This is a genomic window from Acidiphilium sp. MT5, assembly GCF_054767495.1.
Genome location: NZ_BAABMR010000001.1, coordinates 169,665 through 283,209, shown reverse-complemented (window position 1 = coordinate 283,209; position 113,545 = coordinate 169,665). Strand labels below are relative to the sequence as shown.

Below are 113,545 nucleotides of genomic sequence, written 5' to 3'. Positions count from 1 at the left end.
CTGGATTATTGCCGATCACTGATAAAATTTCGCGCATCGACCGGCCCGCCGGATCAAGCTGCCTGGAAATTGGCTGTGGCTACGGATTTGGCCTGGATTTCGCCATTCATGCCCTGGGCTGGCAGGCGCGTGGGATTGATCCCTCGCCGATGGCGCAGCTTGGCGGGCGCAATCTCGGCATCACCATCATTGATGGGTATTTTCCGGAGGCCGATCCAACGACGCGGCATTGGGACGTGATTGCGGCGACCGAAGTGATCGAGCATGTGCAGCGCCCGATTGATTTGCTGCACGCCTTGCGCGCGCGGCTGGCGCCGGATGGAATTTTGCTGCTCACCACGCCGGACGGCGCGGCGATTGACCCTGCGACCCCGCTGGCCGCCTTGGTGCAATTGCTGGCCCCTGGCATTCATATGGTGTTTCAAACCGAGGCGAGTTTGCGGCGCCTGTTGGCGCAAACCGGCTTTGGCGCGGTGCAGATGAGCAGCGATGGCCAAACCCTGACCGCCTATGCCGCGACCAGCGAGGCGCAGTTGGCTTGCCTGCGCGATGACCCGGCGGCGCGGCGGGTGCGGTTTCGCCATTATTTGGCCAACCGGGCGCGGGCAATTGATCCGGGCAGCGATTTGGGCAGCGATTTTGGGCGTGATTTGGGACTTGGTTTCAATGGCCGGGATTTTTTTGAAGCGACCATTGATCAGGATTTTACTCAGGCCGCCGCCGCGCGCGCGCGATTATGGCCGGCGATTGCCACGCAATTCGGGATTGACCTGGAGCAGCTTACGGCAATTCCAGCCTCTTGGCGTGCGCTCAAGCTGAATGCGTTGAAAGACGCGATGCCGCTTAATCTCGGCATGATCCTCTATGCCGAAGCGAGCCGCCTGCGCGCTGACCCGGCGACGCGCCATCATGCGGAGCGAATGTTCCGGCTGGCCCGCGCGGCGGCACAAACGCTGGCCGATGCACTCGCCCGGCTTTCGCTGAATGATGGGCTGGCCGAAGATATTGCCTGGCGCGGCGGCGCGGAAGCGGCGATTGAGGCGGCGCGATCCGGTGATCAGGCGGCCCTTGATGATGTTTTGCACCTCGCGCCGCATGCGGATCGGGCAGGCGTGGTGTGGCGGGTGCTGATCGAGCTGGTCAATCACGACGCCATCGCGCCAGCGCGGGTGTTGCAAGCACGGGAAGGGTTGACTGATCCTGATCGTGACGGGCTGGACGCCGCGACCCGGCATGATGGCTGGATTGTGCTTGGGCAATTGGCCTTGGCGCCGGGGGGCGACCCGGCACAGGCGTTATCAGTGGCCGCGCGGCTGGAGGCGGGGGACCCGGTTGCGGCGGGCCCGGTCGCGGCAACATTGCGGCTCGGCGCGTTTACCCGGCTGGTCAATGCGGCACGGCTGGATGAGGCGGCGGACTTGGTGCCGATGATCGAGGCGTTGCTTGCGCGCGGGCACGACATGATGGCCGATGATGCGCTGGCCGATGATGCGGCGATCAGCCTTGCGGTGCTTGATTTATGCACCGGCAATCCGGCACAGGCGGCACGGCGGCTGGAGGGGCGGGCGATTGCGCCGGAGCGGGTTGATCAAATTCGGCTGGACGCTCTGGTGCGGCTGGTCAATGATGCGCGCTACGCGCAAGCAGCTTCGTTGGTTGATCATTATGATTTGGTGGCAAGCGCCTGCGCCCGGCGCGATGCGCTGGGGGCTGATGCGCGGCTCGCGTTAGGGCGGCTTTATCTGGCGGATCGCGCAGCGCGGCAGAATGATTTCGCCCAACGCCTCGCTTCCCTGGATTTACCCCCGCCAGCGCTGGCCGATTTGTTGCGCGATGGGTTCGTTCGGCTGGTCAATGACGGGGATTATCAAGCGGCGCAGGCGCTGGACCGCGCAACGCCGATTGCAGCGCTCAGCACCGTGCGCGATGATCCGGCGCATGGCGATGCGCGGGCGGCACTTTCCCTCCTCGCGATAGCCACGGGCGATGCGGCGCAGGCGCCGGATTTGATTGCGGGTTTCAGGCTGAGTGCATCGCGTCAGCGCGCCATTTGGCTCGGCACATTCACCACGCTGGTCAATCAGCAGCGCTATGCGGCGGCACGGGCGCTGGCGGTGCAGCATGATGTGGCGTCGCTGGCCGATTTGTCCGATCAAGCGGGGCATGATGCGCGCATTGCGCTCGCGGTTTTGGATTTGGCGGGCGGCGATCCGGCTTTGGTGCCAACACGCTTGGCCGGGCTGACGCTGGACGGCGATCATCGGGCCGGCTTGCTCGGCGGCGCGTTGGTGCGGCTGGTCAATCAAGGGCGGTTCGCCGAGGCGCAGGCACTGGCGCAGGCCGAGCGTCTCGATCCGGCACCGAGCGATCCGCATTTCGCCGATGTCAGGCTGGCTCTGGCGCGGATTGCCCGCGAAATTGGCGATCCGGCCCAGGTGGCTCCACTCTTAGCGCCATTTTTGGCCGCGCTCGACCCGCCGAGCCTGGGTCATGATTTGCTGCTGCTGGGGGCGTTCGTCCGGCTGGTGATGGACGGGCGCTATGCGGAATCTGAGGCGATTGCCGACATCGAGGCGCGGCTTCAACGCGCGCAGTCGCATGATCCGCGCCTTGCCCATGACGCACAGATTGCGCTCGCGCAGCGCGATTTGGCGGTGGGTGATCCGGCTTTGGTGCCGGGGCGGATCGCCGCTTTGACATTGGACCCGGCGATGCGGCGCAGCATGCTGCTGGGGGCGCTCACGCGGCTGGTCAATCAGGCGCGCTATGACGCGGCGGCGGCGCTGCGCCCGATGGTGGCACCGCTCGTTGCGGATGCGGGCAGGCGCGCAGATCGGGCGGGCGCGGATCGGGGCGGCGATGATGCGGCGCTCGCCTTGGCGCAGTTGGATTTGGTGCAGGGCGAGCCAGCAGCTTCACTCGCCTGGATTGCCGAGCGCTCCATTGATCCGGCGGCGCGGCGGATGGTGGTGCTGGGTGCGTTCGTCGCGCTGGTCAACCAGGCCGATTATCCGCGCGCCTTGGCGCTGCGCGAAGCCGAGCCGATTGCCGATTGGGCGATGCAGGATGATCCATCGGCGGCGGATGCGGCGTTGGCGCTGATTGCCCTTGACTTGGCGGCGGGCGATCCGGCGCAGGTGCTGCACTGGCTGGCCGCTTGCCCGCATGTGCCGGACGCGGTGCGGCTGACCGCACCGGGCGAGGCGTTTGTGCGGTTGAATAATCGCGGCGATTTTGCCGCAGCGCGGCGGGTTGCGGCCAAGGCCGATCTGCGCAGGGTGGCGGGGCTGCACCAAGCGGTGCGCGCACTGCCAGCCGATTTGGCGCGCGACGTGGCATTGGGCTTGCTGCGGCTTGATCTGGCCGAGGCGGGCGCGCATGGCAGCGCGCTTGAGGATTTGCCGGACCGCTTGGCGGCGTTGACCGCGCTGGGCTGCGCCCCGCCCGATATCCAGCTTTTGGCGCAACAGGGATTTTGCCGCGCCGTCGCCGCCGGGGCGATGGCGCAGGCCGCACCACTGCACGCTATGCTTGGTTTGCCGGCGGGTGCCTTTGTCAGCGCGGCGGGCGAGGCGATGCAAAGCCTGTATTTCGCGCTCGGCCTGTTCCATTTGGCACAAAACGCGCCGATCCGTGCGGAGGCCGCCTTTGCCGCCGTGCGCCGGGGCATGACCGCAACACTCGCACCCGGCGATGTCGCGCCCAGCTTGTTCTGGGAGGCTTTGCGGGGCGAATTGATCGCGCTGAACCGATCCGAGCGCGGCGCGGAAGCGTCAGCCCTTGGCCAGGCGATGGCGCTCCGCTATGCCGGGGCACCTGCTGATATCAACCCGGAGCATAATACCGTCTGATGAGGCTTTCTCTCCGTCTGATTTATGAAACGCTGCTGACACTGCGCAAACAGGCGGTGTTTGCCTATGCCCAAATTGTGGGCCGGGTGCGCAACCCGCATCAGGTGATAAGGCAAATTCCCGAGCGGATCGAACTCGGCCCGCGCGTCGCGCTGTTCATGCATTTTGATGGCGGCGGCGGCGTGCGCCCGGCGGTGTTGGCTTATGTGCGCGAACTAATCGCGGCCAAGCGCTCGGTGGTGTTTGTCACCAATTCCGGCTTTCTGACCGATCCGGCGATTGCGGCGCTGCGCCATGAGGGCGCGCAGATCATGATCCGGCGCAATATCGGCTATGATTTCGGCGCTTGGCGCGACGCGATTGAAACGCTTGCGCTCCCGCGCGCGGACACCGAGGAAGTGATTATTTGCAATGACAGCGTGTTTGGCCCGGTGCGGCCCCTCGATGTGACGCTGCTGCGGCTCAATTATGACGAGGCGGATGTTTGGGGCCTGACCGAAAGCTGGCAGCGGCGCTATCATTTGCAATCCTATTTCATCGCGTTTGGCCGCACCGCCTTGCACCATCCGGGGTTCCGCAAATTCTGGACGCAGGTGCTGCCCGCACCTGCGAAATCCTTCATCATTCATCGTTACGAGGTGGGGCTGACCCAGGCGATGCTGAAAGCAGGGCTGCGGGTGGCGGCGGTGTGGCCTTATGAAACCCTGACCAAAATGGTGCTGCGCGAACAGCTCCAGCCCTATTTGGACGCGGACGGCACCCAGGGCGCGAAGGTCGACCCGATGGATTTGACCCGCTGGCTGCACGTGCTGCGGCTGCGCAACGCCATCGCCCAGCGCCAGGCGCTGAACCCGACCTCAGATTTATGGCGCCAGCTTCTGCTCGCCGGCTACCCGTTCATCAAGCGCGAATTGCTGCGCGATAACCCAACCCGGGTGGAAGATGTCGGCGATTGGGCGGACGTGCTGCGGCACGACATTGGCGCCGATCCCGAACCGATCCGCGCCGATTTGCGGCAAATGCTGAAAGGCGAGGCCCCGTGATTCTCGCGCCGTGATCACGCTTCGCGGATCACCGCTTAATGGTTGTGGCGCGGCGGATTAAATTCCGGTAAGACGCGCGCATGGATGCGTCAATGCAGCAAGCACGCGGAATGTCGCCATCGCGCTGGGTGCCGTATGTGGTGCTGGCTTTGCTGCTGCCCTTATCGCTGCTGCAACTGCGGATCACCGGGCACTGGCTGGCCGATGTGATCGCGCGGCCTGCGGGCATGACACGGACCCAACTGCGCAATGAGGCCAGCCCGGATTTCCGCACCTTTTGGGTCGCGGGAACCTGGGTTCGGCATGGCGAGGCTGCACGGGATTATGCGCCGTTTGCCCCTGCGGTGAACCAGCGCGAAACCGGCGTGCGGACGGAGCGATGGTATTATCCGCTGCCGACATTACTGCTGATGCCATTGGCCACATTGGGCGGTTTTCGGGGTGGATTCGTGGTCTGGACGCTTGGTTTGCTCGGTGCCGCTGTGCTGGCGCTGCGCTGGGCGAGGATGGCTTGGGTGCCGATTATGCTCGGGTTGGTCTCGCCTGCGGCGCTTTGGTCGCTCAATTTGGGACAGCTCGGTTTTTTCACCGGGGCGCTGTTCCTGGCCAGCTTGCTGACGCTGGATCGCGCGCCCAAGCGCGCCGGGGCGCTGATCGGGGCGCTCATTATCAAGCCACAGACCGCCTTGATCAGCCCGTTTTTGCTCCTGGCGGGACGGCGCTATGCGGCCTTCGCTGCCGCATCCCTGATGGCCACGGCGCTGATGGTGATTGTCACGTTGATTTTTGGCTGGCCGATCTGGCGGGATTTTTTTGCCGCCGGCGCGGCAGCCCAGCGCGCCGTGCTGTTCGCGCCGTTTCCGGCAGGCGGGGAGATTTGGGGCGCATCGATTTTCTGGATGCTGCGCAGTTTTTCGCTCCCGGTGTCCATCAGCCTCGCCGGGCAGGCGTTGGGCGCGGTGGGCGCGATCCTCTGGGGCGCAAAGCTCTGGCGCGATCAGCAGATCGACCCGCTGAACCGCGCCGCCATCACGATTTGCTTGACGCTGCTCATCACCCCCTACGCCTATACTTACGATATGAGCAGCTACACGCTCGCCCTCGCCGCGCTGATTTGGCGCGCGCGGCGGCTGACTATCGCCGATGTTACACTCCTGTTGTGGCCCGCCATCTGCCCCTATATTTCGCTTTTGCTCCACGCCGAGATCACGCCGATGATTTTGGCCTGGGCCGCCATCCATGCGAGCCGGACATGAGAGGGAAAATAAGACAATGCGGCGCCATTGGTTTGTGCCTAATATCTCTCGTGATATTCCAGCGTCGATTACGCCGCCCCCTTGAGTGCATGACGATGCTATCAAAAACTGATACGGAACATTGGCTCCATAGTCATTATCATCGCATGTACGGCTATAATTATGTATTTTGGAGTTTTTTATGGGGCTTATAAGCAAAACTATCCAAAATATATTTGAAACAGACCAAGCCGGTCAAAATATCAGCGCTGCCAATAACCGCGTGAACGACCTCACATTGATCTATATTGGCGTATTTTCAACTCTATTCGTAGGCGTCGTGCTCGGGCATCTTTTGCCGCCAGGTAAGTTTGAATACGGACCCGGTCTTGCTCAGCATCTGCTGACCTGGGACGCTTGCTGGTATCGTGATATCGCGGAACATGGATATTCGTGGAATCCAATGGTTGGAACACGACCAGGACGTTATCAGAATGTTGCGTTTTTCCCGCTATATCCTTTGATTGAACGCTTGTTGATGTTTATAATGCAGAGTCGAAGTTGGATCACGACAATTGCGCCTAGCGCTGCGTTTGGGCTTTGGTCTATCGCTGCGTTTGATCGTCTCGCCCAAAAACTACTTCCTGATTCTCAGGCTTCGTTAAACGCAACCGCTTTATACGCATTCTGGCCAGCAAGTTGTTTCTTCTTCATGGGCTATCCAACTGGCCTTATCAATTTATGTGCAATTTTTGCAATTGATGCCTATATGGATCGAAAATTTATGCGCTCGGGGGTATGGTGCGGAATCGGCTCAGCCGTGGCACCGACGGTCGTATTTGTCGCGTTCGGTTTGTGCCTTGATCGTGGATTCCGTTGGTTATTTTCCTCGCGCAAGTTCAAAGAAGGCCTCGAAATAGTCGGGTTTGGTTTACTTTCAGTGTCTGGCCTGCTGGTCTTCATGATTTATCTGTGGTGGAGGTTCGGTGATCCCATCGTTTTCATGGCAGCGCAGGCCGCATGGGCCGTGCCAAGCTCGGTAATTCCCAAAGAAACCCTATTGACGCATCTTGAACTGATGTTTTTCCCGCCATGGTACGGACTTGGCTTTTTTAAAACAGTTATGCTATATATCAAATTAATCCACAGCCATGCTGAAATTTCGAGCTATGAATTTTCTATTATGAATAATTATTTCCAATATGATATCAACATCATCGCAACATTGATCACTATTTTTTTGTTGTTTAAATATCGGAAATTTAGAATTTTATTCTTAGCAAACTTGATCTTGGTCATTGGCTATATTTGGTTTTTTGGATCAACATATAATTATTTTATAAATGGAGCGAGATTGCTTTATCCTGCTCTGATTATATTCATTGCTGGAGGATTTCTTGGCGCTAAGCATCGATATATAAGCAAAATTCTATTAACAGTTTTGTTTGGATTAACTAGTATAGAAATTGCGTTGGTTTGGCGTGGATATATGGTTATCTGAAATGTTTTTATATAGATTCACCATATTTTATTTATATTTGGTCTAGGCAGGTCAAATTATACAAGACATATGACAATATGACATTTGAATGTTTCAGAGCGTGGGATTGTAATCTGAGCTTGCGATACCAGCGTGACGGGGAGTTCCCTCGTGCCGATGATTAGGCAACGCATTAAGGCGCTCGACCATCTTGCTCCCGCAGCAACATTATTGCTGGTGGTCTTCACCGCCAATACCATAGCCCTTGCTGGCTTCTACCGCGATGATCCCGCGCTATTTGTGAGCAAACTTGCCACTGGCCTTGTGCGCGGCCCGATTCCGGGATTTCCCAACTGGTTTGATCCAAATATCGGCTACACCACCCAAGCATTAGGGCATTTATGCGCTCAGGATTGGCTGCGTGGCGTGCCGCCCTGGTGGGACCCGTATCAGGGGGTTGGCGCACCATTGGCCGCCGAATTGCAGAATGGCGCATTTTTTCTACCTTTTTCCCTCCTGCTGCATTTCAACGCGGGTTGGTTGATGCTTCGGTTGCTGATGCAAGCCATGGCCGGATTATTCACCTATGCGCTGCTGATCCAACTGCGGCTATCGCGCCTCGCCGCCCTGCTCGGTGGGGTGATGTTTGGCTGTTCATCGACCTTTATTCTCCTCGCTGACGCTCCTTCGAATACGCTGCCATTTCTGCCTTTGCTACTGCTCGGCATTGAGTTGGGACTCACTTCGCACCGCCGATTTGCGCCCGGCTGGTCACTGGTGATTATTGCAATCGCCTATTCATTTTATGGCGGGTTTCCGGAAACCGGCTTTCTCGCTGATCTATTCGGCGGTCTCTGGTTCGCCGTGCGTCTCACGGGCTGCGAACGCGAAGCGTGGCCCCCCATGATCGGGCGATTTGCTGTCGCGATTGGAATTGGCATTGCTCTAACGCTACCGGGCTTGGTGCCCTTTGTTCAATATGTTGAACACGGATTTATCGGCATTCATGCACAGGGTGCTGCAACGGCTTCGCTCCCCTCGGTGGGGCTTACCACACAAATTTTGCCCCAAGCGTTTGGGCCGTTTGGCGGCGAGCTTTTGGTGCCGCACAGTGGGGCCTATCCAGCCTTGCTGGCGCTCGATCAATCATGGCTGGCGGCAGGCGGTTGGATCGGGCTATTGCCAATTACGCTGGGGATTGCTGGGCTGTGGAGCGATGATCGCACGCTGCGCCGCTTACGCTGGCTGCTGCTGATCTGGGTGTTGATCGGGGAAGCCCGGATATTCGGCCTGCAACCGGTCGTCGCGTTGATCGCGCTGATACCCGCGATCCGCATGATTGTTGTCGAACGCTATGCGGTGCCGAGCATTGATTTCGCATTTATTCTCCTGGGCGCAATGGCTTTTGATCACTGGCAACGCGTTGGGTTTGCCCGACGGGCCATGGCAGGCATCACTCTGTTGATCGGCTTCGTTGCCGCCATTGCTCTGATTATCGGAGCGTCGGCCTTCATCGCGATGATCAGTTTGACACCAAGTTTAATCAAAAGCGCCGTGGCGTATCTTGTTTTAATTGCTCTGGCCTGCGTGACCTTGCTCTATGGCTTAAGCCAGCGCGCCACCCGCGCCCGACAAGGCTTGGTTGCCGGGATGCTGATGCTGGATGCAATCGGCGGGTTCGGGCTATCGCAAGCGGCGGGAATGGCGCGCGGGCATTTGGACCTATCGGGCGTGGCCTATTTGCGTCGCCATCAGGGTTTGCAACGGGCCTATAGTCTTGGACCGCTCGCGCCGAATTATGGTTCATATTATCGGGTTGCCGAGTTGGATATGACCATGTTGCCGATGCCAAAACATTGGGCCTTGTATATCCGCAAAAAGCTCAATCCGTTTAGGTCACCAATTATGTTTTTTGGTCTCAACAACACGGCAATTCCGGGCATCAAAAGTGCAGCGCAGATGCTGCGGCAAAACCTACCCGCCTATCAGGCACTCGGCGTGCGCTACATTTTAACACCGCCCTATACCGATCCGCTGCACAGCTCGCAAAACCCGGTTTTTATCTCCAAGGCCATGTGGATTTATCGGCTGGATCATGCCGCACCCTATTTTGCCACGACGCCCGACAGCGCGTGCGCGATCAGCATGCCAAAGCGGACCAGTGTGCGCATACAATGCGCAAAGCCGGGCGCACTCATTCGCCGCGAACTTTTTTACCCCGGCTGGCACGCGCGGGTGAATGGGCATGCCGTCACGGTGCGTAAAGCCGCACCCTTATTCCAGCAAATCGACCTGCCAGCGGGGCGGAGCAAAATCCGGTTTTTCTACCGGCCCCCGTTTGAGCGCCGCGCCTGTGCTGCCGCTGGTTTGGGGCTGCTGCTCTGGCTTGCCTTGGTGCTGATGGATGCGAAACGCCGGGTGGTGCGGTGAAAATCTCCTCCAGCGCTGACCGGCAGATTATGTTGCTCAGCGCCATTTTATGGATGCTGGCGCTGCTGCCGATTATGCCGCCCCTCGCTTGGAACCTGTATTGTTTTGCTCATCTGTTCGACCACGCGGTGATGATTCCGCTCGATCATGGTGCCAATGATTTTTACATGTTTTGGGCCGCCGGCCATTTGGGCGCAGGGCGCGATCCCGACTTCGCTTATCAGGCAGCGCGGCTTTATGCGTTTGAAGCCTCCCATATCCACAACCACTTCAACCATAATCCCTGGATTTACCCGCCGCCCAGCCTGGCCTTGGCGCTGCTGATGGGCCGAACCGGCCTTGCCATGGGTGATGCGGTTTGGCTTTTCGCTCTGACCCTGGCGAGCGTGGTGTTGCTGCGGCGCGCAAAATTACCCTGGCTGGTGATTGCGGCGATCTGCCTCAGCCCGGCGGCGTTGTTTGCTGCCTTCATCGGTCAACTCAGCGTCTTGGCCGCCGCTCTGTTCACCTTCACGCTGATGCGCGCTGATGACGCCCCCGGCTGGGCTGGGTTTTCCGCTGCACTCACCATGATCAAGCCGCAAATGGCGCTGCTCGGGCCGGTCGTGTTGCTAGCACGCAAACGCTGGCGGGGCGTGGCCGTTGGCGCGGTAACGGCGCTGGCCTTGCTGGCGCTCACCACGCTGATCCTGGGGCCGGGCGTCTGGGCGGCCTATTTTCGCTATGGCGCGCCGATGAGCCGGAAAATTCTACTCATGCCGTTCCCGACATTTCATCGGCTCGGATCGCATTTCAGCTATTATGAGTTTTACGGCAGCTCGGTGTTTTGGATGTTGCGCAGCCTGCATGCCGATTTGGCGCTCGCCGCGTTCGGGCAGGGCATCGCGGCCTTGGCGGCGATAAGTTATGCTTGGGTTCTGTGGCGCTCGCATAGGGTCAACCCGATCAATCGGGTGGCGATCACGCTGCTCTTGGGTGTGCTGATTTCGCCTTACGGCTTTGCCGAGGATTTGGCCGGCTATTCGATTGCGATTGTGCTCCTGGTTTGGCAACGGCGGCGCTTGGAGATTGCCGATGCGATCCTCCTGGTCTGGCCGAGCTTTCTACCCTATGTCGCGATTGCGCTGCATGCCGAGCTGACGCCGGTTTTCGTGCTCTGGGCAGTGCTGCGGGCGCGGCGGGAATTGGCACCTCGGGCCGAGCATGCTACCCCAGAGCGTAATCACGCCGGAGCCGAACCTGTATCATGATTGATGATTTCCTCGCCGAAGCCCAAGCGCGCGGCTTTATTTTCCAATGCACCGACGCGGAAGGGCTGCGCGCCGCCATGCAGCGCGAGAAAATCGTGGGCTATATCGGCTTTGATTGCACGGCGGATAGTTTACATGTGGGCAGCATGGTGCAAATCATGCTGTTGCGGCTGCTGCAAAAACATGGTCATCGGCCCGTGGCAGTGCTTGGCGGTGGCACCACGCGGATTGGCGATCCGTCATTTCGCGAAGAAGCGCGGCAATTGCTGAGTGATGCGCAAATAGCCGCCAACATGGCGGGGATTCGCGCCAATATTGAGCGGTTTTTGCATTTTGGCGATGGCGCGAGCGATGCGATTCTGGTGAATAATGCCGATTGGCTGGATCGGCTGTCCTATATCGAGCTGCTGCGCGAAGTGGGTGTGCATTTCAGCGTCAATCGGATGTTGTCGTTCGACTCGGTGCGCTCGCGTTTGGAGCGCGAACAAGGGTTGACCTTCCTTGAATTCAACTATTCCATTTTGCAGGCCTATGATTTTCGCGAATTGAACCGCCGCCACGGGGTGACGCTGCAAATGGGCGGTTCGGATCAATGGGGCAATATTGTGCAAGGGATTGATTTGCTGCGCCGAACCGATGCCAAGCAAGGTTTCGGCCTGACCGCGCCACTGATCACCACCGCCTCCGGCGCGAAAATGGGCAAATCGGCCGCCGGCGCGGTTTGGCTGGCCGCCGAGAAATTATCGCCGTTCGATTATTGGCAGTTTTGGCGCAACACCGAAGATGCCGATGTTGGCCGGTTTCTGCGGCTGTTTACCGATTTGCCGTTGGCTGAGATTACCCGGCTTGAGCAATTGGGCGGTGCTGAAATCAACGATGCCAAAAAAATTCTCGCCACCGAAGCAACCGCCCTGTGCCATGGCGCGGCGGCGGCGGCCCTGGCAGCGGAAACCGCGCGGCAGACTTTTGAGGAGGGGCTAACAGCCGGCTCGTTGCCGAGCATCACGATACCGCGCCACGAGCTTGCGGCGGGCATTCCGGCGTTCGCGCTGCTGGTGCGCGCCGGATTGGCGAGCAGCAATGGCGAGGCACGGCGCTTGATCCAGGGCGGCGGCGCTCAGGTCAATAATCGGGTGATCGGCACTGAGACTGATGCGATTTCGCTCGATCATCTGATCGATGGGGTGATCAAACTATCCAAAGGCAAGAAAACGCATATTCTGGTCAAGCCAGAATGAGCCCGTTTGTCACCCCGACGCACGCCACCACGGCGGCGGCCATTGAAGCGCTGCATGATGAGTTGTTTTTGTTTGATGACTGGATGGATCGTTACGAGTTCATCATTGAATTAGGTAAGTCACTGCCGCCCTTCCCCACCGAATGGCAAACCGAGGATCGGTTAGTGCCGGGTTGCCAAAGCCGGGTATGGCTGCAAGCGCATGATGAGGGGGCCACGCTGCTGTTCGCCGGGGCTTCTGACGCGGCCATTGTGAGTGGCTTGGTGGCGATGTTATTGCGCGTCTATTCGGGGCGGACGCGGGCGGAGATCCGCGCGACACCGGCGAATTTTTTGAAAGATTGGGGCTTGATCGGCGCCCTTTCCGGCAACCGGGGCAATGGCGTTGCCGCGATGGCTGAGCGGATACAGCAATTTGCACAAACCCAAGGAGCAGAGCCGTGAAAATCATCTTGATCGCCCACGACAAGCCGGGATCGCTCGAACTGCGCAAATCGGCGCGCCCCCAACATTTGGCTTATCTCGAACTGATCTCGGGCAAAATCGCGTATGGCGGCCCGCTCTTGGACCCGGACGGCCAACCGTGCGGTAGCGTGATCATCTATAACGTCGAAAGCCGCGACGAGGCTGAACAGCTGATCAGCGAAGACCCATACACCAAGGCGGAATTGTTCGGCCATGTCGAAATAAGCGGCTTTCGCACCGTGGTGCGCGATGGTGTGGTGACGGGCTGAATGCATTATTGGCTGGTAAAATCAGAACCAGATGCGTTTTCTTGGGCGCAGCAGGTGGCGAACGGCGTTGAGCCTTGGACTGGGGTGCGCAATCATAGCGCCAAGCTGAACCTCAAGGCGATGCGCGTGGGTGATCGCGCATTTTTTTATCATTCCAATATTGGCCGCGAGATTGTTGGTATCGTGCGCGTCGTGCGCGAAGCCTATCCGGACCCGACCGCCGAGAGCGGTGATTGGGTTGCCGTTGATATGCGCGCCGAATGCGCGGTGCCGAATCCAATAACGCTCGCGCAGATCAAAACTGACCCTGGCTTGCAGGACATGGCGTTGATCCGCCAATCCCGATTGTCAGTTTGCCCGGTAACCGAGGCGCAATGGCGGCATTTATGCGCGCTGGGCGGCGTTACGATCGGTTAGTGCAGCCCCCGATTATCCGAGCGGTGCGCCGGATACCGCTTGCACATCCGCGCGCGACAGGCCCGGCGCACACTCACGCAGCACAAATCCGCTTGGTGTAATGTCGATCACGGCCAAATCGGTATAAACCCGCGTCACCGACCCGCGTGCTGTCAGCGGATAGCTGCATCGTTCGACCAGTTTGGCGACGCCATTTTTCGCGACATGCTCCATCAGCACCCAAACCTGCTTGGCACCCGCACCCAAATCCATCGCCCCGCCGACCGCCGGCGCTTCACCAGCACGCCCGGTGGACCAGTTGGCAAAATCGCCATTGGCCGCCGCCTGGTAGCCGCCCAGCACGGCCAGATCGAGATGACGCCCACGGATCACCGCAAAACTATCCGCCTGACCCATCAAGGACGCACCAGGCCGCAGCGTAATGAGTTGCTTTCCCGCATTGATCATCCACGGGTCTTCCTCGCCCGGTTCTGGCGCCGGCCCCACACCCAGCACGCCGTTTTCCGAATGGAAAATCACCTCGCGATCCAGCGGCACGTAATTCGCCACCAACGTGGGCAAGCCAATGCCCAAATTGACCGCCCAGCCCTCCGGAATATCAGCCGCTAAACGGCGCGCCATGTCTGGCCGCGACCAGCCTTTAATCTCTGTCATGGCGCACTCCCTGCCACAAAAACCCGTTGCACGAAAAGCCCTGGCGTCATCACATGCTCAGGGTCCAGCGCGCCCAAAGGCCGTGCGTGATGCGCCGTCGCAATCGTGCAGCGGGCGGCGGCGGCCATGATCGGATTAAAATTCCGCCCGGTGCCCCGATAGGTCAAATTGCCCCAGCGATCCGCCTCCCACGCCTGCACTAACGCAAAATCAGCCTCCAACGCATATTCCAGCACCGCTTCACGGCCATTGATGATCCGCGTCTCTTTGCCCTCGGCGAGCGCGGTGCCCGCCGCCGTCGGCGTGTAAAAAGCCGGCACGCCAACGCCAGCGGCACGGATCCGTTCGGCCAATGTGCCTTGTGGCACGATTTCCAGCTCAATTTTGCCTGCCGCTAACAATTCATCAAACGCGGTTTTTCCCGTTGCCCGTGGATAAGAGCAAATGACTTTGGCAATCGCCCCTTGCTCGATCAGCTTTGGCAAGCCGCCAAAATCACCGCCCGCGTTATTGGCAATCACCACCAAATCGCGCAAGCCGCGCGCGATCAACCCATCCACCAGAATATCAGGCTGCCCCACGGTGCCAAAGCCGCCAATCATCAAGGTTGCTCCGTTGCCAATCCCGTCCAACGCCGCTGCAACCGATGGCACGAATTTATCGATCATGGGACCGCCCCGATCGGTAGACCAACATAATTTTCAATCAGCGCGGTGCGACCCGTTGGCGTGTTCACATAATAATCCAGCTCAGCGCGTTGGATGCGCCGATCAAACGCCGAATGATCGTCAAACCGATGAAGCAGCGAGGTCATCAGCCAGGAAAATCGTTCAATTTTCCAAATGCGCGCGAGACAGGTCTCGGTATAACCGCGCAGCTTCTCAGGGTCATTGTCCAAGAACTGCGCCATGATTGCGCGGGCCAAAATGACTGCATCAGCGACGGCGGCATTCAACCCCTTGGCGCCGGTGGGCGGCACAATATGGGCAGCATCACCCGCTAGAAATAATCGGCCTGATTGCATCGGCTCGGCAACATAAGAGCGCATCGGCGTGATATTCTTTTGGAAAATCGCCCCCGTATTCAGCGAAAATCCAGGATGCGCTAACCGTATCGATAATTCGTCCCAGATCCGACTATCAGGCCACTCGGCCAAATCGGTATCCAGCGGACATTGTAGATAAAGCCTGCTCACACTGGATGATCGCATTGATAACAGCGCAAACCCCCGATCGTGATTGGCATAGATTAATTCATCCAACGAGGGTGGCGCCTCTGCCAAAATACCGAGCCAGCCAAACGGATATTCCCGATCATACTCGCGCACCAAATTGACCGGCAGGGTTGCGCGACCAATGCCATGAAAGCCATCGCACGCCGCGATAATCGCGCAATCAAGCGCCCGCGATTCGCCCTGATGGGTAAAGCAAACGCGCGGATTGCTCCCGTTGAAATCCTCGATCGCGGTGACCTCCGCTTCAAAGATAATCTCGCCTCCCGCCGCCAAGCGCGCCGCGATCAGGTCACGCACCACCTCATGCTGACTATAGAGCATTACATGCTTGCCCAAACTCGCGAAATTCAAGCGATGTAACGCCCCATCGACCAAGATATTGGTCCCGTCATGACGAAACCCAACCTCATCCATTCGCCCACCCACACCGGTTTCGCGCAGCAATGCCGCAACCTCATGCTCTAAAATGCCGGCCCGGATCCGGTTTTCCACATAAGAGCGGCTATGGCGCTCGATAATCACCGTCTCAATGCCCGCACGTGTTAGCAAATGTGCCAGCATCAACCCGGCTGGCCCCGCCCCGATCACCGCAACCTTGGTTCGCGCGCTCATGGCATCACCAACAGATTTTTTACGCGCACCCCCATCGCACGGTGAGGCGCTGCCCGATTGAACGGTGAAGCAAAGTACCCCAAAGGTTCGATGCCAACATATATCACTGCGGTTAGTACCATTGTTCGTCCCTGATCAGACAATTGCCAAAAACTGAGTATGCGCCGCATCTACCCATCGTAAACTTGTTCGATTTACCATGATCATTGCTATGCATGGCGATCTGACTGAACAATGCTCGGTGCCGTCATGCTGCCAGCGAACCCAGGCCCAATCACCAAGCGATACCCGACAGGGAGCAGTCGCCAGCCGAGCCGTGCCTCTAATGCGCCCCAAATGCCGCGCGGTGCCAATAATGCAAAACCCACCGAGGCCGCACCCAAGCCGATCAAATACCAAACACCTGTGGCCCCGAAGATGGTCTCCAGTGCAAAAAACAAGACGGCGCCAAGAATAGGCCCCTCAAACGTGCCAATGCCGCCAACCAGCACCATAAAAATCATATAAGCGGTCCATTGCACACCGAAATACGTGCCTGGTTGAAACGTGATCGAAGCGGCAAGCCAGAGTGCCCCGGCCATGCCAGCGCCAAAGCCGGCAAACACAAAAACCAACCGCTTGGTCGGCGCGACCGCAACACCGATTGAACGTGCTGCCTCTTCATCATCACGGATTGCTTGCATCGCCGCCCCTTGGCGACTGCGCAGCAGCCAAAACAAAACGCCCAATAATCCCAGAAGCACGGCCAAGCTGAGCCAATAGGTATCAGCACGCCGCGATGCGGGAGCAAAATGATTAAGCGCCAGCAGCGATGTGCCGGTCGACCCCTGGATCAATGGATCAAGACTGACCAATTGCTGGATCAGCGTGGCTAACACCCACATGCCAATCGCAAATTCGCCACCGCGCAACTGTAACATAAACAAAGAGGCCAACCACGCCGCCGCCGCCCCCGCACCACCACCGAGCGGCAGAGCCAGATAAACTGGCACACCGTAATAGGATAATCTGATGGCTGCATAAGCCCCAATCCCAAAAAATGCTTGTTGCCCGACGGAGACCAATCCACCGTATCCCGCCAACGCATTCCAGGAAATCGCCAAAATGATATAGATGAACAGCACAATCAGATGATCGAGATTATTCGCCGACATCAGGAACGGACCACCAGCGAGCCCGACGACCAGACATGCCGCGATCATCAGGATGATCCGGGTTCGCGACGTCCCGCGTTCCACCATGTAATTTCGGATCATGTCGATCATGCCGGTTGCCGCACGCGTTGGCGCAAATAATCGCCAAGCCGGAAGCCGCCCATACGCATCCTGACCAACAGCACCAGCAAAAACACCAAATGCCCGCCAATTTGCGACAAATGAGGATTGATCGTGGCACCGATATTTTGCGCGATACCCAGCACAATGCCACCGATCAACGTGCCCCAGAGCGAGCCGGTTCCCCCAATCACCACCGCTTCGAACGCATAAATCAACTGCGCACCGCCGGCATAAGGCTCAAAGCTCGAACGCATGCCGAGCGCAGCACCCGCAACGCCGACCATGATCATCGCTATCGCACTGGCCACCACGCGCACCCGGCGCGGATCGATCCCGGAGAGAGAGGCAGCCTCAGCATCAATCGCGGTCGCACGGATCATCCGGCCCAATTGGCTGCGGGTCAGCAACAGATGCATCCCACCCAGCAAGGTCAGCGCCGTGGCAAATATCAAGGCATCGAGCTGGCTGATATCAATCGAGCGCCCGATCGCCCAGCTTCCATAGGATAGGCTACCAATATCAGGCGCAAACGATTGCGTATTAGCACCGAATATGGCGAACATGATATTATCGAGCAGCAGCGAAACACCAAAAGTGGCGAGCAAAGGAATCAAAGCGCCGCCGCGTAAACTCCGCTCCAGAATGCCGAGTTGAAACACGATGCCAATCAGGGCCATCATCGGCAGCATCAGAAAAAGTCCCACGAACGGTGACAGGCCAAGCCAATGATCGATCACCAGTAGCAAAAATGCCGCCAGCACCGCGAGGCTGCCATGAGCCAGATTGATCACCCGCATCACACCGAACAAAAACGACAGCCCAGCCGCCATCAGCGCGTAATAGCCGCCCAGCAAAATGCCCTGGAGAATTTGATTGATCCAGATCATGCGGCTTGCCGGCTCAATCCGAAATACGCCGCCGTGACCGCCTCGCGCGTGAGGCTTGCCGATGGTCCTTGCAACAGGATTTGTCCTTCTAACATACAAATCAACCGATGGGCGGTTGCCATCGCGCGGCGCAAATCCTGCTCGACCAAAATAATTGCCATGCCCGCCTCGATCAGGCGTGGTAAAACGGCGTAAACGCCCTCAACTGCAATCGGTGACAGGCCCAACGATAATTCATCAAGCAGCAAGAGCCGAGGATTAGTCATCAACGCTCGGCCGATTGCGGTTGCTTGCTGCTGGCCACCGGAGATTTGGCCCGCCCGCCTTGTCAGGATCGATTTGAGTTGTGGCAAGGCATCGAGCACTGACGCCAAATCCCAATCGCCGGTTCGCTTGGCCGCGCGGGCTATTTGCAAATTCTCCAGCACCGTCATGTCGGTAAAGAGCCGCCGCCCCTCCGGCACCAGCGCAATCCCCTGCGCTGTTCGGCGATGCGCGGGCAGCCCCGAAATGTCTGCCCCGGCGAAGCGGATCTGCCCTTGGCTAGGCCGATGCGACCCTGCCAAGCAGCGGAGCAGCGTAGTTTTTCCCGCGCCATTCGCACCCACTAATGCCAAAACGTCGCCAGAATCCAGCGTAAATGAGATATTCTGACACGCAACGAGCAGACCATGACCCGCCGTAAGACCCGCAACCTCCAGCAAGCTCATACCACGCCACCGCCAAGATACGCGCTGATCACTGCCTGATTTTCTAACACTGCGCTGGGCGGGCCATCGGCGATGATGCGGCCCGCATCCATGCAAATCAACCGATCAACCACCTGCACCAGAATATGCACAATATGCTCAATCCACACGATGGCGATCCCACGTTGACGCAATTGCTGAATAATCAGCACCAGCGCTTCAGCTTCGCCATCGGTCAAACCCCCGCCAATTTCATCAAGGAGCAAAATAGCGGGCTTGGTGGCAAGCGCGCGGGCCAATTCCAGCCGCTTGCGATCAAGCAGTCCGAGCGTCTCGGCGCGGCGATTGGCGTGCTCAATGATGCCGCAGGCCTGCAAGGCCTCCACCCCGCGCTGATAGGCATCCTCACCCTGCGCTTGGCCGCCTTGCTGAGCGGCAACCAAGACATTTTCAAACACGGTCATGCCAATGAACGGTCGGGGCACCTGATGCGAACGGCCAATACCTAAACGGCACCGCGCCGCCGCATCGTGCGCTTTGATATCGGTCTCCCGATAAGAAATCTGCCCGGCGGAGGGTTGCATCGCGCCGGACAGCAGATTCAGCAACGTGGTTTTCCCAGCCCCATTAGGCCCGACAATACCAACCGCTTCAGCTGCGCCTAACCGAAAATCGACGCCATCGATCACGGTGAGCGAGCCGAATTGCTTGGAAAGCGCACGGGCCTCAAGCACCCTAGGCCATCCGATACGGCAATAATTTGGCTTGCACCGGCACTTTGCGATCCTCGGCATTCTCGATGGTGTGGTAATCGAGCTTGTATTTGCTCCCCGGTTTGGCTTTGACCCATTGCGCGCCGATCAAAATGGTGGTCGCCACATGCGGCACGGGCCCCGTGGTAAAATCCACCAACCCAACCGTGGTGGTGGTTTTCAGCTTGCCCATGGCGACGGCTAACGCAACTTTATTGGTTGGGGTGCCACTGGCCTTGAGCGCCGCGATCCCGACATCGATCAATGACATTGAAGCGCCGAGCTGTTGCTGCCATTGATGGCCTGAATGCTTCTCGTAAGCTGCCGCGAGCTGGGCGGAGGTTAAACCCGAAACCGGCGAGCCATACGGAAATACCGGATGCCAATACGCGGCCGCCGCAATCCGATAACCCAGCGGTCCCAGCACTTCAATTTGCGAGGGGAATAGGCCGGTTTTGGCAACTTCGACAATTTTCATCTGCCGCGTCAGGCCCTGCTGCGCCGCCTGGCGCCAGAACCGGGTGAAATCTGGCGGGATTGGAAAGGTCGTTAGAATTTCGCATTTTTCACGCTTGAAATGCGCGATCTGTGCTGAAAAATCAGTCGCCCCATCCTCATAGCCACCCGGATCGATCACATCGAACCCGGCCTTGCGCAGGATCGGATATAAATGCTGCCGCACCGCGTTGCCATCGGCATCGTTCGGCGCCAGCCCTGCAACCTTGCGGTTGGTCTTCACATCGCTGTTCCAGGAAGACAAATAGGTTTGAGCAAACTGCTCGACGCCGAAACAGAAATGATAGCTCCATTTGAACGGGCAAGGTTGGCCGGGCTTCGCACCACGGCCAAAATACCACGATTCCCACGGTTCAATTGTCGAAAGACACGGCATGCCTGCCGCTTCGCACGCATCGGCAACAGGATTGACCACTTCGGGCGTTGACGTGGTCAACATCATGTCGATCTTCTCGCCATTGATCAGATCCTTGGCCAACTGGCTGGCCCGCGTTGGGTCGGACTGGGTATCGCGATCGAGCAACACCACCTCATACGTATCGCCACCAATTGTTAGTCCCTTGGCGAGCGATTGCCGTGCCAGATTGAGCACGAACGGATCGGCCTCGCCGAAACCGGCTAGCGGCCCGGTGCGCGGGCTGATGAAGCCGATTTTGAGTTTTTTCTCGGCACCCGCCCAAGCCCGCCGAGCCGGTAACAGCCCACTGGCCGCGCCCATGCCGACGGCGCCAAGCCCGGTGGTCAGAATATGCCGGCGGCTCGAACCACCAGCGCCTGATTGATCGTTTGATTGTGTCATCAGCGCGTTCCTTCCCTGATTTCTCGATTATCGGCGTATCATGACGAATCTCTGCGTAAAAACCACATATTTTGCGCGACACCCACCATAAACACGTCGCAGCACCGCGTAACCACCTGAATATCACGACCGAACCGCCCCAATCGACGGATATCACGGCATCGGCAAATGTTCGGATCGCGAACATTAGTTTCTTGGACGCACAATTGATAAAACAACGGGTCGGCCTGTCAAGTGTTTTCTTTCGGCGAAAACCGGCTAAACAAACGCGTAATGGATGACACCGACGCGCCTGCCATTGAGCCAGCCGACCAATCCGACCGGCGCGATCAGGTCGAAAGCTTCGCGCGCGGGCTCGCGGTGCTGCGCGCGTTCGGCCCCGGTCGGCGCGCCCTCACCCTCACCGATATCGCCAAAATCACCGGCCAGCAGCGCTCAACATCGCGCCGGTTCCTGCTCACCCTCTGCGCGCACGGCTATGCGGTGCAGGAAGGCCGCTTGTTTTCCCTCACGCCGCGCGTGCTTGAGCTGGGCTATTCTTATTTATCGAGCCTTGGCTTTCCGGCGCTGATCCAGCCGCATCTCGCCGGGCTCACGCGCCTGCTGGGGGAGTCGAGTTCCGCCGCCGTGCTTGATGGCGCGGAAATCGTTTATATCGCCCGCTCTGCTGCGCCGCAGCGTTTAATGTCCGTGACACTCGGCGTCGGCAGCCGTCTGCCCGCCTATGCAACCTCCATGGGTCAAGCCCTGCTGGCGCAATTATCAGACGCCGCAATTAATAGCTATTTGGCAACAATAACAATTGAACGATTCACCGCCCGCACCGTGACCGATCCGGCATCACTGCAGGCAAAGCTGCGCGATATTCGCGAACAGGGCTTCGCAATTGCGGACCAAGAGCTCGAAGTGGGCCTGCGTTCGATTGCCATGGCCGTTGAAGCAAGCGGCACCGCGCCTGCATTTGCAATCAATGTTGCAACAAATGTTGCCCGCGTGACCCGCAGCGATATCGAACAACGCATTCTTCCCGCCCTCCGCACCGCCGCCGCCGCGTGCCATGAAACCGTGCAGATGATGCCATGATGCGCCGGTCACTGTTAGTGAAATCAGATAGAAATCCAAGGCAAATACAACACACGCCTCCATCAATGTCAGAACGCATTGCAGTCATCGGCCTTTATCGCTTTGACCTGCCCGCGTGCGCTGCTAGTGTTATTCGGTGACATCCTCAACCGCCATTTCGCGCAGCTTGCCGCTGCTGCTTGGCTTCCTGATCGCGATCGGGCCGGTGTCGGTTGATTTATATTTGCCCGCCTTCCCGACCATCGCCGCGCAATTTCACAGCCAAGCCACCCCCGGCATCACCCTCGCGGCCTATTTCGCGGGCCTAGCCGGCGGGCAGATCATGCAAGGTCCATTGTCAGACCGGATTGGTCGGCGCACCCCGATCCTGGCGGGGCTGACGCTGTATACAATCGCCTCCGCCGGGTGCGGCCTGTCCTGGAGCGGGGAGTCGTTGACATTTTGGCGATTGCTGGCCGGCTTTGGCGCTTCGGCCTCGGTGGTGATCCCGCGTGCCATGGTGCGCGATATCGCCGATGGTCCGGCGGCGGTGACCTTGTTCTCACGCCTGACGCTGGTGATGGGGGTAGCACCGGTGATTGCCCCGATGATTGGCAGTGCCGTGATTTCGCTGGTGTCTTGGCGGTGGATTTTCGGGCTCGCGACTTTGTATGGGCTGATTGCGATTGCGCTGTCGCTGCGGTTTCTGCCCGACACCTTGCCGCCCGCCCGGCGCAGCGTGATTGGCGTGCGCTCAATCCTGGTGCGCTATGTGGAAATTGGCTCTGAACGCAGTTTTCTCTCGCATGCGCTGGCCGGTAGTTTCGCGATGGCCGCCTTGTTTGCTTATCTCTCCGGCACGCCAGGGGTGTTTATTCAGGGCTTGCATTGGTCGCCCTTTGGCTATGCGGTGATGTTTGCCAGCAACGCGGCCTTGTATATCGCGATGAGCCAGGGCAACCCGCTGCTGGTGCGCCGGTTCGGCGTGCGGCCGGTGCTGTCGTTGGCGATCATGGCCTTGCTGGCCGGCACGCTGTTCTTGAACATTGCGGCTTGGCTCCAAGCAGGGCCGATCATTTTGCTGGCGGCGATTGCCTGCTGCCAGATCAGCCATGGCTGCACATTGCCCGATACGGTGGTGGGCGCGCTGTCGGCCCATCAGTCCCATGCCGGGTCGGCTTCCGCCCTGATGGGCACTATGCAATATGTCGCCGGTGCTGGCGCGGGGGCGGCTGTTGGCGCGATGAGTAACGGCACAGCCCAGCCAATGGCCTTGGTGATGTTGAGTGCGGCGGTTCTGGCCGCCATTTCGCTGATGTTTCGACCTGCAGGATCACAATGATGCGCCCGATTATCGGAATTCCCGCTTGCACCAAAATCATCGCCGAGCTGGCACAGCACGCGACCCCGGCGCGCTACAGCGCCGCGCTGATCGCCTGCGCCGATGCGGTTCCAGTGTTGATCCCGCCGGAGGGTGAGCGGATGATTGCGTTGCTGGATCGGCTGGATGGCATTTTGTTCAATGGCAGCCCCAGCAATGTCGAGCCGTCGCGCTATGGGGTCGCGGAGGATGCCACGCCGGAGGATCATGATCCGGCACGCGATGCGACCACCTTGCCGATGATCCGGGCGGCGCTGGAACGCGGCATGCCGATTTTGGGCATTTGCCGGGGCATGCAGGAGTTGAACGTCGCGCTGGGCGGGACATTATATCAGGAAGTTCACCATGTCGCCGGGCGCCTCGATCATCGGGCCGGCGCGGGGTCACGTGAGATGCGGTACGGCGCTAAGCATCCGGTTGCGCTGACGGGAAATCTGGCTGAAATCAGCGGAGCCGCGACGATTATGGTCAATTCGCTGCATGGCCAGGCGATTGATCGGCTGGCGCCGGGGTTGATTGTCGAGGCGATGGCGCCGGATGGAACCATTGAGGCGGTGCGGGTGGCCGAGGCGGCGGGTTTTGCGCTGGCCGTGCAATGGCACCCGGAATGGCGGGCGGCTGAATTTGCTGACCGGGCGCGGCTCTTCGCGGCGTTTGGCGATGCCTGCCGGGCGTATCGCGGCTCCTGACTTTTGCCCCGCGCGATGCTATATATCGGTAAATCCACTGAGGAGAGACATCATGGACGTGCAGACGATTGACGGCCAATATCAACAATTACAAGGCCAAGCGCAGCAGACTGTGCAGGAATTGAAGGATTTGGCGACCAAGCTGCAAGCCGCCGCGCAGGCGGGGAATCAGGATGCGCGCGAGTGGCTGCTTGACCTGAAATCGATCGCGCTGGCGATCCAGGCTGAGCAGAACCAAGTTTCGAATGTGTTTCAGGCGCTGCATAATTTTGTCGGCAACCAAGCGAGTTCGGTGCCGGCGACGCAGCCTTGGGGCCAGCCGCAGCCGCAACCATATCAGCAGCCCTACCCGCAGCAACAGCCTTATCCGCAGCAGGGCGGCGGGTTGCTGGGCGGGTTGATGAATTCCGGGTTTGGCCGGGCGATTGCCATGGGTGCCGGGTTCGGCATTGGCGACGATATCATCAATAGTATTTTCTGATCGCCGCCGATGAACTGGTTGACCGAGTTTGTGCGCCCGCGCGTGCGCACGCTGCTGGGCCGCAAGGAAGCGCCCGATAATCTCTGGCATCAATGCCCTGCATGCCAGCAGATGATTTTTCATCGGGAGTTGGAAGCGGGCAAGAAGGTTTGCCCGCATTGCGGCCATCACATGCGGGCGACGGCATTGGAGCGGCTCGGCTGGACGTTTGATGATGGGGTGTATGAGCGCATCGAGTTGCCGAAGGCGCCGGCGGATCCGCTCAAATTCCATGACAAAAAGCGCTATCCGGATCGGCTGGCGGATGCGCGCAAGAAGACCGGGCTTGATGATGCGGTGGTGGTGGGCCACGGCGCGGTGGGCGGGCATCGGGCAGTGGTGCTGGCGATGGATTTTCGCTTCATGGGCGGCTCGATGGGTGCTGCGATGGGCGAGGCGTTGCTGGCAGCGGCCCGGCTTGCGGTGTTGCAGCGGGCCGGGCTGATTGTGTTTGCGGCCTCGGGCGGGGCGCGGATGCAAGAGGGGCCGATTAGTTTGATGCAGATGCCGCGCACGACCATTGCGGTGCAAATGGTGCGCGAGGCGGGGCTGCCTTATATCATGGTGCTGACCGACCCGACGACGGGCGGGGTGACGGCCTCGTTCGCGATGCTGGGGGATATTCAAATTGCCGAGCCTGGCGCGTTGATTGGGTTTGCCGGGGCGCGGGTGATTGAAGAGACGATCCGCGAGAAGCTGCCGGAGGGGTTCCAGCGGGCTGAGTATTTGCTGGAGCATGGCATGCTGGACATGGTGGTGGCGCGCGGCGCGATGGGCGAGACGCTGGGGCGGTTGCTCGGGTTGTTGAAGGTCGCCAAGGTTGACGCACTCGCCGCATGAGTCGGATTGAGGCGCGGCTGGCGCGGCTGCATCGGCTTTATCCACGCTTGATCGATTTGAGTTTGGCGCGGCTGGAGCGGTTGCTCGCGGATTTGGGGCATCCGGAGCGGGGCTTGCCGCCGGTGATCCATGTCGCGGGGACCAATGGCAAGGGCAGTGTTTGCGCGTTCATCCGGGCGATGGCGGAGGCGGCGGGGCTGCGCGTGCATGTGTATAGCTCGCCGCATTTGGTGCGGTTCAATGAGCGGATCCGGCTGGCGGGGTCATTGATTGAGGATGCGCGGCTCGATGCGGTGTTTGACGCGGTGGAGCGGGTGAATGGCGATGCGCCGATCACGGTGTTTGAGATGATTACGGCGGCGGCGTTTGTGGCGATGGCGGATGTGCCTGCGGATTTGGTGGTGCTGGAGGTGGGGCTGGGCGGGCGGCTTGATGCGACCAATGTGATTCCGGCGCCGAGAGTGGCGGCGATTACCTCGATTTCGATGGATCATCAGGATTTTTTGGGCGATTCGTTGGAGGGGATTGCGGCGGAGAAAGCGGGGATTATCAAGCCGGGTTGTGTGGCGGTGATGGGGGCGCAGCCGGCGGCGGTGGGCGCGAAAATTGCGGCGCGGGCGGCGGATTGTGGGGTTTTGCTCCGGGCGCGCGGGGTGGATTGGGATGTGGGGGAGAGTGGAGAAAAAATTTGGTATCGGGAGGGTGGCGAGCGGCTTGAATTACCGATGCCGGGGCTGGTGGGGGGGCATCAGTTGGATAATGCGGGGATTGCGATTGCGGCGTTGCGGGCGAGTGGGCTGGCGATGGATGCGGCGGCGGGGCTGCGGACGGTGGAGTGGCCGGGGCGGATGCAGCGTTTGGGCGGGGTTTATGCGGCGATGCTACCGGAAGGCTCGGAATTATGGCTCGATGGGGCGCATAATCCGGGGGGTGCGGAGGCGTTGGCGGCGATTTTGCGGGGGTGGGGCGGTGCGACGCATTTGATTGTGGGGATGAAGCAATCCAAGGATTGTGCTGAGTTTTTGCGGATTGTGATGCCGCATGCGGCGAGTGTGCAGGCGGTGGCGGAGCCGGGGCAGCATTTGGCTCTGCCGGTTGAGGAGATTATTGCGGCATCGGGCGGGGTGGCGGTGGCGGGACCGACAGTGGCGGCGGCGCTGGCGCGGCTGGCGGCGGATGGCGGAAAAAAGCGGGTGGTGATTTGCGGGAGTTTGTATCTGGCCGGGGTGATTTTAGCGGCAGGGTGATTTTTTTTGGGTATTTTGTTGCGATAGTAGAATGAATAGGCCGTGCGGCAAGGCGTTAGCGCCGTTCGGGAAAATTGGCGAAGTACCAGGTGGCGAGGGGTTGCGGGGTGAAGCGCGGGGGTGGCGTGGGCGGTGCTGGGCGGCGCAGGCGCGGCAGGAGGGAGCGGGATTTGGGACGTTTTGGGGTGGGCGGGGTTGGGTTTGGTGGACCGAAAGCGGGTTTGGGGCGGGGTTTTTGGGTGCGGCGGAGGGTGGGCGGGAGCGGGATGCCGAGCATGCGGCAGAGCGGGCGCAGGGGACGACCGAGGCCAGGGTTTTGCGCGAGAAGGTGCGAAATTTCGGGCGAGGTGATTTGGTGCTGAAGCTGCGAAGCGTAGCAGGAGATGAGGTGGGTATCGATCAGGCGGCGGAGCCAATTGGGGCTGCTGGGGAGGGTGTAGGGTGCGGGCGGTTTGGCGGGGTGGGCGGTGCGGGCGCGCGGATGGGTAAGGCGGGCGGGATGCGGGGCGCGGGCGGCGCGGGTGAGGAAATTGTTCGAGAGGCGGCGAATATAGGCAGCGATGAACCGGGGCAGTGGGCGCTCCAGCCCGGCAGCGTTGCCATAGCCGAGCACGGTTTTGATCAGCACATCGATGATGCGGCTGAAAAGCTCCAGTGCGGTGGGTTGGCCCGTGGGTTGGTCCGTGGGTTGGGCGGTGGGTTGGGTGGTGTTCACAGACGCCAAAAAGCACGAAACGGGGCAGGTGCGCAAGCATTTTGTTATTTTAGCTCCTTATTCGTTATTTTGAGTGGTGGCGTCTTGGTTGTCGGAAAATTTTACAGTTCGGGTGCGGCGTTTTGGTAATTAATTGATTTTTATTGATAAATTATTTTGGCACGAATTTTGCTAGATTTTCTTTGTGGTTTTATGCAGAGGAGCGTTTTGATGGGCTATTTGATTGAGCGAGCGGGCTTGCGGGTTGGGGCGGTGATGGCCCGGCTGGGTGCGGCGGTGTTTTTGATGATGGCGGGGCCGGTGGTTGCGCATGCGAATGCGCTGCATGGGTTTTGCTGGGGTTCGCAGACTTGTTCGGATAATGGGAAGAACACGCCGACATCGGTTAATCCGCCGCAATTTGGGTTTGTGACGTCGAACTCGACGTATCAGGGTAATTTGCTGCTGACGATTTTGGTGCCGGATGCTCAGCTTGGGACGGACCCGACGATTAATGAGTATCAGAGTGGTTCCTCAATCGGTAGTTTTTCAACGAGATTGGCGAGCAGCCAGGCTTGGTCGAAAGGTAGTTTGGGGCATTATCTTTTCCCGCAGCTTGGCAATTCGGTGAAGCCAAACAATCCGATTGGCGCGTTCACGGCGACGACCAATGGGTATTTTGTGTATATTGCTGCTTTTTATGGTCTGCAGCTTGAGGCCAAAGGCGGCAACAATCTGGATGGGCCGCTATTTGGGTTGAGTGGGGCACTGCCAACGGGCTCGTATATTCTTGGATTTTTGATCCAGGATGGCGGCATTACCGCGACGGCGAATAGCGGTGCGATTTACGAGACGGGCACGCCGGTTGTGCCGGTGCCGGAGCCGGGTTCGCTTTTGCTTCTGGGCACGGCGGTCGTGGGACTAGGGCTATTGATGCGCCGCCGCCGCTGAACAAGCGGCGGGGCGGAGAGAAAAACCGGCTTGGGCGGGGTGCCTGGGCCGGTTTTTTTGTTGGGGGGATAAGGCACAGTTCGCGGCGCCCACACCGAACTATTTCCGATATTGCCGCCGACCGCGTGTGAAAAAAATATCACAGATTATACAACGTTTTATGCGGACCATAATCGGTCGACGCGCCCCGCCAGCGCAGCCCGTTGCGCAGAACAAAGATGATCCCGCTGATCACCCTCCGATCATCAACCTGCGCAACCCCCATGCGGCAGCGGAAAATACGGCTTGATCCGACGCATTTGGCTCTGCGTCAACCAAAACAAATCGCTCATGGCAGGCACCTCCCGCCATCTTCAGGGTCACAGCCAGAAGCGTCGATGCAAGAATCTTAGTGGGTCCTTACCGTATTTGTTGATACCTTCGCAGCACACCTTCGGCGACCCACATTCGACTCAATTCCAAACAAACTGTTCACTACAAATAAATTACCTGCATGAGAGTCGTGTAATAAAGAGGGATGTTGAAAACGATCAAACGTATTCAATTTCGTTTTTGCAGACCGAATTTCTGAGAATTGATGTGGCGTCATGTCATAATATTGGTAAATGCGAACAATGAATGTATGATTGTGGAATTTGCCTAAAACGAATTCGTGCTTGGTGTCAAAGGCATGCTTGTTGTTGTCCCACGCGTTTAACTGGATCGCCCAATATCGATGATGATGCCAGGACCCGTTTGGACCGTAGAAATTTGGTGAGTAAAAAAAGTCGGTTAGTGGGTTATGCAAAGGCGTAAACGTCACGCGCACCAAGATCAGTCCAACGGGTAGCCCCATTGTATGGTATGATGCGCCATTTGCGTGCCGGATCGCACGCATCAGTTGAGGATATAGTGGTTCAGTATTCGAAAACGGAGACAAAAATTGAGGCCTCGAAAATATCGCCACTCGGTGCTTCGCGCCAATCATTGTAACGCCGCGTTGATCAACACAAGCGCCCGAGAAAGAATATGGGTGCATCGCACTTGTGCCCATTACGAGAAGGCGCTTTTTGCCAACGAAATACCGATGCCAGAACGATTTCAATATCGGTGTTATTGTATCGGGTTGTGCTGCGCTTGCGGTGTTGCTCCCCGCGATAGATAACACTGCGATCATTGCGGCAACGAGCGAATAGAATCTATGCATAAGCCATAAGCGCCGCTTGCGCGCGTCGCCAAACGGACATCGGAAGATGACTGGCATGATGTTACTTGAAGGCAATAATAAAATTCTTACCACCACATTAATCACCAATCCAGTCAAATGAAGCGGGCGCTGCGAGCAAGTCGTCGTCGGATTCAGCGCGGCTAGTCAAATCAAAATAAAGTGATATCAGGCGATCCTGATGGGGTGGTGCCTCGGATTGTGTGGAAATTACCTTGTGCCGCGTCTCCTGTTTGGGGGCAAGACGAGGTCAGGCCACGGGATTAAGATACATTGCGGCGGGTGGCTCTCCGAGGCTTCGCAACCGTCGACTTTGCGCATGGCGTGGTCATCCCAGGGCCGTGTATCATACCAACTGCACTTGCCGTGTTTGGTCATAAAATAAAAGGTCGAATAAAGCCGCTTGGTGCCAACCAATTCGCCGGTGTTCGGATCGGTGCGAGCCGGTAGCCCGCCTCCGCCAGATTCTCCGACGGTCGCTACGGTAGGCTACTTATCCACAGCTCCTGAACCACTAAGTGGGACACGACCCTTGTTATATTACCGTTCCCGGCAAACGCTCATTCAAATTTTGTCACACCGTGACAACTTTACCGATGCCAATGCTGACCGGTGCACCTCTCACCCTGCGCGCCGCAGAGGCGCGGTTATGGACGGGCGGAGAGAAATGGTGGAAGGGGTTGGATTCGAACCAACGTAGGCGTGCGCCAGCGGATTTACAGTCCGCCCCCTTTAGCCACTCGGGCACCCTTCCGTTGCCCGTATTCTGGGATTTGGGGTGCGTTGTCAACGGTGGGTGGGGCGGGGTAGAGACGCGCATGGAACAGACGCGGATGGAACATCGGACAGCAGGACGGCCAGGGGAGCGCTCGGGCGGAAACTCGGGCGGGCGCTCGGGGGGAAACTCGGGTGGAAACTCGGGTGGACACGCGAGCGGAAAATCGGATGGGCGACCGGGTGGGAAGCGGGATGGTGGATCGCGGGATGGCGGGCGGCATGATGGTGGGCGGCGTGGCGGCGGCGGGGGCGGAGCAGAATTATGGATTTATGGGGTGCATCCGGTGGCGGCGGCGTTGGGCAATCCGGCGCGGCGGGTGCGGCGGTTGGTGCTGACGGCGGAGGCTGAGGCGGTGCTGGAGGGGCTGGTGGCGAAGCCTTGGGCGGTGCCGGCGGAGCGGGTTGAGCGGGACCGGCTGGATGGATTGTTGGGCCGGGGGGTGGTGCATCAGGGGATGGCGTTGCAGGCTGATCCGTTGGTGCCGCCGAGTTTGACGGAGGCGTTGAAGCGTCCTGGCCCGGTGTTGGTGCTCGATCAGATTACCGATCCGCGCAATGTGGGGGCGATTTTGCGCTCGGCGCAGGCGTTTGGCGCGGCGGCGGTGATTGCGCAGGAGCGGCATGCGCCGGAGGAGGGTGGTGCGTTGGCGAAGGCGGCGTCTGGCGCGTTGGAGCGGATTCCGTTGTTGCGCACGGTGAATATTGCGCGGGCGCTGATTGTGCTGAAGGCGGCGGATTTATGGGTGATGGGGTTGGATGCGCGGGCTGGGACATTGTTGGATGCCGGGGCGCTGGGCGGGCGGCGGGCGGCTTTGGTGCTCGGCTCGGAGGATGAGGGATTGCGGCGGCTGACGCGCGAGACGTGCGATGAGCTGGTTTCGCTGCGGATGGCGGGGGGGATGGAGAGTTTGAACGTGTCGGCAGCGGCTTCGGTGGCGCTGTATGAGGTGTGCCGGCGGTAAAAAAACGCCGGAGCGCGAGGCTCCGACGTTGGTGAAAAGAAGCCGGAGCGCGAGGCGCTCCGTGGGCGCAAAAAAAAAGCCGGAGCGCGAGGCTCCGGCGGGTTTAAAGGTTCGGCGCGAGACTTACGCGCAGGCGGCGACGGCGCGGCGGGCGATGACGCCGACGAGGTGGGCGCGGTAGGCGGCGCTGGCGTGCATGTCGCTATTCATGTTTTGCTCCGGCGTGGTGATGCCTTCGAGGGAAGCCGGAGAAAATGATTTGTCGAGGGCGGCTTCCATTTCGGTGTGGCGGAAGACGCCTTGATTGCCAGCACCGGTGACGGCGACGCGCGCGCCGTGGGCGGTTTGGGCGACGAACACGCCGACCGTGGCGTAGCGTGACGCGGGGTTGGGGAATTTTTCGTAGGCGGCTTTGTGGGGGATGGGGAAGGCGATTTCGGTGATGATTTCATCTTGGTCGAGGGCGGTTTCGAACATGCCCTTGAAGAATTCATCGGCGGTGAGGCTGCGTTTGTTGGTTTTGATGGTGGCGCCGAGGGCGAGCACGGCGGAGGGGTAGCAGGCCGACGGGTCGTTATTGGCGAGGGAGCCGCCGATGGTGCCGCGATAGCGGACTTGGCGATCGCCGATATGGCCGGCGAGATGGGCCAGGGCTGGGATGGTTTTGGCGACGACGGGCGAGGTTGCGACTTCGCGATGGGTGGTCATGGCTTTGATGGTGAGGGTGTTGCCCTCGTGGCTGATGCCGGTGAGGCCGAGGCCGGACAGATCGACCACGGCGCTGGGCTGGGCGAGGCGCTGTTTGAGCACCGGGATAAAGGTCATGCCGCCGGCGAGGGCTTTGGCGTTGTCATGGGCGAGGGCCTTGGCGGCATCGGCCAGGGCGGTGGGTTTGTGATATTCGAAATCATACATGGGGTTTTTCTCCGTTACTCGGCGGCCATGCGCGGGGTGGCATGGTGGATGATGGACCAGATTTTCTGCGCGGTGGCTGGCATGTCGATATGGGTGACGCCGTAATCGCGCAGGGCATCGACGACGGCGTTGATGACGGCGGGCGGGCTGCCGATGGCGCCGACTTCGCCGACGCCTTTCGCGCCGAGCGGGTTGTGGGTACACATGGTGGATTCGGTGCCGACCACGAAATTGGGCAGGTTATCGGCGCGGGGCATGGTGTAATCCATGAGCGAGCCGGAGAGAAGCTGGCCTTCGGGGTCGTAGATGGCTTGTTCGAGCAGGGCTTGGCCGATGCCTTGGGCGACGCCGCCATGGACTTGGCCGTGGACGATCATGGGGTTGATGACGCGACCGATGTCATCGACGGCGGTGAAGTTGGCCAGATGAACGGTGCCGGTTTCGGGATCGATCTCGACTTCGCAGATATGGCAACCGCCGGGGAAGGTGAAGTTTTTCGGGTCGTAGAAGGCGGTTTCATCGAGGCCGGGTTCGACTTCGTCGATCGGGTAATTATGGGGGACGTAGGCGCTGAAGGCGATTTCGCCGAAGGCTTTGGATTTGTCGGTGCCGGCGACGGTGAATTTGCCGTCTTTGAATTCGATGTCGTCGGCGGAGGCTTCCATCAGGTGGGCGGCGATTTTTTTGCCTTTGGCGATGATTTTATCCATGGCTTTGACCATGGCGGAGCCGCCGACCGAGAGGGAGCGGCTGCCATAGGTGCCCATGCCGAAGGGGATTTTGGCGGTATCGCCATGGACCACTTCGACGCTTTCGAAGGGGACGCCGAGTTGATCGGCGACGAGCTGGGCGAAGGTGGTTTCGTGGCCTTGGCCGTGGCTGTGGGTGCCGGTGAACACGGTGATCGAGCCGGTGGGGTGAACGCGGACATTGGCGACTTCGTAGAGGCCGGCGCGGGCACCGAGGGCGCCAGCGACGGCGGAGGGCGCGATGCCGCAGGCTTCGAGATAGGTTGACATGCCGATGCCGCGCAATTTGCCCCGCGCTTTGGCTTGGGCGCGGCGGGCCTCGAAGCCGGACCAGTCGGCCAGTTCCATGCAGCGGGCGAGGGTGGCTTCGTGGTTGCCGCTATCATACATCAGGGCGACTGGGGTTTGGTAGGGGTAGGCATCGATCGGGATGAAGTTGCGGCGGCGGATGGCGACGCGGTCCATGCCCATGGTGTGGGCGGCGATGTCGACCAGGCGTTCGAGCAGGAAGGTGGTTTCGGGGCGACCGGCGCCGCGATAGGCATCGACCGGGACGGTGTTGGTGAAGATGGCTTTCACCTCGGAGTAGATGACCGGGGTGGTGTAGACGCCCGCGAGCAGGGTGGCGCTGAGATAGGTGGGCACCGAGGGGGCGAAGGTGGAGAGATAGGCGCCCATGTTAGCGTAAGTGTTGACGCGCAGGGCGAGGAATTTGCCGTCTTCGGCGAGGGCGAGTTCGGCGTGGCTGACATGGTCGCGGCCATGGGCGTCGGTGATGAAGGCTTCGCCGCGTTCGCAGGTCCATTTCACCGGACGGTGGATTTTTGAGGCGGCCCAGGTGACGGCGGCTTCTTCGATATAATGGAAGATTTTGGCGCCGAAGCCGCCGCCGACATCCGGGGCGACGACGCGCAGTTTGTGTTCGGGGACGTGGAGCACGAAGGCGCCCATCAGCAGGCGGATGACGTGCGGGTTTTGGCTGGTGGTGTGCAGCGTATATTCGCCGGAGGAGACGTCATACTCGCCGATGGCGGCGCGCGGTTCCATCGGGTTGGGGATCAGGCGGTTATTGGTCAGGTCGATTTTGGCGATTTTATAGGCTTGTTTGAAGGCGGCCTCGACGGCTTCTTTGTCGCCCAGATGCCAATCATAGCAGACATTGCCTTTGGCGTCGTCATGCACCAAGGGCGCGCCTTGGGCGATGGCGGCGCGCAGGGTGGAGACGGCGGGGAGGGTTTCGATGTCGATGACCAGGGCTTCGGCGGCGTCTTTGGCTTGTTGTTTGGTCTCGGCGATCACCATGACGATGGCATCGCCGACATAGCGGACTTTGCCTTGGGCGAGCACCGGATGCGGCGGCTCGACCATCGGGCTGCCGTCTTTGCTGTGGACCTGCCAGCCGCAGGGGACGCCGCCGATATTATCGGCTGCGAGATCAGCGCCGGTGAAGATGGCGATCACGCCGGGCATGGCGGCGGCGGCTTTGGTGTCGATGGATTTGATCACGCCATGGGCGACGTCGGAGCGTTTGAAATAGGCGTGGGTTTGATGGGGGCGGTTGAGATCATCGGTGTAGCGGCCATTGCCGGAGAGGAAGCGATGATCTTCGGTGCGCTTGGGGGAATCGCCGATTCCGCCTTTGATGATGTCGTTCATTGATCATTTCCCAAATTTTCGCGCTGACGGGACCATACCCAGGCGCGTATCATTTTTGTGCAGGAGGCAAGGTTACTCAGCCGCTTGGGGCATTTGCTTTTTGTGCATGATCGGCCACGCGGCGGCGATGGCTTTGACGATGTTATGATAGCCGGTGCAGCGGCAGATATTGCCTTCCAGGCCATCGCGGATTTGTTGTTCGGTGAGGCCTTCGGGGTGCGATTCGACCAGATCGATGGCGCTCATCACCATGCCGGGGGTGCAGAAGCCGCATTGCAGGCCGTGATGTTCGCGGAACATTTCCTGCATTGGGTGCAAGGTGCCATCGGCGGCGGCGAGGCCTTCGATGGTGGTGATGTGAGCGCCTTCGGCCTGGATGGCGAGCATGGTGCAGGATTTCACCGATTTGCCATCGACCGAGACGACGCAGGCGCCGCATTGGCTGGTATCGCAGCCGACATGGGTGCCGGTGAGATGCAGGTGATCGCGCAGCAATTCGACGAGCAAGGTGCGGCTTTCGACATGGGCGTGGGCCGGTTTGCCGTTCACTGTGAGTTTGATATGGGCCATTGGTTCCTCCGTTGACGATCGCGCGATTATGGGCATGCGCGATGACGCGCACGCTATCGGATTGGTCCGGCTTCGGTTAAGCCACGCCCTATGATGAGGAGAGGAATCGGTTTTGGTCAAGACGGTATGCATGATAATTCCGCGGGCGGGACGGGATTTTTGCCGGGGGCGCGCGTGAGCGGCCCGGAACGCCGCGATGTTTGATCCATTTGCGTTGGTGGTTGCGCGCCTGCCGGAGCGGCATCGGCCGGCGGGGGCGGAATTTTTGCGGTTCGGCACGGTGGGGGTGGGTGGATTTTGCGTGGATGTGGCGTGTGTGTATGCGCTGCGCGGGGCGCTCGGGCTGTATGGCGCGGGGATGGTGGCGTATTTTGTGGCGGCGAGTGCCAATTGGGCGCTGAACCGGATTTGGACGTTTCGGGGCCGGGCGGGCGCGGGGACAAAAGGCGCGCATGTTCAATGGTTGCGGTTTTTGGCGGTGAATTTGGTGGGATTTGCGCTCAACCGGGGCGTGTATTCGCTGTTGATCGCGACTGAGCCGTTGGCGCGGGCGGAGCCGGTGATTGCGGTGGCGGCGGGGGCGGGATCGGGGTTTTTGGTGAATTTTTTGCTTTCCAGAGCGATTGTGTTCCGATAAAGCAATATACCTGAGGTTGTATTATCACGCCGCGCCGATGCGGCGAGAGACCACGGGTGGGGCACATTATGGGCGAGCAGGTTGCGCGGTGGCGGGGCGCGGCGTTCGATGGACGGTTGGAGCGGCGAGGAACGCCGGGCGCTGGGTTGGGCGCGCTGGTGCTGCCGCTGATGGATATGATGGCGGCACTGGCGGCCCCTGCCCTCGCCGCTTGGGCGCTGACGCCGGATGCGGCGATGCTGCATGGTTGGTTGCTCCGCGCCGGTTATGGCGTGGCGACCGGGTTGGGGTTGTTGCTGGCCGGGCAATATCGGTTCGCGGAGGCGCGCGCGCCCCTGACGCATGTGCCGGGATTGGTGCGGGCGGTGGCGATGGCGCATGGCGGTGTGTGGCTGGGGTTAAATTTCTGGGGGGTTGGTGCGGCGCGGGCGCTGCTGGCGCCGGGCTGGGGAGCGGTGCATGCGCTGAGCGCGTTTGCGCTGATTTTGACCGCACGGGTGCTGGTATCGTTTTGGTGGCGGCATGATCCGGCGGCAGCGCCGGGGGCGGCGGCGGTGCTGGTGAGTTCGGCCCCCTGCCCGGCTGGCGCGCTGGCGCGGCTGGATGATTTGACCGGGCGACGATTGGCTTACGGCTTGGTGGGCGGCGCGGCCTCCTATGCTGGCCTACGGCTATTGCCCGATATTGCCGCGCTGGAGGGGTTGATCCGGGCCAAGCGGGTTGATGAGGTGGTGTTTTTCGCCGCGCGCGAGGATGCGGCGGGCCAAGCCTATCATGACGCGCTGCTGGCGCGCTTGGCCGAGCAGCCGATTTTGCTGCGCTTTGCTGTGGATACGCTGCACCGGGCGGATGATGCGCTGATGACTGGCGCGGGGCTGCATTTGGTTACCGCGCTGGAGCGGCCTTTGCCGATGCAGGCGGCGGCGATCAAGCGGACGATGGATTTGCTGCTGGGCGGGTTGGCGCTGCTGGTGCTGGCGCCGGTGATGGCGGTGATTGCGCTGCTGCTGTGCGGCTCTGGCCCGGTTTTGTTTCGGCAAAGACGGGTGGGCGCGAACGGGGTGATGTTTGATGTGCTGAAATTTCGCACCATGAGCCACGGGGCGCGGAGCAAAATTGTGCGTCAGGCGCAGGCGGGCGATCAGCGGGTGACGCGGCTGGGGCGCTGGCTGCGGCGCAGCTCGCTTGATGAATTGCCTCAATTATTCAATGTGTTGCGCGGCGATATGGCGCTGGTGGGGCCGCGACCACACGCGCCGGGGACGGCGGTGGGGGATTTTACCTTCGAGCAGGCGACCCGGCTTTATGGGGCGCGGCACCGGATTAAGCCGGGGATGACCGGGCTTGCGCAGGTGCGCGGGTTGCGCGGACCGACGCACACCCGCGCGGATGTCGCGGCGCGGGTGGCGGCGGATTTGGATTATATTGCCCGCTGGTCACCCTGGCTCGATGTGATGATTTTGCTCCGCACGCTGCCCGCAGTGATTGGCGGGCGCAATGCTTGTTGAGCCGCTGTTATGCGGCGGGCAGGCACCGCCATCGCGCGCTTATGACGCGGATATTGTGATTATCAGCCATTTTCGGCCTGATGAGACGGTGGCGGCGATCCGCTCGGCGCAGGCGCAGGCGGGTGGGGATTTTTGGGTGATTGTGCTGGATCAGGGGTCTGACCTAGCGATGCGGGCGCAGATTATGGCGGCGCTGGCGGGGCTGGAGCGCGTGGCGTTTTACACCATCGAGGTGAATTTGGGGGTGCCGGGCGGGCGCAATCTGGCATGCGGGTTGGGGCGCGGGCGGGTGCTGGTGGCGCTGGATAATGATGCGGTGTTTGCCGATCATGACGTGGTCGCCAAGGCGGTGGCGCGGCTGGACGATGCGCCGAAGCTGGGGGTGATTGGGTTTCGGATTTTGGCGCGCGATGGCGTGACGCTGGATGCAACGAGTTGGGGCTATCCGAGCGGGTTGCGGGCGCGGGCGGCGGAGCGGTTTGACGCGACCACTTTTGTTGGGTGCGGGTATGCGATGGCGCGGCGCTGTTTTGCGGCGTTGGGCGGGTTTGACGCGACTTTGTTTTTTACCTGGGAGGAATATGAGTTTGCGCGCCGGGCGATCGAGGCCGGGTGGTTGATTGCCTATCATGGCGATTTATCGGTGCATCATGCGGTGGCGGCGCAGGCGCGGGTGGCGTGGCGGGGCGAACGATGGGGCTATTATGTGCGGAATCGGTTGGTGATTGCGCATGATTGGCATGGGTGGTGGGGGATGCTGCCGTTTTTGCTGCTCTATGGCGGGCGCGGCGTGCGGATGGGTCAGGCGGCGGCGACGCTTCGGGCCGTGCGGGCGGCGTGGCGGATGGCGCGCACGCGACCCGTGCGGCGGGCGGGGTCAGTGAGCCGGCGGTATATTTGGGCGCATGAAACGCGGCTGCGGTTGGTGCGGTTATTCGGGTGATGGGCGCGATCAGCGCCAGGCCGGCCAGGGGGGTACCCAGGGGCGGGTGCCTTCGATGGTGCGGTCGGTCAGGATGGTGGGGTGAGTGCTTGCGTGGCGGATGGCGATGGCACCCTCGCGCCAAGGGGCGAAACGATCGATCACGATGCGGCCCGCGCCTCGGCAAGCGCCGTGCAGGGGCCGGGGCGAAATGATGATTTTGGCATGGAAGCAGCCACGATGAGCGGCGGCGCGGTTGAGGAGAAACAGGATGGCACCGTGATCGGCGAAGCAGCGCCCATCGGGGCAGTGATGGGCGGCGGCGCGAATGTGAAAATTTTCTCCGGGCCAGAGGGGTCGCCATTGTTGCAGTAAAAACCGATCGCGCCGACCGGCGACCAGGATCAGGATGCCGTGGCGGGTGCGCAGGGCGGTGAGATTGGCGTGGGATGAGATCAGGGCGTCGGGCGGGGTGGTGGGGACGGCGAGTAGCAGGCCGAGTGCGATCGGGGCGAGGCCGGTGAAGCGCGCTTTGGTGCGCAGCAGGCCGAGGAGCGATAAGCCAAACGCGATCAGGGCGACGGCGGTGCCGGAAAAGGGCGGCACCAGGATCAAGGCGTGCGGCAGGGTGCCGACGGCGTGGGCGAGTTTCAGGATCAGGCCAATGCCCCAGCCCATCGGGATCAGGGCGATGCGGGCGATGTGCAACGGCATCAGGATCAGCGACAGCAGGCCGAGCGGCAGGATGATGAGGGCGGTGAGCGGCACGGCGACGAGGTTCGCGAGGATGTAGTAAGGCTGGATTTGCTGGAAATGATAGGCGGCGAAGGGCATCGACGCGCCGCCGGCAAGAAACGAGGTGAAAGCGAGGGCGGCGATATGGCGGCCCAAGCGGGCGGAGAGATTTTTGCGCCCGGCATGCAGGCGGCTGCCGACGGCCTCGTAGCCCGCGATCAGGGCGAGCACGGCGGAGAAACTCATTTGAAAGCTGGGGCCGACGACGGCGCTGGGGTTGAGCAGCATCAGCGCCATGGCGGCGATGGCGAGGCCGCGGAGTGAAAGAGCGCGGCGACCGATCAGGATGCCGAGCAGCACCAAGGCGGCCATGGCGAGGCTGCGCAGGATGGGGATGTGAAAGCCGGTGAGGGCGGCATAGGCGCTGCCGCCGAGGAAGGCGGCGATGGAGGCGATGAATTTGGCGGGGATGCGGAGCAACAATGTCTCGGAGAGGCCGGCGAGGAAGCGGGCGAGCGCGTAGAGGGTGGCCATGACGATGCCGATATGCAGGCCGGCGACGGCGAGCAGGTGGGCAAGGCCCGCCGTGACGAAATCCTGGCGTTCGGTTTCGGGGATTGATTGTTCGAAGCCGGTGAGCAGGGTCACGGCGATGGAGCCGGTATTGAGCGGCAGGCGGGCGAGGATGCGCGCGGCGATGGCTTCGCGCAGGGCGCGCAGTTGATCGCGCCAGTCGGATTGGCCTTGATCGGTGATTGTCACCGGCGAGAGCGCAAAGCCGACTGCGCCGAGGCCGGCGAAGAATTGGTTGCGGCCAAAATTCCAGCCGCCGGGATAGGCGGTGCGGCTGGGACCATAGAGGAGGGCGCGCAGGCGGATTTGGGCGCCGTCATGCAGCTTGGTGGCGTCATTGGCGCGGAGTTTGACGCGGATGCTGCGCGCTTGGGGTGGGCCGCCATTCAGGCGCGGCTGGGTGAGCAGGATGCGCCGCCCGGTGGCCAGCAGATCGATCTCGCTGATCCGCCCGGTGAGGGTGACGGCGTGGTGCGGCACGATCATCAGAGGCGGCATCAGCGTGGTTTGGAGTTGGGCGCGGGAAAAACCGAGGGCGCTGGCGAGCAGGAGCGCAAGCGGGATGCGCAGCGGGCGAAAGCGCCAGAGTGCCGCGATGGCGAGGGCGCTGAGGCTGGCGGCGGCGGGGCCGAGCCAGAAAGCGGGTTCGATGCGGAGCGAAAAATAGAGCAGAATTCCGGCACCAGCCGCGACAGGCAAAAACAGGATCAGGCGGCCCCGCTCGGCGCGGGCGAGGCGGGCGAATGACGCGCCAAGGCCGATTGGGCGCGGGGCGGTGAGGCCGGGTTGGGCGAGGCTGGTCCCCATGGGCTTCCCAATTTGTGAGGGTTACTCAACTTATGATTGAATGACCCTAGCGGATGGAACCCTTGAGGGAAAGCGAAATGGTGAGGGGGAGCGAAATGGTGAGGAGCAAAAAGGTGTGAGGAGCGAAAGTTAGGCGAGGCCGACGATGGCGAGCAGGACGGTAAGGCCGGCGATGGCGGCGGCGGCGTGAATGGCGATGACCAAGCCTGGGGGACGGCGGCGAACGCCGATCAGGGCGATGACGCCGCCGAGCAGGAGCGCAAGGCCAAAAATCCATTCGGCGAGGCTGGCGAAGCCGCTGGCGCCGGCACGGGCGAGGATGGCGTTGGGGGGGGCGTTGGCGATCAGGAGCACGAGGCCGGCGGCACCGAGGCTGGCGTGGATCAGCCCGTAGCCGCCACGGGGCAGGGTTTTCAGGATGACGGCGGCGCGGGAATTGGGTGCCAGATAATCGAGGGCCAGATAGACGCCGAGGGCGGAGGCCAGGATGATGAACAGAAGGGCGCTGAGCATGATTGGGATATGGGGTTGGAGGAAAAATACGCAGGCGGGTGATTAGGGTTTGGGTGTCGCATCGAACCGATAGGGGCTGGCGCTGGTGGTGCGGACATCGAGGGCGAGGCGGTGGGCAATGGGCGGGAAGGCGCGCGAGCGGCATTCTTGCCGGTCACAGAGGCGGCAGGACAGGCCGATGCCGACGGCGGCGCGTTGCAGATCGATCCCATCGGCATAGACGATTTCGGCGGCGCGGGTGATGTCACAGCCCATGGCGACGACGCGGGTGGCCGGGGGTTCGCCCCAATGGGCGGAGGCGGCGACGATGGTGCGGGCGAAGCAGAGATAGGTGGCACCATCGGGCAGTTGGGCGACTTGCACGCGCACGGTGCCGGGGGTGGCGAAGGCGGCATGGACCACCCAGCGCGGGCAATTGCCGCCGAAGCGGGCGAAGGGAAAGCCGGCGGCGGAGAAGCGTTTGGAGACATTGCCTGCCGGATCGACGCGGAGAAAAAAGAACGGCACGCCGCGCGCGTGACGACCTTGCAGGGTGGAGAGGCGATGGCAGGCTTGTTCGTAGGACACACCGAAGCGCATGGAGAGATGCTCGACATCGTAGCGGAGATCGGTCGCGGCTTCGAGGAAGGGTTGATAGGGCATCAGCAGGGCGCCGGCGAAGTAATTGAGCAGGCCGATGCGCAGCAATTCGGTGGCATCGCGGCTGGAGGGGGCTTCGGCGCGGATTACCGGCTCGACCAGGTCGCGCGCTTCGAGCAAGGCGAGTTGGAACGCCATTTGAAAGCCCCGGCTTTCGCGCGGCAGGGTTTCGGAGAGCATCAATAGGCGGCGCTGCGGATCATAGACGCGCAGCGCGCCGGGCAGCGGGCCGACCGAGACGACGAGGCCGTGCTTGTTGCGCAGCCGTTCGGCGAGGGCGTGGTTCATGCCGATGGTGGCGGCGGAAAGCTCGGCGCCGACGGTTTCGGCGGCCTGTTCGATTTCGGGGAAATGATTGGCGTGGGCGTGGAAAATGTCGCGCACTTCTTCGTTGGGCAGCAGGATTTTGCGGCCCGAAGGGAGGGTGATGCCGCCGGTTTCCTCGCGGGTGGCTTGAAAGGCGCGGTACAAAGCGAGCACGGCGCGGGCGGCGGAGGGGGCGGATGCGGCGATGAATTGCGACTCGGTATCGGGCACCGGTTCGGCGCCGAGCAGCGGATCGGCGAAGGTTTCGCGCAGGGCTTGTTCGAGCTGGCGTTCATCCGAGCCGGAGAGCGAGGCGAGATCGACCTTCATGGTCTCGGTGAGCTTGATCAGCAGGGTGGCGGTGACGCCGCGCTGGTCATGTTCGATCAGGTTGAGATAGGAGGTCGAGATGCCGAGCCGGGCGGCGAGGGCCTGTTGGGTGAGGCCTTGTTCCTGGCGTAAGCGGCGGATAATGCGGCCAATCATCGGTTTTGACATGGGCGATCCGGGTGGCTTTGGGTGGGGGTATGGGGCGGCGCGATTTCACACATTTTACACATTGTAAAAGTTTACAGTCAATAGCGCGACCGATTTCGATGTTTTATGTCCAGATTTCGCGTGACTTTCGCGCTTGCAGCGTAAATAATTCACTCATGACGACGTGATGACGCGCCGCCTTCGTTCGTAAATATAACCATTCTCAACTTGTCACATCTGGCTGAAGGAAGACCGATGACCCGCTCTACCATTCCGACTTTCGCTCCTGAGGGCATGCCTGGTGGGCTTGCGACCGCGCCTGACCGGTTTGAAGGCATTAAGCGCGATTTTACGCCGGCGGATGTTGACCGGCTGGCTGGGAATTTCCGGGTTCGGCACACGCTCGCGGAGATGGGGGCGAATCGGCTCTGGTCGCTGCTGAAATCCGAGCCTTATGTGAATACGCTGGGTGCGTTGACCGGCAATCAGGCGATGCAGCAGGTCAAGGCTGGGTTGAAGGCGATTTATCTGTCCGGCTGGCAGGTGGCGGCGGATGCGAATAACGCTGGCGAGATGTATCCGGATCAGTCGCTCTATCCGGTGAGTTCGGTGCCGCAGGTGGTGAGCCGGATTAATAATGCGCTGCGCCGCGCCGATCAGATTGCGCGGATGGAGGGCGACACCCAGACTTATTGGATGGCGCCGATCATTGCCGATGCTGAGGCGGGGTTTGGCGGTGCGCTGAATGCGTATGAGCTGATGAAGGCGATGATCCATGCCGGGGCGGCGGGGGTGCATTTTGAGGATCAGCTCGCGTCGGAGAAAAAATGCGGCCATTTGGGCGGCAAAGTGTTGGTGCCGATCAGCCAGCATATTCGCACGCTGAATGCGGCGCGGTTGGCGGCGGATGTTGAGGGTGTGCCGACGGTGCTGCTGTGCCGCACCGACAGCCATGCGGCGCAATTGCTGACGGCGGATGTTGATGAGCGTGACCGTCCGTTCTTGACGGGTGAGCGGACGCCGGAAGGGTTTTATCGGATCAAGCCGGGGATTGGCGTGGAATATGCGATTGCGCGCAGCCTGGCTTATGCGCCTTATGCGGATTTGCTGTGGTGGGAGACGTCCGAGCCGAATTTGGACGAGGCGCGGCAATTTGCCGAGGCGATCCATAAGCAATTTCCGGGCAAGATGCTGGCCTATAATTGCTCGCCGAGCTTCAACTGGAAGAAGAAATTGCCTGCCGAGAAAATTGCCACGTTCCAGCAGGAAATTGCGGCGATGGGCTATAAATTCCAGTTCGTGACGCTGGCCGGGTTCCACTCGCTCAATTATTCGATGTTCCAGCTCGCGAAAGGTTATGCCGAGCGCGGCATGGCGGCTTATTCGGAGCTGCAGCAGGCGGAATTTGCGGCGGAGCCGGATGGCTACACGGCGACGCGCCATCAGCGCGAAGTGGGCACCAGCTATTTCGACGCGGTGGCGGTGGCGGTGTCGCAGGGTCAGGCTTCGACCACGGCGATGGCTGGCAGCACCGAGACCGAGCAGTTCCATGACCATGGGCCGGCGGCGGGCAGCCACGGGCATGACCATGATGATGGTTTGGTGCATCATCATAGCTGGGCGGTGAGTGCGCCGGATCGGTAATTTTTGCGCCGACGCGATTGAACATAGAGCCCCGGACGGTGACGTCCGGGGTTTTTTGTTTGGGTGGATGGAAAGTTTCCTTGACACTCGATTTGGTTCGCGATATGGAAAGTCTCCTTTACATAGGAGAGCGCGATGAAATGTGTTCGGTATCGGATTGAATTTGGACTGCCTCTGCTTGTTTATACGCTATTATGCTATGTTTCGATCACGATTTTGAACGCGGGCAATGTGCATGGTGCGGAGCGATTAGCGATTGCGCTGTTGCCGATGTTGGCACCGCCGTTCATGGCCTGGGCGGTGATTCGGCAATTACGGCGGCTTGATGAATTGCAACGGCGCATCCAGCTCGACGCGTTGGCTTTGGCGTTTATGGTGACGGCGCTGATGACGTTGAGCTATGGGTTTTTGGAAAATGCAGGATTTCCAACGTTGAACATGGTTTGGGTATGGCCGTTGATGGGCAGTGTTTGGATTATTGGTTTGCTGATTGGGCGCTGGCGTTATCGAGGGTGAAAAACCGGCTTAAGGAATTGCGTGCCGAGCGCGGCTGGTCGCAGAATACGTTAGGTGAGCGGCTTGGCGTGTCGCGCCAGACGGTGAATGCGATTGAGGCGGGGCGCTATGATCCGAGCTTGCCGCTGGCGTTTGCGATTGCGCGGCTGTTCGGGCAGTCGATCGAGGCGATATTTGATGATGCGGCGGCAACGCCGTAAGCACTGATTATTGGAGAGGAGCGACCATGTTTGAGCGTTTGCGCGGGTCTGATTTTTTACGATTTTTGCGGCGTCCGTATTTGAATGATGGGACGTGCGCGGCGCTGAATATTCGGCCTTGGATTGGCTGGGTTGGGGTGATTTTGCTCGCGGATATGGTGGTCGCGGCGATTGGGCGGGGGGTGATTCTGGGGTTGGGGCACAAGCCGCCGCCGGATAAGGCGATTATGCATTTGATCTCGCATCCCTCCTGGATGGTGCTGGCGATTTTGCTGCTGGCGCCGATTTTGGAGGAGCTGACATTTCGGGCGTTTTTGAGCAGCAATCGGTTTTGGGTGTTTTTGGGCAGCGGGATGTTTTTGGCGGCGCTGGGCCGGATGACGATGTTGATGGTGAGCCGGCCAGAGACGACGCAGATGGTGTTTTCGCAGTATTTGCTCGGCGTTGCGACGTTGGTGCCGCTGCTGGCCGCGTATGGGGTGGTGTGGTGGCTGGCGGGGCGCTGGATCATGGCGCTGTTTCAGCGTTTTCCGGTGCCGATTTTCTGGCTGAGTTGTTTGGTGTTTGGGGCGGCGCATAGTCTCAACTTCGAAACCGGCGTGCAGCCTTGGTTGCTGCTGCTCACATTGCCGCAGATTTCGGCGGGGATTTTTCTGGGTTATATCCGGGTGCGCCATGGGCTGCGCTGGAGTATCGCGACACATATGGCGATTGATTATACCGTGACGTTCGTGGCGTGGGCGCTGGTGTTGGCCAAGCCGGTGCTGGGCGCCAAGGGGATGGCCGTCGCCGGGATTGGGATGTTTTTGTTGATTGCGGCGGTGCTGGTTTACGGCATGGTGGGGTTGGCGCGGGCGCGGCGGTTGGCGGTTTAGGATTTGCCACTGACGAGGGGGGGGGTTGACCGAATGACATCAAAATTTCGTTTGATATCGAACGAATGAGCGCCTATATCGCGGCCATCAATCATCCTCAAGGAGTGAAAAATGGCGAGAATTCTGGTTCTTTATTACAGCACATGGGGCCATCTGGAGACCATGGCTGAGGCGGTTGCGGCGGGTGCCAAGGAGGCGGGTGCCGAAGTGGTGGTCAAGCGGGTGCCTGAGACCATGCCGGCGGAGACGCTGAGTGCCATTCATGCGAAGACCGATCAGGCGGCGCCGGTGGCGACGCCGAGCGAGTTGGCTGATTATGACGCGATCATTTTCGGCACGCCGACGCGCTTTGGCAATATGTGTGGCCAGATGCGCAATTTCCTGGATCAGACCGGCGGGCTTTGGGCCAAGGGCGCGTTGATCGGCAAGGTGGGTTCGGTGTTCATTTCCACCGGCACCCAGCATGGCGGGCAGGAAACGACGATTACCTCGTTCCACACCACCTTGTTCCATCACGGCATGGTGGTGGTGGGCGTGCCCTATTCCAATCCGGAACTGACCAACATGAATGAGATTACCGGCGGAACGCCCTATGGGGCGAGCACGCTGGCGGGCAGTGATGGGTCGCGCAAGCCCTCGGCCAATGAGCTGGCGATTGCCCGCGCGCAGGGCAAGCATGTGGCGACGATTGCCGCCAAGCTGCATGGCTGATTTTTCGCCCCCCATCTTGGTTTCCGCCAAGATGGGGGGACTTGGTTAAGGCGCTTTCATGCCGAGAGCGTGGCCCATGAAACCCCAATTATCGGCGTCGTGCCGCAGATGTTTGTGGACCGGCATATAGATATGGCTGGTGGCGGTTGCGGTATGGAGCAGGATTGGGTTGGCGCAGCCTTGATCGCGCTGCATTTGGGCGGCGAATTTATAGGCATTGCTGGGCACCACGCGATCATCATCGGTTGAGGTGGTGATGATGGTAGGCGGATAGCAGACGCCTTTTTTCAGATTTTGCAGCGGGGAATAGGCATCGAGCCATTTGAAATCTTTGGCTTTGCTGGCGGTGCCGTATTCGGAGATCCAATATTCCCCGCCGGAGAATTTTTCAAAACGCAGCATGTCGAGCACGCCATGGCCGATATAGACGGCGCCGAACAGATGCGGATGTTCAGTGACGCTGGCGCCGGTGAGCAGGCCGCCATTCGAGTAGCCCATGATGCCGAGATGCGCACGGCTGGTGTAGTGATGATCGATCAGCCAATGGGCGGCGTTGGCGAAATCATCAAACACGTTCTGCTTGTTTTGCAACATGCCAGCCTGATGCCAGGTTTGACCATAGACGCCGCCGCCGCGCAGATTAGGCATGGCATAGACGCCGCCGAGGCGCAGCCAGGTGGCGATGCTGGGGCTGAAATAAGGCGGGATGGTCACGTCAAACCCGCCATAACCATAGAGAATCGTGGGGTTTTGGCCATTGAGCGCTACGCCTTTGCGCGCGACGATGAACATCGGCACTTTGACGCCGCCGGTGGAGGGGTAGAAGACTTGCTGGACCGTGTAGTGATCCGGGTTGAACGGCACGGTGGGGCGGAAAAATGTGGTTTCCTTGCCGGATTCGACATTATAGCGAACGATTTCGCCGGGGCGCAGGAATGAGGTGAAGCCGAAATAAATATGTTTTTTAGTGTTGCGAGCGGAAATGCCGGCGACCGTGCCGGTGGCATCCGGCAGCTTGACCGGGCCGATCAGGCGACCGCCGGTGGTGTAGAGATCGAGCCTCGCTTTATCGACCACCATGCGGTGCACTAGAATTTTGCCGAATGCCATATGCGCGGAATCGAGGAGTGAATTTTTTTGCTCCGGCACCACCACGCGCCAATCGGCAGGGGCGGGATGATAGATATCGACGGCCGCGACGCGCCCGAGCGGGGCGTTCAGATCGGTTTGGATGAAGACCGAATCGCCCTCGGTGCCGATGGGGACGTAGGAGGCGTCATCCTTGGTGAAGAGCGGGCGGATTTTGGCGGTGAGTTTGGGGTGATTGGGATTGCCGAGACTCGCGACATAGAGCTCGTTGCGGGTGGTGTGGAAGGCCAGCGTGATAAACAAATAACGGCCATTCTCCGAGACATCGCCATTGATGACCCATGAAGCGAGGTCCGGCCTGCGATAAATTAAGGTGTCGTGCGCCTGGCTTTGATCGATGCGGTGGTAATAGAGGGCTTGGTTTTGCAGCCGCTCGGCGATGGCTTGGCCTTTCGGCGGTTCGGGATAGCGCGAGTAGAAAAAGCCTTTGCTATCATGGGTCCAGCTGATGTCTGAGAATTTTACCCAGCGCACCGGATGGGGCAGGGTTTTGTCGGTCGCGACATCGAGCACATACAGGGTTTGCCAATCAGAGCCGCCTTTGGACAAGGCATAGGCGACATAATGCCCGTTCGGTGAGGGGGCGTAGGCGGCGAGCGCGGTGCCACCATGGTGCGAAAAGCTGTTCGGGTCGAGCAGGATATGTGGCGTGCCGGTGGGGCCACGCTGCATATAGAGCACAGATTGGTTCTGGATGCCGGAATTGCGGCGATAAAACAGCAAGCTGCCGCGCTGGAGCGGGGAGGTTTGTTTGGGGTAGTTCCAGAGTTTGGTGAGTTTTGCATAGAACGCGGCGCGCAGTTTCAGGCCGGCGAGATAATGGGTGGTGAGTTGATTCTCTGCGGCAACCCAGGGGGCGAGGCGTGGATCGGTGAGATTTTCCATCCATTGATAGGGGGCGGGAACTTTGGTGCCGAAATAATCGTTCACGATCGTGTCGCGTGGGGCAACGGGATAGGTGAGCGGGGCAGGTTGCGCGCCATATCCGACCCCGATGCCGCCGAGTAGGAGCGAAATGCAAGCGACGCGACGCAGCGATGATAATTTTGACATAGCGCAAATTTGCTCCGGAACATGCTGATTGGACGTTGTTTTTCGGAGTTTATCAGGCGTGCAGCGCGGGCGAAAGCCCTGCGCGCGGGTGCCTTTGGTGATTGACATATTCGCTTTTTGTATTACGTGACTTTCAGTAATTTCTGAAAGTTGTGACGATGAAATTGACGCCAATCACCGAAGCGTTTGTGCTGCATTTTGGCGAAATGGGTAGCCGGTGGGGCATTAGCCGCACGGTGGGGCAGATTTATGCACTGCTGTTTGTCTCGGATCGGCCTTTGCCGGCGGATGAAATTGCCGATGTGCTGAATTTTTCGCGCTCGAACGTATCGATGGGGTTGAAAGAGCTGCAATCGTGGAATCTGGTGCGATTGCAGCATTTGCCTGGTGATCGGCGCGAGCATTTTGCGACGCTGGGCGATGTTTGGCAGATTGTTCGCACTCTCGCTGAGGAGCGGCGGCGGCGCGAGATTGACCCGACTTTGTCAGTGTTGCGCGATTTGATCATGGAGACGCCGACCAATGCCGCGGACCGGCATGCGCAAAGCCGGTTGCGCGAGATGCATGAGTTGATCGAATTGCTGCTCCGCTGGTCAGACGATGTGCAAAAGCTGGATACCGCCCAACTGGTACAATTGCTGAAGCTTGGTGGACGTGTGGTGGCGCTGCTGGAATTGAAAAACCGACTGCCGCTGATGGGCAAAGGCAAGGCCCGCGCCGATGCGGAAACCGATGTTGATGAAGTGCTCTAGACCCTTCGACTTATGAACCTGCAACGAGGACATGATGACCAATAGCCCGTTATCGGTGATGCTTTCCCGGCTTGATTTTGCTTGGATCACCAGCTTTCACATTTTATATCCGCCGCTGACCATTGGGCTTGCGGTGATTTTGTTCTTGTTCGAATGGCGCTGGATGCAGACCAATGATGAGCAATGGTATCGGCTGACGCGGTTTTTTGAGAAATTATTCATCATCAATTTCGGCGCGGGCGTTGCCACCGGCATCACCATGGAGATGGCGTTTGGCATTCTCTATGGGCCGTTTTCGCAAGCGGCGGGGCCGTTTTTTGGGCAAATACTCGGCTATGAGACGATTACGGCGTTCATGTATGAGGCCGGGTTTATCGGGCTGATGATTTTCGGCTGGGGCAAGATCAACAAAAAAATGCATCTCTTCGCGACTTTTAACGTCGCGTTATCCTCGTCATTCTCGGCGATGTGGATTTTGGTTGCCAATTCCTGGATGCAGACGCCGACCGGTGTGGTGTTCAAGGACGGGATGTTTCAGGTTAGCGATTGGTATAAGGCGATTTTCAACCCGGATGTGATTTTGGGTTTCCCGCATATGCTGATTGCGTGTTTTGAATTGGCCCTATTTTTCGTGGCGGGCGTTGCGGCTTGGTTTGTGTTGACCAAGCGGCATGTGGCGTTGTTCACCAAGCCGCTAAAATACGCGATTTTAGCGTTGTTGGTGGTAGCCCCGTTGCAGGTTTATGTTGGTGATGGGTTGGGGCAAGTGGTTTCGCATGATCAGCCGGCGGCGCTCGCGGCGATGGAGGGGCATTACCACACCTATAACAAGGATGGCTCGGTCAATACCGGTTGGCATGTGGTGGCGTGGCCGAATGCCAAGGGCGATGGCAATGCATTTGCGATTACCATTCCGCATGTTTTGAGCCTGCTGGAGACCCATAGCTGGAATGGCAAGGTGCAAGGCATGGACAGCATCAAGCCGCAGGACCGGCCACCCGTGGTGGTGCCGTTTTATGCGTTCCGCGTGATGGTCGCGATTGGGATGGCGCTGTTGTTGGTGGCGTTTTGGGGCACATTCCTGATCGTGCGCCGCCGGTTCAACCCAGCCAAGCTGGTTGAACAGAAATGGTTTCTGCGCAGCGTTGTGGGTGCCGCGTTCCTGCCCTACCTCGCAGTGTGGACCGGCTGGTGGACGCGCGAGGTGGCGCGGCAACCCTGGATCGTTTATGGGCTGATGCGCACATCCGCCGGGGTGAGCCGTATGTCGGTTGCTGCCGAGATATTCTGGATGATTGGCTATATGGGCTTTGAGCTGGCGGTGCTGGGCGGGGCTTGGTACTTCATTGCCAAAATGATCCGCAAAGGGCCGGACATGGTCTCGCCCGTGATCGAGGAGGGGCATCAGGCCTTGGGTCATATTGAAGCGCCTTTGCACCAGCCTGGTGCGTCCCCGTCCTATCCACGGCCGGCGTAAGGGGACGGATCATGGATGTTCTCACACAGACGCAGCATATTCTCACTTTCGTGTGGTGGCTGTCGCTCGGGCTTGCGGTTTTGCTTTATGTGATGCTCGATGGTGCTGATTTAGGTGCGGGGGTGTTTTCACTCTTTGTGGGCGATGAAGATGAGCGCGGTGCCATCATGTCGGCGATGGCGGGCACGTGGGATGCCAACGAAACTTGGTTGATTGTGGCGGGCGGCGTTTTGTTCGGCACCTTTCCCTCGGTCTATGGGTCGTTGTTCAGTTATTTGATGATCCCGCTGGCGTTAGCGCTTTGGGGCATCATTACCCGTGCCGTTGCCTTGGAGTTTCGGCATTTGGCCGAGCGGCGGTATCAGCGTTTCAGCGATTGGGCGTTTGGATTATCGAGCCTTGCCACCACGTTTTTTGGCGGTATGGCGGTGGGTGCGACGTTACATGGTTTTCCGCTCACCCATACTGCCGGGACGGTGCCGACCTATGTGGGCGGGGCGCTGCGATTCATCACCCCGTTCAGCCTTTGGACCGGCGTTGCGGCAGTGATTGCGGTGTCGCTGCAAGGGGGCTTGTTCGTGCGCGCCCGCTTTGAGCACGATGAGCCGATTCGCCAATTTGCGGCGCGCTGGACCAATGGGGCGTTTTATCTGGCACTGCTCGCGGTGCTGATTACCGTGACCGTTAGCGCGTTCATCTTTCCGTGGGTGGCTGATAAATGGTTTAGCGGCGCCTTCTGGGTTTGGGGATTAGGGGGCCTTGTGGTGATGGCGGCGATTGTGAAAATGCGCCAAGCCTCGGCACGGGAGCGCGATTTCTCGGCCATTTTATGGCTTAACTTGGCGATTGCGCTGATGGCGGCGGGGATGATGGCGACCATGTATCCTTGGATTGTGCCAGAGACTTGGACGATTTATTCGGGCGCGACGCCGGAGGTGTCGATTATCACCTTTACCTTGGCTATGGCTGGGTTTTTCCCGGTGATGCTGATGTATAATTGGTATCAGATTTGGGTGTTTCGGGCGCGGATTACCAAGCTGGCCGCTTATGGGCACTAACAGGCCGAGCACCGTGGCGCTTTGGCTTGGTGTCTTGCGCCGCCAATGGCCGATGCTGCTATTCATGGTGGGGCCAGCGGCGGGGATTTTGCTGGTCGCACTGGTGTTCGGATTGCCGCGCACGCTTTGGTTGATGGCTGCGATAATGCTGATTTTTGCGGCTTTGCTGACCGTCGTGCTGCTGCGCGCCGATATCCGATCGCTTCGATCGCGCGCGCGCTGATCGATGGCAACGCCGACAGAGCCCCTGCCCCGCTCGGCGAATAAAATATTGGAGCGTTGGCTGCGCTCCTATGTTGAGCGCGCCCGGTGGCCGTTGGGACTGGCCATTGGCGTCAATGCTGGCAACGGATTATTGCTGGTGCTGCAATGTTGGCTCCTCGCCCTGCTCGTCAATAAAGTGGTGATTGAGCATGGCGGGCTTGACGCGGTGCGCGATTGGCTGATTGCGCTCTTTGCGGTGTTTTTGGTCCGCTCGATTTTGGCGGGGCTGGCCGAGCGGATTGGCTTCGAGGCCTCGGCGCGGATTAAATATGATATTCGCCAGCAGCTCTATCAGCATATGACCGCACTGGGACCAGCTTGGTTAGCCGGGCAGCGCACGGGCGAGCTGACCAATAATGTCGTGGATGGCGTTGAGAGTTTAGATAAATATTATACCGGCTATTTGCCTGCCATGGCGCTGGCTGGGTTTCTGCCTTTGGCAATTTTGGTGTTTGTGTTTCCGCATTATTGGGTTGGCGGGCTGATTATGCTGATAACGGCACCATTAATCCCGTTTTTTATGGTGCTCGTTGGCAAAGGGGCAGAGCGGATCAATCAGCGACAATGGCGCGAATTGGCACGGATGAGCGCGCATTTTTTTGATGCGATTGAGGGGTTGACCACGCTGAAATTGTTTGGCGCGAGCCGCGCTGAGGCCGCGATGATTGGGCGTGTGTCCCATCAATATCGGCAAGAGACGATGATGGTGCTGCGGGTTGCGTTTCTATCCTCGCTGGTGCTGGAGTTTTTTGCCACCGTGAGCGTTGCGATGGTCGCTGTTTATATCGGCTTTGATCTTTATTACCGGGAGATGCCGTTTTTATCGGGATTTTTCGTGTTGCTGTTGGCACCCGAATTTTACCGGCCCTTGCGCATGATGGGCACGCATTACCATGCGCGGATGGAGGCGATTGGTGCCGCAGAGCGGATGGTGGCGCTGCTTGACGCGCCAGTTGACGCGAAGAAAGCGAGCCGGCGTGGCTTGGGTCACGCGCGAATGCAGATTGATTTCAGCGGCGTGGGATTTGGATATCAAGCCGGGCTTGATGTGATCGAGGATATTAATTTTACCCTTCACGCGGGCCAGAGCGTTGCGCTGGTTGGGGCGAGTGGCGCTGGCAAAACGACAATTGCGAAGCTATTGCTTGGTTTTTTGACACCGAATGCGGGGCGCATTTGCGTTCAAGATGTTGATTTACGCACTATTGACCTGGCTGATTGGCATGAGCGCGTGGCTTGGTTGCCGCAACGCGCGACCTTGTTTCAGGGCAGTGTGCGCGATAATATTCGGTTAGGGATGCAGGCCGATGACACGGCACTTTTGGCCGCGGCGCGGGCGGCGCATGCTGATGAATTTATCAGCCGGTTGCCGCAGGGGTTTGACACCATCTTGGGCGAGCGAGGGCAAGGTTTGTCTGGGGGAGAAATTCAACGCATTGGCTTGGCGCGGGCATTTTTAAAAAATGCCGAATTGCTGGTGTTGGATGAAGCGAGCGCACATTTGGACCCGCAAACAGCTTCGTTGGTCAATCAATCAGTTGAAAAGCTGATGCGCGATCGGACAGTGTTAATGATTGCGCACCGGCTGGAGGCCGTGCGCCACGCTGATTTGATTTTAGTGCTGGAGCGAGGGCGGATTATCGAGCGGGGCACGCATGAGCAGTTAATGGCGGCGCGTGGGGCTTATGCGGCGAGCCATGCGCTCGATCATGGGGCGGCTTGATGCGGGATTTGACGCGGCTTTATCGGTTATTTCGACCGTCTTTGCCGCGTTTATTGGCGGGCGTGGGATTGGCGAGTTTGGTTATTTTGGCCAATGCTTCGCTGATTGCGCTGGCGGGTTGGTTTATCGCGGCGATGGCGTTATCGGGTTTGGGTGGGCCGTTGCTCAATTATTTCGCGCCGGCCGCCGCGATCCGTGGATTGGCAATTTTGCGTACCGGCGGGCGTTATGGCGAGCGGCTATTGACCCATGATACCACGCTGCGCCTACTCGCGACGCTGCGCGTTTGGTTTTATACGCGGCTTGAACCTTTGGCCCCTGCCCGGCTGGCGCACTATCGGGGTGGTGATTTATTGAGCCGGATTCGTGCGGATATCGATAGCCTCGATAATTTTTATCTTCGGGTATTGGTGCCGGTGTTGGCCGCCTTACTTTCGGCAATGGTGATGATTGCCTTCATTGGCAGTTGGAGCGGCGCGATTGCGTTGATTGATGCGGCGGGCTTGGCCCTGGTGGGCGTGGTGTTACCGTGGTTGGCGCTGATGCGGGCGCGGTCAGTATCGCGCGAGACGGTTTCGCTCCGCGCGGCGTTGCGCGCGGATATGGCTGATACGGTGCGCGGACTTGGAGAATTGCAGATTTATCAGGCAGTGGAGCGACAATCCGAGCGGGTGACGGCGACGAGCCACGCGTTGATTGCAGCGCAGCGGCGGCTGGCCGGGTTTAATGGGTTCTTTGCCGGGCTGACCAGTTTTACGACCCTTGCGACGATGGGAATGGCGTTGGGGCTGGCGGTGCCCCTGGTGGTGGCACGCAAGTTCAGCGGGCCGGATTTACCGATGTTAGCGTTGCTGGTGTTGGGAAGTTTTGAAGCGGTGGTCACGCTGCCGGGGGCGTTTCAGGCGTTAGGGGAAACATTAGCCGCCCTCAGACGGATTTTCGAGATTATCGATGCGCCGCCGAGCGTTTCTGAGCCGCGCAACCCACACCCGGCGCCAGCGCATTTTGATATACGGATCGATGGCTTATCGATGCGCTATGAGCCGGGGCTGGCTTGGGCGCTTGAGGATATTTCGCTGGCGATTGAAGCGGGCGAGCGGGTGGCGATTATTGGACCTTCGGGGGCTGGCAAGACCAGTTTGTTCAATGTTCTGCTGCGATTCTGGGATTTTCAGGAGGGTGTTGTTACGATTGGTGGGGTTTCGCTGCGCGATTTGACCGGCGATGCGGCGCGCGCTCTATTTGCGGTGGTGGCGCAGCAGACCCATTTATTCAATATTTCGCTCCGCGAAAATCTGCTCCTCGCGAGGCCGAATGCGAGCGAGGCGCAGTTATGGGCTGCATTGGAGCAGGCGCAGCTCGCCGCCACGGTGCGGGCTTTGCCGCGTGGGTTGGATAGTTTGGTGGGTGAGGCGGGGGCGAATTTTTCGGGGGGTGAGGCGCGGCGCGTTGCGATTGCCCGGGCTTTTCTCAAGGATGCGCCGATTTTGATTTTCGATGAGCCGACCGAGGGGCTTGATGCGACGTCGGAGCAATCGGTGCTGGCGGCGCTCGATACGCTGATGCAGGGGCGGACGACCTTGTTGATCAGCCATCGGCCATCGAGCCTGCGACATGTTGATCGGGTGATTACGCTCGAACATGGCCGAATTGTGCATGATCGGGTTAGTAGTTAAATTGGTAGCCCAAACCAACGCTTTCGCCATTGGATGTGCCTGAGCCACTGCCGTTACTAACCGAGGTTTTGAGTTTCAGGCCCTTATAGAGATTGATTTCGACCTTGACCTTCGAGCCTTGACCGGACGCGGCTTGCGAGGCGCCGACATAGACACCGGGGGCAACGTAGCGCCCGGCATTGATGGTGGGTGCGCCGGTGCCCGCGCCACCGCCGAGCGAGAGTTCATCGAGGCCAAGCGCATTGCGGATGCCGCCGAGCGGATTGACGCCGCCACCGACGCCGGCGAGCTGGGCAAGGGACGCGGCGAGCGAGGCGGCTTGGAAGGCTGAGAGATGGGTGGTGCCGGTGCCATAGAGCAGGTGCGAGAGCACTTCATCGGACGGCAAATAAGGCACGCTGCTGAGGGTGATTTTGGGGACGGCGGGTGTGCCGGTGAGAGCGAGGGTGGATATTGTGCCATCGCTGGCGCTATGCGAGGCTTCAAGATCAAGCGCGGGCAGCAGGCCTCCATTGAAGCTGATATTACCTTTGGTAAAGGACAAGGATTTTCCACCAAGATTGAAATGGCCGCGCAGTAGATTAAGTCCGCCGGAGGGCAGCGGGGCGGCGGCGGTGCCCCCTAGATGCAGACGACCGCCGAGATCGGCAAAGACCCCATCACCGCGAATAAAGACTTGGTTTTTGGCGATGATGGTGAGATTGAGCGCGATCGGCGGCGGGGGGCTGGGTTTGGGCGGCGTTTCGCCGGGGCGCAAAATTGTTAGTTTGACGACGGAGGGTGGCAGGCCGCTGGGGATGTTGATGTCGGCGCGGTCGATATCCAGCGTGCCGCCGATGAGGGTGCCGGTGGTTGCTGCGCCGGTGATGTTGATTTGGCCGCCAAGGGTTTCGGTCAGTTCGTCGCTGCTGATCGGTTGGGCGTGGTTCAGGTTGATATGTAAATCGATCGGCAACGGTGGGGCGAGGCCGATTGTGCCGGTGCCGGTCATGGTGCCGTTGCCCGCTTTGGCTTGGAGGTTGGTTAAAGCGAGATGATGCGAGGTGGCGCTCAGCGTTGCGGCGATGGACGCCAGATCCAGCCCTGAGCTGATATTTTGAATTGCGCCTTGGGTCAGTGTGATGGTGCCGGATGGGCGCGGTGCGGCGATGGTGCCGCTGAGATGCAAGGCTGGCGTGATAATGCCTGCGAGGTGGGTGCCGCTGGCGGCTGTTAGGGGATTGAGCAGGGCGAGGTCGATGGCGCCGGTGAGGGTGAGGGCGATGGGGCCTTGTGGGTTGAGCGGGATGGTGCCGTCCGCGCGCAGATGCGACTGAGTGCCGACCTGCAGGGTTGCGGCGCCGGTGGCTGAACGGCCCATCAGCCGGGCATTGAGTGCGGCGGTGATTGGCGGCAGCGAGGCGGCAGGGCCGGTGCGCAGATGCAGGCGATTGAGGGTGAGGGCCAGCGTGCCGAGCGGTGCCGCGAGCGTGCCGGTGAGTTGGGCGTTGGCATTGATTTGCCCTTGCGCAGTCAGGTGCGGCGATGCGGCTTGGAGAATGGCGGCTGGGATGTGCCGGAGCACGAGCTGCGCGGATAATTGCGGCTTGAGCGATCCATTGGCGGTGAGGGAGCCGCCTTGGCCAAGGCCGCCGAACCCAAGGGATAGATGATGCACGGTAAGGCCGGGTTGCCATTGCAGGCTCGCTGGCTGCAACAGCCGCACATCGATGCCGCGCGCTGAGGCGGAGAGGGTACGCAGTGTTATTTCATGACGTGATGGCGTTAGGAGGCCGGTGAGGCTGATGCGGGCAGGCTTGCCGGCTAATGGGGTGAATTGACCGTTGAGGGAAACGGTTAATCCGGTGAGCGGGCCATGCGCGGAGAGGGTGATGCCGCCAGCGAGTTGTGGGGCGCGCAGGCCGGTGATGGTTGCTGTTGTCGCCGTCATTGGTTGACGATCGGGGTGAGTGATCTGGCTGGTGATGGTGGCGCTGGCGATGCTGACGGCATTGCCCAAAGCGGCGCGGGTTAGGGTGGCTGTGATGGCGACAGGGTGGCCGGATCGGTGGGCGAAGGAGGCGTGCAGGTGACCGGCGAGGACGATGTTGAGAAGTTTACCGATATCGGCGAGGTGGCCGATGGTGACGGCGAGCGAGCCGGTGGGCCAGTGACCGGGGTTGAGGGCGATTTGTCCGGCACCGGAGAGCGATTTCCAGTCGAGCTTGTGCACAGTGGCGTCGATGGTACCGTTGCTGCTGCGGTTGAATGCGCTGGCGAGCGATAAGGGCGCGCCATCGAGCGTGCCGGAGCCGGTGAGTTGGATTTTTGGGGCGCTTGGCAAATTTGTGGCGGCCAGGGTGATGGTGAATGGGCCTGATGTTAGGGATTTTGCCGCGATGACGCCGTTGATTTGGCCATTGAGGGCAAAATCGGTGAGAGGGCCGGTGAGATCGATCTGTTCGGTGACATGCCCGGAGAGTTGCGGATCGATCAGGGTGATATTGGGTTCATTGATGGTGCCATGCAGGGCGAATCGGGTTGGTTCAACACGGCCTTGCAAGGTGGCGCGCAGGGAAGCGGTGTGCAGGGTGAGTTGGTGGATGGTGAGCCTGTTGTTATCGGATGACAGGGTGCCAGTGAGGTTGAGTTTCGGGCCGATCCAGCTTGCCAGAGCTTGATCGCCACCGGTGATTGAGAGCGTATTGTCAAAGATGGCCGATTGAGCGGCAGCTTTCCGTGCAAGGATCAGGTGCAGACGATCACTGCCGGTCCAGGATTGGCCGACCAGCGCCGCGAGCGGGGCGATATTCGGCAGCGACATCGCGAGGTTGGCGCTGGGGGCAACGGGATTGAGGTTGACTGTGCCTGTGGCGTTAGCGTGCAAAGCGCCAAGGGCGCTGGTGAGCGTGAAGGTGGCGGCTTGGCGCGGGCCAGCGAGTTTGGCGGTGAGGCTGAGGGCGCCTGTATCGAGCTTGGGGCCGGCGAATTGACCAAGCAGCCCGTGCGGGGGTTCGGTGGCGGTTAGACTTGATTGGATGGTTGTGGGGGTGAGGGCGAGTGCTATTTGATACTGGCCCTGATCGCGCGGCGATGTTGCATCGAGGGCGATTACCGCACGGCGTTGCCCCGACAGGCTGGCATGGCCGGTGAGGCGCAGGGTGATCGGGTGGCCGAGCACGGGCTGGGCGATGGTCAGCGATTTGATCGAGAGACGGCGCAGGGTGAGAGCGGAGACCGGGAGGTGGAAGCTTGACTTTGCCGATTGGGCCTTGGGTTTTTGCGAGACCGGCAGACGGTTGAGCGTCGCGCTCTGCGCGGTGAGGGCGGTGATGGATAGGTTCTGCTCGAACAGGGCGACCGGGTGCCACCGGAGCGCTGCTTGATGGATGGTTAAATAGACCCCGTTTTTGTCCGCCACCTGAATGCGGCGGGCCGCGATATAGGCGGGGAAATGGCCGGATAGGCCGGTGATTTGCACGGTCCCGTGGGTGAGGCTGGATATTTTGTGCGCGGCCCAATGGCGGCCCGTCGGGGTGTTGAGGATGATGCCGATTGCCAACAGGGCTGCGCAGGGCAGGATGATCAGCGCGCCGAGTAGCCAAACCAGCCAAAGGCGGAGGCGGCGCATCAGAAGGCCTGCCCCAGCCCGACATAGACGGCGAATGAGGCGCCGCCGGGTGGGCGGTTGACGGGGACGCCAAGATCAAGCCGGATCGGGCCGATGCTGGTGTAATAGAGGAAGCCAAGACCGACGCCGACGCGGGGCGTGCCGGTGAAGGGCGTGCCGTTGGCGGCGACCTGACCCGCATCGACAAAGGGCGCGATGCCGAAACTTTTACCGATACGCTGGCGAAATTCGATTTCGATCGCATCGAGTGCGGTGCCGCCTTGTGGCACGCCATTGGCAAAGAGCGGACCAACGGTTTGATAGGTGAAGCCGCGCACCGTGCCGGTGCCGCCGGCGTAGAAGCGTTGATCCGGCGGGATTTGGAATTGTGAGGCACCAAAAATGCGCCCAAGCACACCACGGAGCGCTAACACACCGCGGCCCGGCGCTTCGAGATTGATGTAGCGATTGCCGATCAACTCGGCATTGAGAAACAAGCCTGAGCCACCGGATAGGGGCAGCGAGGGGGTTAGGCGCAGCGTGATGCGCATTCCCTGAGTGGGGTTGAGCAGTGAGCGTGCGGTGTCGTAGCGGAGTGAGAGCGGCAATTGCACGAGATTATAGCGCCGGTTGACGCCTTCTTGCTCGATTTGTTCGCCGATATAGCCAAGGCCATAGCGAAGATCGATGAATTTTGACCAGGGCCGCTCCAGCCTGACATTGGCGAGGACGCCGGTGCGATTATAGGCGGGGAGGTAGGCGCGCAGCGCCTCAAGGGTGGCGGTGAGATTTTGTCCGGGCTGGAAGGCATCGGGCACGGTATAAGTCGCTTTGGCATCATAGCCGGGTTGCAGCACGATGGTTTTGCCGGTTGAGGAACCAAGGCTGGTGCCGCCGATGGAGAAGGTGAGCCGTTGGGCGCGGCCAAACAGGTTGCGATCGGTCCAGGACGCATCAGCAGAGATGCCTTCATCGGTGGAATATGAACCATCGATTTCAACGCGGTGCGGCTTTTCGGCTTGCAGCAAAAACATGACCGGCACTTGTCCCGACGGGTTGGGCACGCTGGCGGTTTGGGCGGAGACTGAGGAAAATACACGCAATGCGAGCAATTGATCGCGCGCTTTGGCCAGCGCGGTTTCACTGAACGGCTGGCCGCTGCGCAGCTTGATGTGGCGAGCGAGGAAAGCGCGCTGTAAGGCAGGCGCACCGGAAAATTGGATGGCCCCGACAGCGACGCGCGGCCCCTGCGCGACATTATATTGAACGGTCAAGCTATGGCGCGCGATGTTGGCATAGGCGATGGGCGGCTCAACCTTGGCGAAGGCATATCCATGATTACGCAAGGACGATTGGAGCTGGGCGGCGGCGCTGACAATGGGTGCTGCGCGCGCGGTGGCGCCGATTTTAAGGCCGAGGGCGTGCGATTCATCAGGGGCGGTTAGCCCAGGTGTTTGGATGGCACCGATAGTATAGAGCGGACCGAGCGTGATGCTGACAGCGACAAGGGCGGGTGGCTGGGCCGGGGCCTTGCGCAATAATCGCGGCAGGTTGGGATCATTCAATGCCAGACCATCGATCGTGATGGCGATGCGGGCGGAATCATAGGCCTCGCTATGCAGCACTGTTAGGAGCCGCTGCTGATCGGCCTGGGCGCGGCCGATGAGGGCGAAAGGTGAAACGGGTGATTTGGTGCGTAGTGTTTCCAATTGAGCACTTTGGCGCAGCAACGCATCGAGCGCCGGGTTACCGGTTTTGTTGATGGTGACGCGGTAAGGTTGCGGGTTCGCCGCACGGGCTTGATGAGCGCCTAATCCAAGCAGGCACCAAGGGATCGTCACCGCGATGATCAGGACACGCTCTGATAAACGCTTCATTAGGTTGGTATTTGGGTGACGCGGGCGTGGTGCGTCAACCCGGCTGGCGGGGAGGGTTGGTCATGAAAAGTTTATGGAGAGCGTGATTGGTTATCGTCAATCACGCTCTTATCCTTGTTTGCCAATCAATTTCATTGGTTTAGGGTCAATCTGTCGATTCTACCTAAACCAATATTGATCGACGTGAAATTTCGGTCATATGCGCGCGGCCTAGCTGCGCCGATGCAGGACCGGCGGGGCCGCACGGGGGATCGTAAAACCTAAGCTGGTCAGGGCCTTACGGATATGGGGCGGCGGCTCCGCTTCGATTTCGAGCACGCCACCGCGTGGATGCGCGATGCTGAGGCGGCGCGCATGCAAATGCATTTGCTTCTCGAAGCCTTCAGCATAGGCGCGTGCGCCGGCATAGGGGGCATCACCCAGGATTGGGGTTTCGAGGGCGGCGCAATGGGCGCGGAGTTGATGCGTGCGCCCGGTGAGCGGGCGTAATTCGAGCCAGGCGAATTTCCGACCGGCATGATCGAGCGTGCGGTAATCGGTGATGGCGGCGGCGGCGGCTTCATCGTTGCGGGCGGCGGGCTTGGTGCGGGCGCCGGCACCGCCGATGCGCGCCAAGGGCAGATCGATCCGGCCTTCTAACGGGATTGGCAAGCCGACGACGAGGGCCCAGTAGATTTTGGCGGCATCGCGCCCCCGAAACGCTGCCGCGAGCGCGCTTGCGGCGAAGCTGTTGCGGGCGAGAATGAGCACGCCGGAGGTGCCGCGATCAAGCCGATGGACCAGTTTGGGGCGCTCGGCAGCGCCGAACTGCAGCGCCTCTAACATGCCGTCGAGATGGCGGGCGATGCCTTTGCCGCCTTGGGTGGCGAGGCCTGCAGGTTTGTCGAGCACCAAGACGTCATCGTCGCGATAGAGCACGAGTTTGGCGAGATCTGCCGCTTCGTGGGCGTTCAGATCGATAGTGTGGCGGGTGGGCGCATTGGCATCGGGCATCGGTGGGATGCGCACGGCTTGGCCCGGTTCCAGCCGGGTTGAGGCTTCGACGCGTTTGCCGGCGACACGCACTTGGCCGGTGCGGCAGAGCCGTTGGATCACGCCCTGGGTGATGCCGGGGTGATGACGCCGCAAAAATCGATCCAGCCGCATTTGGGCTTCATCATTGCTCACGATGCGCTGTTCGAGCCGCGCTTCGGTTTCGTCCGTTTCGGTCATGACCGCTCCGCGCGTAATTTGTTCCAGTGATCCAGCCGACGCCGCACATTGGCCTCATAGCCGCGCTCAGTCGGCGCGTAGAGCGATTGCCGTGCGACGCCCTCGGGGAAGTAATTTTGGCCGGAGAAGGCATCCGGGTTTTGGTGGTCATAGTCATAACCGGCGCCATAGCCAAGCTCTTGCATCAGTTTGGTGGGCGCGTTGAGCGCATGGGCGGGCGGCGCGAGGCTGCCGGTTTGCCGGGCGAGACGCATGGCGGCGCCAAAACCCTTGTAGGCCGCGTTGGATTTGGGCGCGGTTGCGAGATAGAGCACGGCTTGGGCGATGGCGAGATCGCCCTCGGGGCTGCCCAAGCGCTCGTAGCTTTCCCAGGCGGCGAGCGCTTGGGTTAGTGCCTGCGGATCGGCGAGGCCAACATCTTCAACCGCGAAACGCACGAGGCGGCGGGCGATGTAACGGGCATCTTCGCCGCCGGTGAGCATGCGGGCGAGCCAGTATAAGGCGGCGTCCGGGTCTGAGCCGCGCATCGATTTATGCAAGGCGGAGATGAGATTGTAATGTTCTTCGCGATCACGATCATAGAGGGCGGCGCGGCGGGCGATGAGGTTCGACAGGGCCGCATCATCGAGCAAGGGTGCGGCGGGCAAGGCGGCGGCAGCGAGTTGTTCGACCATGTTGAGCAAAGCACGACCATCGCCATCGGCCATGGCGCGCAGGGTTTGGCGCGCTTCACGGGTGAGCGGCAACGGCGTGCCCAAAGCGTGTTCGGCGCGGGCGAGCAGACGCTCCAAAGCTGTGTCATCAAGGCGTGCGAGCACCAGCACCTGACAGCGCGATAACAGCGCACCATTCAGGGCAAAAGACGGATTTTCGGTGGTGGCACCAACCAGCGTTACCGTGCCGTCTTCGACCACGGGTAGAAATCCATCTTGCTGGGCGCGGTTGAAGCGATGGATTTCATCAACGAATAGCAGGCTGTTGGTGCCGGCACGGCGGCGTTGCCGTGCCTCATCAAAACAGCGTTTGAGATCGGCGACGCCGGAAAAGACAGCGGAGATTGAGACGAAATGCAAACCGGCCTGTTGGGCGAGTAGCCGGGCGATGGTGGTTTTGCCGACGCCGGGCGGCCCCCACAGGATGAGCGAGGCGAGGCTGGCACGGTCGAGCATCCGGGAGAGCAAACCTTGCGGGCCGAGCAGATGATCTTGCCCGATCACGGCATCGAGCGTGGTGGGGCGCAGCCTTTCGGCGAGGGGCATGGGGCCGCGCGGCGCGATGGGCGGGTGTTGCGCGAACAGATCGGGACCGGGCGGCGCCTGTTCCATGCGCGATCAGGCAGCCACCGGCTCGCGTGCTTGCGGGAACAGGGCGGCGAGACCGGCTTCGGACGCGGTGCAAATACCGCATTCGGTGATCAGACCCGACACTAGGCGCGCAGGCGTGACATCGAAAGCGGGGTTCACCGCGTCACTATCTTTCGGCACCAAGCGCACGGTGGCGATGCTGCCATCGAGCGCACGACCGGTGATGGTGGTGACTTCGCTGGCGGCGCGCTCTTCGATCGGAATGTCGCTCAGGCCATCGGCGATGCGCCAATCAATGGTGGAGGCGGGCAAGGCGACATAAAACGGAATGCCATTGTCGCGCGCCGCCAAGGCTTTCAGATAGGTGCCGATTTTATTGGCGACGTCGCCGGTGCGGGTCACGCGATCCGTGCCGACGATAACCATATCGATGGCGCCGCGCTGCATCAGATGTCCGCCGGCATTATCGACAATGACGGTGTGCGGCACACCATGCTTGCCGAGTTCCCAGGCCGTTAGCGAGGCACCTTGATTGCGGGGGCGGGTTTCATCGACATAGACATGCACATCGATTCCGGCATCATGGGCGCAGTAAATCGGCGCGAGGGCGGTGCCCCAATCGACGGTGGCGAGCCAGCCGGCGTTGCAATGGGTGAGGAGATTGACCCGGCGATTGCCATGGGCGCGCGCTTGGATCAGGCCGAGGCCGTGGGCGCCGATGGCGCGATTGGTGGCGACATCCTCATCGCAAATGGCGGCTGCGGCCTGATAGGCGATATCAACCCGTTCGGCGGGGGGGCGTTGGCGCAGGGTGAGTTCCATGCGTTCGAGCGCCCAGCGCAAATTAATCGCGGTGGGGCGGGTGGCGGCGAGTTGGGTAATGGCTTGGGTGAGATTGTCATTGGAGGGATCAGCGCGCATCGCCAAGGCAACACCATAAGCAGCGGTGGCACCGATCAGCGGAGCGCCGCGCACTTGCATGGCACGAATAGCGTGGGCGACATGATCGACCGTGCTTAATCGGGCGATATCGAAGTTCCAGGGCAGTTGGGTTTGGTCAATGATGCGCACCGACCAATGATCGGTTTCATCAAGCCAGATGCTACGGAAAGCCCGACCGTCGATTTTCATGCTCTACTCCTGGGGCGTCTGCTGGGTCCATCATCAACGCGACCGCGTTTGGCCTTTATCCTTGCCGCTTTAGAGCCGCCGATGCAACACCGCGATCAGGGTGAATAAGCGACGGGCGGTTTCAAAATCGAGGACGACTTTGCCGGCCAATCGGGCGATGACGAGTTCGGCGCCTTCATTATGCAGCCCGCGCCGGCCCATATCGATGGCTTGGATGCGCGCTTCACGACCTTCGGCGATGGCGGCGGCGTAGCTTTCGAGGAGCATTTGATAATCGCGCACCAAGGCACGGAATGGGCCGGGTGCGAGCAGGAAGATTTGCAACGAGACATTATCGGCGGAACGGACATCGAACATCAGCCGACCATCTTGCACCGAGAGATAGAGCACGGTGGCGCGGTTTGGATGATCGACCAGGGCGAAACGATTTTCGGCGGCGAGATCGGCTAGCGCTTGTCTGCGATCGGCATCTTGCATTGGCGATAATGACGGCATGCTCTCGTCATCGAGCACCACGCGCAGCAAATGGCCAGCGCCTTCGGGTTCAGCCATTGCCAGGTTGCACCGGTTGTTTTTTGCGGAGCATATCAACCTTGAGCAGTACCGCGATGACCATGCCTTTGACCGGGCGCAGCAGCAAAAGTTCAAGAATAATGATCAGCGGAACGAAAATAGCCGCAGCGGTTACCGCCGACATTTGGCCGTGGCGATCTGCGAGCACGAGGATGATGGCGATAACATGGAGTGATAGGAGCAAGGTGATGTAGGGCGGTGCGTCATCGCTCGGTACGCGGCCAAGCGGCGCGGCGCAGGCGGCGCATTCGGCATTTACCTTGAGGTAGCCTTGGAAGATCGGCGCTTGTCCGCACGCGGGGCAGCGCATGCGCAGGCCCCGACCAATGGCAACCGGCCAAGACGGCATCGCCACTTCGGCGGTTGTGGGGGTGCGCTTTGGCGTCCAGTTATGGCTCAGATCATTTGGCATCGTCGCGGTGCCCTCTCCATTTTTGCTGATTGACGATAGCGTTGAACGGCGTGGCAGACAATGTGTGAGCCTAGGCGCGACGTTGACGCAACCGATGAACCGCAATTCTGGCGAAATTAAGATTGTCTCGATTATTTCTGGCATTTTCCGATTTTTTTCTTGATATTTGGCGCATTGACGTGATGCATTGGCGTGGATATTGCGCAACAGCCGCATAAAAATCGGATAAATAATTATGGTCCAACGCATAGTTTTTATTGACAGAGAGCATGCGCGCGGTGAATAGCGATTCGGACGCGTGTTTTTTTATCGATTCGCGCGCGCGGTCGGCCATCTCGTTAGCCCATCGTTGCGCTGCATCATGAAGCGACAAACTGGCATGCGTTACAGGAAAGGACGGTTACGAACCGTGAACATTTGGCGATGACGCGATGCGCTCGCATGATTGGAGTTCGGCTCCGCCGCGCAGGCCGGGTGCGGAGCATCGACTGCTCTCAGCCCGCGGCTTCAGCAGGAGCCGGTGCGCCGGGCGCCTCATCATCCCAAGCTCTTTCCTCTCGTATCGGCGCCGGACTTGCTGCTGGTTCGGCTGGGCTATTCCTAACACACTGTTTGCAATATCGCACAGAGGACGAGGCCCGTTGGCCTGCATAACGCTCATCTGTGCCAACCAAGGAGTTCGACCGTGACGATGACTGAAACACTGCGTGCGCAAGCGATGGCGATGAAAGCGACGACCAAGAAGGCTCCGGCGGCGGCCAAGCCGAAGGCGGCGACAGCAAAGCCCGCGGCGAAAAAGGCAGCGGCCAAGCCCGCTGCCGCTAAGCCGGCCGCGAAAGCCGCGCCGAAGGCTGCTGCGAAGCCCGCCGCGAAGGCCAAGGCTGCTGCCCCTAAGGCCGCTCCCAAGACTGCCGCCAAAGCGGCAACGAAAGCGCCGGTGAAAGCCGCTGCAAAAGCGCCCGCGAAGGCCGCGCCGAAAGCCGCCGCCAAGCCGGCTGCGAAGGCCAAAACGGCTGCCCCAAAAGCCGCCGCCCCCAAAGCGGCAGCGAAGTCGGCTGCGAAAAAGGCTGCAGCGCCGAAAGCGGCGGCTAAGCCGGCCGCTTTGACCCGCAGCACCACCAAAAAAGCCGCGAAGAAGACCGCCTAATCGCGGGCAGACGACGCCAAGCGGTTTCGATTGATCGAAATGCGCTGTTGATATTTGAAACCGGCAGTCTTCGGGCTGCCGGTTTTTTATTGCGCTACTCTATTTAACTGTGAGTGTAGATTTAACTGTGGGTGTGGCTCGCTGCGGCCTGATCGGCCGATACTGGCTTTGGGTGGCATTGATCGGGCGGGATTTGCAAATTCTGCAATGTGCCGCGCATCACGAAATCGCCGAAATCGAGGCGGATATGACGGGCGACGCCGTTGGTGTAATAGCGCATTTGGTTGCGGAAATCGGGCCCATTATCATGCAAGGCGCGGCGGAAAAATCCGATATCGACCGATATTGAGGCGAGTTGGCTCAGTGATTTGAACTTTGAGGAGTGCGGCTGGTGGCGGTGCAGGATCGCAACGAACGTATGATCCGCTCCATGCGCCGATGTACCATCGAACAAGGGTGGATCGAAAAATGCTTGGCCCTTGGCGGCGGCGTGTAGGAAGGCAGCGGTATGCTCCATGGGGAACAAGGTGCCTTTGGGCAGCTTGACGACATGCGGCTTGGGCGCAGTGTAGGTCACCAAGCCGCCATCGGGGCCCATGGTGGCGGTGCCTTGTGAGACGGTTTTGGTGGTGTGACCGTTGGTTTCACGATAGAGAAAGCTGAAGCGTGTGCCTTGCAGATTTTCCCAGGTATCGTAATCGCTGGTGGTGCGGGTTAGCACACCATTTTCATTGCGGATCAATAAGGTCATCCGCTGGGTCACGGTGTAAGCGTGGCAGGTGGTGGTGGCGTTGAATTGCAGCCTGCCGGTCGCGCCGGTGACGGCGTGACCGCGCACGCGGGTGAGGTTGAGCGCGTAGGTCGCGTGCTGGGAGGCGAGCGGGGCAGAGGCGTCAGCGGGGCCGGCGAACAGGCCGATCAGGCTGAGCAGGATGGTAGCCGATGCAAGATTTTTCATGGGCCGCGCCGCCGCCGGCCAGCGCCGCGCCGTTTTTCAGGATCATAGCCGCCACCGCCCGGTCCTAACGGTTCGGGCGTGCGATCCCGTGGGCGGCGCGGTGCGGCGGCGGGTGCTGGCAATCCGAGATCGAGCGCTTCGAGCCGTTTGATTTCATCGCGCAGGCGCGCTGCTGTTTCGAATTCCAAATTGGCGGCGGCGTTGCGCATTTTTTTCTCCAATTCCGCGATACTCGATTGCAAATCCTTGCCGACAAATTCATCGGCATCGGTATCCTTTACCGGTGCGACGGTGACGTAATCCTGCTCATAGACCGAATGCAGCACTTCGCCGATATTTTTGCGAATACTTTGTGGGGTAATGCCGTTGGCTTGGTTCCAGGCGGTTTGCTTGGTGCGCCGACGTTCGGTTTCGCCGATGGCGTATTCGAGGCTGCGGGTCATGCGATCAGCATAGAGGATGACCCGGCCATCGACATTTCGCGCAGCGCGGCCAATGGTTTGCACCAGGGAGGTTGCCGAGCGCAAAAATCCTTCCTTATCGGCGTCGAGGATCGCGACTAACATACATTCGGGAATGTCCAGCCCCTCACGCAACAGATTGATGCCGATCAGGACATCATAGACGCCGAGGCGCAGATCGCGGATGATTTCGATGCGCTCCAACGTGTCGATATCCGAATGCAAATAGCGCACTTTCACGCCCTGTTCGGTCAAATATTCGGATAAATCCTCGGCCATGCGCTTGGTAAGGGTGGTGACCAGCACGCGCCCGCCGAGGCTCGCGACCGTTCGGCATTCGGCCAGCAGATCATCAACTTGGCGCTCGACCGGGCGCACATCGATCACCGGATCAACGAGGCCGGTGGGGCGGATGATCTGTTCGGCGAACACGCCGCCGGTGCGCTCCATCTCCCACGGGCCAGGTGTTGCGGAGACAAAGACAGTGGTGGGGCGGAAGGCTTCCCACTCTTCGAATTTCAATGGTCGGTTATCAATGCAGGATGGAAGCCGAAATCCATAATCGGCGAGGATCGATTTGCGTGCGAAATCGCCTTTATACATGCCGCCGATTTGCGGCACGGTGACGTGGCTTTCATCGACGATGAGCAGGGCGTTGCTGGGGAGATATTCGAACAAGGTTGGCGGCGGATCGCCGGGACTACGACCGGAGAGATAGCGGGAATAGTTCTCGATCCCTTTGCAGGAACCAGTAGTTTCCATCATTTCGATATCGAAAGTCGTGCGCTGTTGCAGCCGTTCGACTTCGAGTAATTTTCCTTGGGCGGTCAGGTCGGCGAGCCGGGATTGCAGCTCGCGCTTGATCTGGCTGATGGCCTGGCCGAGCGTGGGGCGCGGGGTGACATAGTGGCTATTGGCATAAATCGCGATGCTGGTCAGGGCGGTCGCGGTTTCGCCGGTTAGCGGGTCAAATTCGGCGATGTTTTCGATCTCATCGCCAAATAACGTGACGCGCCAGGCGCGATCTTCATATTGGCTGGGGAAAATATCAACCGTTTCGCCGCGCAGGCGAAACGTGCCGCGTTGGAACGCGGTATCGTTGCGACGATATTGCAACTCGACCAGGGCTTTGGCCAATTTATCACGCTCGATGCGCCCGCCGACTTCGAGACGCACCACCATTTGACTATAGGTTTCAACCGAACCGATACCATAGATGCAGGAGACTGAAGCCACGATAACGACATCGCCGCGCTCTAACAGAGCCTGGGTCGCGGCGTGGCGCATCCGATCGATCGTTTCGTTGATTTGCGCGTCCTTTTCGATATAGGTATCGGTGCGCGGCACATAGGCTTCGGGTTGATAATAATCATAATAGGAGACGAAATACTCGACCGCGTTATCGGGGAAAAACCCTTTCATTTCGGCATAAAGCTGGGCAGCCAGAGTTTTATTCGGCGCGAGGATCAGGGCCGGGCGTTGGGCGGCTTCGATGACTTTTGCCATGGTGAAGGTTTTGCCGGAGCCGGTGACGCCGAGCAGCACTTGATCGCGCTCGTTTTGCGCGAGACCATTGAGCAGGGTTTGGATGGCTTGGGGTTGATCGCCAGCGGGTTGATAATCGGACACCACGCGCAAAGCCCGCTGCATGGGCGGCGGGCTTTGCTTTTTCGGCATGAAGGCAACGGGGCCAGTTGCGCCCATCGTTGCGCCGGTGGTGGTAGGGAGCGGAAGATCAGCCATTCCGCCTCATTTCTTTTTAGCGCCCTTGTCGATCAGGCCTTTCATCTCATCCATCGCCTCGGAAAAGCGGTGATTGAGTTTGCTGACAGCCTCGTGATTCGAGCGTTGGATCAGATCCCCCAGATCGCGCATATTGGTGACGGCGGTTTCATAGGCGTGCTTGAGCAATTCGGCTTGTTTCGCCGCGCGGGCTTTTGGGGTTTCGGTGGCAGACAGGCCGCGCAGCTGATCGGTCAGTTCGGTCATGGTTTGCTGCATGATTTCCATATGCCGACGCGCCACCGCTTGGGCGCCTTCGAGGGCAACGCGATTGGCTTCGGACAGGGCGTCCATGTTGCGCCGATAGGCCGAGAGCACCACATCCATATCGGGCATGGCCGGCATTTTCATCGCGCCGAATGTTTTGGAAAAATCGATATCCGGCATGAAGGCGCCGAGCGGCGGCAACATCGGGGCCGTGGCTTTTGCGCTGGCTTTCGGCTCCGGTTTGGCGGCTTCGATTTTAGGGGCCTCAACTTTAGGCGCCGCGACCTTCGGCATATCGGCTTTTGGCGCTTCGGGTTTGGGGGTTTCGGCTTTAGGGGCGACAATTTTGGATTTGGCGGTCTTGCTGGTTTTGGACACGGCCATCATGCTCTCCCTTAGTGGAAAATAGGCTGCCGGATCTGCGCTGTGCCCGGCCGATGAATTAGTCTAGTCCAATCGCGGCCCGCTCGCCACCGTTAATCGGGCCCTAATCCGGGCGTTCGGGATCATCGAATGGCGGCACCAACGGCGCGTCATCGCTGGGCGATTCATCGGCGGGCGTTTCATTATGCGGGTGCGGCGCGATGTCCTGGGTGTGAGAATCTGCCCGGCGGTTCATCATCAACCCGCGCGCGACTTGGTCGGCGCGGGTTAAAGCGGCGTCCAGCGCGGCCATGGTGGTGGATAAGTCTTCAGAGTCATCGCGCAGCCAAGCGCGAATGGTCCAGGCCCAGACTGCGACTAAGCCACGGGTGCGCAAAGCACCGCGCCCGCCACGGGCCGAGATTTCGGCGGCTTCGAGCATCCAGCCCATGGATTGCACGGTGGCGCGGGCCAGCACCAGCGACAGACCCGGATCGAACGGCGCCATGCGCATCAGAGCGATGACACCGGCGCGGTGGCTTTGCAGAAAATCGATCCGGCGCATCAACACATCGAACAGCCGGTCTTTCACCGACCCATCGGTCATGGCGCCATCAAGCGCTGCGGCATCGGCCAGCCGCCCAAAATCCAGCACCAGCGCCATGACCGAGCGATAGCGCCGACGCGCCCGCGCCAAATCAAGCCCGCCATGCCGGGCGGCGGCGGCGACCGATACGTGTCGCCAGCCACGCTCCCCGGCCAGGGCAAAGCCAGCGGATACCAAAGCTGAGTCGAATTCTGTTTCGGTCATGGCAAATATTTAGGGCGCGCAAGCGGCTTTGCCAACCGAAAACAGCTAAATCGCCTCGCTCAGCGCAATCGCGGCTTTGCAGCCTGCTTTGATCAAGGTGGTCAGGGTTCGATAAAACGGGGTCAATTCCGCCTCATTCGCCAAGCCGATATCGCGATGTTCGAGCTCTTCGGCGCGAAATGTCTCGATCGTGGTGCGCAGCATGCCCTCATCATCGCCGAGTTCGGCGGCTTGGGCGGCGTAATGCGCATCGATGGTTTCTTCGACCGCGACGGTGCAGGCCATGGCGGCGCGCGCGCCCAAAGCCGCCGTCGCGGCACCCAGCGCGAAGCCGGCAATGTGCCAGATGGGGAGCAAGGCGGTGGGGCGCACCCGACGCTCGACGACCATGCGCGAGAACACATCGAGATGATGCTGTTCCTGTTCGGCCATATGACGCAGGGTTGGCGCGTGGCGCGAGCGGCCGAGCACGGCGAGTTGGCCGGCGTAAATTCGTTTCGCACCATATTCGCCAGCATGATCGACCCGGATCATGCGCGCCAAGCGGGCGCGTTGGGCGTCATCACCGGGTAGCGGGCCGGGTGATTGGCGCGTGTCGGGCTGTGTCGTCATTGGGTGCTCCTGTTGCCAGTACGCATGAGATAGGCAGCGATCAGGGCGGCGATAGAGAGGGCGGCACAAAAATCCATCGTGGCGAAGGAGATCGGTAGGCCATGGATCAGATAAACCGGGGAATCGCACGAGGCCGAGGGGCGCAGCGGCAACGCGCCCATGGCGAGCGGGGCGATGTTGCATTCGGGAAGCGGGCTTTTCCACCAATGCTGTTCGGCCCCGATATGCACAAAGGCGATCACGCTGTCCGTCACCATGGTGAGCAGGGCGAGGCCGAGGGCGGGGCGGGCAATGCGCGGCGCCATCGCGCCGATTAGCCCGAGCAAAATCATGATCCGGTAGGGCCAACGCTCGATATAGCAGAGCGGGCATGGCACCAGATGCTCGACGAATTCGCCGAAATACGCGACGCCGAGGGCCGCCAGCCCCGCGAGTGCCGCGAGCAGGCAGGCCTGCCGCAACGATATCTGCTTCATCAGCGTGATATGCCCAAGCCGCTTCCCTCGTGCAATAAGCGGCGCGCGTGCGCACGTCATCAAAATTTCATGCGAACGGCCTTCCGTTGCGGGCCTGCGATCAGCGATAAGCATCGCTTAAAAATTGGAGTTGATCATGCGACGATCTTTGTTGACCTTATTTTTATCCACCGCGCTGGTGGGGCCTGCGATCGCAAATGCCGCAGCACCGGTGGCTTCGGTGCAAAATCCGTTGCCGCGCGCGGCGCTGCCTTATGTGGTGAAGGCGGGAGCAGAGCCGCATTTGACCGCCGCGCAGATGGCGAGCTTGATCCGGCATCATATTAAATATGTGTTTGTGCTGTATCAGGAAAATCGGTCATTCGATTCGTATTTCGGCAGTTTTCCAGGTGCCGATGGGATTTATTCCCAGCCGTCGGCGCAAACGCCGGGGTTTAGCCAAAAGATTATTGGCGTTTCGGGCAAGGTTGAGACCATTGAGCCATTTCGCATCGGCCCCAAGCAATTTGCGGCTGATACCGATGACACCGATCATTCGCACCCGATTACGGTTGCAAAAATGAATATCAAAAACGGCCAGGCGCTGATGAACCATTATGCGCTGGCCGAGGAGCATAAATACTGGAAATCTGGCGCCACCCCGTCACTGAAGGCCAAGCAGATGGGCGAGTTGGCGATGGCGCATGAGGATTGCAACACAATCCCGATTTTGTGGCGTTATGCGGACCGGTTTGTGCTGATGGATCATATGTTTGAAGACATGGTTGGGCCATCGACGCCGGGGAATCTGTCGATTTTTGCGGCGCAAACCGGCGTTACGCAATGGGCGCTGCACCCAAATGAGGCTTGGCAGCATTCCAATCAGCCCGGCGAGCCGGTGGTATCCGATCTGAACCCGATGTGGGGGGCCGCTCAGGACAAAATTGGGCAAAAATCAGTGCCGTACAACCCGCGGGACTACCTTCATTCGGTGACGGGCAAGGTGCAGGATAACCAGACCTACGCGACCATTGCCTTGACCGCCGCCGGTGGCACGGTGGTGCAAAAGACCGATGCCGATTTGGATAAAAAAGTCGATCTTGCCGATGTCAAACAAGATATCGCATTTATCCAGCGGCTCGATCAGAACAAGGTGGCGTGGCGGTGGTTCCAAGAGGGCTATTCGGCCAAACCTGTGTCCGGCGATTTGGGGCCGAAGGACGCTGACGGGGTGCATGCCTCCTACATCACCCACCATAATGGCCCACAATATTTCGGCTATATCGCCAATAACCCGAAAATGGCCGCCGACATGGGCGGGATGCGGGCGTTTTTCGCTTCGGTATCCGGCGGGACGCTGCCGGCGGAAGGCGGGGTGTTTTACCTCAAAGGCGGCTATCAGAATGGGTTTGGTTTGCGGCCAACCGACCCGAATGCCGCCGTGCAAAAGCGCTTCCTGGGTGATGATGATCATCCGGGCTATTCAGACGCGCAAATCAGCGAGGCGATGCTGGCCCGTGCGGTGAATGCGATCGCGCAGAGTAAATATTGGGCGCATGCGGCGATTATTATCACATGGGATGATTCCGAGGGCGATTATGACCATGTGCCGCCGCCGAACTTGGCCACCGCGCCGAATGGCACCCGGTTGAGCGATGGTCCCCGCGTGCCGTTTTTGGTGATTTCACCCTATGCGAAAATCCATGCGGTTTCGCATGCCATCGGTAATCAGGCTTCGGTGATCAAATTCGTTGACGCAGTGTTTCATTTGTCGCCGCTCGCAACCTTGCCTGATGAGCAAAAGGGCCGAGACATCGGGCTGAAAATGATGCATCAGAAATATATGGGACCATTCGATGCGGAAACGCCCGATGTGACCAATTTGTTCTCGGCGTTCGATCCGGCACGGCTTGATGGTCGGGCCAAGCCCCTGCCCGCTCGCTACGCCATGGTGCCGATGAGCTGGACCACCGAACTTCCCGCGCAAACCGGGGCGGATTGCAAGGCGATTGGCGTGGTGCCGACCGATATTCAGTTGCATCTGGCAAACCCGATCCCGGCTGATTTTAACCCTCGGCCCAAGACCAACCCGACGAAATAACAACCTTGACGTGTATTATGAAATGATACACCCTGGCATTGCTGGCACCAGCCGGCATGTCAGGGGGCATCATGCAGCGGCGACTTCCCGTTCAAATCTTTGTGCTCTTTGCGGTGTTGACCTGCGCTGACGCCAGCGCCCTGGCCGCGCCGTTTCATAAGGTTGATCCGACAAAGCTGCAGGGTAAAGAGTTCAAAACGCTCGCCGCCGCCAAGGCAGCGTGCGGTGCCAGCCCGGTTGTTTGGGTGAATATCAAGGGTGTGGTGTTTCACACCCAAAAATCGCGCTGGTTCGGCCATTCCAAAACCGGCATCTATAGCTGCCGAAACGCGGCCAAGGCGGCTGGGTTTTGGCAATCAAAATATTAACAATCAAAATATTAATTCGTCGGCTGGCGATTAGCGGTTGGCGCGCGCTTGCGGCTGCGTCTATGATATTTCAATGAACGCTGATCCCCGCCTGACCGACTGGATGCCAGAGCTGACAGCCTGGCGCCGTGATTTTCATGCTCATCCCGAATTGGGCTATGCTGAGCACCGAACCGCCGCCCTGGTTGCCGAACGGCTGGCCAGTTTTGGGCTGGAGGTGAGCACCGGCGTCGGCGGGACCGGCGTGGTTGGCACGCTGCGCAACGGTGCTGGAAATCACGCGATTTCACTGCGCGCTGATATGGACGCGCTGCCGATGACCGAGGCCAACGCGTTCGCCCACCGCTCCACCACGCCAGGGCGCATGCATGCCTGCGGCCATGATGGCCACACCACCACCCTGCTCGCCGCCGCCCGGCTGCTCGCGGCACGGCGCAATTTTTCGGGCACCGTGCATTTTGTGTTTCAGCCCGCCGAAGAAGGCGGTGCGGGCGCCGCCCGGATGATTGAAGATGGGTTGTTCGAGCGTTTTCCCTGCGATGCCATGTTCGGCGCCCATAACGACCCGACCTTGCCACTCGGCACCATCTCGGCGTCACCGGGCACCGTGAATGCCGCCGCCGATGAACTCACCATCACCATCACCGGACGCGGCGGCCACGCCGCCCGGCCCCACGCCACGATCGATCCGGTGCTGGCGGGGGCGCAAATTATTCTGGGGCTGCAAACCATCGTCTCGCGCCGGGTTGCGCCGCTCGATTCCTGCGTTGTCTCAATTTGCCAATTCCATGCCGGCAGCGCCCATAACGTCATTCCCGCCGAGGCGATGCTGAACGGTACCGTGCGAACCATGACCAAAGCTGTGCAAGATCAGGTCGCCCGGGAAATTCCCGCCTTAATCCATCATCTCGCCGCCGCCAGCGGTGCGACCGCCGAGGTGGTTTATGATCGGGGCTATCCGCCGGTGGTCAATGATGCTGACGCCGCCGCCCGCGTACGCAACGCCGCCACATCATTATTCGGCACGGACCACGTGATCGCTGACCTGCCCGCCTCAATGGGAGCGGAAGATTTTTCCTATTTTGCCCATCATCGGCCCGCCTGCTTTTTTCGCATCGGCCAAAATGACGGCACCAACGGCACCTTTGGTCTGCACCACCCGCGCTACGATTTTAACGATCACGCCATCCCGATTGGCGCGAGCCTGTTTGCCGCCTTGGTCGAGCAGGAATTGCCTGCTTGACCTTGCTGGCGATGGGCTCGCTGCGCATCGGCGCCGATGCGCTGCTGCTCGGCTTTCCCGCCTTGTTCTCCATCGTCAATCCGCTCGGCGGGGCGATTATTTTCAATGAAGCCACCGCCGACCGCACCCATGACGAACGGCTGATCCTCGCCCGCCGGGTGGCGCTGAACGCCACATTGGTGATGCTGGTTTCACTCTGGGCCGGCACCTACATTCTCAGCTTCTTTGGTATCACCCTCAACGCGCTGCGCCTGGCCGGCGGGCTCGTCGTCGCCACCCGCGCCTACCAAATGCTCACGGCACCCGAAGTCCAGGATGCCCGCAAACAAGCACAAGCCGAAACCGCCAGCCCCACCCTTAACCTGCCCAATATCGCCACCATTGCTTTCTTTCCGCTCACCCTGCCCCTCACCACCGGACCCGGCACCATCGCCGTCGCAATCGCCCTCGGCACCCAACGCCCCGTCTATGGCACCTCACTCCTCTGGTTCTTCGCCGGCTTGTCACTCGCGGCACTCGCCACCGCCGCCCTGATCTGGATCACCTACAGCCTGTCCGATCGCCTCGGCAGCCTGCTCGGCGAAACCGGACGCCATATCGTCGCACGGCTGGCCGCCTTCCTGCTGCTGGGCATCGGCGTGCAAATCATGCTGTCCGGCGCCGTGCCGGTGCTGCATCAGGCGTTGGGGGTGGCGGGACAGGGATAAGGCAAGGCCAAGGGGCGCTGCCCCTTGGAACCCCGGCAAAGGCTGAGCCTTTGCAATCCATTCGTTTTAGGGTTGGGGAGGGCGATCGAGGCACAAGCTGGGAATAGGCAAACGCATCGCCCTCCCCAAACCTAAAACGCTAAAGGGTTCTAAGGGCTCAGCCCTTAGCGGGTCCAGGGCAGAGCCCTGGCCTTCCCTTCACCCTTCCCAACCAATCCCAAGCGCCGATCAGGCGGCGTCGGACGCGCGGTCGGCTTTTTTGCGGGTGTGGGGATCGAGGTGGCGTTTGCGCAGGCGGATGGCGCCGGGGGTGACTTCGACCAATTCGTCATCTTCGATATAGGCGATGGCTTGTTCGAGGTTCAGGCGGCGGGGTGGGACGAGGAGCAGGGCTTCGTCTTTGCCGGCGGCGCGGATGTTGGTGAGTTTCTTTTCTTTGATGGGGTTGATGTCGAGATCATTTTCGCGGGAATGTTCGCCGAGGATCATGCCGAGATAGACTTTTTCGCCGGCGCCGATGAACAGGGTGCCGCGATCTTGCAGGGCGAACAGGGCGTATTGGACACTTTCGCCGTCGGAATTGGAGATCAGGGCGCCGTTACGGCGGCCTTCGAGGGTGCCTTTCCAGGGGCCGTAGCCGATAAAGTGGCGGTTCATCACGCCCGAGCCACGGGTATCGGTGAGGAATTCGCCGTGATAGCCGATCAGGCCCCGGCTGGGGATGTGGAAGGTGAGGCGTTGTTTGCCGCCACCGGAGGGGCGGATATCCTGGAGTTCGCCTTTGCGGCGGGACATTTTTTCAACGACGACGCCGGCATAGGGTTCATCGACATCGATGAGCACTTCTTCCATCGGCTCTTCGCGCTCGCCGGTTTCGGCGTTCTCGCGGGTGAGTACGCGGGGGCGACCGATGGTGAGTTCGAAGCCTTCGCGGCGCATTTGTTCGATGAGCACGCCGAGCTGGAGTTCGCCGCGACCGGCGACTTCGAAGGCTTCGGTTTCGTTGGAATCGGTGACTTTGATGGCGACATTGCCTTCCGCTTCGCGGAACAGGCGTTCGCGGATTTGGCGGGAGGTGACTTTTTTGCCTTCGCGGCCGGCGAGCGGGCCGTCATTGATCCGGAAGGTCATCGAGAGGGTCGGCGGATCAATTGGCGTCGCGGGGAGGGCGGCGGAGATTTCCATGGCGCCGATGGTATCGGGCACGGTGGCTTCTTTGAGGCCGGCGACGGCGATGATGTCACCGGCTGAGACTTCATCGACCGGCACGCGCTCAAGGCCCCGGAAAGCGAGCAATTTGGTCAAGCGGCCGGTTTCAACGGGGCGGCCATCGAAGCTGATGGCGCGCACGGGCATATTGATGGTGGCGCGGCCTTGTTCGACGCGGCCGGTGAGGACGCGACCGAGGAAATTATCGCTCTCGAGGATGGTGACGACCATGGCAAAGGGGGCGTCTTCCGGCAGGTTGGGGGCCGGAACATGGCTCAAGATCAGGTCGAACAGGGGCTTGAGGGTTTCGCGCGGACCATCGAGCGTGGCGGTGGCCCAGCCTTGGCGGCCTGAGGCGTAAAGCATCGGGAAATCGAGCTGTTCATCGGTGGCACCGAGGGCAGCGAACAGGTCGAACACTTCGTTATGGACCTCATCGGCGCGGGAGTCGGGGCGGTCGATTTTATTGACCACGACGATCGGTTTCAGGCCGCGCGCGAGGGCTTTGCCGACCACGAATTTGGTTTGCGGGAGCACGCCTTCGGCGGCATCGACCAGCACCACGACGCCATCGACCATATTCAGGATGCGTTCGACTTCGCCACCGAAATCGGCGTGGCCGGGGGTATCGACGATATTGATCCGCACATCGCCCCACTGCACGGCGGTGCATTTGGCGAGAATGGTGATGCCGCGCTCGCGTTCGAGATCATTGCGGTCCAGAGCGCGTTCCGCGACGTGCTGATGGGCGCCGAACGAGCCGGATTGCTTGAGCAGCTGGTCCACCAGCGTGGTTTTACCATGATCGACATGGGCGATGATCGCGACGTTGCGGAGATTGGCTTGGGTCATGAATAATGTCTTTCGGGAGCGTTCGCGCGTGTCCTACACGTTTTGCACTGCAAAAGCGAGGGTCATGCAAAAGGGGCGGCGCATGGCCGCCCCTCGCGTCGTCATCGAGCGGGAAATAGGTTACTTGGCGGGCGGTGCCATGGTGTTGCCATGCGCCATGGCGCTGGGGGCTGCCATCGCGCCTTGAGCCATCGGGCCGTGCATCATGGTCATGGCTTTGTGGGTCATCATCATGGCGGTGTGATAATCGCCAGCCATCACGGCGTGACGGGCCTGTTCGATGGTGGCGACCTCAGGTGTTTGGATCGGACCATTGACGCTGCCTTGCACATAGGAGCCGGTCAGCATGTCGGTTTCGGCGCGGCCCAGCGCTTCATGGGCGCGCATTTTGTCATGGGCCATAATCGCTTGGCCTGCGATGTGCAGATAGACATTGGCCGGAGCGTTTTCAGGCATTTTTGCCATTGCGGAGATCGGGTGCGCCATTGCTTTGCCCATATGCGACATGTGGGACATGTGGGACATATGAGACATATGGGACATGTGCGACATCGGCGCCATGTGGCTCATTGGCTTTTGCATTGGTGCGGGCGCGGCGGCGGGCGCGGGTGTGGCAGCAGGGGCCGGAGTGGCGGGAGCCGGAGCAGCAGGCGCAGCGGGAGCCGGAGCGGCAGGCGCGGCGGGTGATGAGGTTTGGGCCATGGCCACACCGGCGAAGAGCAGGGCCGAAGCGCTGGCAAGCATGAGTTTTTTCATCGATCGTCTCCGTTGTTGGTTTCGGGATCGCGTAAGAATAGAGCAAGATAAGGTGCAGCGACACATGCTGTTGTAAACATGGAGGCTTTAACCAAGCACGACAAGCGCAATGATTTGACGATATCATTAAACCCTGGTCAGAAGCCATCCATGCGATTTTTCAGGCTTCTGAATTTGTGTTTCGTTTTGGCGTTGTTGGCGCGTGAAGCGGGTTGGGCCCAGGCGGCACCGGTTGTGCATGCGGTATCGCCGGGTCAAGCCTGCGTGGATGCCGCGCATCATACCACCCGCCGTGCCGGGTTGCCGAGCGGGATGCTGCGCGCGATTGGGATGGTGGAAACCGGCCATGTTGACCCGGCGACCGGGGCGATGACCCCTTGGCCTTATGCCGTTGATGTTGATGGCACGGGGCGCTGGTTTAACACGGCGGGCAGCGCGATTGCGTATGTGCGCGATGCGATTGCTGGTGGGGCGCATTATATCGATGTTGGGTGTTTCCAGATTGATCTGGCCGATCATCCCCATGCGTTCGCCAGCCTCGCGAATGCATTCAATCCGGCTGACAATGCCCGCTATGCCGCACATTTTCTGAATTTGTTGCATGGAGAATTTGGCACCTGGTCTGCGGCCATTGCGGCATATCATGCGGGGACGCCGGCTTTGGGTGTACCCTATGCCGAGCGCGTGCTGACGGCGTGGGGCCGTGGCGGCACCTATCATGGCCCAACCACCGCCCCGCACCGCCCTGCCCTGATTAGCGACCCTTATGTGATCCATATCGGGCCGGCCAGCGGCGGGGGCTTACCGAAAATCGTTACACCCTAATCAACTTAATAGCCCGGCGGCGGGGGCGGGGGCGGGGGCGGATAGCCGTAACCGGGCGGGGGCGGCGGAGGCGGCGGCGGTTGTTGCTGATAGCCGCCCTGATAACCACCTTGTTGATAGCCGCCTTGTTGATAACCACCCTGCTGATAGCCACCTTGCTGGTAGCCTTGCTGATAGCCAGGGCGTTGTGGCGTGGTCAGAGCGCCACCGAGCGCGCCGACGCCAGCACCGAGCAGAGCGCCGGTTGCCGCGTTACCGCCGGTTGCCGCACCGATCGCCGCACCAGCCCCTGCGCCCAAAGCGGCACCGCCGAGGGCGCGTTGACCCGGATCATACGGGTTGGTGCAGCCACCCAGCCCAACCACGGCGGCCAGCGCGGCCGCGACGATCACGGACCTGGTATGGCGCGGTTGCAACTTGATCATGATAGGTTCCTCCTGAATTAGTGATCGACATATGGCGGGTCATCATGGCGAATACAGGGTGCAACCATGGTTAAATCAGGGCGCGGACCCCATCAGAGCATGATTGTTTATCATCAATCACGCTCCAGCCTTTTTTGCCGATCAATTTCATTGGTTTAGGTCGAATCTGTCGATTCGATTTAAACCAATATTGATCTAGGGTGCGGGGTGCGGCACGGTGCTGGTGAGCACCGCGATGACGAAGAGCGGGCCGATCAACAGATATTGCACATCTTCGAAAAATGAGGGTTTCCGGCCTTCGAAATGATGGCCGATAAATTGCCCAATCCAGGCCAGCACAAACAACAGGACCGCGCCGACCACCGCCAGTTCCGCGCCGAACAGCGCTTCAACCAGCCAGACCCAGATCACGAGCATGCTCACCATCACGAGCGCCATGCGCAAGGCGGCGGATTTGCCCAACCGTGCATAATAAACCAAGGCTAGGCCGATTGCGATGATCGCCAGTGCCAGATTGAGCGTGGCGATCAAGCCGATCACCGCGAATAGAATGGCGGGGACGCAGACGCAATGGATCAGTTCGTTACGCCGGTCCTGATGGCTTTGGGCATAATGCGCGAGGCGGGCATTCAGAATTGGGTTCATGGTCGCAGGTTACCATGGCGCGGTGCGCCGATGGTAGGGCTGTTTTGACCCGTGATCGGATCAGGGCTGCGTGTGGGCGGTGTCAATCGGCGTGCGTCATCCCCATCTGATCATCATCGCGGCGATGCCGCTTGATCATCAAAGGATAATCCGATGAACCATATTCTCATTGTAACCACGTCCCATCACACCATCCCCGGCGCGGCTGAGCCGACGGGGGTTTGGTTTGAGGAACTTGCAGCGCCCTATTATGCGTTTATCGATGCCGGGGCGAGCGTGACGATTGCTTCGATTGCCGGTGGTGCCGTGCCGATCGATGGTCGCAGCCTCACCGAATCGCCATTACCAGCCACGGTGCAGCGGTTTCAAAACGATGCCAAGGCGATGCAAGCACTCACCCACTCCAAACCGATCACCAATCTTGACCCGGCGCCGTTTGACGCGATTTTTCTGCCGGGCGGCCATGGCACGATGTGGGATTTGCCGGGCAACAAGGCCCTTGGCAGCGCGATCACGCGCTTTAATGCGGCGGGCAAAATCATCGCCGCCGTGTGCCACGGGCCGGCTGCGTTTGCGGGGTTGAAGGGCGCTGATGGTGCTGATTTCATCAAGGGCCGGTCCATCACCTGCTTTACCGATAGCGAGGAACGCGCGGTGAAATTGGATGATAAGGTGCCGTTCATGCTTGAGGCCACGCTGCGCGCGCAGGGTGCCAAAATCAGCCTTGGCGCTGATTTTGCCCCGCATATCATCGTGGATGGCAACTTGTTGACCGGGCAAAACCCGAAATCATCCGCGCCGCTGGCCGACGCGGTGATTAAGGCGCTGAAGGCGCGCCCGGCGCAAGCCGCGTAAGCTTGGCGCTTACAACGCCCCGCCCCGCCGCCCGGCGGCGGCGGCGAGGCGCAGGCGCAGTGCGTTCAGCTTGATGAAGCCGGCGGCGTCTTGCTGGTTATAGGCGCCTTGATCGTCTTCGAAGGTCACCATGCGGGTTGAATACAGCGAATTCGGGCTGTCGCGGCCCATAACGATGACATTGCCTTTATAGAGTTTTAGCCGCACCGTGCCGGTAACCGAATTTTGGCTCGCATCGATCAGGGCTTGCAGCATATGGCGCTCCGGGCTGAACCAGAAGCCATTATAGATCAGCTCGGCATAGCGGGGCATCAGGCTATCTTTGAGATGGGCGGCTTCGCGATCAAGCGTGATGCTCTCGATGGCGCGATGGGCGGCGAGCAAAATGGTGCCGCCCGGCGTTTCATAGACGCCGCGTGATTTCATGCCGACGAAGCGGTTTTCCACCAAATCCAGCCGTCCGATGCCATTGTCGCGGCCAAGGGCGTTGAGTTTGGTGAGAATTGTGGCGGGCGAAAGGGTTTCGCCGTTGAGCGAGACCGCATCGCCCCGGGCGAACCCGATGGAAATGATGGTGGCGACATCCGGCGCGGCTTCGGGGCTGATGGTGCGCTGATAAACGATTTCATCGGGCGCTTCGGCGGGGTCTTCCAGCAATTTTCCTTCGGAGGAGGAGTGCAGCAAATTGGCATCGACCGAGAACGGGGCCTCGCCGCGCTTGTCCTTGGCGATGGGGATTTGCTGGGCCTCGGCGAATTCGAGCAATTTGGTGCGGCTGGTCAGAGACCATTCGCGCCAGGGCGCGATAACCCGCACATCCGGCTTGAGGGCGTAATAGGCCAGTTCGAACCGGACTTGGTCATTGCCTTTGCCGGTCGCGCCATGGGCCACGGCATCCGCGCCGACCGCTTCGGCGATTTCGATCTGACGTTGGGCGATCAAGGGCCGGGCGATTGAGGTGCCGAGCAGATATTGGCCCTCATAGAGCGCGTTGGCCCGGAACATCGGGAAGACGAAGTCACGGGTGAAGGTTTCGCGTAAATCCTCGACGAAAATTTCCTTGACGCCGAACATTTCGGCTTTGCGCCGGGCCGGTTCGAGCTCCTCACCTTGGCCGAGGTCGGCGGTGAAGGTGACCACTTCGGCGCCATATTCGGTCTGTAACCAGCGGAGAATCACACTGGTATCCAGCCCACCCGAATAGGCCAGGACAATTTTCTTCACGCTCCGATCGACCATGGTGCATACTCCTCTTCGCTGCGCGACCTATCAGCCGGGCTCAGCGTTGCCAAGCCACGCCGTTGATCTACTCTGCGCCAGGATGATTGCGCCACCCTCCCCTACCCGCACCCGCCTGGTGCCGCTTGACGAGACCCATGCGCCCGCGCTGCAAAGCGTGTGCGAGGCTTGTCACGAATTTTATTGTGAAACGACCGGCCTGCCGCCAGGACCGCGTGAGACCGAAAATTTCCTTGCCGATGTGCCGCCGCATGGCGACCGGGACCAAAAGCGGGTTTGGGCGATTTTTCACCAAACAACGCTGATTGGCATCGTCGATTGCGCCTTTGGGCATCCGGCGCCCGGTGATTTCTGGATTGGGTTATTGCTGCTGCATCCCGATTGGCGAGGGCAAGGGCTTGGTGGGGATATTGTGCAAGCGCTGGTGGCTTATTCGCGGCACCACGCGGCCCCGCAGATCGGCATTGCGGTGAAGGCGGATTATCGTGCCGCACAGATATTTTGGCGCGGGCACGGCTTCGTGCCGATTGCCCGGCAGATATCGATTCTGCCGGGTCTCGGGCCGACAAGATTTGATGTGATGAGGCTCGCCTTGAAGGACCGCGCGCAGATGTGATGCGCGATGGCTTGGAATCGCCTGGATTTCGGCCTTGGATGATCCAAATATTGAGCACCGATCAACACGACCATCGACCAACGTGGACCAATCGACTTGAAGTAACCAGCCTGACCAAAAAGGAGCGAAAATGTTGACCCGGATGCATTTGGGTTTGCTTGCTGCAGCCCTTTCTGTGCCCCTCGCCGCCCGTGCGGCACCCAACAACGCGCCGGTTGCTGTGGTGATGCTGCCGGTTGCCGTGCCGATGCCGATGCCGATGCGAATGGCAATGCCAATGAAGCTGATAATTACGCCCGGCTCGGTGGCTTCGTTGCCGCCGATGCTTAGCCCGGCCGCGTTGCTCGCCCCTATGCTGCAAATGCAGGCGCAAATGCAGGCGCAGCTTCAGGCGAGCTTGGCTGATTTTAGCCAAGGGATGCCGGCTTTGGCCGCGCTGCCAGCGGGTGCGCCGGGGATAACCCGGATTTCGATGGTGATGATGGGCGGCCCGCAAGGCGCTTGTGCCGAGCAAATGCAGATCCTGCCCGGCGCGAATGGCCATGCACAAATCTTTGTTCGCCGGTTTGGCCCTGGCTGCGGACCGCTGCCTGCCGCAATGGGGAAACTGCCTGCGGGACGACAGGCCGCACCGACTCAGGCATATCCCGGCGCGGCAAGGCCGATGATGGGGCCGATGCCGATGACCGCGCAGCCGCCCGCAGCGGGGCCGCATTTGCCACCCAACGCCCTGCCGCCACCCTCGCTGCTGACCTATGCCGATTACCCGATGGCGACGCGCCATAACGCTGCGCCCCTATCGGCAGAGCCAGCGATTGCGTATCGACCGATCAGCCAGAAATGATCGGCTTCGCGCTGACGCGCCGCGATTGGGACGGTCATCGCGATACACTGACAACAAGGCTAGCCGTTAGAGCGTGATTGCTGATCATCAATCACGCTCCAGCCTTTGTTTGCCGATTAATTGTTTGTCGATTAGTTGTTTGTCGATCAATTTCGTTGGGTTAACGCGACGGAGCGGATGGCAAGTTCAGGCGGGTTGGCGAGAAGGCGACGCCATCGATCAGGCCGTATTGCGGCGAGGCGATCCGCGCGACGGGCTTGGCTTTGAGCAGCTCGTCACGGAGAAATGCGGTAAAATTATCCGCTGTGATTTCCCGCCAGCCGTCCGGGCCGAGCAGATACCAGAACGGGTAGCAGCGCAGCGCTGCCACCACATCGATCATGCGGCGGAGCCGCAGCAATGTGGTGGCGATGTCATCATCGGGCACCACTAGATTGAACGGGTGAAACGAAACTTGCAAAAACGGTAAATGCTGCGCGAGCAGGGCCGCGATTGCCGGGATCACCTCGTATTCTGCGCCCTCAATGTCGATTTTGAGCAAGGTGGCGCGATCCAGCCCAGCTTCGGCCAAGGCGGAGGCTGCGGGCAGCACCCGGACCACGGCTTCCGCTTCACCCCGGCGCAGATTTTGCCGCTCCACCACCTCGAACAAACTTGCCCCGGAATCGGCAAAGGCCTTGCGATAGAGCGGTTGTTCACTCGCGTGCGCGCCCATTGCGGCGGGAACCAGGGTGCTGTGCGCGGCCAAACTAGGATTCAAGGCGAGATTGGCTTGCAGGATCGAGCGGTGAGTCGGGCTCGGTTCAAAAATCGTCACCTGATTGACCCGGTCGCCCGCGTAAAGGCTGAGCAGACCGAAATAGCCCCCAACATCGATCAAGCGGGCGCAGTGCGGCAAAGCGGCATCGAAAAATTGCAGCGTTGAATCCTCAAAGCCACTGACCAACTCTGCGACGGCATGATCGACCAACGGATGATCCAGCACCCACCACTGCCGACCACGACACGTGACCAGCCGGGACGGTGGCAATGGCGGTAATGCGCGCTCCTGGCGGTGGGCGCTCATAGGATGGGCTCCAAAGCCGAAATCGTCACGAATGCGTCGGTTGATGCGGGAGCAAACAGGTAAAAATCGGCGAAGCTGGTTTGCTCGGGTTGTGTGGGATCGAACGTGAAACGGTTGGGCTGCATGGCGGCCAGACGCCAATCGGGGAAGCGATGCTTGATTGTGTCGGTAAAACAACGGTGGCGAACATGGGTGTCTGGCGGCATAGCGTTGACGTTGCTCGCATAAATCAGCACCATCCGTTCGGCGCAGGCGAATAGATCATCAAGATAATGATGATACACCGCATCATCGGTGAGGTGGTAAATCACATCCATCGAGATGGCGAGGTCGGCGGTGTGTGCGGGTGTGGCGGCGGCGAAATCCTCATAGAGTAGGAAGCGCCGGTTGCCACCGCCCACCGCGAGACACATGGCCAACGCTTCCGGCGAGACATCGACCCCCAGATAATGCGGGCCTTGGGCGTCGGCGCCGATCATGGACATTTGCACCCCATCGCCACAGCCGAGATCGATCACCGAGCGAATCTGATTGGCCGCGATCACGCCGTTCACGATTTCGGCCTTAAAGGCGGCCAGCCGCCCGCGCGAACCGGCGCCGGAGGTTCCGCCAATGCGATAGCGCCATTGCCAATAGGCGATTGGATCGAATGCTTGGTTGTGCATGACGCCAGTATCGCGGCGGTGGGTTAATATTTGATTGCGCTCGGCGATATTTTTTCGCCGACGCGGGCTTCGTTGGTAAATCGGGCCACGAGGTCCGGTTCTGCTCGGGGCAAGGCTCCCGACGCGGTGGTGCCGATTTCATCGAGCCGGGCCTCGGCGGCATCGCGCAGGGCTGGGTAAATCATGGCACAGAGCTGGCGGGCGGCGTGGCCCGGCCAATCCTGGGCCAGCAAGGCGGCGGGTAAGCGCGGATCGCGCAGGGCGATGCGGCGAAAATCATGCACCAGCAAGATCCGCGCCGCCAGTGCCTCGCGGGGCGGCAATGCGGGGGCGCGCGCGGCCAAGCCGTGATAGGTGGTAAGAAAGCTCTGATAGCGGGCCGCCAAATCCTCTAATCGCCACGCTTTGGCAGCGACTTGGCGGAGCGATGCCGCATCACCTGCTGCGGTGAGCATTGGGGCCGTCTGCGCCAATGAGGGCGGTAAGGGTCGCTGCGGTGCGATCATCACGCCTTGCCACGCGACAAAACCTAAACGCCCCAAGCGGGCGCGCAGCCAATCATTGCCTTCGGTGAAGACCAGATTGAGCTGCGTCACGTCAGGGCGGCGGGCGGGGCCGAATATATGGCGGCTGGCGCGGATCATTTCGCCGCGCCTGGTTGCGGCGATCCGGTAAAAGCTCGCGCGCCCGGCGCGGCAACTGGTGAACCAGCCATCGGCGGCCAAGCGTGACATGGCGGTGCGCACCACACCGGGGGCAACACCCAGATCAGCGCAAAGGCTCAATAGGCTGGATAATGCGATTTCGCCGCCACGGGGCAGCACGGCATCGCCGAAAATCGTCACGATCAGTGATCCGGTATGCGAGGGCTGGGTTTGCAGGCGGGCGATCAGCCCGGCAATCATCGGGTCTGCACTAAAGGACATGGTCAAATTTCAAACGAAACCGCATAAAGCTATCTTAATTGCTTCCCGCTGGAGAACCAATATGATTGGCGCCATTACGCTCCTGCTCGTTTGCCAGTTGATCGGCACCATCATCGCCCATGCGGCGGGGTGGCCGATCCCCGGTCCGGTGCTGGGCCTGGTCTTGATGCTGATATGGTTGATTATTCGGCGCGGGCCGAGCGAGCCGATGCAAGCCACGAGCCAGACTTTGTTGCGGAATTTGGGCTTGCTGTTCGTGCCGGCGGGGGTTGGCATTGTCAACGAACTCGGTGTGCTGCGCGCCAACGCTCTGGCCGTGGCAATTGCGATTCCGGTGTCAACCTTGCTCGCGCTGGGTGTTACCGGCGCGTTGATGCAGTTTTTGGCGCGGAGTGAGCGCTGATGGTGCATCATTTAATGCCCCATGATTTGTATAATGTGTGGATTTATCTGCAAAGCGGGCCACAGCTTGGCTTGATTATCACGCTGCTGGTCTGGCAGGGGGCGGTTTGGCTCGATCGGCGCACGCGCCATGCCGCGTGGTCGAATCCGATTATGGTATCGATCGCGGTGCTGGCTGCGATTTTGCTGATCACCCACACGTCGTATCATGCTTATTTTCGCGGCGGCCAATATGTGCAGTTCTTGTTAGGGCCGGCGACGGTGGCGTTGGCAGTGCCGATGTATGCCAATTTGGCGACGATGCGGCGCAATTTGATCCCGATTTTGGTGGCGCTGGTGGCCGGTTCGGTGACGGCGTCGGTTTCGGCGATGATGATTGTGCATTGGCTTGGCGCGCCGCGCAATGTGGTGATTTCGATTGCGCCAAAATCGGTGACGACGCCGATTGCCATGGGTATTGCTCAGGATTTGGGGGGCATTCCCTCGCTCACTGCGGTCTTTGTGTTGATGACCGGGGTTTTCGGCGGCTTGGTGTGTCTGCCTTTGTTCAAGGCGCTGCGCATTACCGACCGGCGCGCCCAAGGATTGGCCGGTGGCACCGGGGCGCATGGGCTGGCGACGGCGCGGTTACTGCTGGAGAGCGAAACAGCGGGGGCGTTTGGCGGGTTGGCGATTGGGCTGAATGGCTTGGTGACGGCGATCCTTGCGCCGATCTTGGTCCGATTTTTGGGGTTCTGACGGCTTCAGGGCGCGCGGGGCCAAGGCGGGTTGGGCAAGGGTGGGCTGGGCAAGGGCAGGCTGGGCGAGTGCCTAATCGGAGAGAGACGCGCTGAATCCGACGATGCGCTGGCAGGCCTCTTCTAACACCGCATCCGCTGTTGCGGTGGAGAGGCGAATATGGCCGGTCATGCCAAAGGCCGAGCCCGGCACGGTGGCGACCAAAGCTTCATCGAGCAGGGCTTCGGCGACGTCATCATCATTGACCAACACGCGCCCGGCGGCCGAGCGCCGCCCGAGCCAGCCAGTGATGGCCGGAAAGGCGTAAAAGGCACCCTGCGGCACCGGACAATCAAGACCCGTGGCACCCGCGAGCCCGGCCACCACCAAATCGCGCCGCCGCCGATAAATCGCGCGCCGTTCGGCGAGTAAATCCTGCGGCCCATCGAGTGCTGCGATTGCGGCGGCTTGGCTGATCGTGGAGACGCCGGCGGTGGCAGTGCCTTGCACCAGCGCCATGGCGCGTAGCCAATCGCGCGGTCCGGTGGCGAAGCCCAACCGCCAACCGGTCATGGCATAGGATTTCGATACACCGCTGAGCGTGACAATACGGTCTGCCAAATCAGGGGCGATGGCGGCGAGCGCGTGATAGGCGCCCTCGAACACTAGATGCTCATAAATATCATCGGCGATGACCCGCACATGCGGGGCCTTGCGCAAAATGGCTGCGATGTCTTGCAGCATATCGAGGGTTGCGATGGCCCCTGAGGGGTTGTTGGGGAAATTGAGCAGCAGCAGCTTGCTGCGCGGGGTGATGGCAGCGGCGAGCGCGTCTGCATCAAGCCGAAAGCCCGACGATGCCGAGCATGGTACAAAGATTGGCGTGCCACCGGCAAAATCGACCACCTGCAAATAGCCGGCCCAGCAGGGCGTGGGGATAATCACCTCGTCACCCGCCTCGATCAGCGCCATGACCGCATCGAAAATAATTTGCTTGCCGCCATTGCCGATCAGCACATCCTCCGGCGCGACGGTAAGAGCTTGGTCGCGGGCAAATTTGCGCGCAACAGCGGCGCGCAGGGCCGGGGTGCCGGTGACTGGCGGGTATTTGGTTTGTCCGGATTGCGCCGCCGCATGGGCAGCGTCGATCACATGGTCGGGGGTGGGCAAATCAGGCTCCCCGATCGCCAAGGAAATCACGCTCTGCCCGGCTTCGCGCAAAGCGCGGGCGCGCGCTGCCATGGCGAAGGTGGCGGCGGGCCGGGTGCGGGCGATGCGCTGGGCGAAATTATTCATGGCTCGCCTCTAACGTCATTGTTGCGCAGCCGCGCTTCGGCTTCCGCCTGCAACCGCTTGAAGCTGCGCCGACTGAACGGCAGCATGACCAAATACGCCAAAGCGACCAAGGCCAAACCGGCCCACGGATCAGCCATCATCAAAGCGGCCAGGAGCACCACACCGATGAGGAGAAACAAAACATAGTCAGGTGGGATTTTGAAATTTTTGAAGCTCCAGACCGGCAGCGTGGAGACCGACAGGCCCGCTGCACCGATCAGCACGATGGCTGAGAGCAAGGGCGCGCGCGCCACATCACCCAAACCATCAAGCCCGTGCTGGCGCGCTTCCAACCCCAGATAAATGGGCAGCAAGGCTAACGCGCCACCGGCCGGGGCGGGCACGCCGGTGAAAAAATTGGCGGCAAAGCGTGAAGCGGGCAGATGGGTTGGATCATCGCGATGGGCTTCCGCGTCGAGCGCGGCATTGAAGCGCGCAAGGCGCAGCGCCATGCAGGCCGCGAAAATCAGCGAGGGAAAAAATCCAACCGCGCCCCAGACATGCAGCGACCAGAGATATAAAATCAGCGCGGGCGAAATGCCAAAGCATAAAAAATCTGACAAGCTGTCAATTTCGGCGCCGAACCGCGACGTCGCCTTGAGTAACCGTGCCAGGCGACCATCGAGCCCATCGATGGTGCCGGCGACCGCGATGGCGATGACGGCGGCACCAAAACGTTGATCGAGCGCGAACCTGATAGCCGAAAATCCAACGCACAGGCCGATCAATGTGAGCAGATTGGGCAGCATGCGGTTGAAGCTCAAACCGCGCAAGCGGGGCCGACGCGGCGGGCGCGGGCGCTTGAGGACGAATAATTTGTTGTTTTGCCCGCTCATGCCGGTGCGACGAGTTCGGCAATCACCGTCTCACCGCCGACCATGCGCTGGCCGACCGCGACCAGCGGGGTGGAGCCGGGCGGCAGATAAAGATCGGTGCGGCTGCCAAAGCGGATGATGCCAAACCGCTCGCCTGCGCCCAGATGATCGCCCTCATGGGCTGTGCAGACAATGCGGCGGGCGATCAACCCGGCGATTTGTACCACGGCGATCACCGCACCATTATCAAGGCGCATCGCGAGCGCGTTACGCTCATTCTCATCGGCGGCTTTGTCATGCGCCGCATTGAGAAATTTGCCGTGCCGGTAAGCGATTCTGGTGATCACGCCGGCGGCGGGGGCGCGATTGACATGCACATCAAGCACCGAGAGAAAAATGGCCACCCGTGGCATCGCAATATCGGGCAAACCGAGCGCTTCGGGCGGCACGGCGTGATCAACGAGCACGACCCGGCCATCGGCGGGGGCGAGCAGAACCGAGGTGCGCGGCGGGGCGACGCGCTGTGGATCGCGGAAAAAAAACAGGCAGAACAAGGCAAATGCAAAACCGAGCCACGCCAACCATCCCGCGAAAAACAGGCCCAGAACCCACACCACCACGCCACCAACGATGAACGGGTAGCCGGCGCGATGCGGAGGCGAGAATGCCGATCGGATACTCTCAATGATATCCATCAATCTGTCCTTTCAGCGCACCGAGATGGTGCATTAGATCAATATTGGTTTAGGTGGAATCGACAGATTCGACCTAAACCAATGAAATTGATCGACAAACAAAGGTTAGAGCCTGATTGATGATAAGCAATCACGCTCTAATCCGCCTGGGCCGAGGCTTCGCTTCGCGTTGCGCCGACGCGGGCGGCGAGCGAGGCGGCCATGAAATCATCCAAATCGCCGTCTAACACTGCATCCGGATTGCCACGTTCATAATTAGTCCGCAAATCTTTGACCAATTGATATGGCGCTAACACGTAAGACCGAATTTGATGACCCCAGCCAATATCGCGCTTGGTGCTTTCGGTTGCCGCACTGGCCGCCTCGCGCCGTTGCAGTTCGGCTTCATAGAGCCGGGCCTTTAGCATTTCCATGGCGGTTGCACGGTTGCGATGCTGGCTGCGATCATTCTGGCAGGCCACGATGATGCCGGATGGCACATGGGTGATGCGAATCGCGCTTTCGGTCTTGTTCACGTGCTGACCCCCGGCACCGGAGGCGCGATAGGTATCGACCTTCAGATCCGACGGGTCGATTTCGATATCGATTGTGTCATCAACGACTGGATACACCCACACGCTCGCGAAGCTGGTTTGCCTGCGCGCATTCGCATCGAAAGGTGAGATCCGCACCAGGCGATGCACGCCGGCCTCGGTCTTGAGCCAGCCATAGGCATTGGACCCGGAAAATTGCAGCGTCACTGACTTGATGCCCGCCTGTTCGCCGTCCGACTGGTCGAGAATTTGCACCTTATAGCCGTGCTGTTCGGCCCAGCGCGTATACATGCGCATCAACATTTCCGCCCAATCCTGCGCTTCGGTGCCGCCCGCGCCGGCGTTGATTTCCATATAGGCATCATTCCCATCGGCCTCGCCGGAGAGCAGGCTTTCGATTTCGCGGCGTTTGACCTCATCGCCAATGCGCCGCAGTGCGGCTTCGGCTTCGGCAAGAACCGCCTGATCGCCCTCAGCTTCGGCGAGTTCAACCAGCATCAAAGCGTCATCGGTGTCGCGCTCAATCGCTTTGACCGCATCGATCTGACTGGCAAGGCGGTTGCGTTCGCGCAGCAAGCTCTGTGCTGCGCTGGCATTGGTCCAAAGCTGCGGGTCTTCGGCGCGGGCATTCAGCTCCGCAAGGCGTTCATTGGCACGATCCCAGTCAAAGATGCCTCCGCAGCAACGCAACGGATTCGGTGATTTGCTGGGCGATGGCGGCGGTTTCGGCAGACATGATCAATCACTTTCGAATGGGGACTTTATTGCTCCTAGAGCGCGATTGCTTATCATCAATCACGCCCCAGCCTTTGTTTGTCGATCAATTTCATCGGCTTAGCTCAACTCAGTTGATACGACCTAAGCCAATATTGATCTAATATAAGCCGCCCAACGATTTGTCGACCGGCGGCGGGGCATTGCCATTGGCTGCGGGGCCGGTGGTCGGCGAGGCACCCGGCGAGGGGTTGAATTCGCTGCTGCTCGCGGTGGCGGCCGTAGGAATGGCGCTGCCATTGACCGGATTATCGGCAACCAGCCCCAAATTCGATTGGGCGCCAGGGGTTTGCCCCGGCTTGAACGCCTCCGTGACCGTCTGGCTGCCATAGCTGACTTGCGCGAGCGTCATTCCCGGCGGGGTGCGGAAATTCACCACCGGCTGCCCGTGCAGGGCAACGCGCATATATTGGTTCCAAGCCGGGCCGCAGACATTGCCGCCGGTTTGGTTATTACCGAGGTCGCGCGGCGTATCATACCCAATCCAGCAGCCGGTGACCATTTGCGGCACGAAACCGATAAACCAGGCATCGTTGAAATTATTGGTCGTTCCGGTCTTGCCCGCGACCGGCCGGTTGATCCCCACCATGGCGGGTACGCCGGTGCCGTGCTCGGTCACGTTCCGCATCATCATGATCACTTGATAGACGCTATCAGGCCCGGCCAAGCGCGCGCCGGGCCGCTGCAACATCGGCGGCTGTGACGGCGAGCCTTCGGTGCAATTGCCGCATACCTGATCCGGCGCTTGATAGAGAATATGGCCATCGGGCGCGGTGACGCTATCGATTAGGCTGGGCGTGACTTGCCGCCCATATTCGGCCAAGGCCGCATCGCCGCGCACCATACGCCATAACGTAGTGTCGAGCGCGCCGATCACGGCTGGATAGATCAACGGCATATGGTGGACGATGCCAAATTTCTCGAAATTCGAGGCGATATTGGCGAGGCCGATCCGGCGCGCCATATGCAACGTCGCGAGATTCAACGATTGCTCGAGCGCGTAGAAGACCGGCACCGGCCCCAGGAAGGTCATTTCATAATCGCCGGGACGATAAACCTGCCCATCGGAAAGCTGTTGCACGAACGGAGCGTCCAGAATCGTTGCATCCGGTTGCAAGCCCACTTGCATGGCGGTCAGGTAATCAAAAGGCTTCACACCCGATCCGGGCTGGCGATGCGCTTGTAGCGCCCGGTTATAGGGGCTCATGGCGTGGCTCCAGCCGCCGACCATGGCCAATACCCGCCCGGTGCGCGGGTCCATACTCAGCATGGAGCCTTCCACGTGCGGAATTTGCTCGAGCGCCAATTCGGGGGCTGCCGCATTTTTCGGCTTGACCGCCCCTGGCGCGATCATAACCAAATCCCCCGGACGCAAAAATCCGTTAATTGCCCGCGGCAGCGGCACGATCGACTTGCCCGCCTGCATCCGGTTCCAGGGCACGCCGGACTGGGTCAACAGGCCGGTATGCGTAGCGGCGCCGTGGGCGGATAGCCAGCCGATTTTCGCGGCGGCTGGTGTCGCGTGCAAGACAACCCCGAACCGCCAGGACCGGCGCATGCCCGGCGGCGTAGCTTGCGCGGCCAGTGCTTTTGGCCAATTGGCAAGTTTGGCGGCTGGGATCTGACCGATCGGCCCGTGAAACGCACCAAATTGATGATCATAGCGCTCCAGCCGATCGCGCATTGCCGTCATGGCGGCTGTTTGCAACCGGGGCACCATTGAGGTGCGCACAATCAGCCCGCCCTCCATGGTGCGTTGGCGACCGAACATTTTGATCAGTTGGGCCTGCACGGCATCGCTGAAATAGCCAGCACCGAGCACGGGCCGGGTTTTCTGTGCTGCTTCGGGCAAGAGCGGTTCGGCTTCGGCCTGCTGCGCCTGTGCGGCAGTGATTGCGCCATCGATTCGCATCCGATTAATCACCCAATTGCGCCGCCGCAGGGCGCGCTTGGGGTGCAAGAACGGATTGTAATTGGTGGGCGCTTTCGGCAAGCCGCCGAGCGAAGCGGCCTCAGCGATGGTCAGGCGGGATAAAGGCTTGTCGAAATAAGCCTGCGCCGCCGCCGCCACGCCCCATGAATTTTGCCCGAGATAAATCTCGTTCAAATAGATGGTCAGGATTTGCTGCTTGGTCATCGCCCGATCGACGCGCACCGCCAAAATCGCTTCCTTGATTTTGCGCGTGAAATCGATCCGGTTATCCAGCAACATGTTTTTGACGACCTGCATCGTGATCGTCGAGGCGCCGAGTGGCCGCTCGCCCGTGCCAAGCCGGGTCATGTCAACGAAGCCGGCGCGCACAATCGCGAGTGGATCAATGCCGGGTTCAGACCAGAAGCTCCGGTCTTCCGCCGAAATGAACGCGGCTTGCACCACCGGGGGAATTTGATGATAGGGCACATAGATGCGATTTTGGGTGCCCAGCGCGCCGATCAGCTTGAAATCACTGGCATAAATGCGGGTTTCCAACGGCGGCTGATAATGCCGCAGCGCCTTCACGCTGGGCAGGCCGGTGCTGAAATAGAGAAACAGACCGCCGCCGCCGATCAGCCCGACCAGAATGCCCAAGACCGCGAGCCGATAGAGGCTGCGCGCCAGGAAGCCGCCAGTAAAGCGCCAAAATCCACGGCGCGCCGGCTTTTTGCGCGAACCGCGCCCCTGATCAGCCCCGCGCCCGCCCGAGGCCGCTCCCGCAGCCGATGACGATCCGGCACCCGCAGTGGCGCGCCCGCCACCACGACGCGCGCGCCGGTCTTGCGCTAATCGATTTCCTGCCTTCAACGGTCCACTCATGCGCGCGTATTACCACCCAACGTCGGAAACGGCGAGAACCCCGGATTGTTGCGCGGCGGCGGCGGCGGCTTCGCCCTAAATAGGGTAATTTCTATATATTTCATGATGTTACAAAACGCATGCGCGCCGGTGACCGCTCGACCCATTAGGGCCAAGCCTGTTAAATCTTAGCAATTTCATCGATCTAACCGCCTCTGTTGCATGCCGACAACGCTGGCTGGCGGCGCGTTGCGCGCGCGCAACGCTATTATCGGGCAGGGGCGAGCAAGGCGCGGGTTTTGGCGTGGGCCGGTCGATCAAACAATTGAGCCGGCGGGCCATCTTCGACGATTCGGCCCTGATCCATCACGATGATCCGATCGGCGACGTTGCGGGCGAAATTCATCTCATGGGTCACGATCATCATGGTCATGCCCTCTTGCGCCAGATCACGCATCACCGCGAGCACTTCACCGACCATTTCGGGGTCCAGCGCGCTGGTGGGTTCATCAAACAGCATCACAGTCGGCTGCATCGCCAAAGCCCGGGCGATGGCGACGCGCTGTTGTTGCCCACCGGAGAGCGAGGATGGATGGGCGTTGGCTTTTTCAGCCAGACCCACGCGTGCGAGCAAGGCTTCGGCACGAGCGGTCGCGGTTTGGCGGCTTTCGCCCCGCACTTTCATTGGCGCGAGAATGATATTATCGAGCACACTCATATTGGCGAACAGGTTAAAGCGCTGGAATACCATGCCGACATCACGCCGTTGCCGGGCGATATTGGCTTCGCGGTCTTCCACCAACCGGCCGCCATGCTGACGATAGCCGATCAGATAGCCATTGACAGTGATGCGCCCGGTTTCAATTTTTTCCAGATGATTAACGCAGCGCAGCAAGGTGGTTTTGCCGGACCCTGACGAGCCGATCAGCACCACCGTCTCGCCGCGATAGATATTGAAACTGACACCATCGAGCACGGTATGCGGGCCAAACCGCTTCACCACCCCTTCGGCCTGAACCAAAATCTCACTCATCACACAGTCTCCGCCAATGCTGATCCAAGGCGCGGTGCTGGTGGACGCAGGCGGCTGCGATCCATGCGCTGTTCGACCAAGCGCATGATCAAGCCCCAGATCGAGGTTAGGATCAGGAAATAGATCGCCAGGACCGAATAAAGCTCGAAAGTGCGGAACGTGGCCGAATTGATCGTTTCGGTTACCAACAGCATTTCGGACACGCCAATGACGCTGACCAAGGTGCTATTTTTCAGCATGATGTTGAACTGATTGCCGATGGGCAGCAGAATGATCCGAAAGGCTTGGGGCAGCACCACGTAGCGCAGAATTTTGGTCGGCGTCATGCCGAGTGACTTGGCCGCCTCGGTCTGGCCGGGGTCAACAGCATCGATCCCGGCGCGGAAAATCTCCGCCATATAAGCGCCTTCGTTGAGGCCGAGCGCCAAAATGCCCGCCTGGACATTGCCCGCCAACACCATGCCGCCCAAATGGATATCGTGAAAGCGCAGAATGCCCGCCGCCGCCAGACCGGTATAGATGAACACGATTTGCACGAGGAGCGGCGTGCCCCGCATGAGTAAAATATAGGTGCGCGCTGGCCATGTGAGCAGCTTGTTGGTTGACCGGCGCGCCAAAGCGGCGGGTAGGCCGATCAATAAGCCGATCACCTGACCGCCGATGCTAATCAGCAGGGTAAGCCACAGCCCTTGCAGGAATGCGCTGTTTGGCTGCAAGAGCTGATGCCAGAAATAGGGCCAGTCGAAATGCATGCGGATAGCGCGGGTTCAGGATTTCAGCATGTCGAGCTGTAAATCCCATTTTTTGAAGATCGCCTGATATTGGCCATCTTTTTTCATTGTATCCAGCGCCGTGGTGATCGCGTGGTTCAACGTCGTTTCGTCCTTGCGCAGGCCGATGCCGGTGGCAATTTTGAAATAAGGCGGGCCTCCCATCGCGAATTGGCTTGGCACATGTTTGATATAATAGCGCGCCGTTTCATAGGCGACGCCATAGGCCGCGACCTGCCCGAGCTGGAGCTGCTGGAGGGCTTGGGTGTTTTCGGGGAACAAGACCAGTTCAATCGGCGTTTTGTGCGCAGCTTTGAGTTTTTTATTGGCGGCATCAAGCAGTACGGTTGCGGTGGTGCCGGTTACGGTCGCGACTTTTTTGCCGGACAGGGCTTCGAGGTCAGGCACTTTGGGTGAGCCTGGTTTGATGAGCACCGATTCATGCGAGTACATGTATGGGATTTCATCGATAACCTTTAGGCGCGATTTTTTGATAAAGAGCTGCGACATGATCACGTCGCAATGATCGGCGAGCAGGGCGGGGATCAGCCCGGCGAACGGCATATTGATGAATTTGGTTTTGATGCCGAGCTTTTTCGAAATCGCGTTGGCAAGATCAATATCGACGCCTTCGGGCTGGGTTTGCGGGCTCATGAACTCCATCGGCGGCAGGTTGATGGCACTGCAGATGCGCAACGTTTTCGATTTCGCGATCGAGGGCGGCAAGGTGATCGCCGCCTGCGCGACGCCGAGCGTGACGGAGCTAGCGAGCGTGGCCAAGGCCAGGATCGAGCAGCGTATTGGTTTCATGATGGACCTCCTGCAAAGCACTTGATGAAAGGCAGCTGACCGATCTGGGCGCGACGCAGCGACGCTCAAAACGCACCAACCCAACGAGTTTTTTTGATACACGATTATAAATAAATCACAAAATGGTTATAATTTATTCATGATGAAATTATATTACGTATATTTGATTATAAAATAGGCTATTCCGGGCCATGGGCTACTACGACCTGCGATGGCCGATCAATACGGAGCCGGACGGTGCGGGCGGGACGACGCGCGAAATCCCTGCCCGCTTGCGCAACCCGCCCCCCTTGGCTATAGCCCCGTCCAGCGGAGTGTAGCTCAGCCTGGTAGAGCACTGTGTTCGGGACGCAGGGGCCGGAGGTTCGAATCCTCTCACTCCGACCAGATCAACGCCGCTTTTCCCGATGATGGCGCTGACATAACCTTCATGAGCGACCATGCGGGGTGACAAGCCGGGCGGCTGATCCGTTTGCTTCGCATCCATCGGGCACATCCATCGGGCCTGCACGCGGGTATTCCCGCCATCAACCCTTGCCGTTTTTGCGCGCCATCCCGACCTATGGTTCGATCGCGCGTTTTTCAGGAGCAATGATGTCTATGCGCAGCCAATCGCCCGTTTCCCGTCGCCGCGTGCTGAGCGCTGGCACCGCTATGCTGGCGGCACCCGCCTTGCTGAGCGCCTGCACATTCGCGACCAGCTCATATCCGCAACCGCCATTGCGACCGCGCGCGCCAATCGATCTCGAACGATATTACGGCAAATGGTATATTATCGCGCACATCCCGTATTTTGCTGAAGCGGGCTATGTCGGGGCCTATGCCACCTACACGCCGCGCCCAGCCGGCGGGATCATCGATGCGTATCACGGCCATAAAGATCGTTTCTCGGCCAAATTATTCCGTTTTGCCTCGATTGATTATGTCGAACCGGGTACCGGCAACGCGGTCTGGCGCGTGACCGCGCTCGGCGGCACAATTGGCGTGCCTTATGTAATATTCGATGTCAATGACGATTACACAATTGCCCTGTCCGGCTTGCCTAATCGCTCGCTCGGCTGGGTTTTCGCGCGCAGCAATCGGATGGATGAGGCGACCTACCAGGCCAAACTCGAGACATTTTATCATCATGGCTTCGATGCGCGGCAATTCCGCCGCGTTGCGCAATTCCCCGATCAGATCGGGCAACCGGGCTTTGAAAAAATTTAGAGCACACACGCATGTGTCTTGCTATGATCGCGCAACGTGATAGGGAGCGATCCTCTAACGGAGAGATTTGAGCATGAACGCTGGTCCGCAACGCCGCTCTTTTTTTAATCGGCTGCTTACTTGGATGTTTAATGGTGTGGTTGGCATTGTGTTCGTGCTGGGCGCGATCACCACCTTGATCCTGGTCGGGATCATCACCGCCGCGCTCAATTTCAACGCCCATAAAATCAATGTCAAACAGACGCTGACCGGCAAGTTCAATCTGGCGATCAATTTGGAGAATAATCCGGTTGACGCCGCGAGCACGCCATTCTGGCTCCATTTCGGTCAAGCCCCGCAACCGAGCTTGCTGCAATCGGTTCTGGCGATTGACCGTGCGGCGCATGATGATCGGGTCACCGGGCTGGATATTACGCTGGGCAGCGGCTGTTGCAGCCTCACCACCGCCGAAGAACTGCATAATGCGATTGCGCGGTTTCGTGCGGAATCCGGCAAGCCAGTGATTGCCCGTGCGATGTCCTTTGATGGCGCGACCGGGCTTGGTGCTTATATCGTGGCGACGGCGGCGAGCCGGATCGAGCTGTCCGAAGCCGGGGATTTCGGCGTCACTGGCCTGTCGCTGCAAACCCCGTTCGCGGCCACGGCGTTGCAGACCATCGGCGTGGATGCGCAGTTCGAGCATGTCGGCCAGTATAAAACCTATCCGCAGCTATACACCCGCTCCGCCCCCTCCAAGGCCAATGTGCACATGCTCAATAGCCTCGCCGGTTCGCTCTATCGGTCAGCCATCGCGCCGATTGCGGTGCGCTTGAACAAGACCCCGGCGGCGGTGCGCGCCATGATCGATCAGGCGCCGTTCAGTGCCGAACAGGCGAAGCAAGATGGTTTGATCGATGCGGTGTTGCCGCTTGATGCCGAGGTTTCAGTATTCGCCGGGCGGACAGTGAGTTTTTCACGCTATGTGGCCGATGCGCCGAAGCCGCCTGACCATGCAACGCATATTGCGCTGATCATTGCCCATGGCGATATCCAAGCCCCTTCGGCTGGTGATACCGAAAGCGCCATTGCGCCACGGCAACTCGCCGCTGAATTGCATCATGCGATCCATGACAAGGACATCAAGGCGATTCTGCTCCGGCTCGACACGCCGGGCGGGACGGTGACCGGCTCTGCGGTAATTGGTGCGCAAGTAGCGGCGGCGGCGCGCGCGCATAAGCCGCTGATTATTTCGATGGGCGGGCTCGATGCCTCTGGCGGGTATTGGGTGTCCAGCCATGGCGCGGTGCTGGTGGCCGATCCGGCGACGCTGACCGGCTCAATTGGCGTGCTCGGCGGCAAGCTGAGCTTCGGCAAGCTCTTGAGCAAAATCGGCGTGACCATCGCCGGCGCATCGCGCGGCGCCAACGCTGATTTCGATAGCCAAACCACGCGCTGGAATCAGGCCGAGCTAGCCAATTTGCAGACGATGCTCAATCAGGATTACCAAAATTTTGTCACCTGGGTCGCGGCAGGCCGGCATATGTCGCCAGCCGTGATCAACAATATCGGTCAAGGGCGGGTTTGGACCGGCACCCAGGCGCTGAAACGCGGGCTCGTTGACAAGATTGGCGGCTATCACACTGCACTTGCAGCGGTGCGGACCGCTTTGCATTTGCCAGCGAACGCGCCGCTCGCGATCAATAATGGCAAGCCAAATTTCAAGGCGTTGCTCAAGCATCTGCTGCATCAGGATATCGGCAAGCTCAATCCGCTGGGCTTGGCCAGCCTGCCGCCGGGGCTACGCCGCGAGGCTCAGATGATTACCACGCTCTCGCAATTACATCGGCTGGAAATGCCGCCAATGACGATCCACTGATTCGCCGCACCGGATCGATCGACTGGGTCTGAGAGCGATCCGACGCCTGATGGGGCGTCGGCTTTGCACGTCCGCAATAGAGAACAAAACAATAACATCGCGCCGTTGACACAAATCCGGCAATTTTTAATGGGAATCCAAGGAAAAATAGCAATCGAACAGGCGTAATCCCTTTGACGCCCATATTTGCCCATGTTATCCCATGAAGACCCAGTTCGACTGAATTTGGGCCGCACACCACACGCCAAGAGCGGGGCAAAACAGGCGAGACGAAAGGTTACAACAGAGCGGGATGAGCCAGTTCCTCGGCACCCATCAGAACCGACTCGACGCCAAAGGGCGGGTCTCTGTGCCTGCGTCCTTCCGCGCCGCCTTGCGCGCGACCGCGCCAGCCGATGATGCGGGCCGTAGCAGCCTGATCCTGCGCCCCTCGCATAAGCATCCCTGTATTGAAGCCTGGCCGGCGCCGGTTTTTGCCGCCCTTGAGCGGCAAATGCAGGAAATCGATCTTTTTAGCGAGGCGCATGATGATCTGGCCGCCTCGCTTTATGCCGATGCGTTCCCGCTGGAGGCGGATAAAGAAGGCCGGGTTTTGCTACCCGAATCATTGGTTGCGCATGCCGGCTTGAGCGACAGCGTGGTGTTCATGGGCATGGGCCGGATTTTCCAAATCTGGGAGCCCGCCGCCGCCGAGCGCCGCCGTGCTGAAGCGCGCGAGCGTGCCCGCGCCCGTGGTCTGACACTCCCGGCCGGACCCAGCACATGAACGGGTTCAGCCATGTTCCGGTGATGCGCGACGAGGCGGTGAAGCTGCTCGCACCCCGCGCCGGTGGCCACTATCTTGATGGCACATTTGGCGGCGGTGGGTATACGGAATCGATTTTGCAGGCGGCACCCTGCACAGTCTGGGCGATTGATCGTGATCCGGCAGCGATTGCGCGGGGTGCTGCGCTGGCGCAGCGTTTTCCCGATCGGTTGCATTTGATCGAAGGCCGCTTTGGCGATGCGTTGACACTTCTTGAGCAAGCGGGGGTCAGCGCCCTTGATGGGGCCGTGTTTGATTTTGGCGTGTCATCCTATCAGATCGATGATCCGGCGCGCGGGTTTTCGTTCCGTGCCGATGGTCCGCTCGATATGCGCATGGGCAGCGAGGGGCAGACCGCTGCCGACATCGTCAATCACGCCAGCGCCGAGGATTTGGCCAATATTCTCTATCAGTTCGGCGAAGAGCGCGCGTCGCGCCGGATTGCCGCCGCCATTATCGCCCGCCGCGCGGTGCAAAAATTTGACACCACGTTCGATCTCGCGCGGGTCATTCGCTCCGTGGTGCGACCGGACAAATCGGGTATTGATCCGGCAACACGCAGCTTTCAGGCCCTGCGCATCGAGGTTAATCAAGAACTTGCCGAGATCGAAAAAGGCATTGCCGCCGCCGCCCAATTGTTAGTGCCTGGTGGCCGGTTGGTGGTGGTGTCGTTCCATTCGCTTGAAGACCGCATTGCCAAGCAATTCATGGCCCATGCGGCGGGACGCACCGCTCAGCCCTCACGGCATCAACCCGTTAGCGATCATGGCCGCGCCAAGGCCCAGTTTCGCTTGCTAACCAAAGGGGTGCTGACACCGAGCGAGGCGGAAACCCGCGCCAATCCGCGCGCCCGTTCGGCCCGGTTACGCGCGATCGAGCGGGTGGCGGCATGATCCGTTCGGTCAACATTGTGCTGAGTGTGATGGCGATCGCCGCTGGAGCATGGATGTTTGCGGTCAAGCACGATACCGAAGCACTTGAGCGCAAAATCGCCGCGGTAAACCAAAAAATTCAACTGACGCAACAAAAACTCGTGGTGCTGCGCGCAACCTGGGCGCAGGAAAACGACCCGAACCGCTTGGCGAAGCTTTCGCAACAATTCCTGCCGAACCTTAAGCCGATGGCACCGCACCAGCTGGTTTCATGGCAACAGCTTGCCGCCGCACTACCACCGGCTGGCAGCACGCCGCCCGGCAGCGCGGCCCCCGCTCCAGCCTTGCTCGCCGATAATGCCCAACCCACGCCACCGGCGACATCACCGATTGTCGCGCAGGCCAAGACCGATCTGGCTGCCGCAATCGCGCCGCCGCCACCCGCACGCCCGAAACCGCACGTGCAGCAGATTGTACATACCGTGCCGCCGCCCTCGCCAAAGCTGCACCGTCCGATCGTTCATGCAGCGCAAAGGCGCCCGATCCCGGTGCAACGACTCCCGGCTGAAACATCAGCGCCGCGCCTCAATCGCGCCGTCCACCCGATGGGCGCGCGGGTGATGAGCATTACTGCCGAATCGACACATCCGCGCGATTCAGGCTCGGTATTTGGTGGTTTTGGCGCGAGTTTGCCGCCGCCGCAGCCACTCTCGTCAGCATCGGGCGGCGCTGCGCCATGAGTGATATTCCCGCGCCGGACGGTCTGCCGACACGGCTCGGCGGGCGCCATGCCGCACGTCGCAAAGGGGCATCGGCACAGGACGCCACTTTGCGCATGGAACATGTGCGGGTGACCGCGCCCGATCTCGCCGGTCGCGCGGCCATGGTTGTGCTGCGCAACCGGGTTCAATGGGGCGGCTTGGCTTTTTCGCTACTATTCGCCTTGTTAGCTGGTAAATTGGTGTTGGCCACTGTTATTGCGCCGCTCAAACCCGACAAAGCAGCCATCGCCGCGCTGCAGCCGCCACCAGCGCCGGTCACACCGCCCGTCCCCACACGTGCTGAAATCACTGATCGAAATGGCGTTATTCTCGCTGTTTCGCTGCCCGGCGCTGCGGTTTATGCCAACCCGCAGCAAATCACCCATCCGGAGCGCGTTGCGCGCGCGATTATCCAGATCATTCCAGCGCTCGATCAAGCTAGGCTCGCGAAAAAACTGAGCGATCACACCAAGCAATTTGTCTATATTGATCGCACCATCACCGCGGCCCAAGAGCTCGCAATCAACCGCCTTGGCATCCCCGGCGTGAATTTTCAAAACACGCCGCACCGGCATTATCCTGAGGGTGACTTAGCGGCCCATATTCTGGGTGGCGTGACGCCGGATCAGCGCGGCATTGCCGGGGTGGAAGCCTATTTCGATCAGCGGCTCGCGCAAAGCCAAGCGACACCCTTGCAACTTTCGATTGATATCGGCGCTGAGGGCATTGTGCGCAAAGAAATTTTGCGGGCGATGCGCGACTACAATGCCAAGGGGGCCTGCGGCATTGTGATCTCCGCGCGATCAGGTCGCATTTTGGCCATGGCCAGCGTGCCGGATTTCAATGCCAACCAGCTCGGCACCGCGCCGGCCGATGCCCGGTTCAACCGGTGTGTGTCCGGCGATTATGAGCCAGGCAGCGTTTTTAAGCTGATGACGCTCTCGATGGCGCTCGATTCTGGCATGATCCATCCCTGGGATCGATTCGATACCACGCACCCGCTGCATGTTGCTGGCTTTACCGTGACCGATTTTGAGCCGGTGCATACATGGCTGGCGGTGCCGCATATTTTGGCCGTTTCATCGAACATCGGTGCCTCGCGGATCGCCACGATCCTCGGCCCCAAAATCCAACGCGCGTGGCTGCGCAAATTGGGTTTCTTCAAAAAGCCGCCCGTGCAGCTTCCTGAAGCTCAGCCAGCCATTTATCATCGCAAAGCCGATTGGAAATTGCTGACGACCATGACGGTGAGTTTCGGTAATGGCATTGCTATGTCACCGCTGCAGCTAATTTCTGCGGTCGTGCCTGTCGTCAATGGTGGCACATATTATCCGCCGACATTGCTCGCCGCACAGCCCGGTGTGCCCGCACCGGTTGGTGTGCGCGTCATGCAACGCTCAACTTCACTAACAATGCGTCAAATGATGCGCAATGTGGTGGTGGCCCCGGATGGCACGGGCGTCTATGCCCGTGTTCCGGGATATCTGGTGGGCGGCAAAACCGGCACTGCGCAAGTCGTTGGTGCCAACGGTCGTTATCGTCAGCATTTGAATAATGCCTCGTTCATGGCCGCATTTCCGATGAATCACCCACGCTATGTTGTGTATGTGCTGGTGCTGCAGCCGCACGCAACGCCCAAGATGATGCCATTTTGCCACGGGTTCACCACGGGTGGTTATGTCGCCGCCCCTGCGGTTGCGAGGATCATTGCCCGCATCGGACCCATGCTCGGGATCATGCCACTGAGTGGCGAGGCACTAACGGAAGCACAAGCAAAATTATCAATCCCGCTCGACCCATCACCCCCGCATGGATCTTGGGCGTTGGGGCCTGGGCATCCTTTCCCGGCAGGTGCGAGCCAATATGCTTATGCGTTGGCCGGGGAGAAGCCACCCAAAGCCAAGGTCGCGACACGTGCGGGGGGATGAAATCATGACGCGCCTCGCAACGCGATTGGATGGGATACCACCGGCATGGCGGCTGGCCCCAGACATCGATATTGTCGGCATTACCGCCGATAGTCGGCAGGTGCGGCCAAAAATGATTTTTGCTGCCTTGCCGGGAACGCGCGCTGATGGCCGCGACTTTATCGCAGCGGCGGTGGGCCAGGGTGCAGCCGCCGTTTTAGCACCGCTGGGCACGCAATGGCCTCCTGGCACTCCCCCGCGCCCTCTTTTGCTTGATGCTGATCCCCGCAAACGCCTTGCCGAAATCGCTGTTCATTTGGCAGGGCCAATGCCGCGCCGGATCAGAGCCGTAACCGGCACGAACGGCAAAAGCTCGAGCGTGGATTTTCTGCGGCAAATGAGTGTCGCCGACGGGCGTAAAGCAGCATCCCTTGGCACACTGGGTCTTATCGCTTCAGGTTTTCCGATTACCGAAAGCCTGACGACGCCTGATCCCGTCGCCCTAGCCGGTGAATTGGCGCGGTTGCGCGCCGCCGGCATTGATGACGTGGCTTTGGAAGCCTCATCACATGGGCTAGACCAAAGGCGTCTTGATGGGATCACGCTGATCGGCGCTGCTTTTACCAATCTCACGCGCGATCATCTCGATTACCATGGTGATATGGCGTCATATCGGGCGGCAAAATTACGCCTGTTTGATACGCTGCTGCCAAGCGGCGCACCGATGGTCACGATGAGCGATTTGGAGCCGACGACCCGGGCAGCATTGGAGTTGATCGCCAAAACACGTCGCTTGGAACTGATGAGTGTTGGACCCAACGGTTCGGCAATCGATTTGGTCAGCACAACCCCGACGCCGGATGGTCAAATCTTGGACATTGCCGTCGATGGCGTACGCCACATAATCGATCTGAAACTGGTCGGGCGATTTCAGGCAGATAATGCGTTATTGGCGGCAGCTTTGGCACGCGCAACCGGTATTGACCGCGCATTAGACTATCTTGCCGACTTGCAGCCCGTTCGTGGCCGGTTGCAGCTTGTTACCAACTTGCCAAATGGCGTGTGCGTTTATGTCGATTACGCCCATACACCCGATGCGCTGGAGCGCCTTTTGACCGCGTTGCGTCCTCACACGCCGGGCCGCTTAATTGTGGTGTTCGGGGCGGGTGGCAATCGAGATGCGGGCAAGCGCCCTTTGATGGGAGCCGTTGCCGCCCGTCTCGCGGATTTGACGGTAATCACCGATGATAATCCAAGGCATGAAGATCCAGCCTTGATCCGTTCTGCGATCAAGGCATCATGCCCGGATGCTATTGAGCTTGCTGATCGGCGTCAGGCCATCGCTGAAGCGCTCAATCTCGCGCAGTCCGGGGATGTGATTGTGGTTGCGGGCAAAGGCCATGAGCAGGGACAGATTATCGGTCGGACAACGATCCCGTTCGACGACGCTGCGGTAATTACGGAGCTGGTTGGATGACGGCGCTATGGACGGCGGATGAGCTGCAAATTGCAACCAATGGGTCTTTCGTTGGACCACGGTTCGAGGCCGATGGAATCGCGATTGATTCGCGAACATTGAGTGTGGGAGATCTTTTTGTCGCACTCCAAGATCAACGCGATGGTCATGATTTCGTTATTTCCGCCTTAGCCAATGGCGCGGCAGGCGCGGTGGTGTCGCGGAACGCCCTAACCGCCGATCAGCCATTATTGCAAGTGCCCGACACGCTCGCCGCATTGGAACGGTTGGGCGACTTTGCCCGGGCACGCTCATCGGCGAAAGTTGCCGCCGTGACCGGCAGCGTTGGCAAATCGACAACCAAAGAGATGCTACGGCGAATTCTCAACGCATTCGGCCCCACCCATGCCGCCGATGCTTCCCATAATAATCATATCGGTGTGCCACTGACATTAGCGAGAATGCCGCGCGATGCGGCATACGCGGTCTTAGAGATCGGCATGAATCACCCAGGTGAAATTGCACCCTTGGCAAGAATGAGCCGTCCCCATGTCGGTGTCATCACCACAATCGCCGCGACGCATATTGGCGCCATGGGCTCGCTCGAAGCGATTGCCGAAGAAAAAAGCGACTTACTGCGTGGGTTATTGCCGTATGGCACCGCCGTGCTCCCGCGCGGTCCATTTCTGCCGATCATGGCGCGCCGTGTTGGTCCAACCATGCGGATCATCACCTTTGGCACCGACATGGCCGACGAGGCGCGTTTACTCGATGTCGAAAATGATCCTGAAGGTGTCGATATCACTGCGCGAATTTTGGGAACGGTGGTGCGATGCCGATTGCGCGCCCCGGGTCACCATATGGCGCAAAATGCCCTCGCGGCACTGGCGGCAGCGGCGGCGATGGATCTTGACGTGACCGATGCGGCGGCCTCCTTGAACGGGTTCGCGCCCCTTGGCGGCCGTGGCGCAAAACTGAAGCTGCAGCGTCAAGGCATGGATATCACAATTCTGGATGAGAGCTATAACGCCTCGGGCGCTTCTGTGCGCGCTGCATTGGACGTTTTGGCCTTACAGCCAGGCCGTCATGTGGTTGTTCTCGGCGACATGCTCGAACTCGGCGACTTCTCCGAGAGTGAACATGCCGCTTTAGCCGAACCCGTGGCCGCCCATGCTGACGTGATCTTCGCGTGCGGTGCTGAGATGCGCGCAATGTTTGATTTATTGCCGGCAGACCGCCAAGGCGCTTGGGCTGCGAGCGCAGCCGCCCTTGCCCCGCAGGTCTGTGCCGCCTTGCGCGATGGCGACGTTGTGTTAGTCAAAGGCAGCAACGGCAGCGGGATGCGGACGATTATTGCCGCATTAGCGGAGGGCAATTAATGTTATATGCCCTGCTGTTGCCGCATATTGCCGCATTCCATGCCCTCAACCTGTTTCGATATATCACCTTCCGGGCGGGTGGCGCTGGGCTGACCGCGCTGATTGTCAGCTTCATTTCGGGACCACGGCTGATCGCTTGGCTCAAATCGCTCCAGCGTAACGGCCAACCGATCAGGACCGATGGACCGGAGCGTCATTTAATCGAGAAAAAAGGCACCCCCACAATGGGCGGCGTGCTGATCCTGATCGCGCTCACCACATCGACATTGCTCTGGGCCGACTTAGAAAATGGCTATGTCTGGGCGGTATTGTTCGTCACTTTGGGTTATGGGGCCCTCGGCTTTGCTGATGATTTTTTGAAGCTGACAAAGCGCAACACCAAAGGTGTTGCCGGCCGCATCAAAATGATTGTCCAAGCGATCATCGGCCTGGCCGCCGCCGTTTGGATTACCCGTTTGATGCCTCCGGCGATCGCCAATGATCTTGCAGTTCCTGTTTTCAAACATTTGCTCATCGGGCTCGGACTAGCCTTTCCGGTCTTCGCCATGGTCGTCATGGTTGGCGCTTCCAACGCCGTGAATTTGACCGATGGGCTTGACGGCCTTGCCATTGTGCCGACGATTATTGCCGCCGGTGCATTCGCCTTGATCGCTTATTTGGTCGGCAACCGGATTTTCGCGCATTATCTGCAAATCAATTTTGTGCCTGGCGCCGGTGAACTCGCGGTATTTTGTGCGGCCTTGATTGGCTCGGGGTTGGGGTTTTTGTGGTTTAATGCACCGCCGGCGGCCGTATTCATGGGGGATACTGGGTCACTGGCTCTCGGCGGCGCTCTCGGATCCGTAGCGGTTGCAACAAAAAACGAGATTGTGTTGGGAATCGTCGGCGGCCTGTTCGTTGTTGAAACCGTTTCAGTAATCGTCCAGGTATTTTGGTACAAGCGCACCGGCCGACGTGTGTTCTTGATGGCACCGCTCCATCACCATTTTGAGAAAAAAGGCTGGGCGGAGCCAACAATCGTGATCCGATTTTGGATTATCGCGATGATACTGGCGTTAGTGGGTCTTTCGACCCTGAAAATCCGATGACCGCGAATAATTTGTCATGGCCTGCCGTCTTCGCGGGCGATGTGTTCGCCGTGCTCGGCTTGGGACGCAACGGCCTGCCAGCAGCGCTCGCCTTGCGCTCGATGGGCGCTATGGTGACCGTGTGGGATGATCAGCCCGAAGCCCGCGCCGCAGCGGCGCGCGAAGGGTTACGGGTGGCCCTCCCCGCGCACACAGCCTCATTGACCGCGTTGATTTTGTCGCCAGGCATTCCGCACCGCTTACCCAAGCCACATCCGCAAGCAGCGCAGATCCTTGCGCGGGGAGTTCCGATCTGGTCTGACGCCGAGGCGCTCTTCATCGCTGTGCGGCGCGCCGGGTCGGAAGCGAAATTTATTGGTATTACCGGCACCAACGGTAAATCGACCACCACCGCCCTCACTGCGCATATTTTGCAGCGCGCGGGCATGTCCGTGGCCGCCGGGGGCAATTTGGGGCCGGCCGCGCTCGCTTTGCCGCTGCTGGATAAAACCGGCTTTTATGTGCTCGAAATGTCCAGCTACATGTTGGAGCGAATCGCAACGATGCGCTTCAATGCAGCGGTAATGCTGAATCTAAGCCCCGACCACCTCGACCGCCATGGGAGTTTCGCTGATTATGCCACTGTAAAGGCAGGCATTTTTGCGCGCCAAACCCAGGCTGATACGACGGTAATCGGCATCGATGACCCGGCGTCAGACCTCATCGCAGCGCAAATGGCCAGCCGTCCGGTGCCGATGATTCGCATCTCCGGCGATCAGCCCGCTGACCTTTACGCGCAAAATGGGGTGTTGCGGGATCAGCGTGGCGCGCTCGCTCATTTGGCCATGGCGCGAGCCTTGCCCGGCACGCACAACGCGCAGAATGCCGCAGCAGCGAGCGCTCTGGCCATGGCGGTTGGCGTGCCGCGCTCCGTCATTGGTCCGGCCTTGTTAGATTTTCCAGGACTTCCTCATCGTCAAGCTTTGATCGCGGAAATTGACGGGATTTCCTTTATCAATGACAGCAAGGCAACCAATGCTGATGCAGCAGCGCGCGCATTGGCTTGTCACGAACGGGTGATTTGGATTGCCGGTGGCGTTGCTAAATCGGGTGGTATTACATCGCTGGCGCCGTATTTCCCGCGTGTGGCACACGCTTTGTTGATCGGCCAAGCGGCTGCCGATTTTGCCAATACCCTCAGCGCAAACGGCGTCGCGCATTCGGTCGTGGACACGCTCGATCACGCGGTTGAGAGTGGATTGGCCCTCGCACGGGCACAAAATGTGCCGACCGTGTTGTTGTCCCCCGCTTGCGCGAGTTTCGATCAATTTGCCAATTATGAAGCCCGTGGCCAGAAGTTTGCGGCGCTGGTGCATCAATTGGCCGAACATCACTCCGGGGGAGCCGCATAATGGCCCGGGTATCGCGCGCGGATAATTCGGTAGTCGGGCGCTGGTGGTGGAGCGTTGATCGCTGGACCTTGGCTGCCTTGGTCGCGCTGATCGGGATTGGTTATTACATGGCGTTGGCCGCCACGCCGGCCACTACATTATCGCTGGCGGATCCCCATACGCTGATCATGATCAAGCAGATTTTTTACTTGATGCTGGCGGCTGGGGCGATGATCGGCGCGTCGATGCTCGATCTGCAACAGGTGAAACTGACGGCCCTTGGCGTGGGCATTGTGTTTCTGCTCCTGACGGCTTTCACTTTGGTTCATGGCGTGGTGATCGCTGGTGGGCGGCGCTGGATTGCCTTGCCGGGCTTCACCATCCAGCCTGCAGAATTTCTAAAGCCAGCGTTGATCGTCGTCACCGCGTGGCTTCTGGCGGAGCGGCGGCGCACGCCGGGTTTTGCTGGCATGTGGGCAACCCTCGGGCTCAACGGGCTGGTTTTGGCGATATTGCTGAAACAACCTGATATTGGCTCCATGTTGCTCGTCGGCAGCACCGTATTTGCGCAGTTGGTTTTGGATGGCATTGCCCTCGGTTGGGTTGTCGCCGGTGGTGCGGGGCTGATTGGGGCCTTGGTTGCCGCGATCATTTTTATCCCGCACGTGCATGCACGGTATGAATTATTTATGCATCCTGCACGTGATAATGCGTATCAGGCAATTACCGCGCTGTCGGCCTTTGGTAATGGTGGCTTGTGGGGCCGTGGCCCTGGCGAGGGTCAGGTGAAGCATTTCCTACCCGATGCGCGCGCCGATTTCGTATTCGCCGTGGTTGGCGAGGAATTTGGACTGATTGTCTGTCTTGCCATTGTTGGGTTGTTCGCCTTCGTGGTGCTCCGCGGATTATTGAGGCTCCGCCGTGAAAATGATTTATTTGTTGCTTTGGCCGCATCAGGTTTGCTGGTGAGCTTTGGCTTGCAAGCTTTCGTCAATATGGCGTCCTCCCTCTCGCTGATACCGACTAAAGGGATGACACTCCCGTTTATTTCCTATGGTGGTTCCGCGGTTTTAGCGATGGGGCTGCATACCGGATTGTTGTTAGCCTTGACGCGCAAGCGGCAAGGAGTTTTCGCGACCAGCAAAATTTTGGATGAACCTCCTTTCGCGCCGCCAACGCGCCAGCGCGGTGCGGCATGAATGAGGTCAACATGCCGCCGGTTGTGATCGCCGCCGGAGGTACTGGTGGACATGTGTTGCCAGCCGAAGCCCTGGCCGATCGCTTGATCCGGCACGGCCAGCGGGTCATCCTACTCACGGATGCGCGCTCACGACCGCAAGAGAGCGCCGTATTCCGGACTTGTGAGCAGCATATCATCGGCGGTTCCGGTGTTGTTGGGCGGTCCCCGATACGGGCCGCACGCAGCATCGCGCGGATCGCCGGTGGTGTGCTTCAGGCGCGACGGATCATGGCCGCCGCAAAGCCTCGGGTCGTGGTAGGGTTTGGTGGTTATCCGTCGGTCGCCCCCGTGTTAGCCGCGCGGACATTATCGGCCCGCCCAAAGATTGTTTTGCATGATCAAAACGCCGCATTGGGCCGGGCCAATCAACTGCTCGCTCGCTTTGCTGACATATTGGCGTTGAGTTTTGCAGAAACGCAAGGTGTGCCACCAGGCTGTGTCGCGCGGGTCACCGGCAATCCTGTGCGCGCCGCGATTATTGCCCAAGCCGCTGCGCCCTATCACGACGACGGTGTCCAACTCAATCTTCTGGTGATGGGCGGCTCGCTCGGGGCATTGGCTTTTGCAACGTTGGTGCCTGACGCCTTGGCTCTATTGCCCGAGCGGCTGCGCGCCCGGCTGCAGATCATCATGCAGTGCCCATCAGCCGGTTTGGCATCGGCACGAGAACGACTCGCGCAAGCCGGCATCAAAGCGGTATTGGTGCCATTCATCGAAAATGTTGCGCTTGAAATGGCCCGTTCGCAATTGGTAATTGCGCGGGCTGGCGGTTCGACCGTTGCCGAAATCGCGGTCATCGGGCGACCTGCCGTTTTGATTCCGCTGGCAATTAACGCGGACCAACGGGCTAACGCGCAATCCCTGGTGCGCGCTGGCGGTGCGATCCGGTTGGATCAAGCCAACCTGACGGCCGCTGCTTTCGCCCAAGTTCTTACTGAATTGTTAGACAATCCACAAAAACGGTTCGATATGGCGCGTGCGGCAGCCGCTTTCGGAATTATCGACGCCGCGGACCAATTGGCGGCCTTGGTAATGGCGGAGATTGTGCAATGAGGGCCATGCCACTCTCGATCGGAATTATCCATTTCGTTGGAATCGGCGGAATTGGCATGTCGGGCATCGCCGAGGTTTTGCACACGCTCGGATATGCCGTGCAAGGCTCGGATATTGCGGAAAGCGCT

At 60.1% G+C, this 113,545-nt stretch carries 103 protein-coding genes, 2 tRNA genes and 1 pseudogene (2 of these 106 only partly in view); 57 read left to right on the top strand and 49 right to left on the bottom strand.

Annotated elements, in window-relative coordinates; all coding sequences use genetic code 11:
• The 10 genes from ACYUCQ_RS01320 to ACYUCQ_RS01275 form a co-directional block, all read left to right on the top strand.
• Nucleotides 1-3,851: the 3' portion of a methyltransferase domain-containing protein gene (locus ACYUCQ_RS01320; RefSeq protein ID WP_460252690.1), read on the top strand. The gene continues 289 nt to the left of window position 1, outside the view; only the last 3,851 of its 4,140 coding nucleotides appear in the window; the start codon falls outside the window, past its left edge; the stop codon is at nt 3,849-3,851.
• Entirely contained in the window at nt 3,851-4,894 is a 1,044-nt protein-coding gene (locus ACYUCQ_RS01315; RefSeq protein ID WP_460252689.1) for a rhamnan synthesis F family protein, read from the top strand. Before ACYUCQ_RS01320 ends, ACYUCQ_RS01315 begins: the two co-directional genes overlap by 1 nt.
• A 92-nt stretch (nt 4,895-4,986) precedes the next feature.
• Nucleotides 4,987-6,150 carry a glycosyltransferase family 87 protein gene (locus ACYUCQ_RS01310; RefSeq protein WP_460252688.1) on the top strand — a complete coding sequence of 388 codons (1,164 nt, stop codon included), beginning with the start codon at nt 4,987-4,989 and terminating at the stop codon, nt 6,148-6,150.
• Nucleotides 6,151-6,319: 169 nt separating this feature from the next.
• Nucleotides 6,320-7,630 (top strand): hypothetical protein, encoded by a 1,311-nt coding sequence (locus ACYUCQ_RS01305; RefSeq protein WP_460252687.1) that lies wholly within the window; start codon nt 6,320-6,322, stop codon nt 7,628-7,630.
• A 156-nt stretch (nt 7,631-7,786) separates the two neighbouring features.
• Nucleotides 7,787-10,039 carry a hypothetical protein gene (locus ACYUCQ_RS01300; protein WP_460252686.1) on the top strand — a complete coding sequence of 751 codons (2,253 nt, stop codon included), beginning with the start codon at nt 7,787-7,789 and terminating at the stop codon, nt 10,037-10,039.
• Complete coding sequence (locus tag ACYUCQ_RS01295) at nt 10,036-11,289, top strand: glycosyltransferase family 87 protein (RefSeq protein WP_460252685.1); 1,254 nt, start codon at nt 10,036-10,038, stop codon at nt 11,287-11,289. The genes ACYUCQ_RS01300 and ACYUCQ_RS01295 overlap by 4 nt, the downstream gene beginning before the upstream one ends.
• Nucleotides 11,286-12,527 (top strand): tyrosine--tRNA ligase, encoded by a 1,242-nt coding sequence (gene tyrS / locus ACYUCQ_RS01290; RefSeq protein ID WP_460252684.1) that lies wholly within the window; start codon nt 11,286-11,288, stop codon nt 12,525-12,527. Before ACYUCQ_RS01295 ends, tyrS begins: the two co-directional genes overlap by 4 nt.
• A complete protein-coding gene (locus tag ACYUCQ_RS01285) occupies nt 12,524-12,970 on the top strand; it encodes a SufE family protein (RefSeq protein WP_460252683.1) in 447 nt (148 codons plus the stop codon). Before tyrS ends, ACYUCQ_RS01285 begins: the two co-directional genes overlap by 4 nt.
• On the top strand, nt 12,967-13,260 hold the full coding sequence (locus ACYUCQ_RS01280) for a YciI family protein (protein WP_460252682.1): 294 nt from the start codon (nt 12,967-12,969) through the stop codon (nt 13,258-13,260). Before ACYUCQ_RS01285 ends, ACYUCQ_RS01280 begins: the two co-directional genes overlap by 4 nt.
• Nucleotides 13,261-13,677, top strand: coding sequence for an EVE domain-containing protein (locus tag ACYUCQ_RS01275; RefSeq protein ID WP_460252681.1), 417 nt, complete (start codon nt 13,261-13,263; stop codon nt 13,675-13,677). It begins immediately after the preceding gene.
• Nucleotides 13,678-13,689: 12 nt separating this feature from the next.
• Here the strand turns inward: ACYUCQ_RS01275 and ACYUCQ_RS01270 are convergent, their stop codons facing one another.
• The 8 genes from ACYUCQ_RS01270 to ACYUCQ_RS01235 all read right to left on the bottom strand — a co-directional run bounded on the left by ACYUCQ_RS01270 (nt 13,690) and on the right by ACYUCQ_RS01235 (nt 21,097).
• Nucleotides 13,690-14,331, bottom strand: a complete 642-nt coding sequence (locus ACYUCQ_RS01270; protein ID WP_460252680.1) for a 3-oxoacid CoA-transferase subunit B — start codon at nt 14,329-14,331, stop codon at nt 13,690-13,692.
• Nucleotides 14,328-14,999, bottom strand: coding sequence for a 3-oxoacid CoA-transferase subunit A (locus tag ACYUCQ_RS01265; protein ID WP_460252679.1), 672 nt, complete (start codon nt 14,997-14,999; stop codon nt 14,328-14,330). Before ACYUCQ_RS01265 ends, ACYUCQ_RS01270 begins: the two co-directional genes overlap by 4 nt.
• Nucleotides 14,996-16,177 (bottom strand): 4-hydroxybenzoate 3-monooxygenase, encoded by a 1,182-nt coding sequence (locus ACYUCQ_RS01260; RefSeq protein WP_460252678.1) that lies wholly within the window; start codon nt 16,175-16,177, stop codon nt 14,996-14,998. The genes ACYUCQ_RS01265 and ACYUCQ_RS01260 overlap by 4 nt, the downstream gene beginning before the upstream one ends.
• Before the next feature lie 209 nt (nt 16,178-16,386).
• The gene (locus tag ACYUCQ_RS01255) at nt 16,387-17,433 is read right to left on the bottom strand and encodes a branched-chain amino acid ABC transporter permease (RefSeq protein WP_460252677.1); all 1,047 of its coding nucleotides are present in this window, start codon (nt 17,431-17,433) and stop codon (nt 16,387-16,389) included.
• Between the two features lie 5 nt (nt 17,434-17,438).
• Nucleotides 17,439-18,341: a branched-chain amino acid ABC transporter permease gene (locus ACYUCQ_RS01250; RefSeq protein WP_460252676.1), complete on the bottom strand. Its 903-nt coding sequence runs from the start codon at nt 18,339-18,341 to the stop codon at nt 17,439-17,441.
• The gene (locus ACYUCQ_RS01245; protein ID WP_460252675.1) at nt 18,338-19,051 is read right to left on the bottom strand and encodes an ABC transporter ATP-binding protein; all 714 of its coding nucleotides are present in this window, start codon (nt 19,049-19,051) and stop codon (nt 18,338-18,340) included. Before ACYUCQ_RS01245 ends, ACYUCQ_RS01250 begins: the two co-directional genes overlap by 4 nt.
• Complete coding sequence (locus ACYUCQ_RS01240; protein ID WP_460252674.1) at nt 19,048-19,764, bottom strand: ABC transporter ATP-binding protein; 717 nt, start codon at nt 19,762-19,764, stop codon at nt 19,048-19,050. Before ACYUCQ_RS01240 ends, ACYUCQ_RS01245 begins: the two co-directional genes overlap by 4 nt.
• A 1-nt stretch (nt 19,765) precedes the next feature.
• Entirely contained in the window at nt 19,766-21,097 is a 1,332-nt protein-coding gene (locus ACYUCQ_RS01235; protein ID WP_460252673.1) for an ABC transporter substrate-binding protein, read from the bottom strand.
• Nucleotides 21,098-21,370: 273 nt separating this feature from the next.
• On the opposite strand from ACYUCQ_RS01235, the gene ACYUCQ_RS01230 reads away from it, so the two are divergent.
• The 6 genes from ACYUCQ_RS01230 to ACYUCQ_RS01205 all read left to right on the top strand — a co-directional run bounded on the left by ACYUCQ_RS01230 (nt 21,371) and on the right by ACYUCQ_RS01205 (nt 26,836).
• The gene (locus ACYUCQ_RS01230) at nt 21,371-22,180 is read left to right on the top strand and encodes an IclR family transcriptional regulator domain-containing protein (RefSeq protein WP_460252672.1); all 810 of its coding nucleotides are present in this window, start codon (nt 21,371-21,373) and stop codon (nt 22,178-22,180) included.
• Between the two features lie 136 nt (nt 22,181-22,316).
• Complete coding sequence (locus ACYUCQ_RS01225; protein WP_460252671.1) at nt 22,317-23,501, top strand: multidrug effflux MFS transporter; 1,185 nt, start codon at nt 22,317-22,319, stop codon at nt 23,499-23,501.
• Nucleotides 23,501-24,229 carry a gamma-glutamyl-gamma-aminobutyrate hydrolase family protein gene (locus ACYUCQ_RS01220; protein ID WP_460252670.1) on the top strand — a complete coding sequence of 243 codons (729 nt, stop codon included), beginning with the start codon at nt 23,501-23,503 and terminating at the stop codon, nt 24,227-24,229. Before ACYUCQ_RS01225 ends, ACYUCQ_RS01220 begins: the two co-directional genes overlap by 1 nt.
• 52 nt (nt 24,230-24,281) lie before the next feature.
• Nucleotides 24,282-24,710 (top strand): hypothetical protein, encoded by a 429-nt coding sequence (locus ACYUCQ_RS01215; RefSeq protein ID WP_460252669.1) that lies wholly within the window; start codon nt 24,282-24,284, stop codon nt 24,708-24,710.
• A gap of 9 nt (nt 24,711-24,719) precedes the next feature.
• Nucleotides 24,720-25,589: an acetyl-CoA carboxylase, carboxyltransferase subunit beta gene (accD, locus tag ACYUCQ_RS01210; RefSeq protein WP_460252668.1), complete on the top strand. Its 870-nt coding sequence runs from the start codon at nt 24,720-24,722 to the stop codon at nt 25,587-25,589.
• Nucleotides 25,586-26,836 carry a bifunctional folylpolyglutamate synthase/dihydrofolate synthase gene (locus ACYUCQ_RS01205; RefSeq protein WP_460252667.1) on the top strand — a complete coding sequence of 417 codons (1,251 nt, stop codon included), beginning with the start codon at nt 25,586-25,588 and terminating at the stop codon, nt 26,834-26,836. The genes accD and ACYUCQ_RS01205 overlap by 4 nt, the downstream gene beginning before the upstream one ends.
• Before the next feature lie 55 nt (nt 26,837-26,891).
• Here the strand turns inward: ACYUCQ_RS01205 and ACYUCQ_RS01200 are convergent, their stop codons facing one another.
• Complete coding sequence (locus tag ACYUCQ_RS01200; RefSeq protein WP_460252666.1) at nt 26,892-27,551, bottom strand: hypothetical protein; 660 nt, start codon at nt 27,549-27,551, stop codon at nt 26,892-26,894.
• Between the two features lie 210 nt (nt 27,552-27,761).
• Between ACYUCQ_RS01200 and ACYUCQ_RS01195 the strand changes: the two genes are divergently transcribed.
• Nucleotides 27,762-28,481 carry a PEP-CTERM sorting domain-containing protein gene (locus ACYUCQ_RS01195; protein WP_460252665.1) on the top strand — a complete coding sequence of 240 codons (720 nt, stop codon included), beginning with the start codon at nt 27,762-27,764 and terminating at the stop codon, nt 28,479-28,481.
• 145 nt (nt 28,482-28,626) lie between these two features.
• Here ACYUCQ_RS01195 and ACYUCQ_RS01190 read toward each other — a convergent pair.
• Nucleotides 28,627-28,813 (bottom strand): annotated as a pseudogene (locus ACYUCQ_RS01190) (transposase); the annotation flags it as partial.
• Between the two features lie 1,540 nt (nt 28,814-30,353).
• Nucleotides 30,354-30,439 (bottom strand) — tRNA-Tyr (locus ACYUCQ_RS01185).
• A 79-nt stretch (nt 30,440-30,518) separates the two neighbouring features.
• On the opposite strand from ACYUCQ_RS01185, the gene ACYUCQ_RS01180 reads away from it, so the two are divergent.
• Nucleotides 30,519-31,424 carry a TrmH family RNA methyltransferase gene (locus tag ACYUCQ_RS01180; RefSeq protein WP_460252664.1) on the top strand — a complete coding sequence of 302 codons (906 nt, stop codon included), beginning with the start codon at nt 30,519-30,521 and terminating at the stop codon, nt 31,422-31,424.
• 123 nt (nt 31,425-31,547) lie between these two features.
• On the opposite strand, the gene ACYUCQ_RS01175 is transcribed toward ACYUCQ_RS01180, so the two are convergent.
• The 3 genes from ACYUCQ_RS01175 to ACYUCQ_RS01165 all read right to left on the bottom strand — a co-directional run bounded on the left by ACYUCQ_RS01175 (nt 31,548) and on the right by ACYUCQ_RS01165 (nt 35,314).
• Nucleotides 31,548-32,339, bottom strand: coding sequence for an FAD binding domain-containing protein (locus ACYUCQ_RS01175; RefSeq protein ID WP_460252663.1), 792 nt, complete (start codon nt 32,337-32,339; stop codon nt 31,548-31,550).
• Between the two features lie 14 nt (nt 32,340-32,353).
• The gene (locus tag ACYUCQ_RS01170; RefSeq protein ID WP_460252662.1) at nt 32,354-34,744 is read right to left on the bottom strand and encodes a xanthine dehydrogenase family protein molybdopterin-binding subunit; all 2,391 of its coding nucleotides are present in this window, start codon (nt 34,742-34,744) and stop codon (nt 32,354-32,356) included.
• A gap of 72 nt (nt 34,745-34,816) precedes the next feature.
• The gene (locus tag ACYUCQ_RS01165; protein WP_460252661.1) at nt 34,817-35,314 is read right to left on the bottom strand and encodes a (2Fe-2S)-binding protein; all 498 of its coding nucleotides are present in this window, start codon (nt 35,312-35,314) and stop codon (nt 34,817-34,819) included.
• A gap of 196 nt (nt 35,315-35,510) precedes the next feature.
• Between ACYUCQ_RS01165 and ACYUCQ_RS01160 the strand changes: the two genes are divergently transcribed.
• The 3 genes from ACYUCQ_RS01160 (at nt 35,511) to ACYUCQ_RS01150 (ending at nt 38,402) form a co-directional block, all read left to right on the top strand.
• Nucleotides 35,511-35,951, top strand: a complete 441-nt coding sequence (locus ACYUCQ_RS01160) for a GtrA family protein (protein WP_460252660.1) — start codon at nt 35,511-35,513, stop codon at nt 35,949-35,951.
• A gap of 68 nt (nt 35,952-36,019) precedes the next feature.
• A complete protein-coding gene (locus ACYUCQ_RS01155) occupies nt 36,020-37,459 on the top strand; it encodes a sugar transferase (RefSeq protein WP_460252659.1) in 1,440 nt (479 codons plus the stop codon).
• On the top strand, nt 37,449-38,402 hold the full coding sequence (locus tag ACYUCQ_RS01150) for a glycosyltransferase family 2 protein (protein WP_460252658.1): 954 nt from the start codon (nt 37,449-37,451) through the stop codon (nt 38,400-38,402). The genes ACYUCQ_RS01155 and ACYUCQ_RS01150 overlap by 11 nt, the downstream gene beginning before the upstream one ends.
• A gap of 9 nt (nt 38,403-38,411) precedes the next feature.
• Here the strand turns inward: ACYUCQ_RS01150 and ACYUCQ_RS01145 are convergent, their stop codons facing one another.
• From ACYUCQ_RS01145 to ACYUCQ_RS01135, 3 genes are all read right to left on the bottom strand, one after another.
• The gene (locus ACYUCQ_RS01145) at nt 38,412-40,496 is read right to left on the bottom strand and encodes a ComEC/Rec2 family competence protein (RefSeq protein ID WP_460252657.1); all 2,085 of its coding nucleotides are present in this window, start codon (nt 40,494-40,496) and stop codon (nt 38,412-38,414) included.
• 129 nt (nt 40,497-40,625) lie between these two features.
• The gene (locus ACYUCQ_RS01140; protein WP_460252656.1) at nt 40,626-41,009 is read right to left on the bottom strand and encodes a hypothetical protein; all 384 of its coding nucleotides are present in this window, start codon (nt 41,007-41,009) and stop codon (nt 40,626-40,628) included.
• A gap of 42 nt (nt 41,010-41,051) precedes the next feature.
• Nucleotides 41,052-42,452, bottom strand: a complete 1,401-nt coding sequence (locus tag ACYUCQ_RS01135) for a helix-turn-helix domain-containing protein (RefSeq protein WP_460252655.1) — start codon at nt 42,450-42,452, stop codon at nt 41,052-41,054.
• Nucleotides 42,453-42,725: 273 nt separating this feature from the next.
• Between ACYUCQ_RS01135 and aceA the strand changes: the two genes are divergently transcribed.
• From aceA to wrbA, 5 genes are all read left to right on the top strand, one after another.
• On the top strand, nt 42,726-44,075 hold the full coding sequence (gene aceA / locus ACYUCQ_RS01130) for an isocitrate lyase (RefSeq protein WP_460252840.1): 1,350 nt from the start codon (nt 42,726-42,728) through the stop codon (nt 44,073-44,075).
• A 135-nt stretch (nt 44,076-44,210) separates the two neighbouring features.
• Entirely contained in the window at nt 44,211-44,591 is a 381-nt protein-coding gene (locus ACYUCQ_RS01125) for a hypothetical protein (protein ID WP_460252654.1), read from the top strand.
• Complete coding sequence (locus tag ACYUCQ_RS01120; RefSeq protein ID WP_460252653.1) at nt 44,588-44,791, top strand: helix-turn-helix transcriptional regulator; 204 nt, start codon at nt 44,588-44,590, stop codon at nt 44,789-44,791. Before ACYUCQ_RS01125 ends, ACYUCQ_RS01120 begins: the two co-directional genes overlap by 4 nt.
• 26 nt (nt 44,792-44,817) lie before the next feature.
• Nucleotides 44,818-45,666, top strand: coding sequence for a CPBP family glutamic-type intramembrane protease (locus ACYUCQ_RS01115; RefSeq protein ID WP_460252652.1), 849 nt, complete (start codon nt 44,818-44,820; stop codon nt 45,664-45,666).
• A gap of 111 nt (nt 45,667-45,777) precedes the next feature.
• Nucleotides 45,778-46,377 (top strand): NAD(P)H:quinone oxidoreductase, encoded by a 600-nt coding sequence (gene wrbA / locus ACYUCQ_RS01110; RefSeq protein ID WP_460252651.1) that lies wholly within the window; start codon nt 45,778-45,780, stop codon nt 46,375-46,377.
• Between the two features lie 45 nt (nt 46,378-46,422).
• On the opposite strand, the gene ACYUCQ_RS01105 is transcribed toward wrbA, so the two are convergent.
• A complete protein-coding gene (locus tag ACYUCQ_RS01105) occupies nt 46,423-48,579 on the bottom strand; it encodes a prolyl oligopeptidase family serine peptidase (protein ID WP_460252650.1) in 2,157 nt (718 codons plus the stop codon).
• A 158-nt stretch (nt 48,580-48,737) separates the two neighbouring features.
• On the opposite strand from ACYUCQ_RS01105, the gene ACYUCQ_RS01100 reads away from it, so the two are divergent.
• From ACYUCQ_RS01100 to cydC, 6 genes are read left to right on the top strand one after another with little or no spacing between them, the layout of a single operon-like run.
• Complete coding sequence (locus tag ACYUCQ_RS01100; protein ID WP_460252649.1) at nt 48,738-49,331, top strand: GbsR/MarR family transcriptional regulator; 594 nt, start codon at nt 48,738-48,740, stop codon at nt 49,329-49,331.
• A gap of 34 nt (nt 49,332-49,365) precedes the next feature.
• Complete coding sequence (locus ACYUCQ_RS01095) at nt 49,366-50,808, top strand: cytochrome ubiquinol oxidase subunit I (RefSeq protein WP_460252648.1); 1,443 nt, start codon at nt 49,366-49,368, stop codon at nt 50,806-50,808.
• An 11-nt stretch (nt 50,809-50,819) separates the two neighbouring features.
• Entirely contained in the window at nt 50,820-51,866 is a 1,047-nt protein-coding gene (locus ACYUCQ_RS01090) for a cytochrome d ubiquinol oxidase subunit II (protein ID WP_460252647.1), read from the top strand.
• Nucleotides 51,856-52,089 carry a hypothetical protein gene (locus tag ACYUCQ_RS01085; RefSeq protein WP_460252846.1) on the top strand — a complete coding sequence of 78 codons (234 nt, stop codon included), beginning with the start codon at nt 51,856-51,858 and terminating at the stop codon, nt 52,087-52,089. Before ACYUCQ_RS01090 ends, ACYUCQ_RS01085 begins: the two co-directional genes overlap by 11 nt.
• Before the next feature lie 3 nt (nt 52,090-52,092).
• Nucleotides 52,093-53,853, top strand: a complete 1,761-nt coding sequence (cydD, locus tag ACYUCQ_RS01080) for a thiol reductant ABC exporter subunit CydD (protein WP_460252646.1) — start codon at nt 52,093-52,095, stop codon at nt 53,851-53,853.
• Nucleotides 53,853-55,529, top strand: coding sequence for a thiol reductant ABC exporter subunit CydC (gene cydC / locus ACYUCQ_RS01075; protein WP_460252645.1), 1,677 nt, complete (start codon nt 53,853-53,855; stop codon nt 55,527-55,529). The genes cydD and cydC overlap by 1 nt, the downstream gene beginning before the upstream one ends.
• Here cydC and ACYUCQ_RS01070 read toward each other — a convergent pair.
• From ACYUCQ_RS01070 to ACYUCQ_RS01000, 15 genes are all read right to left on the bottom strand, one after another.
• Entirely contained in the window at nt 55,519-59,139 is a 3,621-nt protein-coding gene (locus ACYUCQ_RS01070; RefSeq protein WP_460252644.1) for a translocation/assembly module TamB domain-containing protein, read from the bottom strand. The two genes, cydC and ACYUCQ_RS01070, sit on opposite strands and share 11 nt — an antisense overlap.
• The gene (locus tag ACYUCQ_RS01065; protein WP_460252643.1) at nt 59,139-60,995 is read right to left on the bottom strand and encodes an autotransporter assembly complex protein TamA; all 1,857 of its coding nucleotides are present in this window, start codon (nt 60,993-60,995) and stop codon (nt 59,139-59,141) included. Before ACYUCQ_RS01065 ends, ACYUCQ_RS01070 begins: the two co-directional genes overlap by 1 nt.
• 210 nt (nt 60,996-61,205) lie before the next feature.
• Entirely contained in the window at nt 61,206-62,207 is a 1,002-nt protein-coding gene (locus ACYUCQ_RS01060) for an RluA family pseudouridine synthase (RefSeq protein WP_460252642.1), read from the bottom strand.
• Nucleotides 62,204-63,532 (bottom strand): replication-associated recombination protein A, encoded by a 1,329-nt coding sequence (locus ACYUCQ_RS01055; protein ID WP_460252641.1) that lies wholly within the window; start codon nt 63,530-63,532, stop codon nt 62,204-62,206. The genes ACYUCQ_RS01060 and ACYUCQ_RS01055 overlap by 4 nt, the downstream gene beginning before the upstream one ends.
• Nucleotides 63,533-63,538: 6 nt before the next feature.
• A complete protein-coding gene (gene mtnA / locus ACYUCQ_RS01050; RefSeq protein ID WP_460252640.1) occupies nt 63,539-64,642 on the bottom strand; it encodes an S-methyl-5-thioribose-1-phosphate isomerase in 1,104 nt (367 codons plus the stop codon).
• A 69-nt stretch (nt 64,643-64,711) separates the two neighbouring features.
• The gene (locus ACYUCQ_RS01045; RefSeq protein ID WP_460252639.1) at nt 64,712-65,194 is read right to left on the bottom strand and encodes a UPF0262 family protein; all 483 of its coding nucleotides are present in this window, start codon (nt 65,192-65,194) and stop codon (nt 64,712-64,714) included.
• On the bottom strand, nt 65,187-65,627 hold the full coding sequence (locus ACYUCQ_RS01040; RefSeq protein WP_460252638.1) for a DUF983 domain-containing protein: 441 nt from the start codon (nt 65,625-65,627) through the stop codon (nt 65,187-65,189). Before ACYUCQ_RS01040 ends, ACYUCQ_RS01045 begins: the two co-directional genes overlap by 8 nt.
• A gap of 70 nt (nt 65,628-65,697) precedes the next feature.
• Nucleotides 65,698-65,961, bottom strand: coding sequence for a hypothetical protein (locus ACYUCQ_RS01035; protein WP_460252637.1), 264 nt, complete (start codon nt 65,959-65,961; stop codon nt 65,698-65,700).
• 323 nt (nt 65,962-66,284) lie between these two features.
• A complete protein-coding gene (locus tag ACYUCQ_RS01030; protein WP_460252636.1) occupies nt 66,285-66,746 on the bottom strand; it encodes a hypothetical protein in 462 nt (153 codons plus the stop codon).
• A gap of 149 nt (nt 66,747-66,895) precedes the next feature.
• Nucleotides 66,896-67,732 (bottom strand): EipB family protein, encoded by an 837-nt coding sequence (locus ACYUCQ_RS01025; RefSeq protein WP_460252635.1) that lies wholly within the window; start codon nt 67,730-67,732, stop codon nt 66,896-66,898.
• Complete coding sequence (gene uvrB / locus ACYUCQ_RS01020) at nt 67,729-69,897, bottom strand: excinuclease ABC subunit UvrB (protein WP_460252839.1); 2,169 nt, start codon at nt 69,895-69,897, stop codon at nt 67,729-67,731. The genes ACYUCQ_RS01025 and uvrB overlap by 4 nt, the downstream gene beginning before the upstream one ends.
• A 45-nt stretch (nt 69,898-69,942) precedes the next feature.
• Complete coding sequence (locus tag ACYUCQ_RS01015) at nt 69,943-70,569, bottom strand: phasin family protein (RefSeq protein WP_460252634.1); 627 nt, start codon at nt 70,567-70,569, stop codon at nt 69,943-69,945.
• 100 nt (nt 70,570-70,669) lie between these two features.
• Complete coding sequence (locus ACYUCQ_RS01010; RefSeq protein ID WP_460252633.1) at nt 70,670-71,356, bottom strand: TetR family transcriptional regulator; 687 nt, start codon at nt 71,354-71,356, stop codon at nt 70,670-70,672.
• Between the two features lie 45 nt (nt 71,357-71,401).
• Complete coding sequence (locus ACYUCQ_RS01005; RefSeq protein ID WP_460252632.1) at nt 71,402-71,968, bottom strand: demethoxyubiquinone hydroxylase family protein; 567 nt, start codon at nt 71,966-71,968, stop codon at nt 71,402-71,404.
• Nucleotides 71,965-72,444 carry a disulfide bond formation protein B gene (locus ACYUCQ_RS01000; RefSeq protein ID WP_460252631.1) on the bottom strand — a complete coding sequence of 160 codons (480 nt, stop codon included), beginning with the start codon at nt 72,442-72,444 and terminating at the stop codon, nt 71,965-71,967. Before ACYUCQ_RS01000 ends, ACYUCQ_RS01005 begins: the two co-directional genes overlap by 4 nt.
• A 136-nt stretch (nt 72,445-72,580) precedes the next feature.
• On the opposite strand from ACYUCQ_RS01000, the gene ACYUCQ_RS00995 reads away from it, so the two are divergent.
• From ACYUCQ_RS00995 to ACYUCQ_RS00980, 4 genes are all read left to right on the top strand, one after another.
• Nucleotides 72,581-74,524 carry a phospholipase C gene (locus ACYUCQ_RS00995; protein WP_460252630.1) on the top strand — a complete coding sequence of 648 codons (1,944 nt, stop codon included), beginning with the start codon at nt 72,581-72,583 and terminating at the stop codon, nt 74,522-74,524.
• 71 nt (nt 74,525-74,595) lie between these two features.
• A complete protein-coding gene (locus ACYUCQ_RS00990; protein ID WP_460252629.1) occupies nt 74,596-74,892 on the top strand; it encodes a hypothetical protein in 297 nt (98 codons plus the stop codon).
• Between the two features lie 73 nt (nt 74,893-74,965).
• Nucleotides 74,966-76,135 carry an amidohydrolase gene (locus ACYUCQ_RS00985; protein WP_460252628.1) on the top strand — a complete coding sequence of 390 codons (1,170 nt, stop codon included), beginning with the start codon at nt 74,966-74,968 and terminating at the stop codon, nt 76,133-76,135.
• A gap of 11 nt (nt 76,136-76,146) precedes the next feature.
• Complete coding sequence (locus tag ACYUCQ_RS00980; protein WP_460252838.1) at nt 76,147-76,842, top strand: MarC family protein; 696 nt, start codon at nt 76,147-76,149, stop codon at nt 76,840-76,842.
• A gap of 228 nt (nt 76,843-77,070) precedes the next feature.
• Here ACYUCQ_RS00980 and typA read toward each other — a convergent pair whose 3' ends face one another.
• Nucleotides 77,071-78,903 carry a translational GTPase TypA gene (typA, locus tag ACYUCQ_RS00975; RefSeq protein WP_460252627.1) on the bottom strand — a complete coding sequence of 611 codons (1,833 nt, stop codon included), beginning with the start codon at nt 78,901-78,903 and terminating at the stop codon, nt 77,071-77,073.
• Between the two features lie 120 nt (nt 78,904-79,023).
• On the bottom strand, nt 79,024-79,659 hold the full coding sequence (locus tag ACYUCQ_RS00970; protein ID WP_460252626.1) for a hypothetical protein: 636 nt from the start codon (nt 79,657-79,659) through the stop codon (nt 79,024-79,026).
• A gap of 150 nt (nt 79,660-79,809) precedes the next feature.
• Here ACYUCQ_RS00970 and ACYUCQ_RS00965 point away from each other — a divergent pair, with 150 nt between their 5' ends.
• Entirely contained in the window at nt 79,810-80,484 is a 675-nt protein-coding gene (locus ACYUCQ_RS00965) for a transglycosylase SLT domain-containing protein (protein WP_460252625.1), read from the top strand.
• Nucleotides 80,485-80,489: 5 nt separating this feature from the next.
• Here ACYUCQ_RS00965 and ACYUCQ_RS00960 read toward each other — a convergent pair whose 3' ends face one another.
• Nucleotides 80,490-80,909 (bottom strand): hypothetical protein, encoded by a 420-nt coding sequence (locus ACYUCQ_RS00960; RefSeq protein WP_460252624.1) that lies wholly within the window; start codon nt 80,907-80,909, stop codon nt 80,490-80,492.
• Between the two features lie 195 nt (nt 80,910-81,104).
• Nucleotides 81,105-81,554 (bottom strand): Mpo1 family 2-hydroxy fatty acid dioxygenase, encoded by a 450-nt coding sequence (locus ACYUCQ_RS00955; RefSeq protein ID WP_460252623.1) that lies wholly within the window; start codon nt 81,552-81,554, stop codon nt 81,105-81,107.
• A 153-nt stretch (nt 81,555-81,707) separates the two neighbouring features.
• Between ACYUCQ_RS00955 and ACYUCQ_RS00950 the strand changes: the two genes are divergently transcribed.
• Nucleotides 81,708-82,409 carry a type 1 glutamine amidotransferase domain-containing protein gene (locus ACYUCQ_RS00950; RefSeq protein WP_460252622.1) on the top strand — a complete coding sequence of 234 codons (702 nt, stop codon included), beginning with the start codon at nt 81,708-81,710 and terminating at the stop codon, nt 82,407-82,409.
• Nucleotides 82,410-82,418: 9 nt separating this feature from the next.
• On the opposite strand, the gene ACYUCQ_RS00945 is transcribed toward ACYUCQ_RS00950, so the two are convergent.
• Entirely contained in the window at nt 82,419-83,648 is a 1,230-nt protein-coding gene (locus ACYUCQ_RS00945; RefSeq protein WP_460252621.1) for an argininosuccinate synthase, read from the bottom strand.
• Here ACYUCQ_RS00945 and ACYUCQ_RS00940 point away from each other — a divergent pair.
• Nucleotides 83,647-84,264: a GNAT family N-acetyltransferase gene (locus ACYUCQ_RS00940; protein ID WP_460252620.1), complete on the top strand. Its 618-nt coding sequence runs from the start codon at nt 83,647-83,649 to the stop codon at nt 84,262-84,264. The two genes, ACYUCQ_RS00945 and ACYUCQ_RS00940, sit on opposite strands and share 2 nt — an antisense overlap.
• Nucleotides 84,265-84,394: 130 nt before the next feature.
• A complete protein-coding gene (locus tag ACYUCQ_RS00935; RefSeq protein ID WP_460252619.1) occupies nt 84,395-85,108 on the top strand; it encodes a hypothetical protein in 714 nt (237 codons plus the stop codon).
• Between the two features lie 160 nt (nt 85,109-85,268).
• Here ACYUCQ_RS00935 and ACYUCQ_RS00930 read toward each other — a convergent pair whose 3' ends face one another.
• The 3 genes from ACYUCQ_RS00930 to ACYUCQ_RS00920 are packed head-to-tail and all read right to left on the bottom strand — an operon-like array spanning nt 85,269 to nt 87,765.
• Complete coding sequence (locus ACYUCQ_RS00930) at nt 85,269-86,174, bottom strand: FkbM family methyltransferase (RefSeq protein WP_460252618.1); 906 nt, start codon at nt 86,172-86,174, stop codon at nt 85,269-85,271.
• Complete coding sequence (locus ACYUCQ_RS00925) at nt 86,171-86,839, bottom strand: class I SAM-dependent methyltransferase (protein WP_460252617.1); 669 nt, start codon at nt 86,837-86,839, stop codon at nt 86,171-86,173. Before ACYUCQ_RS00925 ends, ACYUCQ_RS00930 begins: the two co-directional genes overlap by 4 nt.
• 23 nt (nt 86,840-86,862) lie before the next feature.
• Entirely contained in the window at nt 86,863-87,765 is a 903-nt protein-coding gene (locus ACYUCQ_RS00920; protein ID WP_460252616.1) for a PaaX family transcriptional regulator, read from the bottom strand.
• A 61-nt stretch (nt 87,766-87,826) separates the two neighbouring features.
• On the opposite strand from ACYUCQ_RS00920, the gene ACYUCQ_RS00915 reads away from it, so the two are divergent.
• Both ACYUCQ_RS00915 and ACYUCQ_RS00910 read left to right on the top strand, forming a co-directional pair.
• Nucleotides 87,827-88,168, top strand: a complete 342-nt coding sequence (locus ACYUCQ_RS00915) for a CidA/LrgA family protein (RefSeq protein ID WP_460252615.1) — start codon at nt 87,827-87,829, stop codon at nt 88,166-88,168.
• Complete coding sequence (locus ACYUCQ_RS00910; RefSeq protein ID WP_460252614.1) at nt 88,168-88,905, top strand: LrgB family protein; 738 nt, start codon at nt 88,168-88,170, stop codon at nt 88,903-88,905. Before ACYUCQ_RS00915 ends, ACYUCQ_RS00910 begins: the two co-directional genes overlap by 1 nt.
• 72 nt (nt 88,906-88,977) lie before the next feature.
• Here ACYUCQ_RS00910 and ACYUCQ_RS00905 read toward each other — a convergent pair whose 3' ends face one another.
• From ACYUCQ_RS00905 to ACYUCQ_RS00870, 8 genes are all read right to left on the bottom strand, one after another.
• Nucleotides 88,978-90,180 carry a pyridoxal phosphate-dependent aminotransferase gene (locus ACYUCQ_RS00905; protein WP_460252613.1) on the bottom strand — a complete coding sequence of 401 codons (1,203 nt, stop codon included), beginning with the start codon at nt 90,178-90,180 and terminating at the stop codon, nt 88,978-88,980.
• A complete protein-coding gene (locus ACYUCQ_RS00900) occupies nt 90,177-91,055 on the bottom strand; it encodes a CDP-alcohol phosphatidyltransferase family protein (protein WP_460252612.1) in 879 nt (292 codons plus the stop codon). Before ACYUCQ_RS00900 ends, ACYUCQ_RS00905 begins: the two co-directional genes overlap by 4 nt.
• Entirely contained in the window at nt 91,052-91,729 is a 678-nt protein-coding gene (locus ACYUCQ_RS00895) for a phosphatidylserine decarboxylase (RefSeq protein ID WP_460252611.1), read from the bottom strand. Before ACYUCQ_RS00895 ends, ACYUCQ_RS00900 begins: the two co-directional genes overlap by 4 nt.
• A 137-nt stretch (nt 91,730-91,866) precedes the next feature.
• Nucleotides 91,867-92,998, bottom strand: a protein-coding gene (gene prfB, locus ACYUCQ_RS00890; protein ID WP_460252610.1) for a peptide chain release factor 2 whose coding sequence is annotated in 2 segments (ribosomal slippage) — nt 91,867-92,928 and nt 92,930-92,998 — 1,131 coding nt in all. Because the reading frame shifts where the segments join, the coding sequence is not laid out codon by codon here.
• Nucleotides 92,999-93,136: 138 nt separating this feature from the next.
• Nucleotides 93,137-95,830, bottom strand: coding sequence for a penicillin-binding protein 1A (locus ACYUCQ_RS00885; RefSeq protein WP_460252609.1), 2,694 nt, complete (start codon nt 95,828-95,830; stop codon nt 93,137-93,139).
• A 247-nt stretch (nt 95,831-96,077) separates the two neighbouring features.
• Entirely contained in the window at nt 96,078-96,842 is a 765-nt protein-coding gene (locus tag ACYUCQ_RS00880; protein WP_460252608.1) for an amino acid ABC transporter ATP-binding protein, read from the bottom strand.
• Nucleotides 96,842-97,594, bottom strand: a complete 753-nt coding sequence (locus ACYUCQ_RS00875; RefSeq protein WP_460252607.1) for an amino acid ABC transporter permease — start codon at nt 97,592-97,594, stop codon at nt 96,842-96,844. Before ACYUCQ_RS00875 ends, ACYUCQ_RS00880 begins: the two co-directional genes overlap by 1 nt.
• A 15-nt stretch (nt 97,595-97,609) precedes the next feature.
• Nucleotides 97,610-98,266 carry an ABC transporter substrate-binding protein gene (locus tag ACYUCQ_RS00870; RefSeq protein WP_460252606.1) on the bottom strand — a complete coding sequence of 219 codons (657 nt, stop codon included), beginning with the start codon at nt 98,264-98,266 and terminating at the stop codon, nt 97,610-97,612.
• Here ACYUCQ_RS00870 and ACYUCQ_RS00865 point away from each other — a divergent pair.
• The 15 genes from ACYUCQ_RS00865 to murC form a co-directional block, all read left to right on the top strand.
• Nucleotides 98,265-98,447, top strand: coding sequence for a hypothetical protein (locus ACYUCQ_RS00865; protein ID WP_460252605.1), 183 nt, complete (start codon nt 98,265-98,267; stop codon nt 98,445-98,447). The two genes, ACYUCQ_RS00870 and ACYUCQ_RS00865, sit on opposite strands and share 2 nt — an antisense overlap.
• A 285-nt stretch (nt 98,448-98,732) precedes the next feature.
• A tRNA-Pro gene (locus ACYUCQ_RS00860) sits at nt 98,733-98,809 on the top strand.
• A 207-nt stretch (nt 98,810-99,016) separates the two neighbouring features.
• Nucleotides 99,017-99,631 carry a lipocalin family protein gene (locus tag ACYUCQ_RS00855; RefSeq protein ID WP_460252604.1) on the top strand — a complete coding sequence of 205 codons (615 nt, stop codon included), beginning with the start codon at nt 99,017-99,019 and terminating at the stop codon, nt 99,629-99,631.
• Nucleotides 99,632-99,704: 73 nt separating this feature from the next.
• Nucleotides 99,705-101,486 carry a S49 family peptidase gene (locus tag ACYUCQ_RS00850; RefSeq protein WP_460252603.1) on the top strand — a complete coding sequence of 594 codons (1,782 nt, stop codon included), beginning with the start codon at nt 99,705-99,707 and terminating at the stop codon, nt 101,484-101,486.
• Between the two features lie 292 nt (nt 101,487-101,778).
• The gene (mraZ, locus tag ACYUCQ_RS00845) at nt 101,779-102,252 is read left to right on the top strand and encodes a division/cell wall cluster transcriptional repressor MraZ (RefSeq protein ID WP_460252602.1); all 474 of its coding nucleotides are present in this window, start codon (nt 101,779-101,781) and stop codon (nt 102,250-102,252) included.
• Complete coding sequence (gene rsmH, locus ACYUCQ_RS00840) at nt 102,249-103,184, top strand: 16S rRNA (cytosine(1402)-N(4))-methyltransferase RsmH (protein ID WP_460252601.1); 936 nt, start codon at nt 102,249-102,251, stop codon at nt 103,182-103,184. The genes mraZ and rsmH overlap by 4 nt, the downstream gene beginning before the upstream one ends.
• Complete coding sequence (gene ftsL, locus ACYUCQ_RS00835) at nt 103,181-103,903, top strand: cell division protein FtsL (RefSeq protein WP_460252600.1); 723 nt, start codon at nt 103,181-103,183, stop codon at nt 103,901-103,903. Before rsmH ends, ftsL begins: the two co-directional genes overlap by 4 nt.
• The gene (locus ACYUCQ_RS00830) at nt 103,900-105,852 is read left to right on the top strand and encodes a peptidoglycan D,D-transpeptidase FtsI family protein (RefSeq protein WP_460252599.1); all 1,953 of its coding nucleotides are present in this window, start codon (nt 103,900-103,902) and stop codon (nt 105,850-105,852) included. The genes ftsL and ACYUCQ_RS00830 overlap by 4 nt, the downstream gene beginning before the upstream one ends.
• 4 nt (nt 105,853-105,856) lie before the next feature.
• Nucleotides 105,857-107,308, top strand: a complete 1,452-nt coding sequence (locus ACYUCQ_RS00825; RefSeq protein ID WP_460252598.1) for a UDP-N-acetylmuramoyl-L-alanyl-D-glutamate--2,6-diaminopimelate ligase — start codon at nt 105,857-105,859, stop codon at nt 107,306-107,308.
• Nucleotides 107,305-108,666 (top strand): UDP-N-acetylmuramoyl-tripeptide--D-alanyl-D-alanine ligase, encoded by a 1,362-nt coding sequence (locus ACYUCQ_RS00820; protein WP_460252597.1) that lies wholly within the window; start codon nt 107,305-107,307, stop codon nt 108,664-108,666. The genes ACYUCQ_RS00825 and ACYUCQ_RS00820 overlap by 4 nt, the downstream gene beginning before the upstream one ends.
• The gene (gene mraY / locus ACYUCQ_RS00815) at nt 108,666-109,754 is read left to right on the top strand and encodes a phospho-N-acetylmuramoyl-pentapeptide-transferase (RefSeq protein WP_460252596.1); all 1,089 of its coding nucleotides are present in this window, start codon (nt 108,666-108,668) and stop codon (nt 109,752-109,754) included. Before ACYUCQ_RS00820 ends, mraY begins: the two co-directional genes overlap by 1 nt.
• Nucleotides 109,751-111,145 (top strand): UDP-N-acetylmuramoyl-L-alanine--D-glutamate ligase, encoded by a 1,395-nt coding sequence (gene murD, locus ACYUCQ_RS00810; protein WP_460252595.1) that lies wholly within the window; start codon nt 109,751-109,753, stop codon nt 111,143-111,145. Before mraY ends, murD begins: the two co-directional genes overlap by 4 nt.
• The gene (locus ACYUCQ_RS00805) at nt 111,145-112,323 is read left to right on the top strand and encodes an FtsW/RodA/SpoVE family cell cycle protein (protein ID WP_460252594.1); all 1,179 of its coding nucleotides are present in this window, start codon (nt 111,145-111,147) and stop codon (nt 112,321-112,323) included. Before murD ends, ACYUCQ_RS00805 begins: the two co-directional genes overlap by 1 nt.
• Nucleotides 112,324-112,334: 11 nt before the next feature.
• Nucleotides 112,335-113,417, top strand: coding sequence for a UDP-N-acetylglucosamine--N-acetylmuramyl-(pentapeptide) pyrophosphoryl-undecaprenol N-acetylglucosamine transferase (locus tag ACYUCQ_RS00800; protein ID WP_460252593.1), 1,083 nt, complete (start codon nt 112,335-112,337; stop codon nt 113,415-113,417).
• Nucleotides 113,414-113,545, top strand: partial view of a UDP-N-acetylmuramate--L-alanine ligase gene (gene murC / locus ACYUCQ_RS00795; protein WP_460252592.1) — the 5' portion only. It continues 1,308 nt past the right edge of the window; only the first 132 of its 1,440 coding nucleotides appear in the window; the start codon lies at nt 113,414-113,416; its stop codon lies beyond the right edge, outside the window. Before ACYUCQ_RS00800 ends, murC begins: the two co-directional genes overlap by 4 nt.

Excerpts from the sequence above, each read along its gene's own strand:
- ACYUCQ_RS00830 (WP_460252599.1), top strand. The coding sequence starts at position 103,900 with ATGAGTGATATTCCCGCGCCGGACGGTCTGCCGACACGGCTCGGCGGG.
- ACYUCQ_RS00990 (WP_460252629.1), top strand. The coding sequence starts at position 74,596 with ATGCAGCGGCGACTTCCCGTTCAAATCTTTGTGCTCTTTGCGGTGTTG.
- ACYUCQ_RS00930 (WP_460252618.1), bottom strand. The coding sequence starts at position 86,174 with ATGAGCGCCCACCGCCAGGAGCGCGCATTACCGCCATTGCCACCGTCC.
- ACYUCQ_RS01060 (WP_460252642.1), bottom strand. The coding sequence starts at position 62,207 with ATGACCGAAACGGACGAAACCGAAGCGCGGCTCGAACAGCGCATCGTG.
- ACYUCQ_RS01000 (WP_460252631.1), bottom strand. The coding sequence starts at position 72,444 with ATGAAGCAGATATCGTTGCGGCAGGCCTGCCTGCTCGCGGCACTCGCG.
- wrbA (WP_460252651.1), top strand. The coding sequence starts at position 45,778 with ATGGCGAGAATTCTGGTTCTTTATTACAGCACATGGGGCCATCTGGAG.
- ACYUCQ_RS00950 (WP_460252622.1), top strand. The coding sequence starts at position 81,708 with ATGAACCATATTCTCATTGTAACCACGTCCCATCACACCATCCCCGGC.
- ACYUCQ_RS00910 (WP_460252614.1), top strand. The coding sequence starts at position 88,168 with ATGGTGCATCATTTAATGCCCCATGATTTGTATAATGTGTGGATTTAT.
- ACYUCQ_RS01040 (WP_460252638.1), bottom strand. The coding sequence starts at position 65,627 with ATGCCAAATGATCTGAGCCATAACTGGACGCCAAAGCGCACCCCCACA.
- ACYUCQ_RS00805 (WP_460252594.1), top strand. The coding sequence starts at position 111,145 with ATGGCCCGGGTATCGCGCGCGGATAATTCGGTAGTCGGGCGCTGGTGG.
- ACYUCQ_RS01160 (WP_460252660.1), top strand. The coding sequence starts at position 35,511 with ATGTTTGATCCATTTGCGTTGGTGGTTGCGCGCCTGCCGGAGCGGCAT.
- ACYUCQ_RS00820 (WP_460252597.1), top strand. The coding sequence starts at position 107,305 with ATGACGGCGCTATGGACGGCGGATGAGCTGCAAATTGCAACCAATGGG.
- rsmH (WP_460252601.1), top strand. The coding sequence starts at position 102,249 with ATGAACGGGTTCAGCCATGTTCCGGTGATGCGCGACGAGGCGGTGAAG.
- ACYUCQ_RS00855 (WP_460252604.1), top strand. The coding sequence starts at position 99,017 with ATGTCTATGCGCAGCCAATCGCCCGTTTCCCGTCGCCGCGTGCTGAGC.
- ACYUCQ_RS01255 (WP_460252677.1), bottom strand. The coding sequence starts at position 17,433 with ATGATCCGAAATTACATGGTGGAACGCGGGACGTCGCGAACCCGGATC.
- ACYUCQ_RS01085 (WP_460252846.1), top strand. The coding sequence starts at position 51,856 with ATGGGCACTAACAGGCCGAGCACCGTGGCGCTTTGGCTTGGTGTCTTG.
- ACYUCQ_RS01065 (WP_460252643.1), bottom strand. The coding sequence starts at position 60,995 with ATGAAGCGTTTATCAGAGCGTGTCCTGATCATCGCGGTGACGATCCCT.
- typA (WP_460252627.1), bottom strand. The coding sequence starts at position 78,903 with ATGACCCAAGCCAATCTCCGCAACGTCGCGATCATCGCCCATGTCGAT.
- ACYUCQ_RS01265 (WP_460252679.1), bottom strand. The coding sequence starts at position 14,999 with ATGATCGATAAATTCGTGCCATCGGTTGCAGCGGCGTTGGACGGGATT.
- ACYUCQ_RS01090 (WP_460252647.1), top strand. The coding sequence starts at position 50,820 with ATGGATGTTCTCACACAGACGCAGCATATTCTCACTTTCGTGTGGTGG.
- ACYUCQ_RS00800 (WP_460252593.1), top strand. The coding sequence starts at position 112,335 with ATGCCGCCGGTTGTGATCGCCGCCGGAGGTACTGGTGGACATGTGTTG.
- ACYUCQ_RS00920 (WP_460252616.1), bottom strand. The coding sequence starts at position 87,765 with ATGTCCTTTAGTGCAGACCCGATGATTGCCGGGCTGATCGCCCGCCTG.
- ACYUCQ_RS00880 (WP_460252608.1), bottom strand. The coding sequence starts at position 96,842 with ATGAGTGAGATTTTGGTTCAGGCCGAAGGGGTGGTGAAGCGGTTTGGC.
- ACYUCQ_RS01015 (WP_460252634.1), bottom strand. The coding sequence starts at position 70,569 with ATGATGGCCGTGTCCAAAACCAGCAAGACCGCCAAATCCAAAATTGTC.
- ACYUCQ_RS01270 (WP_460252680.1), bottom strand. The coding sequence starts at position 14,331 with ATGACAGAGATTAAAGGCTGGTCGCGGCCAGACATGGCGCGCCGTTTA.
- ACYUCQ_RS01300 (WP_460252686.1), top strand. The coding sequence starts at position 7,787 with ATGATTAGGCAACGCATTAAGGCGCTCGACCATCTTGCTCCCGCAGCA.
- ACYUCQ_RS00955 (WP_460252623.1), bottom strand. The coding sequence starts at position 81,554 with ATGAACCCAATTCTGAATGCCCGCCTCGCGCATTATGCCCAAAGCCAT.
- ACYUCQ_RS01245 (WP_460252675.1), bottom strand. The coding sequence starts at position 19,051 with ATGAGCTTGCTGGAGGTTGCGGGTCTTACGGCGGGTCATGGTCTGCTC.
- ACYUCQ_RS00935 (WP_460252619.1), top strand. The coding sequence starts at position 84,395 with ATGTTGACCCGGATGCATTTGGGTTTGCTTGCTGCAGCCCTTTCTGTG.
- ACYUCQ_RS01235 (WP_460252673.1), bottom strand. The coding sequence starts at position 21,097 with ATGACACAATCAAACGATCAATCAGGCGCTGGTGGTTCGAGCCGCCGG.
- ACYUCQ_RS01220 (WP_460252670.1), top strand. The coding sequence starts at position 23,501 with ATGCGCCCGATTATCGGAATTCCCGCTTGCACCAAAATCATCGCCGAG.
- ACYUCQ_RS01250 (WP_460252676.1), bottom strand. The coding sequence starts at position 18,341 with ATGATCTGGATCAATCAAATTCTCCAGGGCATTTTGCTGGGCGGCTAT.
- ACYUCQ_RS01275 (WP_460252681.1), top strand. The coding sequence starts at position 13,261 with ATGCATTATTGGCTGGTAAAATCAGAACCAGATGCGTTTTCTTGGGCG.
- ACYUCQ_RS01175 (WP_460252663.1), bottom strand. The coding sequence starts at position 32,339 with ATGTATGATTTCGAATATCACAAACCCACCGCCCTGGCCGATGCCGCC.
- mraZ (WP_460252602.1), top strand. The coding sequence starts at position 101,779 with ATGAGCCAGTTCCTCGGCACCCATCAGAACCGACTCGACGCCAAAGGG.
- aceA (WP_460252840.1), top strand. The coding sequence starts at position 42,726 with ATGCCTGGTGGGCTTGCGACCGCGCCTGACCGGTTTGAAGGCATTAAG.
- uvrB (WP_460252839.1), bottom strand. The coding sequence starts at position 69,897 with ATGGGCGCAACTGGCCCCGTTGCCTTCATGCCGAAAAAGCAAAGCCCG.
- ACYUCQ_RS01155 (WP_460252659.1), top strand. The coding sequence starts at position 36,020 with ATGGGCGAGCAGGTTGCGCGGTGGCGGGGCGCGGCGTTCGATGGACGG.
- ACYUCQ_RS01115 (WP_460252652.1), top strand. The coding sequence starts at position 44,818 with ATGTTTGAGCGTTTGCGCGGGTCTGATTTTTTACGATTTTTGCGGCGT.
- murD (WP_460252595.1), top strand. The coding sequence starts at position 109,751 with ATGACCGCGAATAATTTGTCATGGCCTGCCGTCTTCGCGGGCGATGTG.
- ACYUCQ_RS01070 (WP_460252644.1), bottom strand. The coding sequence starts at position 59,139 with ATGCGCCGCCTCCGCCTTTGGCTGGTTTGGCTACTCGGCGCGCTGATC.
- ACYUCQ_RS01260 (WP_460252678.1), bottom strand. The coding sequence starts at position 16,177 with ATGAGCGCGCGAACCAAGGTTGCGGTGATCGGGGCGGGGCCAGCCGGG.
- ACYUCQ_RS01100 (WP_460252649.1), top strand. The coding sequence starts at position 48,738 with ATGAAATTGACGCCAATCACCGAAGCGTTTGTGCTGCATTTTGGCGAA.
- ACYUCQ_RS01165 (WP_460252661.1), bottom strand. The coding sequence starts at position 35,314 with ATGGCCCATATCAAACTCACAGTGAACGGCAAACCGGCCCACGCCCAT.
- ACYUCQ_RS00905 (WP_460252613.1), bottom strand. The coding sequence starts at position 90,180 with ATGAATAATTTCGCCCAGCGCATCGCCCGCACCCGGCCCGCCGCCACC.
- ACYUCQ_RS00895 (WP_460252611.1), bottom strand. The coding sequence starts at position 91,729 with ATGGATATCATTGAGAGTATCCGATCGGCATTCTCGCCTCCGCATCGC.
- ACYUCQ_RS00980 (WP_460252838.1), top strand. The coding sequence starts at position 76,147 with ATGGGCTCGCTGCGCATCGGCGCCGATGCGCTGCTGCTCGGCTTTCCC.
- ACYUCQ_RS00970 (WP_460252626.1), bottom strand. The coding sequence starts at position 79,659 with ATGAAAAAACTCATGCTTGCCAGCGCTTCGGCCCTGCTCTTCGCCGGT.
- ACYUCQ_RS00960 (WP_460252624.1), bottom strand. The coding sequence starts at position 80,909 with ATGATCAAGTTGCAACCGCGCCATACCAGGTCCGTGATCGTCGCGGCC.
- mraY (WP_460252596.1), top strand. The coding sequence starts at position 108,666 with ATGTTATATGCCCTGCTGTTGCCGCATATTGCCGCATTCCATGCCCTC.
- ACYUCQ_RS01285 (WP_460252683.1), top strand. The coding sequence starts at position 12,524 with ATGAGCCCGTTTGTCACCCCGACGCACGCCACCACGGCGGCGGCCATT.
- ACYUCQ_RS00965 (WP_460252625.1), top strand. The coding sequence starts at position 79,810 with ATGCGATTTTTCAGGCTTCTGAATTTGTGTTTCGTTTTGGCGTTGTTG.
- ftsL (WP_460252600.1), top strand. The coding sequence starts at position 103,181 with ATGATCCGTTCGGTCAACATTGTGCTGAGTGTGATGGCGATCGCCGCT.
- ACYUCQ_RS01150 (WP_460252658.1), top strand. The coding sequence starts at position 37,449 with ATGCTTGTTGAGCCGCTGTTATGCGGCGGGCAGGCACCGCCATCGCGC.
- ACYUCQ_RS01010 (WP_460252633.1), bottom strand. The coding sequence starts at position 71,356 with ATGACCGAAACAGAATTCGACTCAGCTTTGGTATCCGCTGGCTTTGCC.
- mtnA (WP_460252640.1), bottom strand. The coding sequence starts at position 64,642 with ATGAAAATCGACGGTCGGGCTTTCCGTAGCATCTGGCTTGATGAAACC.
- cydD (WP_460252646.1), top strand. The coding sequence starts at position 52,093 with ATGGCAACGCCGACAGAGCCCCTGCCCCGCTCGGCGAATAAAATATTG.
- ACYUCQ_RS01315 (WP_460252689.1), top strand. The coding sequence starts at position 3,851 with ATGAGGCTTTCTCTCCGTCTGATTTATGAAACGCTGCTGACACTGCGC.
- accD (WP_460252668.1), top strand. The coding sequence starts at position 24,720 with ATGAACTGGTTGACCGAGTTTGTGCGCCCGCGCGTGCGCACGCTGCTG.
- ACYUCQ_RS01230 (WP_460252672.1), top strand. The coding sequence starts at position 21,371 with ATGGATGACACCGACGCGCCTGCCATTGAGCCAGCCGACCAATCCGAC.
- cydC (WP_460252645.1), top strand. The coding sequence starts at position 53,853 with ATGCGGGATTTGACGCGGCTTTATCGGTTATTTCGACCGTCTTTGCCG.
- ACYUCQ_RS01195 (WP_460252665.1), top strand. The coding sequence starts at position 27,762 with ATGGGCTATTTGATTGAGCGAGCGGGCTTGCGGGTTGGGGCGGTGATG.
- ACYUCQ_RS00985 (WP_460252628.1), top strand. The coding sequence starts at position 74,966 with ATGAACGCTGATCCCCGCCTGACCGACTGGATGCCAGAGCTGACAGCC.
- ACYUCQ_RS01180 (WP_460252664.1), top strand. The coding sequence starts at position 30,519 with ATGGAACATCGGACAGCAGGACGGCCAGGGGAGCGCTCGGGCGGAAAC.
- ACYUCQ_RS01035 (WP_460252637.1), bottom strand. The coding sequence starts at position 65,961 with ATGGCCGACCGCGCGCGCGAATCGATAAAAAAACACGCGTCCGAATCG.
- ACYUCQ_RS00925 (WP_460252617.1), bottom strand. The coding sequence starts at position 86,839 with ATGCACAACCAAGCATTCGATCCAATCGCCTATTGGCAATGGCGCTAT.
- tyrS (WP_460252684.1), top strand. The coding sequence starts at position 11,286 with ATGATTGATGATTTCCTCGCCGAAGCCCAAGCGCGCGGCTTTATTTTC.
- ACYUCQ_RS00915 (WP_460252615.1), top strand. The coding sequence starts at position 87,827 with ATGATTGGCGCCATTACGCTCCTGCTCGTTTGCCAGTTGATCGGCACC.
- ACYUCQ_RS01105 (WP_460252650.1), bottom strand. The coding sequence starts at position 48,579 with ATGTCAAAATTATCATCGCTGCGTCGCGTCGCTTGCATTTCGCTCCTA.
- ACYUCQ_RS01140 (WP_460252656.1), bottom strand. The coding sequence starts at position 41,009 with ATGCTCAGCGCCCTTCTGTTCATCATCCTGGCCTCCGCCCTCGGCGTC.
- ACYUCQ_RS00940 (WP_460252620.1), top strand. The coding sequence starts at position 83,647 with ATGGTGCATACTCCTCTTCGCTGCGCGACCTATCAGCCGGGCTCAGCG.
- ACYUCQ_RS01125 (WP_460252654.1), top strand. The coding sequence starts at position 44,211 with ATGAAATGTGTTCGGTATCGGATTGAATTTGGACTGCCTCTGCTTGTT.
- ACYUCQ_RS00945 (WP_460252621.1), bottom strand. The coding sequence starts at position 83,648 with ATGGTCGATCGGAGCGTGAAGAAAATTGTCCTGGCCTATTCGGGTGGG.
- ACYUCQ_RS00850 (WP_460252603.1), top strand. The coding sequence starts at position 99,705 with ATGAACGCTGGTCCGCAACGCCGCTCTTTTTTTAATCGGCTGCTTACT.
- ACYUCQ_RS01005 (WP_460252632.1), bottom strand. The coding sequence starts at position 71,968 with ATGACGACACAGCCCGACACGCGCCAATCACCCGGCCCGCTACCCGGT.
- ACYUCQ_RS00885 (WP_460252609.1), bottom strand. The coding sequence starts at position 95,830 with ATGAGTGGACCGTTGAAGGCAGGAAATCGATTAGCGCAAGACCGGCGC.
- ACYUCQ_RS01145 (WP_460252657.1), bottom strand. The coding sequence starts at position 40,496 with ATGGGGACCAGCCTCGCCCAACCCGGCCTCACCGCCCCGCGCCCAATC.
- ACYUCQ_RS01135 (WP_460252655.1), bottom strand. The coding sequence starts at position 42,452 with ATGTCAAAACCGATGATTGGCCGCATTATCCGCCGCTTACGCCAGGAA.
- ACYUCQ_RS01095 (WP_460252648.1), top strand. The coding sequence starts at position 49,366 with ATGACCAATAGCCCGTTATCGGTGATGCTTTCCCGGCTTGATTTTGCT.
- ACYUCQ_RS01310 (WP_460252688.1), top strand. The coding sequence starts at position 4,987 with ATGCAGCAAGCACGCGGAATGTCGCCATCGCGCTGGGTGCCGTATGTG.
- ACYUCQ_RS00995 (WP_460252630.1), top strand. The coding sequence starts at position 72,581 with ATGCGACGATCTTTGTTGACCTTATTTTTATCCACCGCGCTGGTGGGG.
- ACYUCQ_RS00870 (WP_460252606.1), bottom strand. The coding sequence starts at position 98,266 with ATGAGCCCGCAAACCCAGCCCGAAGGCGTCGATATTGATCTTGCCAAC.
- ACYUCQ_RS00875 (WP_460252607.1), bottom strand. The coding sequence starts at position 97,594 with ATGCATTTCGACTGGCCCTATTTCTGGCATCAGCTCTTGCAGCCAAAC.
- ACYUCQ_RS00900 (WP_460252612.1), bottom strand. The coding sequence starts at position 91,055 with ATGAGCGGGCAAAACAACAAATTATTCGTCCTCAAGCGCCCGCGCCCG.
- ACYUCQ_RS01170 (WP_460252662.1), bottom strand. The coding sequence starts at position 34,744 with ATGAACGACATCATCAAAGGCGGAATCGGCGATTCCCCCAAGCGCACC.
- ACYUCQ_RS01215 (WP_460252669.1), top strand. The coding sequence starts at position 24,282 with ATGGACGTGCAGACGATTGACGGCCAATATCAACAATTACAAGGCCAA.
- ACYUCQ_RS01045 (WP_460252639.1), bottom strand. The coding sequence starts at position 65,194 with ATGGCTGAACCCGAAGGCGCTGGCCATTTGCTGCGCGTGGTGCTCGAT.
- ACYUCQ_RS00865 (WP_460252605.1), top strand. The coding sequence starts at position 98,265 with ATGAACTCCATCGGCGGCAGGTTGATGGCACTGCAGATGCGCAACGTT.
- ACYUCQ_RS01205 (WP_460252667.1), top strand. The coding sequence starts at position 25,586 with ATGAGTCGGATTGAGGCGCGGCTGGCGCGGCTGCATCGGCTTTATCCA.
- ACYUCQ_RS01025 (WP_460252635.1), bottom strand. The coding sequence starts at position 67,732 with ATGAAAAATCTTGCATCGGCTACCATCCTGCTCAGCCTGATCGGCCTG.
- ACYUCQ_RS01055 (WP_460252641.1), bottom strand. The coding sequence starts at position 63,532 with ATGGAACAGGCGCCGCCCGGTCCCGATCTGTTCGCGCAACACCCGCCC.
- ACYUCQ_RS00825 (WP_460252598.1), top strand. The coding sequence starts at position 105,857 with ATGACGCGCCTCGCAACGCGATTGGATGGGATACCACCGGCATGGCGG.